This window comes from Flavobacterium sp. (assembly GCF_024710485.1).
Lineage (GTDB): Bacteria > Bacteroidota > Bacteroidia > Flavobacteriales > Flavobacteriaceae > Flavobacterium.
Map to the genome: position 1 here is coordinate 57,672 of NZ_JANJUQ010000032.1, position 115,343 is coordinate 173,014.

General features: G+C 38.3%; 102 protein-coding genes and 1 pseudogene (2 of these 103 cut by a window edge). 70 read left to right on the plus strand and 33 right to left on the minus strand.

The genetic code is table 11. The annotated features are described in order from the left end of the window. A protein-coding gene (locus tag Q0M21_RS08290) for a tetratricopeptide repeat protein (protein WP_295336928.1) crosses the window boundary here: on the minus strand, positions 1 to 2,357 show its 5' portion. Its footprint begins 658 nt before the window's first position; 2,357 of the gene's 3,015 nt are visible here — the first part of the coding sequence; it begins with the start codon at positions 2,355 to 2,357; the stop codon falls past the left edge of the window. Between the two features lie 201 nt (positions 2,358 to 2,558). Here Q0M21_RS08290 and Q0M21_RS08295 point away from each other — a divergent pair, with 201 nt between their 5' ends. Further along, positions 2,559 to 3,242, plus strand: a complete 684-nt coding sequence (locus Q0M21_RS08295; protein ID WP_295336931.1) for a cell division ATP-binding protein FtsE — start codon at positions 2,559 to 2,561, stop codon at positions 3,240 to 3,242. A gap of 55 nt (positions 3,243 to 3,297) precedes the next feature. Here Q0M21_RS08295 and Q0M21_RS08300 read toward each other — a convergent pair whose 3' ends face one another. Both Q0M21_RS08300 and Q0M21_RS08305 read right to left on the minus strand, forming a co-directional pair. Beyond that, a complete protein-coding gene (locus Q0M21_RS08300) occupies positions 3,298 to 4,119 on the minus strand; it encodes a 2OG-Fe(II) oxygenase (RefSeq protein WP_295336933.1) in 822 nt (273 codons plus the stop codon). Continuing rightward, a complete protein-coding gene (locus Q0M21_RS08305; protein ID WP_295336936.1) occupies positions 4,106 to 5,251 on the minus strand; it encodes a glycosyltransferase family 4 protein in 1,146 nt (381 codons plus the stop codon). Before Q0M21_RS08305 ends, Q0M21_RS08300 begins: the two co-directional genes overlap by 14 nt. Positions 5,252 to 5,304: 53 nt before the next feature. On the opposite strand from Q0M21_RS08305, the gene Q0M21_RS08310 reads away from it, so the two are divergent. Further along, positions 5,305 to 6,231 carry a glycosyltransferase gene (locus Q0M21_RS08310; RefSeq protein WP_295336938.1) on the plus strand — a complete coding sequence of 309 codons (927 nt, stop codon included), beginning with the start codon at positions 5,305 to 5,307 and terminating at the stop codon, positions 6,229 to 6,231. Here the strand turns inward: Q0M21_RS08310 and Q0M21_RS08315 are convergent. Then, complete coding sequence (locus Q0M21_RS08315; protein WP_295336941.1) at positions 6,208 to 6,621, minus strand: FdtA/QdtA family cupin domain-containing protein; 414 nt, start codon at positions 6,619 to 6,621, stop codon at positions 6,208 to 6,210. The genes Q0M21_RS08310 and Q0M21_RS08315 overlap by 24 nt on opposite strands. Beyond that, the gene (locus Q0M21_RS08320) at positions 6,622 to 7,704 is read right to left on the minus strand and encodes a glycosyltransferase (protein WP_295336944.1); all 1,083 of its coding nucleotides are present in this window, start codon (positions 7,702 to 7,704) and stop codon (positions 6,622 to 6,624) included. A 67-nt stretch (positions 7,705 to 7,771) separates the two neighbouring features. Here Q0M21_RS08320 and Q0M21_RS08325 point away from each other — a divergent pair, with 67 nt between their 5' ends. Continuing rightward, a complete protein-coding gene (locus Q0M21_RS08325) occupies positions 7,772 to 8,908 on the plus strand; it encodes a glycosyltransferase (RefSeq protein WP_295336947.1) in 1,137 nt (378 codons plus the stop codon). Between the two features lie 8 nt (positions 8,909 to 8,916). Here the strand turns inward: Q0M21_RS08325 and Q0M21_RS08330 are convergent, their stop codons facing one another. From Q0M21_RS08330 to Q0M21_RS08345, 4 genes are read right to left on the minus strand one after another with little or no spacing between them, the layout of a single operon-like run. Next, positions 8,917 to 10,194 carry an O-antigen translocase gene (locus tag Q0M21_RS08330; protein WP_295336950.1) on the minus strand — a complete coding sequence of 426 codons (1,278 nt, stop codon included), beginning with the start codon at positions 10,192 to 10,194 and terminating at the stop codon, positions 8,917 to 8,919. Between the two features lies 1 nt (position 10,195). Further along, positions 10,196 to 10,765 carry an acyltransferase gene (locus tag Q0M21_RS08335; RefSeq protein WP_295336952.1) on the minus strand — a complete coding sequence of 190 codons (570 nt, stop codon included), beginning with the start codon at positions 10,763 to 10,765 and terminating at the stop codon, positions 10,196 to 10,198. Further along, entirely contained in the window at positions 10,766 to 11,845 is a 1,080-nt protein-coding gene (locus Q0M21_RS08340) for a DegT/DnrJ/EryC1/StrS aminotransferase family protein (RefSeq protein WP_295336954.1), read from the minus strand. It lies immediately after the preceding gene. Next, positions 11,842 to 12,786: a GNAT family N-acetyltransferase gene (locus Q0M21_RS08345; RefSeq protein ID WP_295336957.1), complete on the minus strand. Its 945-nt coding sequence runs from the start codon at positions 12,784 to 12,786 to the stop codon at positions 11,842 to 11,844. Before Q0M21_RS08345 ends, Q0M21_RS08340 begins: the two co-directional genes overlap by 4 nt. A 135-nt stretch (positions 12,787 to 12,921) precedes the next feature. On the opposite strand from Q0M21_RS08345, the gene Q0M21_RS08350 reads away from it, so the two are divergent. Beyond that, positions 12,922 to 14,691, plus strand: coding sequence for a gliding motility-associated C-terminal domain-containing protein (locus Q0M21_RS08350; protein WP_295336960.1), 1,770 nt, complete (start codon positions 12,922 to 12,924; stop codon positions 14,689 to 14,691). 1 nt (position 14,692) lies between these two features. Here Q0M21_RS08350 and Q0M21_RS08355 read toward each other — a convergent pair whose 3' ends face one another. Beyond that, positions 14,693 to 15,436, minus strand: a complete 744-nt coding sequence (locus tag Q0M21_RS08355) for an RDD family protein (protein WP_295336963.1) — start codon at positions 15,434 to 15,436, stop codon at positions 14,693 to 14,695. A 20-nt stretch (positions 15,437 to 15,456) separates the two neighbouring features. Here Q0M21_RS08355 and Q0M21_RS08360 point away from each other — a divergent pair, with 20 nt between their 5' ends. From Q0M21_RS08360 to Q0M21_RS08410, 11 genes are all read left to right on the plus strand, one after another. Continuing rightward, positions 15,457 to 16,419 carry a stage II sporulation protein M gene (locus tag Q0M21_RS08360; protein WP_295336966.1) on the plus strand — a complete coding sequence of 321 codons (963 nt, stop codon included), beginning with the start codon at positions 15,457 to 15,459 and terminating at the stop codon, positions 16,417 to 16,419. Positions 16,420 to 16,421: 2 nt separating this feature from the next. Further along, entirely contained in the window at positions 16,422 to 17,360 is a 939-nt protein-coding gene (locus Q0M21_RS08365; RefSeq protein WP_295336969.1) for a hypothetical protein, read from the plus strand. Further along, positions 17,353 to 18,114, plus strand: coding sequence for a DUF4129 domain-containing protein (locus Q0M21_RS08370; protein WP_295336972.1), 762 nt, complete (start codon positions 17,353 to 17,355; stop codon positions 18,112 to 18,114). Before Q0M21_RS08365 ends, Q0M21_RS08370 begins: the two co-directional genes overlap by 8 nt. Next, positions 18,114 to 19,316, plus strand: a complete 1,203-nt coding sequence (locus Q0M21_RS08375) for a DUF4350 domain-containing protein (protein ID WP_295336974.1) — start codon at positions 18,114 to 18,116, stop codon at positions 19,314 to 19,316. The genes Q0M21_RS08370 and Q0M21_RS08375 overlap by 1 nt, the downstream gene beginning before the upstream one ends. After that, positions 19,316 to 20,320: a MoxR family ATPase gene (locus tag Q0M21_RS08380; RefSeq protein WP_295336977.1), complete on the plus strand. Its 1,005-nt coding sequence runs from the start codon at positions 19,316 to 19,318 to the stop codon at positions 20,318 to 20,320. Before Q0M21_RS08375 ends, Q0M21_RS08380 begins: the two co-directional genes overlap by 1 nt. Before the next feature lie 29 nt (positions 20,321 to 20,349). Beyond that, positions 20,350 to 21,681, plus strand: coding sequence for a DUF58 domain-containing protein (locus Q0M21_RS08385; protein WP_295336980.1), 1,332 nt, complete (start codon positions 20,350 to 20,352; stop codon positions 21,679 to 21,681). A 20-nt stretch (positions 21,682 to 21,701) separates the two neighbouring features. Beyond that, on the plus strand, positions 21,702 to 22,493 hold the full coding sequence (locus Q0M21_RS08390) for an RNA methyltransferase (RefSeq protein ID WP_295336983.1): 792 nt from the start codon (positions 21,702 to 21,704) through the stop codon (positions 22,491 to 22,493). Positions 22,494 to 22,516: 23 nt separating this feature from the next. Continuing rightward, positions 22,517 to 24,085 (plus strand): serine hydrolase, encoded by a 1,569-nt coding sequence (locus tag Q0M21_RS08395; protein ID WP_295336986.1) that lies wholly within the window; start codon positions 22,517 to 22,519, stop codon positions 24,083 to 24,085. An 87-nt stretch (positions 24,086 to 24,172) separates the two neighbouring features. Then, positions 24,173 to 26,392 (plus strand): RelA/SpoT family protein, encoded by a 2,220-nt coding sequence (locus tag Q0M21_RS08400; protein ID WP_295336989.1) that lies wholly within the window; start codon positions 24,173 to 24,175, stop codon positions 26,390 to 26,392. 66 nt (positions 26,393 to 26,458) lie between these two features. Continuing rightward, complete coding sequence (locus Q0M21_RS08405) at positions 26,459 to 26,917, plus strand: Fur family transcriptional regulator (RefSeq protein ID WP_295336992.1); 459 nt, start codon at positions 26,459 to 26,461, stop codon at positions 26,915 to 26,917. Between the two features lie 46 nt (positions 26,918 to 26,963). After that, the gene (locus tag Q0M21_RS08410) at positions 26,964 to 28,235 is read left to right on the plus strand and encodes an adenylosuccinate synthase (protein WP_295336995.1); all 1,272 of its coding nucleotides are present in this window, start codon (positions 26,964 to 26,966) and stop codon (positions 28,233 to 28,235) included. A gap of 35 nt (positions 28,236 to 28,270) precedes the next feature. On the opposite strand, the gene Q0M21_RS08415 is transcribed toward Q0M21_RS08410, so the two are convergent. Then, positions 28,271 to 30,145, minus strand: coding sequence for an alpha-amylase family protein (locus Q0M21_RS08415; protein ID WP_295336997.1), 1,875 nt, complete (start codon positions 30,143 to 30,145; stop codon positions 28,271 to 28,273). 171 nt (positions 30,146 to 30,316) lie between these two features. On the opposite strand from Q0M21_RS08415, the gene Q0M21_RS08420 reads away from it, so the two are divergent. From Q0M21_RS08420 to rlmH, 5 genes are all read left to right on the plus strand, one after another. Continuing rightward, entirely contained in the window at positions 30,317 to 32,011 is a 1,695-nt protein-coding gene (locus tag Q0M21_RS08420; protein WP_295337000.1) for an OstA-like protein, read from the plus strand. A 57-nt stretch (positions 32,012 to 32,068) separates the two neighbouring features. After that, positions 32,069 to 33,253 carry an aspartate aminotransferase family protein gene (locus tag Q0M21_RS08425; RefSeq protein ID WP_295337002.1) on the plus strand — a complete coding sequence of 395 codons (1,185 nt, stop codon included), beginning with the start codon at positions 32,069 to 32,071 and terminating at the stop codon, positions 33,251 to 33,253. A 169-nt stretch (positions 33,254 to 33,422) separates the two neighbouring features. Further along, on the plus strand, positions 33,423 to 34,823 hold the full coding sequence (locus Q0M21_RS08430) for a tetratricopeptide repeat protein (RefSeq protein WP_295337004.1): 1,401 nt from the start codon (positions 33,423 to 33,425) through the stop codon (positions 34,821 to 34,823). Then, the gene (locus Q0M21_RS08435; protein ID WP_295337007.1) at positions 34,824 to 35,564 is read left to right on the plus strand and encodes a shikimate dehydrogenase; all 741 of its coding nucleotides are present in this window, start codon (positions 34,824 to 34,826) and stop codon (positions 35,562 to 35,564) included. A 76-nt stretch (positions 35,565 to 35,640) separates the two neighbouring features. After that, positions 35,641 to 36,114 carry a 23S rRNA (pseudouridine(1915)-N(3))-methyltransferase RlmH gene (gene rlmH / locus Q0M21_RS08440; protein ID WP_295337010.1) on the plus strand — a complete coding sequence of 158 codons (474 nt, stop codon included), beginning with the start codon at positions 35,641 to 35,643 and terminating at the stop codon, positions 36,112 to 36,114. A 39-nt stretch (positions 36,115 to 36,153) separates the two neighbouring features. Here rlmH and Q0M21_RS08445 read toward each other — a convergent pair whose 3' ends face one another. Both Q0M21_RS08445 and folP read right to left on the minus strand, forming a co-directional pair. After that, on the minus strand, positions 36,154 to 36,783 hold the full coding sequence (locus tag Q0M21_RS08445) for a hypothetical protein (RefSeq protein ID WP_295337013.1): 630 nt from the start codon (positions 36,781 to 36,783) through the stop codon (positions 36,154 to 36,156). Between the two features lie 16 nt (positions 36,784 to 36,799). Beyond that, the gene (gene folP, locus Q0M21_RS08450; RefSeq protein WP_295337015.1) at positions 36,800 to 37,630 is read right to left on the minus strand and encodes a dihydropteroate synthase; all 831 of its coding nucleotides are present in this window, start codon (positions 37,628 to 37,630) and stop codon (positions 36,800 to 36,802) included. Positions 37,631 to 37,765: 135 nt separating this feature from the next. Here folP and Q0M21_RS08455 point away from each other — a divergent pair, with 135 nt between their 5' ends. The 8 genes from Q0M21_RS08455 (at position 37,766) to Q0M21_RS08490 (ending at position 43,140) form a co-directional block, all read left to right on the plus strand. Further along, entirely contained in the window at positions 37,766 to 38,308 is a 543-nt protein-coding gene (locus tag Q0M21_RS08455; protein WP_295337018.1) for a DUF1599 domain-containing protein, read from the plus strand. A 74-nt stretch (positions 38,309 to 38,382) separates the two neighbouring features. Continuing rightward, on the plus strand, positions 38,383 to 39,474 hold the full coding sequence (locus Q0M21_RS08460; protein ID WP_295337020.1) for a MauE/DoxX family redox-associated membrane protein: 1,092 nt from the start codon (positions 38,383 to 38,385) through the stop codon (positions 39,472 to 39,474). Between the two features lie 243 nt (positions 39,475 to 39,717). After that, a complete protein-coding gene (locus Q0M21_RS08465) occupies positions 39,718 to 40,029 on the plus strand; it encodes a hypothetical protein (RefSeq protein WP_295337023.1) in 312 nt (103 codons plus the stop codon). 10 nt (positions 40,030 to 40,039) lie between these two features. After that, positions 40,040 to 40,537, plus strand: a complete 498-nt coding sequence (locus tag Q0M21_RS08470) for a TlpA disulfide reductase family protein (protein ID WP_295337025.1) — start codon at positions 40,040 to 40,042, stop codon at positions 40,535 to 40,537. Next, positions 40,537 to 41,289, plus strand: a complete 753-nt coding sequence (gene tpiA / locus Q0M21_RS08475; protein ID WP_295337028.1) for a triose-phosphate isomerase — start codon at positions 40,537 to 40,539, stop codon at positions 41,287 to 41,289. The genes Q0M21_RS08470 and tpiA overlap by 1 nt, the downstream gene beginning before the upstream one ends. A gap of 151 nt (positions 41,290 to 41,440) precedes the next feature. Continuing rightward, positions 41,441 to 41,908: a hypothetical protein gene (locus tag Q0M21_RS08480; protein ID WP_295337031.1), complete on the plus strand. Its 468-nt coding sequence runs from the start codon at positions 41,441 to 41,443 to the stop codon at positions 41,906 to 41,908. 65 nt (positions 41,909 to 41,973) lie between these two features. Continuing rightward, a complete protein-coding gene (gene prmA, locus Q0M21_RS08485) occupies positions 41,974 to 42,807 on the plus strand; it encodes a 50S ribosomal protein L11 methyltransferase (protein WP_295337033.1) in 834 nt (277 codons plus the stop codon). 57 nt (positions 42,808 to 42,864) lie between these two features. Next, the gene (locus Q0M21_RS08490; RefSeq protein ID WP_295337035.1) at positions 42,865 to 43,140 is read left to right on the plus strand and encodes an ATP-dependent Clp protease adaptor ClpS; all 276 of its coding nucleotides are present in this window, start codon (positions 42,865 to 42,867) and stop codon (positions 43,138 to 43,140) included. Positions 43,141 to 43,151: 11 nt separating this feature from the next. On the opposite strand, the gene Q0M21_RS08495 is transcribed toward Q0M21_RS08490, so the two are convergent. Continuing rightward, positions 43,152 to 43,580, minus strand: a complete 429-nt coding sequence (locus Q0M21_RS08495) for a hypothetical protein (protein ID WP_295337037.1) — start codon at positions 43,578 to 43,580, stop codon at positions 43,152 to 43,154. A 104-nt stretch (positions 43,581 to 43,684) separates the two neighbouring features. Here Q0M21_RS08495 and Q0M21_RS08500 point away from each other — a divergent pair, with 104 nt between their 5' ends. Next, the gene (locus Q0M21_RS08500) at positions 43,685 to 44,062 is read left to right on the plus strand and encodes a PH domain-containing protein (protein WP_295337040.1); all 378 of its coding nucleotides are present in this window, start codon (positions 43,685 to 43,687) and stop codon (positions 44,060 to 44,062) included. A 5-nt stretch (positions 44,063 to 44,067) separates the two neighbouring features. Here the strand turns inward: Q0M21_RS08500 and Q0M21_RS08505 are convergent, their stop codons facing one another. From Q0M21_RS08505 to Q0M21_RS08515, 3 genes are all read right to left on the minus strand, one after another. Next, complete coding sequence (locus tag Q0M21_RS08505) at positions 44,068 to 45,246, minus strand: AIR synthase related protein (RefSeq protein WP_295337043.1); 1,179 nt, start codon at positions 45,244 to 45,246, stop codon at positions 44,068 to 44,070. A gap of 76 nt (positions 45,247 to 45,322) precedes the next feature. Beyond that, positions 45,323 to 46,093 carry an OmpA family protein gene (locus Q0M21_RS08510; RefSeq protein WP_295337046.1) on the minus strand — a complete coding sequence of 257 codons (771 nt, stop codon included), beginning with the start codon at positions 46,091 to 46,093 and terminating at the stop codon, positions 45,323 to 45,325. A 1-nt stretch (position 46,094) separates the two neighbouring features. Next, the gene (locus Q0M21_RS08515) at positions 46,095 to 46,985 is read right to left on the minus strand and encodes an OmpA family protein (protein ID WP_295337048.1); all 891 of its coding nucleotides are present in this window, start codon (positions 46,983 to 46,985) and stop codon (positions 46,095 to 46,097) included. A 111-nt stretch (positions 46,986 to 47,096) separates the two neighbouring features. Between Q0M21_RS08515 and Q0M21_RS08520 the strand changes: the two genes are divergently transcribed. Beyond that, complete coding sequence (locus tag Q0M21_RS08520; protein WP_295337050.1) at positions 47,097 to 47,549, plus strand: T9SS type A sorting domain-containing protein; 453 nt, start codon at positions 47,097 to 47,099, stop codon at positions 47,547 to 47,549. Positions 47,550 to 47,574: 25 nt separating this feature from the next. Next, the gene (locus tag Q0M21_RS08525) at positions 47,575 to 48,693 is read left to right on the plus strand and encodes a hypothetical protein (protein WP_295337052.1); all 1,119 of its coding nucleotides are present in this window, start codon (positions 47,575 to 47,577) and stop codon (positions 48,691 to 48,693) included. A gap of 109 nt (positions 48,694 to 48,802) precedes the next feature. Here the strand turns inward: Q0M21_RS08525 and Q0M21_RS08530 are convergent, their stop codons facing one another. After that, positions 48,803 to 50,992: a glutamine synthetase III gene (locus tag Q0M21_RS08530; protein ID WP_295337055.1), complete on the minus strand. Its 2,190-nt coding sequence runs from the start codon at positions 50,990 to 50,992 to the stop codon at positions 48,803 to 48,805. A gap of 190 nt (positions 50,993 to 51,182) precedes the next feature. Here Q0M21_RS08530 and Q0M21_RS08535 point away from each other — a divergent pair, with 190 nt between their 5' ends. Further along, positions 51,183 to 52,124 (plus strand): TerC family protein, encoded by a 942-nt coding sequence (locus tag Q0M21_RS08535; protein ID WP_295337059.1) that lies wholly within the window; start codon positions 51,183 to 51,185, stop codon positions 52,122 to 52,124. Between the two features lie 52 nt (positions 52,125 to 52,176). Here Q0M21_RS08535 and Q0M21_RS08540 read toward each other — a convergent pair whose 3' ends face one another. Next, positions 52,177 to 52,611 (minus strand): VOC family protein, encoded by a 435-nt coding sequence (locus tag Q0M21_RS08540; protein ID WP_295337062.1) that lies wholly within the window; start codon positions 52,609 to 52,611, stop codon positions 52,177 to 52,179. A gap of 565 nt (positions 52,612 to 53,176) precedes the next feature. Here Q0M21_RS08540 and Q0M21_RS12360 point away from each other — a divergent pair. The 3 genes and pseudogenes from Q0M21_RS12360 to Q0M21_RS08550 all read left to right on the plus strand — a co-directional run. Next, positions 53,177 to 53,233: pseudogene (locus Q0M21_RS12360) on the plus strand (hypothetical protein); the annotation flags it as partial. Beyond that, the gene (locus tag Q0M21_RS08545; protein WP_295337065.1) at positions 53,207 to 53,749 is read left to right on the plus strand and encodes a hypothetical protein; all 543 of its coding nucleotides are present in this window, start codon (positions 53,207 to 53,209) and stop codon (positions 53,747 to 53,749) included. The pseudogene Q0M21_RS12360 and the gene Q0M21_RS08545, both read left to right, overlap by 27 nt. Positions 53,750 to 53,851: 102 nt before the next feature. After that, positions 53,852 to 54,325 (plus strand): T9SS type A sorting domain-containing protein, encoded by a 474-nt coding sequence (locus Q0M21_RS08550; RefSeq protein WP_295337067.1) that lies wholly within the window; start codon positions 53,852 to 53,854, stop codon positions 54,323 to 54,325. Positions 54,326 to 54,400: 75 nt separating this feature from the next. On the opposite strand, the gene Q0M21_RS08555 is transcribed toward Q0M21_RS08550, so the two are convergent. The 4 genes from Q0M21_RS08555 to Q0M21_RS08570 are packed head-to-tail and all read right to left on the minus strand — an operon-like array spanning position 54,401 to position 59,943. Beyond that, positions 54,401 to 55,864, minus strand: a complete 1,464-nt coding sequence (locus Q0M21_RS08555) for a lipopolysaccharide biosynthesis protein (protein ID WP_295337070.1) — start codon at positions 55,862 to 55,864, stop codon at positions 54,401 to 54,403. A 9-nt stretch (positions 55,865 to 55,873) separates the two neighbouring features. Next, complete coding sequence (locus Q0M21_RS08560) at positions 55,874 to 57,169, minus strand: glycosyltransferase family 4 protein (RefSeq protein ID WP_295337072.1); 1,296 nt, start codon at positions 57,167 to 57,169, stop codon at positions 55,874 to 55,876. Next, positions 57,169 to 59,664, minus strand: a complete 2,496-nt coding sequence (locus tag Q0M21_RS08565) for a YfhO family protein (protein ID WP_295337075.1) — start codon at positions 59,662 to 59,664, stop codon at positions 57,169 to 57,171. Before Q0M21_RS08565 ends, Q0M21_RS08560 begins: the two co-directional genes overlap by 1 nt. A 27-nt stretch (positions 59,665 to 59,691) precedes the next feature. After that, positions 59,692 to 59,943 carry a DUF4834 domain-containing protein gene (locus Q0M21_RS08570; protein ID WP_295337077.1) on the minus strand — a complete coding sequence of 84 codons (252 nt, stop codon included), beginning with the start codon at positions 59,941 to 59,943 and terminating at the stop codon, positions 59,692 to 59,694. A 121-nt stretch (positions 59,944 to 60,064) separates the two neighbouring features. Between Q0M21_RS08570 and Q0M21_RS08575 the strand changes: the two genes are divergently transcribed. The 3 genes from Q0M21_RS08575 (at position 60,065) to Q0M21_RS08585 (ending at position 65,736) form a co-directional block, all read left to right on the plus strand. Beyond that, positions 60,065 to 61,042 (plus strand): transporter, encoded by a 978-nt coding sequence (locus Q0M21_RS08575; protein ID WP_295337080.1) that lies wholly within the window; start codon positions 60,065 to 60,067, stop codon positions 61,040 to 61,042. Further along, positions 61,039 to 62,163: a GTP cyclohydrolase gene (locus Q0M21_RS08580; protein ID WP_295337083.1), complete on the plus strand. Its 1,125-nt coding sequence runs from the start codon at positions 61,039 to 61,041 to the stop codon at positions 62,161 to 62,163. Before Q0M21_RS08575 ends, Q0M21_RS08580 begins: the two co-directional genes overlap by 4 nt. Positions 62,164 to 62,388: 225 nt before the next feature. Then, entirely contained in the window at positions 62,389 to 65,736 is a 3,348-nt protein-coding gene (locus Q0M21_RS08585; RefSeq protein WP_295337087.1) for a T9SS type A sorting domain-containing protein, read from the plus strand. Between the two features lie 66 nt (positions 65,737 to 65,802). Here Q0M21_RS08585 and glmM read toward each other — a convergent pair whose 3' ends face one another. Continuing rightward, the gene (glmM, locus tag Q0M21_RS08590) at positions 65,803 to 67,191 is read right to left on the minus strand and encodes a phosphoglucosamine mutase (RefSeq protein ID WP_295337090.1); all 1,389 of its coding nucleotides are present in this window, start codon (positions 67,189 to 67,191) and stop codon (positions 65,803 to 65,805) included. Positions 67,192 to 67,369: 178 nt separating this feature from the next. On the opposite strand from glmM, the gene Q0M21_RS08595 reads away from it, so the two are divergent. The 10 genes from Q0M21_RS08595 (at position 67,370) to Q0M21_RS08640 (ending at position 83,538) form a co-directional block, all read left to right on the plus strand. Continuing rightward, entirely contained in the window at positions 67,370 to 67,954 is a 585-nt protein-coding gene (locus tag Q0M21_RS08595; RefSeq protein WP_295337092.1) for an acyl carrier protein phosphodiesterase, read from the plus strand. A gap of 71 nt (positions 67,955 to 68,025) precedes the next feature. Then, positions 68,026 to 69,843, plus strand: coding sequence for a chloride channel protein (locus tag Q0M21_RS08600; RefSeq protein WP_295337094.1), 1,818 nt, complete (start codon positions 68,026 to 68,028; stop codon positions 69,841 to 69,843). Between the two features lie 89 nt (positions 69,844 to 69,932). Continuing rightward, a complete protein-coding gene (gene uvrA, locus Q0M21_RS08605; protein ID WP_295337096.1) occupies positions 69,933 to 72,764 on the plus strand; it encodes an excinuclease ABC subunit UvrA in 2,832 nt (943 codons plus the stop codon). Positions 72,765 to 72,905: 141 nt separating this feature from the next. Further along, a complete protein-coding gene (locus Q0M21_RS08610) occupies positions 72,906 to 73,631 on the plus strand; it encodes a TIGR00730 family Rossman fold protein (RefSeq protein ID WP_295337098.1) in 726 nt (241 codons plus the stop codon). Positions 73,632 to 73,714: 83 nt separating this feature from the next. Next, positions 73,715 to 75,148 carry an MBOAT family protein gene (locus Q0M21_RS08615; RefSeq protein WP_295337102.1) on the plus strand — a complete coding sequence of 478 codons (1,434 nt, stop codon included), beginning with the start codon at positions 73,715 to 73,717 and terminating at the stop codon, positions 75,146 to 75,148. Further along, on the plus strand, positions 75,148 to 76,032 hold the full coding sequence (locus Q0M21_RS08620) for a hypothetical protein (protein ID WP_295337103.1): 885 nt from the start codon (positions 75,148 to 75,150) through the stop codon (positions 76,030 to 76,032). The genes Q0M21_RS08615 and Q0M21_RS08620 overlap by 1 nt, the downstream gene beginning before the upstream one ends. 2 nt (positions 76,033 to 76,034) lie before the next feature. Continuing rightward, complete coding sequence (locus Q0M21_RS08625) at positions 76,035 to 78,848, plus strand: aminopeptidase (protein WP_367273720.1); 2,814 nt, start codon at positions 76,035 to 76,037, stop codon at positions 78,846 to 78,848. 184 nt (positions 78,849 to 79,032) lie between these two features. Next, on the plus strand, positions 79,033 to 81,438 hold the full coding sequence (locus tag Q0M21_RS08630) for a thiamine pyrophosphate-dependent enzyme (protein WP_295337105.1): 2,406 nt from the start codon (positions 79,033 to 79,035) through the stop codon (positions 81,436 to 81,438). A gap of 103 nt (positions 81,439 to 81,541) precedes the next feature. Beyond that, positions 81,542 to 82,825 (plus strand): peptidase T, encoded by a 1,284-nt coding sequence (gene pepT, locus Q0M21_RS08635; protein WP_295337107.1) that lies wholly within the window; start codon positions 81,542 to 81,544, stop codon positions 82,823 to 82,825. A 131-nt stretch (positions 82,826 to 82,956) separates the two neighbouring features. Then, positions 82,957 to 83,538 carry a DUF1801 domain-containing protein gene (locus Q0M21_RS08640; RefSeq protein ID WP_295337109.1) on the plus strand — a complete coding sequence of 194 codons (582 nt, stop codon included), beginning with the start codon at positions 82,957 to 82,959 and terminating at the stop codon, positions 83,536 to 83,538. Between the two features lie 108 nt (positions 83,539 to 83,646). Here Q0M21_RS08640 and Q0M21_RS08645 read toward each other — a convergent pair whose 3' ends face one another. From Q0M21_RS08645 to Q0M21_RS08665, 5 genes are all read right to left on the minus strand, one after another. Further along, positions 83,647 to 87,237, minus strand: a complete 3,591-nt coding sequence (locus tag Q0M21_RS08645) for a T9SS type A sorting domain-containing protein (RefSeq protein ID WP_295337110.1) — start codon at positions 87,235 to 87,237, stop codon at positions 83,647 to 83,649. Between the two features lie 145 nt (positions 87,238 to 87,382). Continuing rightward, the gene (gene yajC / locus Q0M21_RS08650; protein ID WP_295337114.1) at positions 87,383 to 87,658 is read right to left on the minus strand and encodes a preprotein translocase subunit YajC; all 276 of its coding nucleotides are present in this window, start codon (positions 87,656 to 87,658) and stop codon (positions 87,383 to 87,385) included. 15 nt (positions 87,659 to 87,673) lie between these two features. Beyond that, the gene (locus Q0M21_RS08655; RefSeq protein WP_295337117.1) at positions 87,674 to 88,168 is read right to left on the minus strand and encodes a DUF1573 domain-containing protein; all 495 of its coding nucleotides are present in this window, start codon (positions 88,166 to 88,168) and stop codon (positions 87,674 to 87,676) included. 14 nt (positions 88,169 to 88,182) lie between these two features. After that, on the minus strand, positions 88,183 to 89,088 hold the full coding sequence (gene nusB / locus Q0M21_RS08660) for a transcription antitermination factor NusB (RefSeq protein WP_295337175.1): 906 nt from the start codon (positions 89,086 to 89,088) through the stop codon (positions 88,183 to 88,185). A gap of 114 nt (positions 89,089 to 89,202) precedes the next feature. Beyond that, positions 89,203 to 90,309 (minus strand): Glu/Leu/Phe/Val dehydrogenase dimerization domain-containing protein, encoded by a 1,107-nt coding sequence (locus Q0M21_RS08665; RefSeq protein WP_295337120.1) that lies wholly within the window; start codon positions 90,307 to 90,309, stop codon positions 89,203 to 89,205. A 195-nt stretch (positions 90,310 to 90,504) separates the two neighbouring features. Between Q0M21_RS08665 and Q0M21_RS08670 the strand changes: the two genes are divergently transcribed. From Q0M21_RS08670 to Q0M21_RS08680, 3 genes are all read left to right on the plus strand, one after another. Further along, positions 90,505 to 92,262 carry an ABC transporter ATP-binding protein gene (locus Q0M21_RS08670; protein WP_295337122.1) on the plus strand — a complete coding sequence of 586 codons (1,758 nt, stop codon included), beginning with the start codon at positions 90,505 to 90,507 and terminating at the stop codon, positions 92,260 to 92,262. A 71-nt stretch (positions 92,263 to 92,333) separates the two neighbouring features. Then, positions 92,334 to 92,714 carry a PUR family DNA/RNA-binding protein gene (locus Q0M21_RS08675; protein ID WP_295337125.1) on the plus strand — a complete coding sequence of 127 codons (381 nt, stop codon included), beginning with the start codon at positions 92,334 to 92,336 and terminating at the stop codon, positions 92,712 to 92,714. Between the two features lie 75 nt (positions 92,715 to 92,789). Then, positions 92,790 to 93,014, plus strand: a complete 225-nt coding sequence (locus Q0M21_RS08680) for a hypothetical protein (protein WP_295337127.1) — start codon at positions 92,790 to 92,792, stop codon at positions 93,012 to 93,014. Here the strand turns inward: Q0M21_RS08680 and Q0M21_RS08685 are convergent. The 3 genes from Q0M21_RS08685 to Q0M21_RS08695 all read right to left on the minus strand — a co-directional run bounded on the left by Q0M21_RS08685 (position 93,011) and on the right by Q0M21_RS08695 (position 94,710). Beyond that, a complete protein-coding gene (locus Q0M21_RS08685; protein WP_295337128.1) occupies positions 93,011 to 93,352 on the minus strand; it encodes a tRNA-binding protein in 342 nt (113 codons plus the stop codon). The two genes, Q0M21_RS08680 and Q0M21_RS08685, sit on opposite strands and share 4 nt — an antisense overlap. 44 nt (positions 93,353 to 93,396) lie before the next feature. Further along, positions 93,397 to 93,684 carry a cytochrome c gene (locus Q0M21_RS08690; RefSeq protein WP_295337130.1) on the minus strand — a complete coding sequence of 96 codons (288 nt, stop codon included), beginning with the start codon at positions 93,682 to 93,684 and terminating at the stop codon, positions 93,397 to 93,399. A 90-nt stretch (positions 93,685 to 93,774) separates the two neighbouring features. Continuing rightward, on the minus strand, positions 93,775 to 94,710 hold the full coding sequence (locus tag Q0M21_RS08695; RefSeq protein ID WP_295337132.1) for a peptidylprolyl isomerase: 936 nt from the start codon (positions 94,708 to 94,710) through the stop codon (positions 93,775 to 93,777). Between the two features lie 85 nt (positions 94,711 to 94,795). Here Q0M21_RS08695 and Q0M21_RS08700 point away from each other — a divergent pair, with 85 nt between their 5' ends. From Q0M21_RS08700 to Q0M21_RS08715, 4 genes are all read left to right on the plus strand, one after another. Next, positions 94,796 to 95,599 carry a bifunctional 2-polyprenyl-6-hydroxyphenol methylase/3-demethylubiquinol 3-O-methyltransferase UbiG gene (locus tag Q0M21_RS08700; protein ID WP_295337134.1) on the plus strand — a complete coding sequence of 268 codons (804 nt, stop codon included), beginning with the start codon at positions 94,796 to 94,798 and terminating at the stop codon, positions 95,597 to 95,599. Positions 95,600 to 95,770: 171 nt separating this feature from the next. After that, entirely contained in the window at positions 95,771 to 96,451 is a 681-nt protein-coding gene (gene trmD / locus Q0M21_RS08705; RefSeq protein WP_295337136.1) for a tRNA (guanosine(37)-N1)-methyltransferase TrmD, read from the plus strand. Between the two features lie 249 nt (positions 96,452 to 96,700). Then, positions 96,701 to 97,051, plus strand: coding sequence for a 50S ribosomal protein L19 (rplS, locus tag Q0M21_RS08710; RefSeq protein WP_290873637.1), 351 nt, complete (start codon positions 96,701 to 96,703; stop codon positions 97,049 to 97,051). A 236-nt stretch (positions 97,052 to 97,287) separates the two neighbouring features. After that, positions 97,288 to 99,510 carry an NADP-dependent isocitrate dehydrogenase gene (locus Q0M21_RS08715; RefSeq protein ID WP_295337138.1) on the plus strand — a complete coding sequence of 741 codons (2,223 nt, stop codon included), beginning with the start codon at positions 97,288 to 97,290 and terminating at the stop codon, positions 99,508 to 99,510. Between the two features lie 46 nt (positions 99,511 to 99,556). Here Q0M21_RS08715 and Q0M21_RS08720 read toward each other — a convergent pair whose 3' ends face one another. Continuing rightward, positions 99,557 to 100,237 (minus strand): hypothetical protein, encoded by a 681-nt coding sequence (locus Q0M21_RS08720; RefSeq protein ID WP_295337140.1) that lies wholly within the window; start codon positions 100,235 to 100,237, stop codon positions 99,557 to 99,559. Positions 100,238 to 100,368: 131 nt separating this feature from the next. On the opposite strand from Q0M21_RS08720, the gene Q0M21_RS08725 reads away from it, so the two are divergent. The 15 genes from Q0M21_RS08725 to Q0M21_RS08795 all read left to right on the plus strand — a co-directional run. Beyond that, a complete protein-coding gene (locus Q0M21_RS08725) occupies positions 100,369 to 102,741 on the plus strand; it encodes a TonB-dependent receptor (protein ID WP_295337142.1) in 2,373 nt (790 codons plus the stop codon). A gap of 3 nt (positions 102,742 to 102,744) precedes the next feature. Next, the gene (locus tag Q0M21_RS08730; protein ID WP_295337144.1) at positions 102,745 to 103,569 is read left to right on the plus strand and encodes a DUF4249 domain-containing protein; all 825 of its coding nucleotides are present in this window, start codon (positions 102,745 to 102,747) and stop codon (positions 103,567 to 103,569) included. A gap of 101 nt (positions 103,570 to 103,670) precedes the next feature. After that, positions 103,671 to 104,333 (plus strand): thiamine diphosphokinase, encoded by a 663-nt coding sequence (locus tag Q0M21_RS08735; RefSeq protein WP_295337146.1) that lies wholly within the window; start codon positions 103,671 to 103,673, stop codon positions 104,331 to 104,333. Between the two features lie 28 nt (positions 104,334 to 104,361). Beyond that, a complete protein-coding gene (locus Q0M21_RS08740; RefSeq protein ID WP_290873655.1) occupies positions 104,362 to 104,589 on the plus strand; it encodes a hypothetical protein in 228 nt (75 codons plus the stop codon). Beyond that, the gene (locus Q0M21_RS08745) at positions 104,574 to 104,876 is read left to right on the plus strand and encodes a type II toxin-antitoxin system RelE/ParE family toxin (protein WP_290873658.1); all 303 of its coding nucleotides are present in this window, start codon (positions 104,574 to 104,576) and stop codon (positions 104,874 to 104,876) included. Before Q0M21_RS08740 ends, Q0M21_RS08745 begins: the two co-directional genes overlap by 16 nt. A gap of 29 nt (positions 104,877 to 104,905) precedes the next feature. Then, positions 104,906 to 106,903 carry an excinuclease ABC subunit UvrB gene (uvrB, locus tag Q0M21_RS08750; protein ID WP_295337148.1) on the plus strand — a complete coding sequence of 666 codons (1,998 nt, stop codon included), beginning with the start codon at positions 104,906 to 104,908 and terminating at the stop codon, positions 106,901 to 106,903. Beyond that, complete coding sequence (locus Q0M21_RS08755) at positions 106,903 to 107,319, plus strand: DUF3788 family protein (protein ID WP_295337150.1); 417 nt, start codon at positions 106,903 to 106,905, stop codon at positions 107,317 to 107,319. Before uvrB ends, Q0M21_RS08755 begins: the two co-directional genes overlap by 1 nt. Before the next feature lie 49 nt (positions 107,320 to 107,368). Further along, positions 107,369 to 108,418 carry a site-specific integrase gene (locus tag Q0M21_RS08760; protein ID WP_295337152.1) on the plus strand — a complete coding sequence of 350 codons (1,050 nt, stop codon included), beginning with the start codon at positions 107,369 to 107,371 and terminating at the stop codon, positions 108,416 to 108,418. 130 nt (positions 108,419 to 108,548) lie between these two features. Next, the gene (locus Q0M21_RS08765) at positions 108,549 to 108,932 is read left to right on the plus strand and encodes a hypothetical protein (RefSeq protein WP_295337154.1); all 384 of its coding nucleotides are present in this window, start codon (positions 108,549 to 108,551) and stop codon (positions 108,930 to 108,932) included. A 175-nt stretch (positions 108,933 to 109,107) separates the two neighbouring features. Beyond that, positions 109,108 to 109,500: a hypothetical protein gene (locus Q0M21_RS08770; RefSeq protein ID WP_295337156.1), complete on the plus strand. Its 393-nt coding sequence runs from the start codon at positions 109,108 to 109,110 to the stop codon at positions 109,498 to 109,500. Positions 109,501 to 109,673: 173 nt separating this feature from the next. Beyond that, positions 109,674 to 110,159 carry a hypothetical protein gene (locus Q0M21_RS08775; protein ID WP_295337159.1) on the plus strand — a complete coding sequence of 162 codons (486 nt, stop codon included), beginning with the start codon at positions 109,674 to 109,676 and terminating at the stop codon, positions 110,157 to 110,159. A 696-nt stretch (positions 110,160 to 110,855) separates the two neighbouring features. Continuing rightward, on the plus strand, positions 110,856 to 111,845 hold the full coding sequence (locus Q0M21_RS08780; RefSeq protein ID WP_295337161.1) for a 2-hydroxyacid dehydrogenase: 990 nt from the start codon (positions 110,856 to 110,858) through the stop codon (positions 111,843 to 111,845). Between the two features lie 7 nt (positions 111,846 to 111,852). Continuing rightward, positions 111,853 to 112,683, plus strand: a complete 831-nt coding sequence (locus Q0M21_RS08785; RefSeq protein WP_295337163.1) for a universal stress protein — start codon at positions 111,853 to 111,855, stop codon at positions 112,681 to 112,683. Further along, a complete protein-coding gene (locus Q0M21_RS08790) occupies positions 112,680 to 113,144 on the plus strand; it encodes a DUF2062 domain-containing protein (RefSeq protein ID WP_295337166.1) in 465 nt (154 codons plus the stop codon). The genes Q0M21_RS08785 and Q0M21_RS08790 overlap by 4 nt, the downstream gene beginning before the upstream one ends. Positions 113,145 to 113,152: 8 nt before the next feature. Further along, a protein-coding gene (locus Q0M21_RS08795) for a cation-translocating P-type ATPase (RefSeq protein ID WP_295337169.1) crosses the window boundary here: on the plus strand, positions 113,153 to 115,343 show its 5' portion. The gene runs 392 nt beyond the window's last position; the window shows 2,191 of its 2,583 coding nt (coding positions 1-2,191); it begins with the start codon at positions 113,153 to 113,155; its stop codon lies beyond the right edge, outside the window.

The window sequence follows — 115,343 nt, forward strand, 5'->3', positions numbered from 1 at the left end:
ATTACAAACTCATAACCCGAAACGGCATTGGCTTCCAAACCGTCGGCATAATACGATTGTGCTAAGTAGAAATTGGCTTTCAGCGCATGAATCCCGTTCGGGAATTTCGACACATAACTGCTCAAACCGGAAATGGCTTGTTTGGTATTGTTTTGCAAGTATTGTTTTTCGGCCGCTTCGTAAGTATCGTTATCCAATTCGGCATCAGAAACTTCCACAAAATCAAGTGTTCTAACCCACGACGCGTATTCGTCTACTTTACCGTTATCCATGTAAATCAAACGCGCCGTTGAAACCGCTTCTAAGGCTTCCGGCGTTCTCGGATAATCGGCGGCTACTTTTTTGAATTTAGCCAAGGCCAATTCGTCTTTTTGACCGTTGTAATACACCAAACCTTGACGCAAAACCGCTTTGGAAGCAAAAGAACCGTTTTTAAATTCAGCCAACAATTGGTCGTAGGTTTTCACAGCCAAATCGGTTTTGTTTTCCGCCACATACGTATTGCCTAATTCGAACAACGCATCATCGCGGTATTTCGACGTTTTGAAATTTTGTAAAAACTTATTGAAGTCTTCAATCTTTCTGTCGTTGCGCGATACAAACCCGTAGCTCAACGCTTTTTGGAAAGCGGCGTAATCTGCGTCGATGCCTTTCATTTCGATTGCTTTGTTGTAAGCATCCATAGCCGGCCAGTATTTGGAAGTCACAAATCGAGAATCTCCCAAACGCAAATACGCATCGTTCAAACGCACTTTGTCGTCTTTGTTGGCATCGATATAACTTTGGAAATAATTTCCGGCTTGTTCGTATTCTTTCTGTTTGAAATAAGCGTAAGCAATATTGTAGTTAATGTTTTTGTATTCCGGTGTTTCTCTGGCGGCAGCGTAGCCCAAAAATTGTTTGAAACTCAATAACGCTTCACCGAAATTATCCAATACGTATTCGGTTTCGCCTTTCCAAAACGTAGCTCTGGCGGTGAATTTTTCGGTTCTGGCAGTAGTTGCCGATTTTTTAAACATGGCTAAAGCTTCTTGGTATTTCCCGTCGGTGTACAATTCAATACCGCGGTAGAAGGTTACCTTTTGATAGGCCGGTTTGTTAGTCTCAGTATTGTTTTTCTCTAATAAAACCAACGCATCTTTATAGTTTTTCGAAGTGATATACGAGTTGATTAACAAGGTTTCAATCTCAATCTTGCTAGGCGAATTCGGATATTTTGCCAAGAACGCCGCCAATACATCGGGAATCGATTGGTAAGAGTTTCCGATTTCGTAGCTCAATTTGGCGTAATTTAAGCTCGCATCTTCTTGAATAGCTTTGTCGAAATCCATTTCAGAAGCGCTTTTGAAAGCATTCAAAGCTTGTTGCTTTTTATCGGTTTTGAAATAACATTCACCCAAATGGTAGTAGCCATTCTGAGCTACAAAATCTTTTCCGTCTATGATTTTATTGAATTGCAAAATCGCGTTTTCATAATCTTTTTGCATGTAATAAGCGTAACCCAATTGGTAAAAGTCGGTGTTATTCCATTTGCCTTTTTTGCCTTTGTATTCTTTTAGATACGGCAGCGCTTTATCGTATTGTTTTAAGTTAAAATAACTTTCGCCTATAATTTTATTCAATTCCGATTTTTCGACGGCATTGGAATTCGACATAGCGTTCAATCCGGCCTGAATCGCTTTTTCAAACTCGCCGGCTTTGAAATGCATATCGGCTTTGAAATAGGATAATTTTTCTTTGTATTTTTCTTCGTTTTCTACTTTTTCAAAATACTTATTGGCGTCTTGATAATTGTTGTCTTCATACTTCATGAAGCCCAAATAATAATTGGCTTGTGTGCCGTATTCTTTGGAGTTCACCACCTTTTTAAAGTATGCATCTGCTTCTTTCTTATTGCCGGCTGTGAAATAAGCGTAACCTTTTTGGAAGGTGAATTTTTCCGTTTGCTCGTAGGTCAATGCGCTTTCGTCTACTTTATCAAAATATTGTAAAGCCTGCGGAAATTTTCCTTGCTCAAAGTAATACTGCGCCACTTCGATGTACGCTTGATTCTGTTTGGAACTGGTTGGATAATCTTTCACAAATTGCTCCATCAACTCATCGGCATTGGTTTGATTCAAATGAATGGCACAATTGGCGATGTAATAGGCGCAATCGGCTGCTACCTCTTGTTCTTTATTGTTTTGCTTAACGCGCTCAAACAAAATTTGGGCGGATTGGTATTGCTTGTCTTTGTATAACAACACTGCCTTGTCAAACTCGGATAATTCGTGAGTGTAAATAGCAGATTGTTGGGCGGAAATCGTTGGAACCGCTGACAATCCCAACAAAAATGATAACATTAAAACGTTACGCATGGTGAATTTTTTTATTTATTCAAAAATATTACTCTAAAACCTATAACGCAAAAAGCCTATTATTTATTATAAACATTGTTGTAAACAATTTTGGCGCGTTGAAATTCACAGTTCAATTCGATTCGATGAGACAATTTGGAATTTGGAATTTGGAATTTGGAATTTATATTTACTATTTTTACCCAATAAACCCATTTAGCCATGTCAGCAACAGTTTTATCTTTGAAAAACGTTACCATTTATCAAGAAAATCGCGTGATTTTATCGCAAGTGAACTTGGAAGTAAAAGAAGGAGAATTCCTTTACATCATTGGTAAAACCGGGACCGGGAAAAGTAGCTTTATGAAAACCTTGTACGGCGATTTGCCTTTAACAGAAGGTAGCGGTACAATTGTAGGTTATGATTTGGTGAATTTAAAAGAAAAAGACATACCGTTTTTGAGACGTAAAATCGGAATTGTGTTCCAAGATTTCCAGTTGTTGTTGGACCGATCTGTAAACGAAAATATGTTGTTTGTGTTGAAAGCTACCGGCTGGACAGACAAACAAGAAATGCAATCAAAAATCGATGACGTTCTAGACCGCGTAGGTTTAAAAGGCATTGCCAACAAAATGCCGCACCAACTTTCGGGTGGAGAACAACAAAGAGTCGCCATTGCCCGTGCATTGCTGAATGATCCTGAATTGATATTGGCCGATGAGCCTACCGGAAACTTAGATCCGCAAACCAGTGCCGAAGTTTTGGGTGTATTGCGAAAAATCAACGAGAACGGCAAAACGGTCATCATGGCTACCCACGATTATGCCTTGTTGATGAAATTCCCATCGAAAACCTTGAAATGCGAGGACAACACTATTTTTGAAGTAGTGCAGAAAACCGTTTAAACATTTTTAAAAAACGCAATTGCAACATATTGCTGTAATGATTTGCAATAAGTTGCTACTCTTTTTTATACACGTGTGGGTTCTCCTTAATGCCCTTTTTGAAAACTTTTCTAATACACATGCGTAAGAAGGTATCCGCTTGTAAAATCAAATCCGTCACTTTGTTTTCCGGACGACCTCGAAAAGAAGTTACATGAAAAGTATCTTCGGCCTGCAATGGTTTTTCGGAAAAATAATAATTCGACACACAACGACGATATCCATCAAAAACTACCGGTGAGACCGAATGCAGCGAATGACTATGGGTTTCCATAATGGCCAAACGGTTAAATTTACTATGAATAGTAATTGGAGATTGCGACAAACCGTTGGGCCACAGCTCCAAATTACCGCCGTAAGCTTCATCCCAATCCGGCGTAACGTAATAGAGTAAATTGAGTACGCGCCACAAGTTGCGGTCTTTGTCGTGCGAGTTATCCAAATGCGGATTCAGAAACTGGTTTTTACCCATTAAGGAAATCCCGCCGGCATACAAGTTATCATCGGGAATAGGTTTTTCTATTCCACAAATTTCACCAATCAAAGCCACGATGCGTTGGTCTTGAAAGGCATAGATTATTTCTTCGAGTAACGGATGGTACAAATTCATTTGCGCGGCAATGTACTTGTCTTCGCGTAAGCTTTTCTTCAAAACCATTGCGTTAGGCTTAGGAAAAACCTCGGCTATTTGGACGGCAATTTCAACCGGTAAAACCTCATCTAAAAACCAATATCGGATAGGGTTATTTGCATTGCCAAACGCCAATAACAAGCTTTCTTTACGGTCTAGGATTTTTTGGTAAATTAAATCCGCTAATTGGGTTCTATTCAAAGTCATACCTTATGAATTTTTCAATTTTTCGAGCATTTTTAGCATCATTCAATACTGAGTTGAAAGCATCTTCTCTCTTTTTGGCTTCTAAATAGGATTGGTCTTTTAACTCCTTTATTTTAGCAATAAATTCGGCTTTGGTTTCGGCGATTTGACAAAATTTCAAGATTTCCGGATCGTCTACCATATTAGTATTTACCAAACAAAACCGACTTTTAAACAAAGCATTTATCACTTTTAATTTGGTTCCCGATTGCTGAAAAGACAACATTACATTGAGGTGTGCCTTGGCAAACAACTCGTCGAGTTGGTCGTCATTTTGAAGCACTACAAACTGTATGTTAGGTAACTTCTCAATTCGTTTTTCAATCATTTTTCTCCCATTTGACGAAGCTATAACCAAACGATAATCGGGAATTTCTGCAAATACGTCAATCAAAAACTTAGCGGCATTTTTATTGTCTGCCAAGCGCAAATCACCGTGATAAAAAGCGAAATCCCCAAATTCAGACAATTGACTAACCTGCTCATTACCATGAAAGACAGGCACATAAGTTACGTGGTCGGTGATTTTTTTTGCTAACTCATTTTCATACAGCGAAAGGGTAAATACCTGATCAAAATCGGACAATGTCTTTTCGTAGTTAATGTATTTTTTTGAGGCAAAATAGTAGGCGATTTTTTTAAGATAATTGCTTTCATTCCGACTCATACCGGCGTAAAAATTTGACTCAATATTGTGCAATCGCAAAAACTTCGGATTGGGTAATTTGGTCTTCCGCAGCATCATGGTGGTGTGCAGGCCTTCAAAAAAAATCGGCGCTTTTACTTTGGATAAATTCGCTAGCAATTCCGGGCGAAAACGACAAACAACCGGAAAAGGAAAGTCAGAAAATAAGAAGAAAGGATTCTTATTTTTTTTATACAAATAAACCGCTTCGGTAATGGCTTTCAACTCGGCTGAAACTTCCGATCTGTTTTCATAAAAACAATGCAGGTAAATGGTAAAACCAATGTTGTGCAGCGCCTTTACTTTATAAAAAACATCAATTACACCACCAAAATCGGGTGGAAATGGATTTTCGAAACTGATGATATGAATGGGCTTGTTCTGCATGGTTACCGACAAAAATAACATTTTATAAAGAAGTAAATACCTCTTTTGAGTATATTTGAATTTAAAACTGCCGCATGCCTTTTTTCTCTGTCATTATTCCGGTGTTTAACAAAGCGTTATTTATTGATGAAACGCTGAAAAGTGCTTTGGCGCAAACTTTTACCGATCTTGAAATTATCATTGTTAACGATGGTTCAACAGATGAGAGTGAAGCTATTATTAAAGGTTTCAACGATAACCGAATTCACTACTTCTACCAAGAAAATGCCGGCGTTGCCGTAGCCCGAAACTTCGGAATAGACAAAGCGCTAGGAGAATTTATTTGTTTTTTGGATGCAGATGATTATTGGTATCCCAATTTCCTGAAAACGATGTACAGCTACACTCAAAAACTACCGGAAGCCTCGGTTTTTGCCTGCGCTATTGAGGTCGAAACCAAACGAAACCGTTTCATTCCGTATTACTCCATTGCAAAAAAATCAGATTTTGAAATAGTGAACTTCTTTGATGCCAGTCAGCATGAATGTGTGCTTTGGACTTCGGCTGTGGCTATTCGCAAAGAGGTTTTCGATAAGGTTGGAAAATTTGATGAAAAAATTAAAATATCAGAAGACACAGAACTTTGGATTCGCATAGGTTTAGCATATCCCGTAGTATTTATTTGGGAAACTTTGGCACGATACGTTTACGATGAAAGCAGTATTTCCCGCAATTTGAAGTATTTCTTTGAACCTTACACTTTTGAAAAATACGCACTCCTCGAACAACAAAATCCTAAGTTGAAAAAATACTTGGATTTGAACCGGTTTTCGGCTGTCATCAAATGCAAATTAAGCGGCGATTTAGAAACCGCAAAAAAGTTACAACAACAAATTGACTTGAGCAGTTTGAATACCAAAAAGACCATTTTGATTCATTTGCCGAACTTTATTTTGAAACTTTTAGTACAAATTAAAAACCAAGCGGCAACTTACGGCTTAGGGAATTCTGTTTTTAGATAATAGGAAATTGTTGTAATCTCTGATGTAATCTGCCTCTTCAAAGATATCAGAAGCAATCACCAAACAAACCGAACCGGAAGAAAAATTTTCCAATTCACGCCAAATGCCATTAGGAATCAATAAACCTTCATTAGGTTTGTTCAGCGTTACCGAGATTTTGTCTTTTCCGTCGGTTAGCACTACCGTAAAACTACCGCTCAAAGCCACTAAAAACTCTTGTTGCATTTTATGCGAATGACCTCCGCGTTCAGCACCACTTGGCACATCGTATAAATAATAAACACGCTTCATGGCAAACGGAATCACATCGCCTTCAATAACGGAAAGATTGCCTCGAACGTCTTGAATTTTAGGTATTGGTAGTATTTTGATGTCGGCTACAGTGGTCATTTAGTCGTTTAATAAGCGTTGCCAAGAAGCAGCAATGGTGCTCAAAGATAAATGTTCTACGCTTTGCTTGGCGTTATTTTTACAATTTTGGTATAAATTTTCATCGGATAGCAGCAAATTCATCGCATTAGCCAAGGCTTCCGGCTTGTGGTTTTCGACCAACAACCCATTGATACCGTGTTGGATAATTTCACTCGGACCGCTTTCACAATCTACCGAAATTACGGGTGTTCCGGCCGCTAAAGACTCTATCAACGACATCGGAAAACCTTCGTAACGGCTGGCCAAAAGTGTCGCTTTCGCATGTTGAACAAACGCTAAAACATCGCTTTGAAACGGAATAATTTTTACAAATGAATTGAGTTTCTTAAGCTGAATTTTTTCAGTAATTTTATCTTTATCCGAGCCATCACCCAGTAAAATCAAGTGAACACCTTTCACATTAGCCTCCGACAGTTCATAAGCATCCAGCAAAAGCGACAGGTTTTTGATGTCATCTTCCAATCGGCCAAAAAATAAAAAATACGTATCGGGCAAACCGTTTGGTTTATCGTTTAAAGATTCGGAAAAAACTACCGGATTGTAAATGATTTGGGTATTAGTCAAACCATATTTCGCTTTGATTTTTTGCTCAATTGCTTTAGAAACCGTTACTATTTTAGTGGCTTTCGCATAGAGACATTTCGTCCAAAACAGTGATTTCGGGAAGTACATTTCCAAATTGGCGCTGTGCACCATAAAGTACGTTTTTCGTTGGCCGTAAATCCATTGGGCAAAAATTTCTCTGACTAACATCGGTCGGGAACGAAGATCAACAATCGTATCAATTTGGTTTTCTTGCAAATAACGGGCGATGTATTTACCCTTTTTAACTGCTCTGAAAACACCTTTTTCTTGGGCAAACAGCTTTCCTAAATTGACTAATTTACCTTGATAGTCGTAAGTGACAATGTCGAGAATGATGATATGATGGATTTCGTAACCTAAACCGTGCAACATAGAACCTAACGTAGCCGCAAAACGCTCGGCACCGCCAACACCCAGGGAAGCGGAAACTATTGCGATTTTGCGATTGTTGTTCATTTCTTACTTATATTGCAACGTATTTAAAACGCAGCGGTTATTTTGGCTGTGTAAATATAGGAAGATAATGAAGATTTTACTCATCGGAGAATACAGTCGGCTACACAATTCTTTAAAAGAAGGCTTGCTTGCTTTGGGTCACGACGTAACTATTTTGGGTTTTAAGGATGGTTTTAAGGCGTATCCGGTCGATTTTCCGTTAGTTAAAAAGTGGGATAGCGGATGGCTGAAAAAAGTAAAATTAGCCTTTTTACAACTGACCGGCTTCGATTTAACTTCTTATTTCACCTATCGTCAATTTTGCAAAAACCAAGACTATTTTAGGGATTTTGATGTAGTGCAACTGATTAATGAAAATAGTTTTTATTGCGATTATCGGTACGAGACCAAAATCCTTGACTATTTGTTTCGCCACAATAAAAAAATTTTTTTACTAAGTTGCGGCGACGATTATGTACATGTGAATTACAATTTCGACCATCCGGAAAATCCTTCGATAGTTCAGCCGTATTTGGCGGAAAAAATAGCAAACAAAGCGTTTTTGAATGTATTGAAATTCAGAACACCATCGTTTAAAAAATTACATCTATTTATCCAAGAAAAATGCAGCGGCGTAATGGCTTCTGATTTAGACTACCATCTGCCATGGCAAAACCAACCGAAGTATTTGGGTATGATTCCGAATCCGATTAACTTGGATAAACTCGACTACATCCCGATGGAAATTGACGATAACATTGAAATTTTCCATGGCATCAACCGAGAAAGTTACTTTAAAAAAGGTAATGATTTTTTTGAAAAAGCCTTGACCATCATTCAACAAAAATACCCCGAAAAAGTGACTATTACCGTTACAGAGAATGTGCCTTATGCCGAATACATTAACCGTTACAATCGAGCGCATATTATTTTAGATCAGTTGTATGGACACGACCAAGGTTACAATGCATTAGAAGCCATGGCGAAAGGCAAAGTAGTATTTACCAATGCTTCTGCCCTATTTGAAAAACACTATGATTTAACTGAAAAAGTGGCTGTCAATGCCCTACCCGATGCAGACTATTTGGTGGCGGAACTTTCGACTTTGATTGAAAATCCGAAAATGATAATGGCTATCGGGAAAAATGCTCGAGCGTTTATAGAGAGAGAACATCATTACCTCAAAATTGCGGAGAAATATCTGGAATCCTGGAATTGTGGGTAAAGTCCGCTTTAAATCGCTTTTGCTTTAAAAAATAAATTCCGGAACAAAAAAAGCACAAAAAATAAACCGATTACATTAGCATAAAAATAAGCTTTTACAGCTCCCGCAGCGCCATCACTTTGCATCATGAATAAGGCCAATAAGATGTAAGTCAAGTTAAATACTAATTCAACGGCAAAATACCTTTTAATCATGGTTTTAACCAATATTTGAAAGCCAAAAGCCAGTGTAATGATTTTAATAAAGTCGCCTGCCAATTGCCAAATCAGAAAATCATTAATAACATAAAACTCTTTGGTAAAAGCCAATTCCAATAAAAACTGCTTTCCTAAAAAAATAAAGGTCAATACGAAGAAAAAGATTGGCACTAAGATTTTAAAATAAGACTTCAACTCCGCTTTAAAGGCGCTTTCGGTATGAATTGAAGCGAGTTTTGGCATGTAATACAAAGTCAAACCCGAACTGAAAAACATCATATAAAAACCTGATAATCGATTTGCCGCATCCCAAATTCCGGCTTCATTTATACTGTAGTTCTTAACAAGCTCATCACGAATAAAAATCAAAGTTATCGGAATGAGAACAGCACTTAATAAAGCCATCACAGAAAACTGGCTGACCACTTTAAGGTGCTTTTTTTGCACTACTTTTTGAAGATCAAATCGGAAATAATTGCCCTCGTTTCTCACAAAAAGAAAAGTTATCATAACCATTATTACTTCTCCGATTACTATAGATAGCAAGCCACCAAAAATCAGCTTCTTGTAAATTAAAAGTGCTGTAACTCCAAAAATCAGTATGTTGGAAATAATCTGAATAAGGACTATTCGTTTGTACTTTTCAAAACTATTGTAAATAGCCAGCCAAAATGTATTAATTACCATTAGCGGTAACATTAAACCAAAAAATCGAACGGGAATAGTATAGGCTTCGTTAAAGAATAAAAACACAGCAATAGGGGCGGCAAAAGCGCAAACAAGCAAACCTAAAAAGGAAGACAGCCCTAAAAACAGCCAAAAAAATGTGGAATAGATAATTGAAAGTACTTCTTTATTCTCTTTATTCTCAACAAATAACTTGATTACGGCATTACTGATGCCCAAGGTTGCCAGTGACTTAATCATAGAGGTGAAATTCCTAAAACTCCCCATCAAGGCCATTCCGGATGAACCCAAATAAACCGCAATTATTTTTGAAGAAAAAACACCTAAGACAAAACTAATGGCAACTGAAAATGAGTTCAGCGACAATACCTTTAATACTATGTTGTCTTTAAGCGCTTTCAAACTATAAAAAACGTATTACTTTGGCCGGAATACCAGCAGCTACGGCATTTTCAGGTATATCTTTTGTGACCACAGTACCTTTTCCGATAACGGAATTTCGCCCGATGGTTACGCCTTTCAAAATGGAAACATTATCACCGATAAATACATTTTCTTCAATCAGTACAGGAAGTGCTATCAAGTTGGTTTCGTTTCGCTTTTCAGGTTCTAAATGATGTCCGTCGTTATCCGTTACGGAACAATTCACCCCAATCAAAACATTGTTTTTGATGGTAATTTTTGAATAGGCTTCTACTGAAAATCCGTTACTGATAGCCACATGATCTCCAATTTCAATTTCACTGTCTTTCGTCCTGGCCTCTAAAAAAGCATAATGCGAATAATACAATGGAGATGCTTTGACGCCGATAGTAACATGGTTCCCGAAACTGATTTTTCCTTTACCCTTCAACAACAACGGATGGTAAAGAATAGGTTTACCCTTAACGTTTTTAGCGTCGGACAACCAATTGTACTTCCAAATTCGGACAGTAACCCATAAAAAGTCAGCTATTTTTTGAGGTAATTTCATTTAGTACTGATTTAAAATGCGGATGATGTGACTAACTTCCTCTACTGTTAAAACCTGACTCATAGGCAAACTCAACACTTCGCGATGGATGGCTTCTGTAATAGGAAACGAAAGCGATTGCCAAGCTGACAAGGCTTTTTGTTGGTGTGGTGGCACCGGATAATGGATTAAAGTTTCGATTCCGTTATGTTTCAGATAGTCTTGCAAGTCGGCACGATTAGCCGTGCGAATCACAAACAAATGAAAAACATGCTTTTCAAAATCATCACATTTCGGCAAGTGGATTTTAGGATTATAAATTTCGGTCAGATATCTTTTCGCAATAGATTTCCGAACGGCATTTTCTTTGTCCAAATGAGGTAATTTTACATTTAAAAAAGCCGCTTGGATTTCGTCAAGACGCGAATTCACACCCAAATACTCGTTGTAATATTTCTGTTCCGAACCGTAATTGCGTAAGGCAAACAACACCTTAGCCAAGTCCGAATCGTTGGTAGTGATACAGCCCGCGTCGCCTAAAGCACCCAAGTTTTTCCCGGGATAAAAACTAAAAGCTCTGGCATGACTTCCTAAAAAAGGCAAACCATGCGCTTGCGCTGCATCTTCAATAATCAGCAAGTTGTGATGCGAACCAATCGTTGCAATCGCTTCCATATCGGCCAATTGACCGTACAAATGCACTACTAAAATGCCTTTCGTTTTGGCGGTGATTTTGGCTTCAATTTCGTTGGGATTGAGGTTGAATGTGGTTGCATCGGGTTCGACTAAAACCGGCGTCAAATCGGCTTGTAAAACGGCAAGTATGCTGGCAATGTATGTATTGGCCGGCACTATAATTTCATCGCCTTTTTGCAACAATCCCAATTCGATATACGCTTTAAAAATCAGCACCATCGCATCTAATCCGTTGCCTACACCTATGCAATATTTCGATTGAGTGTACAGGGCGAATTGTTGTTCAAACTTCTGTACTTCATCGCCTAAAACAAACCAACCTTTATCCAATAGCTGCTGCATTTTCTGCTGAAAAGCCGTTTGGTAAGGAAGATTTACTTTATGTAAGTCGAGGAATTTTATCATAGTGCAATTTGGAATATATTTTGAGAATAGACACTACAACCCAACTCTTTTTTTTGGTTCAACAAACCTTCGTTGTAGCCCAGTTCACTGTTATCGTCTACCGTTCCCATATCGAAATAATGATAATCGGCTTTGAAACAATCAATCAAATACAGGAAAAGATAATCCAAAGCTCGGAATTTTTTCCCGTTTTCGGTCGTAGCGCCGTATTGCGATTTAATCACAGTAGCAGTTTTAAAAAGCGTAATTCCCGCTAATATTTCTCCGTCACGGTATACATTATATTGTTCAATATTGTCAGGAAATTTCGATTGCAACGAATTGATTTCTGTTAACGAATGCAAAGGTTTCGTTTGGTATTTTTCCAGCAATAAAGGCTCCAACACTTTCTGCCAAAAAACAGTATAATCGGCTTCTTTTTTCACCTCCAAACCTTCCGATTGCAATCGGCGATAGTGTTTCAACTTGCTTTTCGAAATGGTATAATCCGATTGGAAATCGATGGCCAAATTCATTTTATGTCCGATGATTTTGGATTGTTTGTCACATAAAACTTGCTGCATTTCGGCAAAAAAAACAGGAGCATAAAACGGAAGCATGGCTTTGATTTCACATTGTACAAATCCTTGCTTTTGAAGAAAACCAAATGTTTCCGAGAGGACGGCTTTGATTTCTCCCAGCGGAAATTCATCACCAAAAATAAATCCGCCGAAGGTTAAGCCTTGGTGGGAAAAAATTTGATTGTCTATACAATTCGCGGGAAAAACCGCTTGCAAGACGTTTTCCTGAAAAACCAAAAGCGAAAAATCCTGAAATCGGTCAGAATGGTATTCCATGAAATTTCTGTGAAATAAAAATGTAGCATTGGTCGCTTGGTCGATAAAATCATTCCAAAGCGTAAAATCGTCCGAGTGGTAGCGTTTAACAGTATAGTCTTTCACGGTTTTCTATAAAACTTCGGAAAATTAATCATTATTTTTTTAATGGCATTCCCTTGAAAAAATGCGATATCCAAAATAATTACTTATTTTTAACCTAATAAATTGTGTTTTGCCTTGAATTTAAAACGAAAATTGATGTGTTTTATTGTTTTCTTTCTCCACATTTACTGTGTGAGAAGTCAGGATATTTCACTTTATGAGCAACTCAACGGCACTTACGATTTTACTTTTATCGGAAACACCCTAAACACAGAGGAAAACAATGCGGTCAACAGTCCGGTCACCATAACTTCGTCTTCCGCCAATTTGAATTTGAATTCCGATGCTACAGTTCTCAGAGCCTACTTATATTGGGCAGGTTGCGGAGATGGAGACTTCAATGTCCAGTTGAATGCCACCAGTATCACACCGGACAGAACATTTAGTTATGAACGAGATTTCGATGGTCAAACATTTACCTATTTCAGTGCCTTTAAAAACATTACTAACCTTGTTCAAACTACCGGAAACGGGAATTATACTTTGTCTGATTTAGATGTTTCCGCTTACGTTCCATTGCATTTACAAAGACGAACTAATTTTGCCGGATGGGCTATCCTTATAGTATTCAGCCGACCGAGTTTACCTCTAAATCAAATCAATATATACGACGGATTAGAAGCAGTACCGGATGATCTTAATATCACTTTGAACAATCTTAATGTAGTGGACAATCAAAACTCTAAAGTCGGTTTTTTGGCTTGGGAAGGCGATTCCATCTTAGCTACTGAAGAGTTCCGAATTAACGGCGATTTGCTATTTAATGCGCAAAATCCATCTAACAATGTATTTAACAGTACCAACTCTATCACCGGAAGCACCACATTGTACAACATGGATTTAGACATCTACAACATACAGAACAACATACAAATTGGTGATAACAAAGCCGAGATTACGCTTTCTTCTTCTCAAGATTTTGTGATGATTAACTCGGTAGTAACCAAACTCAACAGCCAAGTACCGGATGGTAGTATTGCTATTAACAACGTTTCAAAAGAATGCAACTCGAGAACGATTACCATTGATTATACTGTATTTAATTTGAATTGCACAGGACCATTACCGATAGATACTCCGATAACCGCTTATGTAAACAATACAGCGGTAACTACCTTTGAGACTGTTGCGCCCATTCCGATTAACGGTTCTTTAAACGGACAAACTACCATCCTAATTCCCGATACCATTCCGAATAATTTTGAATTGACGCTAGTGGTTGATGACAAAGGCGATGGAACCGGTACAGTAATCGAGATGCAAGAAAACAATAATGATTTCAGTACCTGGGTTACTTTAGAAACATCGCCGGAATTTAATCTTTTACCAACGCTGGAAGCTTGTAATGAAGGATTAACGCAAGGAACCTTCAACTTTTCAGGCCATGCCGATTTGGTTAAAACAGACGCAACACATACTGTTGATTTCTATGAAAGTATGACCGAGGCTGTTAATGAGGAGAATCCGATACTCAATACTACTAACTACTTGGCTAACGCAACTCCGAAAGAAATTTTTGTTCGAATTGACAATGGAAATTGCTACAGTATAACTTCTTTTGTGTTGACGGTGCGTAATTGTCCGCCAACAGTTTACAATTTCATATCGGCCAATCAGGACGGATTGAATGATGCATTTACCGTTAAAGGATTGGATAATATTTTTATGGATTACAGAATAGAAATTTACAATCGTTGGGGTAAATTAATTTGGACCGGCAATCAAACCAGTAACAAATGGGACGGTACTGCTAAAGAAGGTTTAGGTACCAAAAATGTCCCCGACGGCACTTACTATTATGTCATTTATCTGAATGATTCGGATTATCCCGAACCCTTAACCGGTTACGTTTACATCGTACATTAAACTACATACTTTGGGTGTAGTAGTTGTAATCTTTTAAAACAGTTTGGATAAAATCTCTGGTACTTCCCAATTCATTTTTAATTCCGGTCACTTGTTCAATTTTGGCCGTCAATTTATTCAAAACTACAAAATCATTCGACTTCATAGCGTTATGAAACGTTTCTTTAATGATGCGGGCATCGTTATCCGATAATTTAATAACCAAGGGATATTTGGGCTGGTATTCCTCGCCTATATCTTCTAAAATAGTACTGTTAATGGTTACTTTATTTTTAAGCGTAATCACTGCAGTTCCGGCAGACATATCCCCTAGTCTTTGGGTTTTGCTGTTGACTACCATAGCAATCAAACCGATGATACCGCTTCCGATGGAAATGTCTATCACTCGAAACAACCAACGAATTAAGTAATCGCCAAAAGAAGCTTGATATCCGTCTATTTTAACCACTTTTATTTTGAGGATTTTTTTGCCTAAGGTTTGCCCTTCCATCAAAGATTCTTGAACTAAAGAATAAAAAGCAATCGGCAGAAAAAACACCATATACACAGCCATTTGTGACCATCGGTCCAATTGATTCAGCCATCGGTCAATTTGAAAAAAGCTGAAAAACACATAATAGACAATGATAAAATAAGCTGCTTTTACCAGAAAATCAAGCATATACGCTCCAATCCGTTCCCCAACGGAAGCCGCTGTAAAATTTATAACAACATTTTGGGTTGTATTGATAGAAAGTTGTGACATAATTCTTATTTTAGCCTTCCATGAGGGAAGTAGCATTTATAAAACAAAACAAACAAAAGTGGCTCGACTTTGAGCAGGCTATTTTTGGTAAAACTAAAAAAAATCCTGATGAAATGGCTAGTTTATACATCCATTTGGTCAACGATTTGTCGTATGCTCAAACCTACTATCCCAAAAGTAAAACCGTAGTTTATCTGAATTATTTGGCTTCACAAATTTATCAGAAAATTTATAAAACCAAACGCGAAGAGCAAAATAGATTGGTTTATTTTTTCTCCATTGAAGTGCCTTTGCTCGTTTACCAGTACCGAAGATATTTGCTTTATGCTTTTATCCTGTTTTTTGCTACCGTTGCTATCGGTGTAGTTTCAGCCAAATACGATCAGGATTTTGTCCGACTCATCTTGGGCGACGGTTATGTGAACATGACTTTAGAAAACATCGAAAAGGGAAATCCGGTAGCGGTTTACAAATCTGGCAGCAATTGGGGTGGATTTATTGCCATCACTTTAAACAATCTTTTTGTGGGTGTTCGATGCTTTATTTATGGTATTTTTGGTGGTGTGGGAACATTTTTTGTTTTGATTCAGAACTGTATTATGCTGGGCTCGTTCCAATATTTCTTCTACCAACACGGCGTATTTTGGGAAAGTGTCAGCGGAATTTGGATACACGGTTCCATGGAAATTTTTGCCATTGTAATCGAATCGGCTTGCGGATTTATCCTGGGTGCTTCTATCCTGTTTCCGAAAACTTTCTCCCGATTGAATTCGTTTAAAATTGGGTTTAAAGACAGTTTAAAAATCTTTTTAAGTACCGTTCCGTTCACTATTGCCGCGGGATTATTAGAAGGTTTTGTCACCCGATACGCTATAGAAATGCCGAATTGGCTGAATGTGGTCATAATATTAGGAACGCTTTCACTGATTTCTTTTTATTTTTTGATTTTTCCAACACTTGTTCATAAAAAACTAAATCGATAATTATGTTTACCCTGTTTAAAAGAAGAAATTTCGGAGACTACGTAAGTGATACCTTTGTGTTTTTCAAAGAAAACGGCAAACATTATTTTAAAAATTACTTCACCATCAGCGGTCCGATGCTGCTGATTTTGGTGGCCACTTCCTACTTTTTATTTCAGGTATATTTTGATTTTTTCCTGAAAATCGACCCAAACAGCAACAACTCGGAATACTTGGAAAGTTATTTAGCTAACAACATGCCGATGGTGGTATTGGTTGCTTTAGGATTGCTTTTGTTTATGATTCTCATAAGCATGCTTAGTTATGCCATACCGGTAATTTATTTTGATTTATACCAAAAAAACAACGGGAAATCCTTTGGTACCAAAGAAATTCTTAGTCAATTCAAAGCTAATTTCGGTAAAATTTTAGTCTTTTTCCTGGTGACTATTTTCCTAATTACACCTTTATTGATGGTGGTTTTTACCTTGTTGTTTTTACTCTGTTTCATCATAGTCGGGATTCCGCTTATACTGTTTGCTATACCAACGGCTTTTTGCTGGGTAACGCTGAGTTTCTACGAATATCTCAATACCGATAAAGGCGTTTTCCAAAGCTATGGTAACGGATTCAAACATTTAACCAAACAATACTTCCCTATTGTTGGCTCGTGTATGGTGATTTATATTATCATTCAAGTGACCATGACCATATTTACCATGATTCCTTATATGTTCGGACTGATTTCATTTTTCACTACCACAGAAGACGGAATCAACAATAACAACGCGGTATCCGGCCTGACTTTAATCATGACTGTCGTGATGGTGTTTTCACTGTTAATGAGTTACATTCTTAACAACTTATTGCTGGTAAACCAAGGCGTGGTATTTTACAGCCGTCAGGAATTCGATGAAAACAAAAGTGCAGATTTCTCAATTGATTTAATTGGCAGTGAATAAATCCCTTCTCCTTCTTTTTTGGTTGCTTTTCAGTCTGCCCAATTGGGCACAGGAATCTTTGTCTGTGGCCGAAAGAGACTCCCTCACTTTACTTGAAAAAAAATGTAAAGTAGACCAAGCGCCCATGCAAGAAAACATAGCTTTCACACCCAGTTTAAAATCGAAATACAACTCTAATGAATTCCAATACGAAGTAAAACTAGCTGAAAAAAGTGCTTGGGAAAAATTCAAAGAATGGTTGGCCTATTGGTTTAAGAAAATTTTCGGTTTATCTGATACCAAAGTTTCCTCTAATTATGTCGAAATCACATTGAAAGTTTTAGCCGGGCTAATTGTCATCTACGTCGTTTATTTGATAGTAAAAGTCATATTAAACAAAGAAGGGCAATGGGTTTTCGGAAAATCTACCACCAAAAAAATCATCCACGACGATGACATCGAGAAAAACTTGGTGCATGTGGACTTTGAAAAGCTATTGAAAAAAACGTTAAAAGAAAACAACCACCGTTTGGCCATAAGGTATTATTATTTGTGGACGTTGAAAAAGTTATCCGAACGCAATATCATTGATTGGCATGCGGACAAAACCAACACGGATTACCTGTACGAAATTCAATCGAAAGAGCTGAAAGACAACTTCCAATACCTATCGTATTTGTACAATTACATCTGGTACGGCGAATTTGAAATGAATGACACTACTTTCAAACACGCCCAAAAAGCATTCGAAAACACCTTGCAATCACTGAGATAATGAACCGAACTTTAAAAATATACATCTTCTTTTTAGTCGTTCTGATAGCAGGAGTGATTTATATTGATGCCGTTCGACCAAAACCGGTGGATTGGTCGCCGAGCTATATTTTAAGAGATAAAATTCCGTTCGGATTGTATGTCTTCGACCAAGAAAGCAAAACCATTTTCAAAGAGCAAAAAATCCAAAAAGTAAGAACTTCGGCTTACGAGTTTTTAGACGAAAATTACGATTACACTCAGGATGTCGACAACTACAAGATAAAAGGCACTTTGTTCAATGTTTGCGATACTTATGTCATCGATAACGAATCGACCAAAGAGATGTTCTACTTTGTAAGTCACGGAAACAATGCCTTTTTGAGTGTGCAACAATTACCTAAAATCTTCACTGATTCGCTTAATATTAAACTCGATACCGATTTCGAATTCAAATCACAAATCGATTGTTGGCTGGCTAATCCGAATTTAGGAAACCAAAAATATGATTTATCTAAAGGCGGAAAAAACACCTATTTTTCCAGTATTGACACATTAAGCACCACCATTTTAGGTTACCAATCCGGAAAAGACAACAAACGCGTCAATTTCATTAAAGTGCCTTATAAAAAAGGAAACTTTTATATTCACCTGCAACCGGTAGCGTTTACCAATTACCATTTACTGAAAGACAATCACTACCAATACACCGAAAAAGTCTTGTCTTATTTGCCGAAAGGTAATGTATATTGGTTTGTAAAACAGCAGGAAGGTGCAACAGAATCGGGTTCACCCATGCGTTACATCTTGAGTCAACCGGCTTTGAAATACGCTTGGTATTTGTTCTTGATTGGCATGGTTGTATTTATGATTTTCAACGCCAAAAGACGTCAAAGAGTAATTCCGATTATCAAACCGTTATCAAATACCACGGTCGATTTTACCAAAACCATCGGGAATTTGTATTATCAAGAAGGCAATCACCAAAACCTCATCGATAAAAAAATCATTTATTTCTTAGAACGCGTTCGCAACGAATACCTAATCGACACGGCAGTTTTAGACGAAAACTTTATCAAAAAACTACACGCCAAAACCGGCAAAGACATCAAAGACATTGAACACTTAGTATATTTGATTAATTATCAAAAGAAAAGCTACCATCAAAGTATCGAAACTGATTTAATAGAAATCAATAAAGCAATAGAAAAAATCATCAGCTAATGGAAAATACAGAAAACTTCGAAGCTCAGGAAAATGTAAATTTCGAGTCCCGATTGAATTTGGAACCGCTACGCGCCAGCATTGATAAAATCAAAGCCGAAATGGAAACGGTTATTGTAGGCCAACACAAAATGATCGACCAATTGTTGGTGTCCATTTTGGCCAACGGTCACGTATTGATCGAAGGTGTTCCGGGCGTGGCCAAAACCATGACGGCGAAAATCATCGCCAAAACCCTTTCGATCGACTTCAGCCGTATTCAGTTTACACCCGATTTAATGCCTTCAGACATCTTGGGGACTTCGGTATTCGACTTAAAAAAATCTGAGTTCGAGTTCAAAAAAGGGCCGGTATTTTCCAATTTAATACTGATAGACGAGATCAACCGTGCACCGGCCAAAACCCAAGCGGCTTTGTTTGAAGTAATGGAAGAACGCCAAATTACTATTGACGGGCATTGCTACACTTTAGAGCAACCGTTTATCGTATTGGCTACACAAAATCCAATCGAACAAGAAGGCACTTATCGTTTGCCGGAAGCGCAACTCGACCGTTTTCTATTCAAAATCAACATTGATTATCCGAAGCTTAACGAAGAAATCGACATCATCAACCGCGAGCATTCGTTGCAAAACAGAGGAAAGTTAGAAAACATCCAAACAGTATTATCCGGTGAAGATATTATCAATTACCAACAATTGGTAAAACAAATTTTAGTCGAACCGAACCTGTTGGAATACATCGCTAAATTGGTAGTGAATACCCGAGAAAATGCCTTCTTGTATTTAGGCGCATCACCGAGAGCTTCAATCGCTATTTTAAATGCGGCCAAAGGATTTGCCGCCATTCGTGGCCGAGATTTTGTAACACCGGAAGACATTAAAGATGCAGCGATTCCTGTATTGCAACACCGTGTTATCGTAACGCCGGAACGCGAAATGGAAGGCTTAACCAGCATCGAAATCATCAAACAAATTATTGAAAGTATCGAAATCCCGAGATAAATCGGCGTGCGACAAAACGGAAAACTAACATGAAATTTTTCAAACAGTTATACCTCAACAATTTCTTTTTCTATTTGCTTATCGGCATTATAGTACTGTTTTGTATGGCTTTTATGTTTCCGGTTTTATACAATGCCACTTGGTATTTACTCTTTATTGTATTGGTGTTTTTGGTATTAGATATTTTAATTCTTTTCAGCAATAAAAACGGAGTTGAAGCGCACCGAACCACACCAGAGAAACTCTCCAACGGCGATGAAAATCCGATTGTAGTAAGGGTTAAAAACTTTTACACTTTTGCGATTCACACCAAAATCATCGACGAGATTCCGTTTCAGTTTCAAGTCAGAAATTTTGAAATCAAACGAAAGATTAAAAACGCTGCACAAGACGAAGTACAATACTATTTGCGACCAACTGAACGAGGCGAATATTTTTTCGGTTCTTTGAACGTTTACGTCTCTTCGCCTTTGCAATTGGTTTCCAAACGATACCGTTTCGACAAAGACCAGATGGTGCCAACTTACCCGTCCTACATCCAATTGCGCAAATACGATTTGATTGCCTTCTCCAACAATTTATTCCAATACGGTGTTAAAAAAATACGCCGTATCGGACATACGATGGAATTTGAGCAAATTAAAGAATACGTTCCCGGCGATGATATTCGTACCTTAAACTGGAAAGCCACAGCTAAGAAAAACAGTTTGATGGTCAACCAATACCAAGACGAAAAATCACAAAACATTTACATGGCTATCGACAAAGGTCGTGTGATGAAAATGCCTTTTAGCGGAATGAGTTTGTTGGATTATGCCATTAACGCGACTTTGGTATTGTCGAATGTCATCTTGAAAAAACAGGACAAAGCCGGTATGTTTTCGTTCTCTAAAAAAGTCGAAAACCGCGTGATGGCGGAAAAGCGAACCTCGCAAATGCAAAAAATCCTCGAGAATTTATACAACGTTAAAACCGATTATTTCGAAAGTGATTACTCGCGTTTGTACGCCGACATTAAGAAAAACATCAACCAACGCAGTTTGATTATCTTATACACCAACTTCGAAACGATGGATGGTTTGCACCGACAGTTACCATATTTAAAAGGGATTGCCAAAAGTCATTTATTGGTAGTCGTCTTTTTCCAAAACACCGAACTGTACCAAATCACTAACAAAAAAGCCGATACCATTCAGGATGTTTACGACAAAGTCATAGCCGAAAAATTCATCTTCGAGAAAAAACTCATCGTCACCGAACTCAAAAAATACGGTATCCATTCGGTGTTAACCCAACCGGAAAATCTTACGTTAGATACCATCAACAAATACCTTGAAATTAAAGCCCGCGGTATTTTGTAAAAAGTGAGTACTTTTACGACATGAAACTAATCACCAGCGCTCAAAATCCGTTTATCAAATCTTTGGTGCTTTTGCAGGAAAAAGCCAAAGCCCGTAAGCAATCCGGCAAGTTTTTGATTGAAGGTTTGCGCGAAATGGAACTGGCCATTAAAGGAAATTACACTATTGAAACCATACTTTTTTTACCTGAATTGGTTTCAGAGACCGAAATTAAAAAAAGCATTCCTAATATGGTGGAACTCATCGAAATTTCGAAAGAAGTCTACCAAAAATTAGCGTATCGCGACACCACGGAAGGCATCATAGCTGTAGCCCAAACCAAATCGCTGAATTTAGCAGATTTGAAGTTACCCGAAAATCCGCTCATCTTAGTGATGGAAGCGATAGAAAAACCGGGGAATATTGGCGCCATGTTGCGCACTTGCGATGCGGCTAAAATCGATGCCGTTATTATAGCCAATCCTAAAACCGATTTGTATAACCCAAATATCGTTCGCTCCAGCGTTGGCTGTTTGTTCACCAATCAAATCGCTACAGCAAGTACTGATGAAACGATTGCCTTTTTACAACAAAATAACATCCATTTTTACAGTGCAACGCTGCAGAATTCGACGGCTTATCATACCCAAAACTACACTACTCCTACCGCTTTGGTCGTAGGCACAGAAGCCACCGGATTATCACAACCATGGCGTGAACAAGCCACTCAAAACATCATCATTCCCATGCAAGGTGCCATCGACAGCATGAACGTTTCGGTAGCCGCCGCCATTTTGATTTTTGAAGCCAAACGCCAAAGGGAATTTAAGTAATTATGAATTTTGAATTATGAATTATGACACGAACGAAAGTGAATTGGCGAAGCAGTTTTAAATTATCATGGCTGGTAGTATTGGCTAGCTTCTCATTAAATGCACAAATTACAGAAAAAGAAGTAGATGTTTTAGTGGAAAACACCCTAAAAACCTTTAATGTGCCCGGCATCGCAGTTGGCATTGTAAAAGACGGTAAACTAGTTTTAGCCAAAGGTTACGGTGTTGCCAACATCAAAACGCAACAAAAAATGGACGCCAATACTTTGGTTGGTATTGCCTCAAACAGCAAGGCGTTTACCGCTTCGGCTTTGGCTATATTGGTAGATGAGGGCAAAATCAATTGGGACGATAAAGTGAAAAAATACTTGCCGGAGTTCAAAATGTACAACGATTATGTAACGGAAGAATTCACTATACGCGATTTACTGACGCACAAAAGCGGACTCGGATTAGGCGCCGGCGATTTGATGATTTGGCCCGACGGACACGATTTTACGCCCAAAGACATCGTGAGAAATATTCAATATTTGAAACCGGTTTCAGGTTTCAGAACCCAATACGATTACGACAATTTGTTGTACGTGATTGCCGGTGAAGTGATTGAAAAAGTGTCGGGTAAATCTTGGTGTGATTTTGTAGAAGAACGCTTGATGAAACCTATCGGCATGACCAAAAGCGCTTCGTCATGGAGAAGACTAAAAGACACCACCAATGTAGTCGTACCGCATGTGCCAACCAACGGCAAACTGGAAATTGTACCGCGTTACACCAATCCTATTTTTGATGCAGCGGCCGGATTGTATGCTTCGGTAAACGACTTGAGCCATTGGTTGATTGTACAAATGGACAAAGGAAAATATGGCGAAAACCAACAACTATTCTCCGAAAAACAATGGAAAGAAATGTGGACTCCGCAAACCATTTTACCGATGAACAATCCGTACCCGTACAGTTCTAATTTTCGTTGTTACGGTTTGGGCTGGCGTTTGGAAGACATCAACGGTCATTTGCAAGTGTCGCATACCGGCGGTTTAGATGGCATTGTTACCCAAACTATTATGATTCCGGATGTAAAGTTGGGCATCATCGTGTTGACCAACCAACAAAACGGCGCGGCTTTCACAGTAATTTCGAATACCATAAAAGACAGTTATTTGGGCTTGCCGAAGTTTGATCACTTAGCCTATTTCGGGCAGGAACGCAGAGCCAAAGAAGACAACGCTGATAAAGTAACGGATGAAGTTTGGGTAGAAGTCAATCAGAATTTAAAGGCTAAAACTAAAATCGATTTCCGAAACTATACCGGAACTTTCAAAGACAATTGGTTTGGAGAAGTGACGATTTACGAGCAAAAAGGCAAATGGTATTTCGCTTCCAAACGTTCTAAGCGATTGGTAGGTGAAATCTTCTGGCAAAAAGACCACAGTTTCGTGGTAAAATGGAACGTGAGAAGTTTCAATGCCGATGCACACATTTTCTTTGATGTAGATGCCGACGGCAAAGTTAATCACTTCAAAATGAAAGCGATTTCGCCTATGACGGATTTTAGTTATGACTTTCACGATTTAGATTTCTATCGCCTCAAATAGTCTCCGATTTCCCGTTGAAATTTCAAGATTTTAGCGCTTGGAATTTTCATCATTTATTCCTATTTTTAGGGAATTGAAGAAAGCGCTATGATTGAGATTGATTTAGAAGAAGAAAACAAGGCCATTGCCCGTGAATACAAAGAATTACTCCGCATCAGTTACCAAACACTGACGGATGCTGACAAAAAGCTGATTCGCAAAGCTTTTGACGTGGCTGTAGATGCCCACAAAGACCAACGCCGCAAATCCGGTGAAGCCTATATTTTCCATCCGATTGGTGTGGCTAAAATTGTAGCCTCCGAGATTGGTTTGGGCGCCAGCAGTATAGCAGCAGCCTTAATGCACGATGTGGTAGAAGATACCGACGTGACTATTGAAGACATCGAGCGCATGTTCAATCCGAAAATTGCCCACTTGGTAGAAGGATTGACCAAAATTGCGCAAGTCAAAAAAGATATGAACATTTCGATGCAAGCGGAAAACTTCCGTAAAATGTTGCTGACCTTAAACGATGACGTTCGGGTAATTCTAATCAAGATTGCCGATCGTTTGCACAATATGCAGACTATGGATTCCATGCCGGAATACAAACAAGTCAAAATTGCTTCGGAAACGCTTTATATCTATGCGCCACTCGCCCATCGATTGGGATTGTACAACATCAAAACCAAACTCGAAGATTTGGGCTTAAAATATACCGAGCCGGAAATTTACCGCGATATTGTTAGTAAAATCAAAGAAACCAAAGAAGAACAAGACGCTTACATTGCTACTATTTGTGATGTTTTAAAAAAGTCACTTGATGAAGAAGGTATCGAATACACCATCAAAGGCCGTCCGAAATCCATTTATTCCATCCGCAGAAAAATGGCGGCTCAAAATGTGACTTTCGATGAAGTTTACGATAAGTTTGCCTTGCGCATCATTTACAAATCCAATTTACACGACGAAAAGTTCCTGGCTTGGAAGATTTATTCCATCGTAACCGATCATTATCGCCCGAGTCCGAGTCGTTTACGCGATTGGATTTCCCAACCCAAATCCACTGGTTATGAAGCTTTGCACATTACCGTGATGGGACCGAAAGGCCGTTGGGTGGAAATTCAGGTACGCAGCGAGCGCATGGATGAAATTGCCGAGAAAGGCTATGCGGCGCACTACAAATACAAACAAGGCGCTACCGAGGAAAGTGGCTTAGACGTTTGGCTGAACTTGCTCAAAGAAGCTTTGGAAAGTTCGGAAACCAACGCGGTGGATTTTGTGGAAGATTTCAAAATGAACTTGTACGCGAAAGAAATCTTCGTCTTTACGCCAAAAGGAGAAATCAAATCGCTACCCAAAGGCGCCACTTCTTTAGATTTTGCCTTCAGTATTCACTCTGAAATCGGTATCAAAACCCGAGGAACTCGCGTGAACGGAAAATTGGTACCGCTGAATCACGAACTCAAAAGCGGAGATCAAATTGAAGTGATTACTTCGGTACATCAGAAACCAACGATTAACTGGTTGGACTATGTGACGACTTCTCGCGCCAAAAATAAAATACGAAACGTACTCAACGAAAACACCAAGAAAATCGCCGAAGACGGAAAAGAATTGCTGACGCGTAAACTGAAACATTTAAAGATTACTTTGAATGAAAGTGTGGTAAACGAATTGGTCAACTTCTTCAAACTTAAAACCAGCTTGGATTTGTTTTACCGCGTTGGTATCGGTTCAATTGAAAACCAGCAATTAAAAGACTTTGCCGCTCAAAAGAGCAACAGTTTGATGAACTTCTTCAAAAGTAAAATCAAACGTTCTCCAAGCTCGAATCCCGACGAAATCAACAAACCGGAATTGAGCAAAAACTACGATTTGTTAGTTTTCGGTACCGAACAAGACAAACTCGATTACAAATTAGCCAGCTGTTGCAACCCAATTCCGGGCGATGAAGTTTTCGGATTTATTACAATTAACGAAGGGATTAAAGTCCACAAAAAAGACTGTCCAAACGCTATTACACTACAATCTAACTACGCCTATCGCATTATGCCGGCCAAGTGGATTGATTCAACCCAACAAGAATTCAAAGCCACGCTCAAAATTACGGGTATGGACAGTTTAGGACTGACCAACGAACTCACCAAAGTCATCTCGAACAACATGCACGTGAACATCCAAAGCATCTCGTTGAGTGGTGAAGCCGGGATTTTTAACGGCCAAGTTTCAGTAATTGTACAAAACAACAACATACTTAAAAAGCTGATAGACAACATCAAAAAGATTGACGGTGTGGACAAAGTAACGAGAGTCTACACGAATTGAGTTGGGAGTTTTGAAACTTTGAACCTTAAACTTTGAAACCTTAAACAAAAAAATTACCTTTGTGGCATGACACAAATTGCATCCGATAATTTAAAAAATCAAGAAACCGTAAAAAATGTTTTTACGATGTACTTGGAAAATAACGGACATCGTAAAACCCCTGAACGCTATGCTATTCTTCAGGAAATTTACGATAGCGAGGAACATTTTGATATCGAAAATTTGTACATCAAAATGAAAAACAAAAACTACCGCGTGTCGAGAGCCACCTTATACAACACCATTGAGCTTTTGTTAGATTGTGGTTTGGTGCGCAAACACCAGTTTGGTCAAAATCAGGCACATTATGAGAAGTCGTATTTCGACAAACAACACGACCATGTTATCATGACCGATACCGGCGAGGTGATTGAGTTTTGCGACCCGAGAATACAAACCATAAAGCAAACTATTGAGGATATCTTCGGGATAGACATTCACAACCACTCGTTGTATTTTTACGCTACTAAAAAAACGACACCATAACTAAACAACTTAACTACAAACAAAAACACAACAACACAACAACACAATGACTGTAGATTTACTACTCGGATTACAATGGGGCGATGAAGGAAAAGGAAAAATTGTTGATGTACTGACTTCAAAGTACGACATCATTGCGCGTTTCCAAGGCGGTCCCAACGCCGGACACACTTTAGAATTTGATGGCATCAAACACGTATTGAGAACCATTCCTTCAGGGATTTTCCACAGCAACAACATCAATATTATCGGAAACGGCGTCGTAATTGACCCTGTAGTTTTTAAAAGTGAAATCGATGGCTTAGCCAAATTCAACCTGGATTTGAAATCGAAATTGATTATTTCCAGAAAAGCACATTTGATTTTACCAACACACCGTTTATTAGATGCGGCTTCAGAAGCGGCTAAAGGGAAAGCCAAAATTGGTTCAACCTTAAAAGGTATCGGACCAACTTATATGGACAAAACCGGGCGTAATGGTATTCGCGTAGGCGATATCGAACTGGCCGACTTCAAAGAAAGATACCGCGCTTTAGCCGACAAGCACGAAGCGATGATTGCGTTTTACGATGTAAACATCCAATACAACTTACCTGAATTAGAGAAAGAATTCTTTGAAGCGATAGAAGATTTGAAGAAACTCACTTTCATCGACAGTGAAGAATATTTGGCACAAGCTCAAAAAGAAGGCAAGTCTATTCTTTGCGAAGGCGCTCAAGGTTCCTTGTTAGACGTTGACTTCGGAACGTATCCGTTTGTAACCTCTTCTAATACCACAGCAGCCGGCGCTTGTACCGGTTTGGGCATTGCACCTAACAAAATCAAAGAAGTGTACGGTATTTTCAAAGCTTACACCACTCGTGTAGGTTCCGGACCATTCCCAACAGAAGATTTTGGCGAAGATGGCGACATTATGGCTAAAGTGGGTAACGAGTTCGGCTCGGTAACCGGCAGAAAAAGACGATGCGGTTGGTTAGATTTAGTGGCTTTAAAATACGCTATTCAAATTAACGGCGTAACCCAATTGATGATGATGAAAGGCGATGTCCTTTCAGGCTTTGATACGCTTAAAGTTTGTACCGCTTACAACTACAAAGGTGAAGTGATTCACCATTTGCCTTACAATATAGAAGAAGAAAACGTAACGCCGATATATACTGAATTCAAAGGTTGGCAGGCCGATTTAACCGGAATGACGACTTATGATGCGCTACCGATAGAATTAAAAGAGTATATCGAATTCATAGAAAGAGAAGTCGAAGTACCAATAAAAATAGTTTCGGTTGGACCGGATAGAAAACAAACGATAACGCGATAATTAAAAAACCCTTTCATTACTGAAAGGGTTTCTTTTTATAATTTAAAGATAAACGATTCGCTTGGTTTGATATTTAAGTGAATAGTCCCTTTACCGTTAACCACATTAAGCACTTTACTGCTACCGTACAATTGGTCTTGTACCGTATAACTGCCATCGGCTAATTTCCAACTGGCAATCAAATCATTAGGAATCACTAAGTCAATTTTACTGGTGGTAACCCAAGAAAAATTGGCTACAACTATCAACTTTTCCTCTTCGCTGTAACGCACGAAAGAATACAATCCCTGATCGTAATTTTGAGTTTCTTTGCGATTCACAGATTGAATCTCTTGGAATTTCCCTAACATGGCGCTGCTCTTTAATGTAAAGTTGAGCAAACGACTGTAAAAATCCCGCAAGGCTTTTTCACTTTTGGAAAGTTGTCCACCATCAAATTTACCGCCATTCATCCAGCGTTGGTGATGAGGCACACCGATATAATCAAAAATAGAAGTTCTGGAACGTTTCCCAAAACCGGCATCTTCATTCCCCGGTTCACCAACTTCTTGACCGAAATAAATCATAGTTGGAGAAGAACTGATTGTTGCCGAAACTACCATAAGCGGTTTTCCTTTTTCAGGTGTGCCGGCAAATTCCGGACTGGCCAAACGCTGTTCATCGTGATTGTCTAAAAAATGTAGCATGTGATGTTCGATATCCGACATACTGTTTTGAATATCTGAAAGGGCATCCGGTAAGGCATTCCCTTTAATCACCGCTTTCAAATGATCGTACGTTTCTACTTTATCGTATAGATAATCCATTTTACCCAACTTGATATAATTGCGGTATTCCTTCGGATTGTAAACTTCAGCCAACAAAAAGGCTTTAGGGTTTTTCATTTTGATACTCGAGTTCATATAACTCCAAAACTCATACGGCACCATTTCGGCCATGTCATAACGAAAACCGTCTACGCCTTTTTCAATCCAATACAAGGCAATATCACGAAATTTTTTCCAAGAATTCGGCACATCTTTGTCTTTCCAAAAAGCGTAATGCGCTGCATAATCCTTTTCGTCATATCCGGCAGGCAATTCCGGAAAATCTTTGGTGCCATCGGGTCTTACCCCATAATTTACTTTTACTGTTTCATACCAATCATTGATATCCGGTTTGGCCATACGCGAACCGTTGCCGGTCCACTTTGCCGGAAACTCATCAAATTTTCCATCACTTAAAGGATGGGCTTCACCGTTAAGCGGTTTGTAATCAGGTGATGTTGGCACTTGAAAAGGAGTATTCGGAATGTAATAGAAATTGTTGTCGCGGGCATATTCTACCGAAGTATCATCGTCGGCTCCAAAATCTTTTACCCCTTTCGGGTTGGTTAATCCTTTATAGTTACGTGCAATATGATTGGGCACAATATCGATTATCACTTTCAATCGATGTTTGTGTGAGCGTGAAATTAACGCTTCAAACTCCTCTAATCTTTTAGCCGGATTATCAGCCAAATCCGGATTTACATTATAATAATCTTTAACAGCATAAGGTGAACCGGCGCGACCTTTTACCACATCGGGATCATCGTTGGAAATACCGTATTTAGTGTAATCTCTAATTACATCATGATGTGGTACTCCGGTATACCAAATATGGGTAACGCCTAATTTTTTAATTTCCATCAAAGCAGTATCGGTAAAATCACTGAACTTCCCAACACCGTTTTCTTCTATAGTGCCCCAAGGTTTATTGGTGGTTTTCTTGTTACCGAACAAACGGGTAAAAACTTGGTACACGACATACTTTTGGGGCTTTTCTACAGCCTCTACTTTTTTCATCATTGGCACATTTTTATTGTTTTGTGCTACAGTTGCACTTATCGTACAACTTAAAGCCATAAGCAGTAAAAGTTTTGTTTTCATATCATATTATCCCAACAATTACAGCGTTGAGTGTTGTCACAAATATAAAGAAATGATTGTAATATGAACACCATAAATAATTCTTAATAAAGGCTTGTATTGCTGCTATTTTCATAAATTTGCCCACTCAATTCTTTAGAATTGAGCTGAAGGAATTAAAAATTCAACCATTTGAGAAAGTTACTTTTTTACATCGGATGTTGTTTATTAACCATAAATCTGGTTACAGCACAAAAGAAATCATCTACCATAAATGTAGAGTATTCTGATTTTGCCGATAGAAATCAAGATGAAATCCCCGATGCCTTGTTACTCCGCGGCAATGTCAGAATTAGTCATGAAGGCGTAGTCTTTACTTGTAATAAGGCCTATTTTTTTGAAAAAGAAAACTACCTCAAAGCTTTCGGCGATGTCCAAATGGTGCAAGGCGATACGCTTTTCCTAAACAGTAAATACGCCGAATACAATGGCGAGATCAAGCAAGCCTATGCTACCGGAAACGTAGTGATGCGTTCTCCCGAATCGAGATTGGTGACCGATACCATCAACTTCGATCGCAATACCCAAGAGGCTTTTTACAATACGTACGGTACCATTACCAACCGAGAAAACACTTTAAAGAGTAAATCAGGACGTTATTATGCTAATGAGAAAAAGTTTCGTTTTTTAACCGCTGTAACCATTACCAATCCGAAATACACAATCAAATCGAATCACTTGGATTATTACACCAATTCGGGTCACTCCTATTTGTTTGGGCCGTCAACCATAACCAGTAAAGAGAATTTTATTTATACCGAAAAAGGATTTTACGACACTAAGAAGAATTTGGCCTATTTCAAACGAAAATCCTACATCAAATATAAGGACCGACGCATTGAAGGCGACAGTTTGTATTACGATAGAAACCGGGAGTATGCATCGGCTACCAACAATGTTAAAATAACCGATTCGATTAACAAAGGCTTAATCAAAGGGCATTACGCCGAAATTTATCGCAATCTGAAAACCCAAAAAGATTCGATGATGATTACCAAAAGAGCCGTTGCCATTACTTTGGTAGAAAATGACTCGATGTATGTACACGGTAAAAAAATGATTATCACTGGAAAACCGGGCGAACGTATCGTTAGAGCTTTTAACAACGTACGCTTTTACAAAACCGATATGAGCGGTAAATGCGATTCAATCCATTCTGACCAAAAAACAAATCTGACCAAACTCATCAAAAATCCGATTCTTTGGAACTATGAAAACCAGATGACCGGCGATGTCATGCATCTTATCGGTAATAATAAAACGGAGAAATTGGATTCGCTTAAGGTGCTAAATAACGCTTTTATCATTTCAAAAGACACGCTCAGCACCGGTTACAATCAAGTGAAAGGGCAAAATCTATATGGAAAATTTGAAGACAATAAACTGCGGGAAGTCGACATCATTAAAAACACCGAAGTCATTTACTACATGCGAAATGACCAGCAAGAGCTAATCGGCATCAACAAAAGCGTCAGCAGTAAAATCAACATGGTTTTGGATAAAAATACTATCGAAACCATCACCAATTTCAACCAAATTGACGGCGATATTTATCCCGAGAAAGATTTGCCTGAAAACGCCCGAAAATTGAGAGGATTTATATGGCGCGGCGATGAACGCATTAAGTCGAAAGACGATATTTTCCCTGTGGAAGAAAACGAATTAGACGCCAAAATTCAAACCGAACGCAAAGCCGAAATGGATCAGGACAACAAACCGCTTTTGCCTTCCAAAGAAACCTTGGATTACGATAAAAACAATCCAAATCCGAGAGCCAAAGCCGCCAAAAAAGAAAAAGAGAACGGGGCAAAACCCAAGGTACAATAGTCTCAGCTTTCAGTCTCATTTCATGACCGATAACTGACAACTGACAACCTACATATCATGAAAGAAGATTTTTTAAAATACCAAGCGCAAACTTCACCCTATCCGTTAGGCATGGAAGTATCACATGCTGTTGGTTCTTACATTTACGACACTCATAATAAAAAATACCTCGATTTTGTAGCCGGTGTTTCCGCTTGTTCGTTAGGGCACCAACATCCGCGAGTAAATCAGGCCATCATCGACCAATTGAACAAGTATTCGCATGTAATGGTTTACGGTGAATACGCCCAACATCCGGCTGTAGCTTACTGTAAATTATTGGTCGAACATTTACCGCCGAGTTTGAACAAAATCTATTTGGTCAACTCCGGTACAGAAGCTTGCGAAGGTGCTCTGAAATTAGTGCGACGCGTGACCAGAAGAAGCCAATTGATTTCGTGTCACAACGCCTACCACGGCAACACGATGGGTTCGATGAGTGTAATGGGTTTTGAAGAACGCAAGCAAATTTTTCGTCCTTTGATTCCGGATGTCGATTTCATTACGTTTAACAATGAAGCCGATTTAGAAAAAATCACCACCAAAACCGCCGGAATTATTTTGGAAAGCATCCAAGGCGGAGCCGGTTTTATTGAGCCGAAAAATGATTTCTTGGCTAAGGTCAAAAAACGCTGCGAGGAAGTCGGCGCTCTGATGATTATAGACGAAATCCAACCCGGATTTGGTCGTACCGGAAAATTATTCGGTTTTGAAAACTACAATGTGGTACCCGATGTAGTGATTATAGGTAAAGGTATGGCCGGCGGTATGCCCGTGGGTGGATTTATTGCCAATGAAAAACACATGGATTTGTTGAGTCACGACCCGAAATTAGGACACATTACCACTTTTGGCGGACATCCTGTCATAGCGGCAGCCAGCTTGGCTACTTTACAAGAAGTGCTGGAAAAAGACTATGCACAACAATCTTTAGCCAAAGAAAAGCTATTCCGAGAACTTTTGGTACATCCTTTGATAACCGAAATAAGAGGACGAGGCTTAATGTTGGCGGCTATGACCAGCGACCCGGAAATTACCAACCAAGTCATTTTCAAATGCCAAGACAAAGGATTGATTTTGTTTTGGTTGTTGTTTGAAGGTTGTGCCATCAGAATTACGCCGCCGCTCACCATTTCTGAAGACGAAATCAGAGAAGGTTGCGCCATCATCCTTGAAGCAATGAATGAGATAGTTTCAGGTTAAAAAGTGGCAAGTTGCGAGTTTAAAAACGTCTTTAGAACCCGAAACCTTGAACCCGAAACGCGAAACCAAAAAAATGTTAATTAAATTGTTTACAACAATCAATTAGCCCAACAATAATACAAACCCCATTTCCCTAATTTTATTAAGGATAATTTTAACACCTACCGGTATGCACTTGGATCACGACGAAGAAGACTACAACTTATCCTTAGCGAAATTTGAATCGATGTTGAAAACCAACAAAGTTTTATTTTTCGATTCAGAGGAATTTGAGGAAATCATTCTGCATTACCTCGACATGGGAAAAGCTACTTTGGCCAAAAAAGCCTTGAAGTTAGGACTGGAACAACACCCTAAATCTACCGGATTAAAATTAGTGCAAGTAGAAATGTTGGTGTACGAAGACAAATTGGATCAGGCAGAAAAATTACTCAACGAATTGTACGCCATTGAACCTACCAACGAAGAAATTTTTATCCAAAAAGCCAATATTTATTCCAAAAGAGACAATCACGAAAAGGCGGTTGAATTTTTACAAACCGCTCTAATCTACACGGAAGACCTTGCCGATGTGTACAACTTAATCGGGATGGAATATCTTTTTATGGACAATTTGGAATTGGCCAAAGAAAACTTCATCAAATGTTTGGAAGAAGATTTTGAAGACCAATCGGCTCTTTACAATGTAGTGTATTGTTTTGAGTTTTTAGACCAAAATTTAGAAGCCATTGAATACCTTAAAACGTATATCGACCGCAACCCTTACAGCGAAATTGCCTGGCACCAATCCGGACGTTTGTATTACGGTGTAAAGGATTATGAAAATGCAGTTCGTTCGTTTGAATTTGCTACTTATATAGATGATGAATTTTTGGGTGCTTTCATGGAAAAAGGGAAAGCCTTGGAGCGTTTAAAACGATACGATGAAGCCATCGAAAGCTATAAACGTACAATAGAGTTAGACGATCCGACTTCCTACGCCTTATTGCGCATCGGAAAATGTTATGAGAAACTAGGCAACAAAGTCGAAGCCTTAAAATATTTCAACAAAACTGTACACGAAGATCCACTTTTAGACAAAGGTTGGATTGCGATTACCGATTTTTATGTGCGTCAAAAAAATTACCAAAAAGCCTTGTTTTATGTCAATAAAGCCTTGGCCATAGACGATCAAAATCGTTTGTATTGGAAGCGTTTTGCGACCATCAACAAGGCCATGAATTTGTTTGAAGAAGCCGAATTTGGTTACCGAAAAGCTGTAGAGTTTGGCGATTACCAATTGGACACTTGGTTGTTTTGGGTAGACATGATGCAAAACATGGGCGAAACCAATAATGCGATACTGACCTTGATTCAGGCTTCGGAATATTTTCCGGAAGAGTGTGAGATTGAATACCGATTAGCCGGACTGCATTTCTCTTTACACGAAGAAGAAAAAGGCAATTTCCATTTGAGCAACGGCTTACGTTTAAACTCTAAACACAGCACCATTTTAGCAGAATTATTTCCTAGAATTTGGGAGAGATCATCGGTACAAGAGTATATTGCCAAACATCAAAAACCGGAATAAATGTCGAAGAGACAGTTTGGTCTGATTGGGAAAAACATTGCCTATTCATTTTCCAAAAAGTACTTTACCGAAAAGTTTGCTTTGGGTCATTTGGAGGATTGTACATATGACAACTTTGACATCCAATCGATAGAAGCATTTCCGACCATTATTGCTGACAATCCGGAATTAAAAGGATTGAATGTAACCATTCCGTATAAAGAAGCGGTGATTCCCTATTTGGACCAATTGTCTGATAAAGCCGCTAAAATTGGAGCGGTTAATGTGATTCGGTTTACCAAAAAAGGAAATCTAAAAGGCTACAACTCGGATTATTATGGCTTTATGAAATCTTTGGAACCTTTACTCCAATCCTACCATCAAAAAGCGCTTATTCTAGGAACCGGCGGCGCTGCCAAAGCCGTGGCTTTTGCTTTAGAACAACTTGGTCTATTATACACTTTTGTTTCTCGTGAAGTCGGAGCTAACTGTATCCACTACGACCAAATCAACGCAACCACTTTCGACCATTACCAAATTATCATCAACTGCACGCCATTAGGAACGAGTCCGAATATTGAGGCCTTTCCTCCTATTCCTTACGACTATTTTACTGACAAACACATTGCCTTCGATTTGATTTACAATCCGGAAGAAACGACATTTCTGAAAAATGCCAAACAACAAGGCGCCATTACCAAAAACGGTTACGAAATGTTAGTATTACAGGCGGAAAAGGCTTGGAAAATTTGGAATAAATAGTTTCACCATGTAAGGCATTTAAGTTCGATTAAGACAGATAAAGAACTTATGACTTTTATGATTCAAATAAAGAATAATGAATATTAAGCTAATCGCCATTGGCAAAACCGACAACAAGGCTTTACAATCGTTAATTGACGATTACACCAAACGCTTGTCTTTTTACATCAAGTTTGATTTAGATATTATCCCCGATATCAAAAACGTTAAGAATCTTTCGGAAGCGCAACAAAAAGAGAAAGAAGGCGAATTGATTTTAGGCAAATTAACCCCGACCGATCAATTGATTTTACTGGATGAAAACGGTTCTACCTTTTCAAGCTTAGGTTTTTCGGATTACCTGCAAAAGAAAATGAATTCGGGTACGAAAACCTTAGTTTTTGTGATTGGCGGACCGTATGGCTTTAGCACTGAGGTTTACAAAAAAGCACAAGGCAAGGTCTCGCTTTCCGAAATGACTTTTTCGCATCAAATGGTTCGGTTATTCTTTATCGAACAATTGTATCGCGGTTTTACCATATTGCGCAACGAACCGTATCATCATCAATAAAAAGTACAAAGTACGAAGTTGGAAGTACGAAGTTAGAGTTTAGTAGATGTACTCGCGTTTGGTTTTGATGGTTACGCCTTTTTGCGTGATATTCAGATGCTTCAAAAACAATTTGTATTCGATGTATTTCCCAAACGACATGCCTTTGTCGAAAGAGAAATAAATTCTCGAATTCGGCATTTTGTTGATAAATTGTTCCAACTGATTTTTAGAAAAAACCAACTCGTCATAATGCACTAAGTCATTTCGGTCTAAATAAAAATGACGGATGTTAAAATCGGGTTTCTCCAATTTATAACGAATTTCAGTAAACGGCATGAACGCCAAATTTTTCTTTACAGTATCTGTGTAGGTGAAATAGTTTTCAGAAGCTTCATTTTTGTGAGCGCTTTTGTCTTTTTTATTTTGCAGTTTTTTAATCTCCAAAATCACTTTACGCAACGGCAAGCGCTTATCAATGTTAAACAGCCAATTGGTAGAACTGATAGAATTGTTTCGATTGACATTCACCACCGTATCCTTTTCATTGGCTTCGAAAAAGAAATAAATCGGAGAATGATCTTTCACTTCGGCTACTATTGTTTCTTGGGCAACCGGCAACAATACTTCTTTATCCTTACCGCAGGACAGCATGAGCAGTGAAAATAGTATTAAAGCAATTGGTTTCATTTTTGAAATTTGGGATTTAATTTTTAGCCATTAAACTTTGGTGCAATTTTACGCATTCTATCGCTTCTTTCACATCATGCACTCTTAAAATATTACTACCTTTTTGTAAAGCTATTGTATTGAGTACCGTGGTGCCGTTAAGCGCAAACTCGGCTGTAGTTTCTAAGGTTTTGTAAATCATTGATTTTCGGGAAATGCCGACTAATATTGGTAACTCCAAACGATCAAACAACTCTAAATTAGCCAACAGTTCAAAGTTTTGTTCGGTCGTTTTAGCAAAACCAAAACCCGGATCTATAATCAAATCGTTGATACCATAACTGCGAGCCAATGCTATTTTCTCTGAAAAATAAAATAATACTTCTTTAGTGATATTGTTGTATTGCGCCAAATTTTGCATGGTTTGCGGATTGCCTTTCATGTGCATCATGATGTACGGCACTTGAAACTCGGCTACCGTTTGCATCATTTGCTCGTCTAAACCACCGGCAGCAATATCGTTTACTATACAAGCACCTGCTTCCAAAGCAGCTTTGGCCACTTTGGCTCTAAAAGTATCGACAGAAATTAAGGCTTCAGGAAAATGTTGCAGTATGAGTTTCACAACCGGAACAAGTCGTTCGGTTTCTTCGACTTCCGAAACAAACTCGGCACTCGGCTTACTTGAATACGCACCAATATCGATGAAAGTTGCGCCTTCAGCCAGCATTTTTTCGGCCTGGTCCAGCAATGCATTGTTATTGGTATACTTGCCACCATCGTAAAAAGAATTAGGCGTTACATTCAAGATGCCCATCACTTTGGGAATCGTTAAATCGATTAGATTTCCGCGACAATTGATCGTCATTTTCCTATATGAGTTGTGGTTTGACTGACTTCCGTTAAAATATCCTTAAAACTGAAATTACTAAACTGAATTCATCCCTCGGCAATCAAAAAAATTCTTTACTTTTGGGAAAATTTGACACAAAGATACACTGAAATGAGTAATACTTCTCAAGAATATGATAAGGTAATCACAATTTGCCGACAACTGTACATCAACAAAATGAAAGACTATGGTAGCGCTTGGCGAATCTTGAGATTGCCGTCGTTAACCGACCAAATTTTTATCAAAGCACAACGCATTCGCAGTTTGCAACAAAATGACATCCGAAAAGTAGACGAAGACGAAAGCGGTGAATTCATCGGAATCATCAATTATTCGATTATGGCTTTAATCCAATTGGACTTGGGCGTAGTAGAACAACCTGATTTAGACTTAGCAAAAGCCATCGAGTTGTACGATTCAAAAGTGGCTTTAACCAAATCGCTAATGGAAGCCAAAAACCACGATTACGGCGAAGCTTGGCGTGAAATGCGCGTGAGTTCGTTGACCGATTTGATCCTGCAAAAACTACTGCGCGTCAAACAAATTGAAGATAACCAAGGCAAAACCATCGTTTCGGAAGGTATCGATGCTAATTATCAGGACATGATAAATTATTCGGTTTTTGCTTTAATTCTTATGAAATTCGGGCAATAAATTAAAAAGAACCGACTGAAATTTACCTTTTTTATTTTTTAAAAATTTACATTCTAACCTTAGAAATTTTAAAAATGAATACATCAAAAAACAACATCGCTTGGGGAATTCGAATTGTAATTTCGTTTTTGTTTTTACTTTCGGCTGTAGCCAAACTGTATCCGTCGCCTTATTTTGCCATTTCCACTTTTGAAGTCAAACAATTGTATCCAATGGGATTTTCAGAAGGATTTGCGCCATACTTTTCCAGAGTGCTGATTGGTATTGAATTGGCGCTGGGCTTTTTAATCTTACAGAAGAACTTTTTACGAAGCCTTATCATTCCGGCCACGATATTGTTATTGTTTGTTTTTACGGCTCATTTAACGATAGAAACCATTCAAAACGGCGGAAATTCGGGCAACTGCGGTTGCTTCGGAAGTTTGTTACCAATGACACCTATCGAGGCCATATTGAAAAACGTCGCTGCCATGGGGTTATTGGTATGGCTATTGTTCATCATGCCGAAAAATAACGAGAAAGGACATGATTTTTGGTTGCTGACTTCGGTAACCTTAGCGTCTATTTTAGCGTTGTTCATGCTAGCGCCTATCCAACCTATTGAAAGTGAATTTACGGTTTCGGAACCGGAAGAAACTGTAACAGACACCATAACAGCAACACCCGTTGACACAACCGCCACGCCAATCATAGTAAAAGACAGCGTTAAAAAAACGGAAGAAAAAAAACCGGAAGTAACTGCAGCAGTAAACGAACCACCAAAACACAAATCGGGTTACGCTCAGTATTTTTCACACATCGACAAAGGACGTAAAACACTCTGTTTCTTCGTTCCGGGTTGCGATCATTGCAGAGATGCCGCTAAAGAATTAACCGAATTGCGTAAGAAAACCAAAGATTTTCCGGAAATCTCCATTATTTTCATGAATGAAGAAGCCGATTTGATTCCGAATTTCTTCAAATACGCCGGTGCCGAATATCCGTATAAAATTATTGAAGTGATTCCGTTTTGGAAAGTACTTGGCTCGGGCAAAGATACTCCGGGTATCAAATATTTGTGGAATGGTAACGAATACAAATACTACTGGGGCATCACCGATAATAAATTTGACATCGTTGATTTTGAAACACTTATCAACAAACCTTATTCTGAATTGAAAAAATAAGAACTGTTCAGCAGCTTATTATGTTTGGGAATATCAAAACTCAAATTTATTTTAATATTTTTATACCATTGTTATGGCGAATTCCGCTGCTTAATTCGTTGTTGTTGAGTAAGCTATAAACTATGAATTACGAAAAGTTTTTAAATAAAACGCTCTGTTATTGGTCTTGACTCAACAGAACGGAATCATTTAGGCTAATTTTTTTTGAGAACCAATTGATTTTTTGACACTAAATACCACTTTATGATCAAATACATCATGTCAAAAAAAGACAATGAAAAAGCACTTTGGGGAATCCTTTTGAGCGTTATTGTCTTTGGTGTAGGCTATTATTTTTTGAATTATATAGCTACCTTAGAAGAGCCTCCTTTGGGCCATACTATCCACATTCTTATAGGCAGTACGCTTATGGCAGTAGCGTTTTTGGGCGTGGTACTTATCTTAAAATATCTTTATGACAAAAGAAAAAGAAAGAAAAGAAGAGAAAGCAAACGCCGCAAACACAAAATCGTTTTTTTAAAGAATCCTAAAGAAAAAATCAACTCGAATAGTTAAAAATTGAACCATGAAAAAAATTGCTGTTTTTATATTATCGGCTATAGCCAGTTTATCTTGCTCCAATGCCCAAGTTAAAGAATTTTCGAAAGAAACTATGACCAAAAAACTAGTACAAACCGATAACAGTCAAGTTTCCTTTAAAGACATTCTAAAAAAAAACAAAGGTAATGTTACCGTGATTGAAATTTGGGCTTCCTGGTGTGGCGACTGCGTTAAAGCCATGCCGAAGGTAAAAGAAATGCAAACCAATAATCCCAATGTGAATTATGTATTCATTTCTATGGACAAAGCCTACGACAAATGGTTGGCCGGAATAGACAAACATGAGCTCAAAGGCGACCATTATTGGGTAACCGACGGTATGAAAGGAGAATTCGGCAAGTCGATTGACGTAGATTGGATTCCGAGATATATCATCTTAGACAAGAATGGAAAAATCGTAACTTATCGCGCCATAGAAACCGACTTTGAATCGATTAATGCTACTTTAAAAACCCTAGAATAATGAGACAAAAAATTGTTGCCGGAAACTGGAAAATGAATAAAAATGCGGAAGAGACCGAAGATTTATTAAACGATTTAATCGACAAACTTCCTCAAGATATTGACGCACAAATTATAGTAGCACCAACGTTTATCAACTTAGCTTCTGCAGTTGATCATTTGGAATTTACCAATATTGCTGTAGCGGCTCAAAATATGCATCAAAATGAAAACGGAGCTTACACCGGAGAAGTTTCGGCCGATATGCTTAAAAGTGTTGGTGTAAACATCGTTATTTTAGGCCATTCCGAAAGAAGAGCTTACTTTCATGAAACCGACACCATTTTGGCTCAAAAAGTAACAACAGCTTTAAAACACGACATGACGGTGATTTTTTGCTTCGGGGAAGAGTTGAAAGACCGCCAAAACAACCAACATTTTAACGTAGTAGAAAACCAATTGCGCGATGGATTATTCCATATTGAAAATAACGATTGGGAAAAAATCATTTTGGCTTACGAACCGGTTTGGGCTATCGGCACCGGAGAAACCGCTTCGCCGGAACAAGCGCAAGAAATGCACGAGTTTATCAGAGAAACTATTAGAAAAAGATTCGGAAGTACTATTGCTGAAGAAGTTTCAATCCTATATGGCGGTAGCGTAAAACCGGAAAATGCACGAGAAATTTTTTCCAAACCCGATGTTGACGGCGGACTCATTGGTGGTGCCGCATTAAAAGCATCCGATTTTGCTGCTATTGTTAGCAGCATCTAATTACACCAACCTAAAAACAATTGAAGCCTTTCATTAATTTGAAAGGCTTTTTTTATAATAAATTGATGAAAACTGCATTTTATCGGTTTTATTTGTATTTTGTCGATTTTAAGTTTTATATTTACCACGTCACAAATCAAACAATATTACCATGAAATCAAAACTAATCATTGTTTTCTTATTGACTTGTATAGCTAACCTACACGCACAAGTCGATACTCAAAAGCGTTTCCAATCCGATTCGAGAAAATATTATGTTTGGAATACCGATTTCCAAAAATACGAATTGATAGAAACAGAATATGAGCATTCAGTCATTGACATTCGTGAAATAGGTTCCAAATCTAACGGCTATATCGTAATCAGCATGGTTGATAATGGTTTGGTTCGCCTTCATCACGGCTCCATCTACAACTTTACCAAAGACAGCGAAAATGAAGGAGCATGGTCTATTCAATCTAAATTAATTAGAGCGCGCTTGATTTACAATCCCAAAGAAAACACCATGACCTACATGTACGACAGCAACGATAAAAGATACAAAAAGTTAATGGTCTTTACCGTCGCACCCGATGAATTGCAAGATGCAAACCTAAAAAGCGTCGTAAAAATGGACTAAATTTCTTTTTGACAAATGCTTTCTATAAAGCTTTCGGATAATTACCTTTGTCAAAAATTACACTCATGTCAAATAGCTATCTTGGATATCATTTTACCATTGAACCTAAAGAAACAGGTTCCGAAATCTTAATTGCCGAATTAGGTGAAAAACCGTTTGAAAGTTTCATCGAAACCGAAGATGGTTTTAGTGCTTACATTCAAAAAGATTTGTGGACGGAAGATATTTTAGAAGATATTTATTTGCTGACTTCCCCGGAATTTAAAATCTCTTACACCATAGAGGAAATCGACCAAGTGAATTGGAACGAAGAATGGGAAAAAAACTTTGAACCCATTGATGTTGATGGTAAATGTCATGTACGCGCACCATTTCACCCGAAAACCGATGCCGAATTCGATATTGTAATCGAACCGAAAATGAGTTTCGGAACCGGTCATCACGAAACCACACACATGATGATCCAACATTTATTGGAAACCGATGTAGCCGGAATGAAAACACTTGACATGGGTTGCGGAACGGCCATTTTAGCCATCTTAGCCGAAATGAAAGGTGCTAAACCTATTGACGCGATCGACATCGACAATTGGTGTTATTTGAATTCCATCGAAAATGCAGAGCGCAATCATTGTAAAGAAATCACGGTTTATGAAGGCGATGCTGAATTGTTGAAAGGCAAAAAATACGACTTAATCATCGCCAACATCAATCGCAATATCTTGTTAAACGATATGCAACAATATGTGAATTGTTTGAATAAAGACGGTCTATTGTTATTGAGTGGTTTTTATACGGAAGACATTCCGTTTATTGATGCCAGTTGCACGGAAAAAGGATTGACCTTTGTGAAGCAATTCGAAAGAAATAATTGGGTCTCTCTGAAATACCACTATTAATTACACGTTACAAGTTTAGAAAATCGAATCCGAAACCTTAAACTCGAAACCGGAAAAATGAGCACGATAGAAAAAATACAAGAAGACGTTTTAGTCGAAGAACAAATCGGAACCAACAACGAAATTGTATTGTACAACGACGATGTAAATACTTTCGATCACGTTATCGATACATTAATTCGCGTATGCCAACACACTTCCGAACAAGCCGAGCAATGCGCTATTTTGGTACATTACAAAGGAAAATGCACGGTAAAAACCGGGCCATTCGATGAGTTAAAACCACAGTGTATCCAATTATTGGAAGCTGGTTTAAGTGCGGAAATCATCTAACGTTTCGGAAATTATCCTTTAAACTTCCAATCAAATTCGTCGTTATCTTTAATAATAGCGCCAATTTCCACGCGTACAACATCACCAAATTCGGCTTGTAAAATCAGCCAATTGCTTTCATTGAAATGATTTTCGAAAGAATCAAAATCTTCCGTTGACCACGATTTAAAAGGCAAGTCTGATTTAATCGCTTCTACAGGCTTACCAATTATATTTATCCCTAAAACCGTACTTTCCGGATGGGAACAAGCCATATAACCTAATCGAAAATCTTCATCTTCATAGAAAGTCAGACTCCACTTTTGGTCATTGTACAAATACAACACATTGCCGTCTTCGTCTTTGAACTGTTTTGAAGGCTTACCGTAAAGTGCTTCCACATGGTTTTGCTTCATACCGAAAAGAAGTTGGTCGATGCCGTTTTTAGGATTGATAATCATAATGCTACTAAATTTGAATTGAATGAAAGATTGGGATAAAGCGTTAAATGTTGTATTGAATTCGACGTATTTAACTATTTTTACACGACAAAAATACAATTTATATGGGACTTTTTTCAGCACTTATGGGTAATGCCGGACAAGCCAGTTCGGAAGATTTACAAAAGCAGTACGGCCAACTTTTTTTAGATGACGAAAAGATTGAAATGGGTTTCAAACTCATCCGCGATGTTTTCATCTTTACCAACAAAAGATTGATTTTAGTCGAAAAACAAGGGCTAACCGGAAGCAAAATCGAATACAAATCCATTGCTTACAAATCCATCAGCCGATTTAGTGTAGAAACCGCCGGTACCTTCGACTTAGAAGCGGAATTGAAAATCTGGGTTTCCAGCGAGCAAAACCCAAGCATCACCAAACAATTCAGCAAATCGGTCAATGTTTATGAAGTACAAAAAGTCTTGGCCTATTACGTACTCTAAACCGATTAATATTCAAACACACCAAACTCACTTTTAATAGTGAGTTTTTTGTTTTCAGACGCTTCTACTCTACCCACAATTCTGGCTTCAACGCCAAAAGATTCCGAAATGGAAATGATGTCATCCGCAATTTCCTGCGGCACGTATAATTCCATACGATGACCACAGTTGAACACTTGGTACATCTCTTTCCAATCGGTTTTGGAGTTCTCCTGTATTAGTTTGAACAAAGGCGGTACTGGGAATAAATTGTCTTTGATTACATGAAGATTGTCCACAAAATGCAGCACTTTGGTTTGCGCACCACCGGAACAATGCACCATACCGTGAATGTCTTTTGCAGTATATTTTTCGAGAATAGCTTTGATAATCGGGGCGTATGTTCGGGTTGGCGATAAGACTAACTTTCCGGCATCAATTGGGGAATCTGCTACCGCATCGGTTAATTTAGTTTTACCGGAATACACCAATTCGTTAGGCACCGCAGCATCAAAACTTTCCGGGTATTTTTCGGCTAAATAGTTGGCAAAAACATCATGTCGCGCCGAAGTCAAGCCATTACTGCCCATACCACCGTTATAACTTTTTTCGTAGGTTGACTGACCGAAAGAAGCCAAACCGACTATCACATCGCCGGATTGTATATTGGCATTATCAATCACATCTTTACGTTTCATGCGAGCCGTTACGGTAGAATCGACTATAATGGTTCGAACCAAATCACCCACATCAGCCGTTTCGCCTCCGGTAGAATGAATGGTAACACCGAATGATTTCAACTCGGCTATCAATTCTTCCGTTCCGTTGATAATGGCAGAAATCACTTCGGCCGGAATCAAATTTTTATTTCTTCCGATAGTGGAAGACAACAAAATATTATCGGTAGCGCCCACACACAATAAGTCATCAATATTCATGATTAAAGCATCTTGGGCAATGCCTTTCCATACCGAAATATCACCGGTTTCTTTCCAATACATATACGCTAAAGACGATTTGGTTCCGGCACCGTCGGCATGCATAATCAAGCAATAGTTGTCGTCGTTGGTTAAATAATCGGGAACAATTTTACAGAAAGCTTTGGGAAATAAGCCTTTATCAATGTTTTTGATGGCGTTGTGCACATCTTCTTTGGAAGCTGAAACGCCGCGTTGGTTGTAGCGTTGACTGTTATCAGAACTCATGTTGTGTTGTTAGTTGTTGTGCCGCAAAGATAAGATTAAGATTTGGGATTTAGGATTTGGGATTTGGGATTTTTTATCAATTCTCTAAAATCAAAATCTCTACTCTTCTGTTCTCGTTAGCCTCGTTTTCGTTGCGTTCCGGTATACGGTGAATGGGTTTAGAAACACCAAACCCTTTGAACTTCATTCGTTTTCTATCGATACCATTACGCAGTAAATAATTGTAAATGGCACGAGCTCGAGCGGTGGAGACATCGTTTTTATCGACTTCTGTTTGACAACAAATATGCCCTTGAATTTCAATTTTAAGCTTAGGATTGTCTTGTAAAGCACAGAGCAAATCGTACAAAACCGGTTCTGATGACGGTACAATTCGTGCTGAATTATTGAAAAAATACAGATTAGACAAGGTAACCGCCTCGCCTGCTTTAGCACTCTTCATTTTTACTGCGAGTTCACTCTCGGCAAGTTTGGGCGGAATTTCATTATAAAAAATGGTTACACGACGGTTTTCAGACTGAATTCTTGATTGCTTAAATTCTTTACCGTAGGCAATTTGCTGCAAAGTTACACTAAACTTTAAGCCACTTTTTTCCAACAAAATTTTAACATTGGCAATGCGGCGTTCTGCTAAATGTTTGTTGTAATCTTTGGTGTCGATGCTGTCGCAAAAGCCTAACAATTGGGTAATTTCAATGTCTTTGTGGTTGGCAATCCACTCGTTAAGTTCGAGGATTGAATTTTGATTGGGAAAATCTTTGTTGAAATCGAAGTATACTTCGAATTGCTTTTGAGCAAATCCCAAAATACAGGTAAAAAGTAATCCTATGCAGTATATTTTTCTCATATTAATTTTCTACAATCAGAATTTCTACCCTACGATTGGCAGCGCGTTCCGATTCATTTTTTTCAGGCAACGGATAAATAGGCTGAGTACTTCCGAAACCTTTGTAAGACAAGCGGGCGCGATAAACATCGTTGGTAATTAAAAAGTTGTAAATCGCCTTAGCTCTTTGGGTAGACAAATCGGTTCGGTCGACCGGCATACAGCACAAATGACCTTGAATTTCAATTTTGAGCTGCGGATTGTTTTGCAAGACTAATAACAGTTCGTACAATTTACCGCGAGATTCCGGCACTATTGCAAAGGTATTAATCACGAAATTCAAGTTGTCTATGGTTAGTTTTTCTCCGGATTTGGCATTCCCGACGCGCTTCATAAACTCGCGATTCAATTTGTATTCCGTTTTAGTACCGTTAGGATTTTCGAAGACCAGTTTTTCGGGATATTCTATTTCCGGTTTGGATTCTTCTACAATGGTAGTTTCTTTTTTCAAACCCAGAATTTCATCTTCTCTCGAGATGTCTTGCTCCAAAATATAGAAGATAGTCACTCGGCGGTTTTCGGCTTTAACATCTGACTGTTTGAATTTTTCGCCCAAACTCAAGGTTTTAAAATCGGGGCGGATTTGGATTTGGTCTTTTACTTTATTGAAAATAAAATCGACTCTTTTTTGTGCCAAAGTATCGTTAAACTCTGTACTTCCGTCTTCATCGGTAAAACCGTGTATGGCTACAATTTTATTGTTACTGTTAGCCAAAAGCCATTGGTTAAGCCGATTTTCCTCTTTTTTAGTCAGTACGAATTTATTACTATCGAAATACAAACTGACTTGCTCTTGGGAAAAAGCAGCAATAGAAAGAAGAAAACTACCAACTATGACAAATATTCGGAACATGGATAACATATATTTTATTGAACGTAATTTACTGAAAAATAGTATTGCGAACCTAAAAAATAAAGTATGACCGAAGGATATTTATCTATATTTGTAAAAAAAACTTTAATAATGAAGCGAATCATACTAATTTCACTACTTGGAATGAGTTTTTACGGAAACTCACAATCTATAGTACAATCAGTCAATTCGGGAAGTTTAATTACTAACAGCACATCAATTGCGATAGGTGAAATAGTGGTTGTACCCCAAAACCAAAGTCAATCTAACACCGGTATTATTGGTCTTTTGGCACAAACCCAACAAACGCTGGAAGTACCTCAATTGGAACTGAGTGAAAAAATTACAGTTTTTCCAAATCCGACAACGGCTAGGGTAACTTTTAAAACCAACACCAATCTAGTCAATGAAGAAGTTTCCATTTTTAATTTATCCGGACAATTGGTAAGTAAAAAAATGGTTAATGCTAGCAATTCTTTGGATTTAAACGATTTACAAGCTGGTGTATATTTGATTCAGTTTCGTAATAAAAAAATCAATTCCTTTAAGATAATCAAACGATAACTTTTTGCAATTTCAATATTCAATTATGAAAAAACTATTATTACTATTTGTACTTTTAATCTCTTTGGTCACTTTCGGACAAATTCCACAAGGGATTTCTTATCAAGCTATTGCTTTGAACAGTTCAGGAAATCCGGTGGCAAACTCAGCTGTTAGAGTTAAACTTTCGATTTTAGACAATTCGACTACAGGCAGTGTTTTATATGCTGAAACACAGCTTAAAACAACCACTGCTCAAGGTTTATTTAATTTGACTATTGGTCAGGGTACGGTTGTTTCAGGCACATTCAATACTATCAACTGGGGAACCAATCCCAAATTTTTGAAAGTAGAAATGGATGTTACCGGCGGAACCAACTACGCTTTGGTTGGCACTACACAATTATTGGCTGTTCCTTATGCTTTGGCAGCAGATAGTTTGGTAACTTCTGCCGGAGAAGGCATTACTTTGGTATCGCCTAATGGCACTCCGTATACGTTAAGTGTTGACGATAGCGGACAATTGTCTTTGCCAACTGCTAATACAACTTCACCAAGTACACCAAATAATTTCTACCTGTATGGTTCTTTCAATACCTTTAACCCAACAACGGCATTGTTAATGGCTAATTTTAATAACTCAAGCCTTAACCGATTTGGATATAAATATTTAACAGCAGGAACAGAATTAAAGTTCTTAGCTAGCAACAGTACAAGTTCTCCTGTATATGGTGTTAATTTATCCAATAACCTTCAAGTTAATGGTGCAAGTTATTTAGTAGATACTACCGGATATTATTTAATCAGTTTGGTAAATCCACTTGGCCCTGATTATCCTTTAAATAATTTTTCATTGTCACTTGCCTCGTTAAGTCCGGTGATAGATTACGATTTAACTTCCACAACTGTAAACAGCACCTATTCAGTAGCTACCAATACTTTTAATTTTAATCTTTCTATTTCGGCTAATAGTAATGCTCGTTTTAAATTTGTCTACAATGATCCTAAAGGAAATATTCATGGTGATAATCTAGCGGATGGAAGTATTGAAAGTGATGGTACCAGTATTACTATAAACAATACCGCTTCTGTTCCAAAAAATTACAGAGTAGAATTGACAATCAATTTTAACGGCTCTGCCTCTTACACTGTTGTGCCTTTGTAGATAAATTTCTCATTGGGTCAATCTTAAAATTTAAAAACCTGCTAAATTAACTTTAGCAGGTTTTTTATTCTGAATAAGATTGTAAAGATTTACAAACTCAAAAGATAAACTATCTTGTAAACAACAACTCTCTGTACTTAGTTAATGTCCAAAGTTCGTCGTCTACCAATAACTCCAATTTATCACAATGTTCTCTGATGATTTCAAAGTAAGGTTTAACTTTATCGCAATACGCTTCGGCCATTTTTTGGGCATCGGTTAAAATATTTGCCTTTTTACGCGCTTCGGTCATGGCTTCTACATTGGAGTTGATTGCTTCGATGTGAGCCGAAATTTCTTTGATTAAGAAGATTTGCTCTTTGGCAATTTTCTCAAAGTCTTTCCCGAAGATTTCTTTTAAACCGCGAACATTTTCGATTAAAGTATTTTGGTAACGAATTGCTGTCGGAATCACGTGATTGCGAGCGATATCGCCTAACACTCTGCCTTCGATTTGGATTTTTTTGGTGTATTCTTCCAATTCGATTTCGTAACGTGCTTCCACTTCAACATGGTTCATCACGTTCAAATCATGGAACAATTCCAATGCTTTTTTAGACACTTTAGCTTTCAAAGCAGCCGGCGTTGTTTTATGATTGCTCAAACCTCTTTTTTTAGCTTCTTTTTCCCAGGCATCGCTGTAACCGTCACCTTCAAAAAGAATATTTTTGGTTTTTTTGATGTACTCTCTCAACACATTGAAGATGGCTTCGTCTTTTTTCAAGCCTTTAGTGTCGATAAGCGCATCCACTTCATTTTTGAACTCTTTCAATTGTTTAGCTACAATGGAATTTAAGGTTGTCATGGCATTAGCACAGTTCGCTGAAGAACCTACGGCACGGAATTCGAATTTGTTTCCGGTAAAAGCAAAAGGCGAAGTTCTGTTTCTATCGGTATTATCCAACATCACATCGGGAATTTTACCTACTACATTCAACTTCAAATCAGTTTTCTCTTCCGGTGATAATTTACCTTTGGACACACCTTCCAATTCAGCCAAAACTTTGGTCAATTGTTCTCCGATGAAAACAGAAATAATGGCCGGCGGTGCTTCGTTAGCACCCAATCTGTGATCGTTGCTGGCTGTAGCTATAGATGCTCTCAATAATTCTTCGTATTCCTGAACCGCTTTGATAGTGTTGATAAAGAAAGATAAAAATTGCAAGTTGCTCATTGGCGTTTTACCCGGTGATAATAGATTCACGCCGGTATCAGTAGCCAAAGACCAGTTATTGTGCTTTCCGGAACCGTTTACACCTTTGTATGGTTTTTCGTGAAATAAGACTTTAAAATCATGACGTTCTCCAACTTTAGACATAACATCCATAAGTAAGGAATTGTGATCTACCGCAAGGTTCGTTTCTTCAAAAATCGGAGCCAACTCGAATTGGTTCGGTGCTACCTCATTGTGACGGGTTTTTACCGGTATACCTAACAACATACATTCTTCCTCCAACTCACGCATGTAGTTTAAAGCGCGCGACGGAATGGAACCAAAATAATGATCGTCTAACTGTTGTCCTTTAGCGGAAGTATGTCCTAACAACGTTCTTCCGGTTAACAATAAATCCGGTCTTGAGTTGGCCAAAGCACTGTCAACCAAGAAATATTCTTGCTCCCAACCTAAAGTAGCGGTTACTTTTTTTACGTTTTTATCGAAATATTTACACACTTCCGTAGCAGCCTCATCTACTGCATTCAAAGCGCGTAACAATGGTGTTTTGTAATCTAAAGCTTCGCCGGTATAAGAAATAAAGACTGTTGGAATACATAAAGTAGTTCCAAAAATAAAAGCCGGAGAAGTTGGATCCCAAGCGGTATAACCACGTGCTTCAAACGTATTTCTGATACCACCATTCGGGAAAGACGAAGCATCGGGTTCTTGTTGTACCAATTGTCCACCACCAAATTTTTCCACCGGATCAGAACCGTCATAAGAAGTCTCGAAGAAGGCATCATGCTTTTCCGCTGTAGTGCCGGTCAAGGGTTGAAACCAGTGTGTATAATGCGTCACACCTTTAGAGATAGCCCATTCTTTCATTCCCATTGCAATATAATCGGCTAGCTTTCTGTCGATTTTAGTTCCGTGCTGAATGGCATCTTTTACTCCTTTGTAAGCATCGGCAGTTAAATACTGTCGCATAGCTTTATCATTGAACACATTAGAACCGAAAAGTACCGATTTTTTATTGGTTTCTTCAAATTTAATCGGTTTTCTGCTTGATGCATCTTTTAATGCTTGGAAACGTAAAGTTGACATAAAATTGACTTTTAATTGGTTAAACCCTTATTAATTTGACGCAAATATACTAATATTTTGAATTTAAAATTATTTAACCCTATTTTTTTTAGGGGTACATTCAATAAAAATTAAAAAAACTTAAAGCACCCAAATTATTACACATTGAAGAAGCAAAGTCCTATATTTGCACTAAACTTAATAAAACATCATGACTGTTTGGATTATTTTTCTGGCCCTAATTTTTTTGTTTTTAGCCTTAGATTTAGGCGTTTTCAACAAGAACCCTCATATTATTAAACCCAAAGAAGCCGGGATTTGGACCGGGATTTGGGTATCCTTATCTTTTATTTTCAGTATTGTTGTAGGCTGGATTTACAAAAACGGACTGATAGACAATCCGACAGATCTTACTCCGACAGTAGCTTCGATGAAGTTTATTACGGGTTATTTGATAGAATTGTCATTGAGCGTGGACAATATTTTTGTAATTGCCGTGATTTTTGCTTCGTTCAAAATTCCGCAGAAATACCAACACCGTGTCTTGTTTTGGGGAATTTTAGGCGCCATTGTTTTCAGAGGATTGATGATATTCTTCGGTGTTATTTTGATTAATAAGTTCAGTTGGATGACTTATTTGTTCGGGGCGTTTTTAATTTTCACGGCATTTAAGATGCTTTTCAAAGGCGAGGAAGAAGAATTCAATCCGAAAAAATCCTTTGTTTACAGAAATCTTCGAAAAATAATGCCTATTACCAGTCATTCCGATGGCGAACATTTTTTTGTAAAACGAAGACATATTACTGCTGCTACTCCTTTATTTGTAGCCTTAATTGTTATTGAAGTTATGGACATGTTGTTTGCTTTAGACAGTGTTCCTGCTATTCTGGCCATTACTTCAGATCCTTTCTTGGTATTTAGCTCTAACATATTTGCCATATTAGGATTGCGCTCCATGTATTTCTTTTTAGCCAATATGTTGGAAAAATTCAGTTATTTAGAGTACAGCTTGATTGCCATTCTGACTTTTGTAGGTATCAAAATGCTAATCATTCACTACTATAAATTCCCTGAATGGATTTCATTAGGATTTATTGCACTGTCCTTAACTGTAGGAATTTTGGTTTCGATAAGTCGAAAAGACACCAAATAGCTATCGATAAATCCACATAAAAACCGGTAAAACAGTTTGTGAATCAATAAATTTAAACGGATGGATTTTCATCGAAATTAACCATCCAATTAATCCCGAATTTATCCACCAACATTCCGAAATAAGCACCCCAAAAAGTATTAGTCATCGGCATAAAAGCGTTTCCTCCTACGGCTAATCCATTAAAAATAGTATCAGCTTCTGCCCTGCTTGCTGTATTGATTGATACAGAAATGTTATTACCTACTGTTACCGCGCCACTCTGCGCAGTGCTGTCACTTCCCATTAAAACGGTATCGCCTATGGGCAATGAAACATGCATTACTCTGTCGGCTTCTTCCTCTGAAATCGGCGGACAATTTTCGTCTGTCGGCATGTCTTTAAATTTTCCCATGTATGGAAACTCACCTCCGAAAACAGATTGGTAAAACAGAAAAGCTTCTTCGCAATTTCCGTTAAAAACTAAATAAGGATTTACTTGTGCCATTTTTGTGAATTTATATTTTTTAATTTTCTTAAATAATTTCTCATTATTTTTATGAATAAGAATATAAATATACAATTTTAAAAAAATGAACAACCCAATTCATGTAAGGTAAATTCAATAAAAGGTCTCAAAAGTTTTACACCATCTTGGTCAATTAAAATAATCACAGTTATGGAACTTTAAAAGTCTTTAAAGAGCATCCATTAAAAATAAGAAAATTCGCTGCCATTCGTCGAAACAAAACATACCTTCCGTCGAAAAAGTTCATCTAACTGATTTTCAAGTAAAAGCATTGTTTTACATTTGATGTATTGACTGACAATAATAAATTAAATTTTGTAATCTAAAAGCTATAAAAAAACAATTGAATGAATTAAAAAACTACAAAAAAGCAGAACCAAAACCCCAATCTATACTTATACCCAAACTAATGAAAAAAATTACACTTCACCTCGTTTTATGCTTGTGGTCGTTAATAAGTAACGCCCAAGTTGTTACAACAATTGCCGGTTCAACAGCCGGTCATACTGATGCTGCATGAACAGCTGCGCAATTAAACGGCCCGAGAGCTGTTTGTATTGACAACAACGGCTTTATGTACGTTGCCGACTATACTAATAATTTAATCCGAAAAATCGAACTGGCAACCAATACAGTAACTACGCTGGCAGGTTCTACTGAGGGATTTGCCGATGGTATCGGAACAGCGGCTAAGTTCAATGGACCAAGCGGAATTTGTACCGACAACAACGGCAACCTGTATGTGGCAGATTATTTTAATTTTAAAATTCGAAAAATCGTTATTGCCACTGGAGAGGTTACTACACTCACCGGATCAAATTTTGGTTATGCCAACGGTGATTTAGCTACGGCTCAATTCAATGCTCCGGTTGGAATATGCCAAGTAGGCAACTATTTGTACGTCACAGAAAGTATCAACACTAAAATTCGAAAAATCGACTTGATTAACGGTGTAGTTTCTACGTTGGCCGGCTCTGTTCAAGGCTCCATTGACGGCATAGGCGAAGCAGCCCAGTTTGACGGATTATCGGGAATTTGTTATGATGGCAGCGGACATTTGTACGTTGCAGAAATCAACAACCATCGCATCAGAAAAATAGTTATCAGCACAGGATAAGTAACTACTTTTGCCGGTGGCGTTCCCGGATTTAATAATGGCACCGGAACAAGTGCCGGCTTTAATAGCCCGATGGGTTTCGCCATTAGTAATCAAAATTTTATGTTTGTAGTAGATTACGGAAATAATCGAATTCGAAAAATAGACTTAGCCAACGCCGCTGTAACTAACTTTGTCGGAGCGGTACAAGGATTTGCCGATGGTACTGGGACCGCTGCCAGATTCTCAGAACCAATGGGTATTTGTTTTGACCCTAACGGTTTATTGTTTGTAGCCGATAGAGGAAATCACAAGATCAGAAAGGTAACAGCCATTTTGAATAATGAAGAATTTGAGACCGGCCTATCTTTGAAAATCTATCCAAATCCTGCTGTAGATTTATTTACCGTTGAAACCAATCAAATTAACGAGAATAGTTATTTGAGAATAACCGATTTCCTTGGTAAAGAGATTTACACTCAAAAAATCTCGAACTTATCAACTACAATTAACACCTCTGAATTATGCAAAGGGATATATTTTATAACCCTGATTCAAAATGAAATGTCGACCACTCAAAAAGTGATTATTCACTAAACATTATAAAAAATAGTAAAAGCGTATTCCTACTGAGTACGCTTTTTTTTTTAATCTTCAATCAAAGAATCAATATTAAGACAACAACCGCTTGAATTGTTTTTGGATTACGGTATTAATTTCTGAGGACAAGTTGGCTTTGTAAACCAAACCAACATAAACAAAAGAAACTAATACAGATTTCAAAACTATATTCAGTATCGGATGAAACGGAAAATCCCAATAATAAAAAGCAAAAAAGCAAAACAGTCCGACGACTAAGGCGTAAATATTTTTTAGCGTAAACGGATACAGATCCATCTTTAAAACCACAAACAGTAGTTTGGCCAAGCTATATAAGGTAATAGAGATAAGCGTAGCAATGGCCGCACCATTGATACCGTAACGCGGTATAAAAAAGTCGTTTAAAGAAATGGCCAGAACCGCCAAAAACAATCCTAGGAACAAAACGGCTTTGTAATATTTTGAGTTGAAAATAATCGCATTGTTATTGCCTAAAATCAAATCGAAGTATTTAGAAATTCCTATCACAAAAACCACAAAAACGCCACCGCGATAGTTTTCCGGTAAGAGTAAATAAAGTTGATTGATATTAACCAAAATACCAACTAACACCAATCCACCAACAATTTGCAAAGAAATAGAAGTCTTTTTATACAAATCGTTTAACTCGTCGTGTTTACCGTCGGTCATCAATTTGGCCGTTATAGGATATGTGATTTGATGCATAGCCCGACTGGGAACCGAAATCACTGTAGCAATAAAAATAGCCACCGAATAATAAGCAATGTTTTCGATTTTGATGTACTGCGCAATCATGGTTTTATCGATATCGAGCAACATATTGGCGATACTTCCGGAAAGAATGATGAACAAGGAATACATCAAAACGGCTCTGAAATTGTGCGGTATTTTAAAACTAAACTGTATCGGTTGTACTTTATTGGCATAAAACAACATGACCAAAGTAGTCAGTAAATAAATGCCCATTAAAATATCGACAAAAGTTTCGGCTGAAATGGCATCGAAGTAAACGGCAAAGAGAAAAATACTGACAAAAATTCGCAACAACACTTCTTTGACAAAACTTCCAAAAACAGATTGCATATGTACTTTTACCCAAGCATAAAAGATTTCGAAATACCCCATACACAAACCTATCACGGGTATTTGCCAGGCAAAATCGTAAATAATCGGATTTTCACGAGATAAAAAAGAAGCAATTTCAGCATAAAAAGCAATGCCGATAGTAATGATGGGAATTAGTACCAACAAGGGCAAAATCATCACAAAGGTTAAGAATTCTCCCTTTTCTTTTTCCGTTTTGTATTGGGTAAAAAACTTGACCAAAGTATTGTGAACACCAAACGCCATCAACGGAAAAATGATATTAGCCGATGACAAAATATATCCGGTTAAGCCATAAAACTTCTCCCCTAAAAAGTGCGGATACATCAATAAAGTATTTGCGGCACCAATAGCAAAACCAATGTAGGTAATGATTGTATTTTTGATGGATTGGTTGACAACGATACCCATTTTTTTGAGTTAGGAGTTTGGAGTTAGGAGTTTGACGAGTTGTTCGGTTAAACTCTTGCGTGAGTATTGCTGTAAACCAACAGCATGAACCTTCAAATGCTTATTCTTGTAGTCTTGATAATAGTTCCAAATTAGTTCTTTCAGCTTTTCTTTTTCGTCGTAGGTAAAGAAAACACCGGTATTGGTGGCTGTAATAATTTCGGCAAAATCAGAACCTTCCGGACCAATAGCAATTATAGGTCTTTCCGAAACCATATATTCAAAAACCTTTCCCGGAATAATGCTTTTAGTGTCTTCGGAATCGATTTCGATGAGCAATAAAACTTGAGATTTCCTTTGGTGTATCACAGCTTCCTGATGGGAAACATAACCCAAATTAAGAACAAAATCATTGAGTTTAAATTCGGATATCGTATCCAACACTTCCCGACTTACAGCTCCGATTAACTTCAACTGAAAATCGGTCGCAAAATCCCTGTGTTCTTTTGTCAATTCTTTCAAAGCTTTCCAAAGTATTCTCGGATTACGCTCCGACAAGAACGAACCGATATGAGCCAAAGTAAACTTTTCATCCAAAGGCTGTTTGGTCACTTTTTCCACATCATAACCATTGGTAATAACTGCAATTGGTTTTGATGTTATCACTTCAAACTCTGCCTTGGTAGTTTTACTGGTTACAATAATGGTGTCGGCCGAGTTTAAAACTTCTCGCTCTAAAGCTTTGTGTTTTTTTTCGGCATACGATGACAATTTTAAAGCTTTGTGATAGCCAATAGTAGTCCACGGATCTCTGAAATCCGCCAACCATGTTACACCTAAATCTTTTTTGAGTTGCAAACCAATCAAATGCAAACTGTGCGGCGGACCGGAAGTTACGATGGTATCAATACGGTTCTCCTCGATGTATTTTTTCAAATAGTTCACTGATGGTTTCACCCAAAGAAATCGAGCATCCGGTATAAAAATGTTACCGCGAACCCAAAGCAAAAAACGCTCTAAAAAAGATTGCTTCTTTTGATGAGGGATAATTCCGGAACTGATTTTTTGGGTTTTATTTTTACCGAAAAAAGAGGCCAAACCATAAGGTTCAACAATTTTGTTTTTCAGAATGATGGCTTGCTTCGAAACTTCGCTTTCTAAACCATTATCAATAATCGGATAAGTAGGATTTTCTGGGATATAAACGATGGGTTTTACGTTAAAATCCGGTAAGTATTTGACAAACTTTAACCATCGTTGAACACCCGGTCCACCGGCCGGTGGCCAATAATAAGTGATGATTAATAGTTTTTTTTCTTCAGACATTATACTTCTTTCTTTCCTTTTTGTTCAAAATAAACCACACCAACAATCACCAAAATCATCAAAATCGAACTGACTAAAGCAATCGTACTGCCTGTTTTTACTACTTGTGGCTCAAACTTGAATTCGATGGTATGCTTTCCTTTCGGAATGGCCAAACCACGCAACACATAATTCACCCTATAAATCTCGGTTTCTTTACCGTCGATAGTCGCTTTCCAGCCTTTGTAAAAGTTCTCGGAGAAAACTGCAAAACCATCGTTAGCATTATTGGAAGTATACTTAACCACATTTGGCAAATGTTCTTCTAATTTTATTGTTGCCAAACTGTCTTTTGAGAAAGATTTTGGCAAGTTAAGTTCAACTTCCTCTAAAGCACTGATAGTTGCGGTATGCTTAGTGTCAATCTTTCCTAATGCTTTCATTTCTTCATCGGCAGAATTCACCGACTTCAATTCGGATACAAACCAAGCATTACCATTGATAAAAGGATTAGTTACCGCTACGCTTTCGCCGTCGTTGGTTTGTAACAACAGGTATTTAATATTCAAGGCGTTCATAATCGGAATGCTCTTAGTAAGCTGCATCGTTTGCGGATCAATGATTTTCCCTAAATCATTCAATTGTCGGTCGATATGATAATTGAACAACTGCTCATAACGACGCGGACGAACCGCACTGTAACCGCCAACCGATTTGTGGAAATAGGACGTTCTTCCTTGCAATCTTCCTTGCAATTCATAGACTCTGAAGACCGAATTATCTTTTAATATTTGATTATCCGCATCCGTAGGTTCAAAAGGTTGGTCGATTTCACGTGCGCTGCGGAATTGCTTGCCATCGTTGCTCACATAATTTTTATCGATGAAAAACAAATCGCCTACCATGAAAACTCCTATAATTACAACGGCAGTAGTTTGTACCAATTTTCCTTTGAGGTAAAACCACAATACGCCGAAAGTGATGGCCATGAAAAATCCGGAACGCAACAAATCGCTTTTAAACAAGTCCATTCTATCTTCCTTCAAAGCTGCAACAAAACCTTGACCGAAAGTTTTGTCCTGACCTTGATTCAACATATCGGCAATTTGACCGTCGATAGCACTCGAAAAAGAGAAAGCACCTTTGAAAAGGTAAATCAAAATCACTAATCCGATGGAAGTGGCCGCCGTGTAAAGCAAAGATTTCTTCTGATTATCGACCTGTTTAAAAAAGGACTGTAATCCCATAATGGCTAAAACCGGAATACACAATTCCAAGATGACTTGTATGGAAGAAACCGCTCTGAACTTATCGTAAAACGGTACGTAATCGATAAAGAAATCGGTTAAAGCCGAGAAATTTTTCCCCCAAGACAATAATAATGAGATGATGGCTCCTGCTAAAAATGCATACTTAATTTTACGCTTATCGTGAAACAAAGCCAAGACACACAAAAAGAAAACAATAGCACCGATGTAAGCCGGCGCTGCTACTATAGGTTGATCGCCCCAATATGTTGGCGCGTAATTTTCGGTAAACGTTTGGGCTTCGGTTTCGTTGGCACCGTAAGACAACATATAATTGTATACATGAGAATCAGTACTTAATTTTTCGCTGTTGCCGCCACCGTACAATCGGGGTGCAATCAAATTCAAACTCTCCCCTATTCCATAGCTATATTCGGTGATATAGTCTTTCGACATGGAGGCTGTTTCCGTATTTTTAGAACCATCAGGATTAAAAGTCAACTCGCTTTTACCGCGCATACTGAAATCGGAATACTCTTTAGTAGCCATTAATCCGGAAGCATTTGCACCAACCGCCAAAAGCACAGCGACTAAAAAGGTTCCGGCAATTTTGGGAAGAGATTGTAATTCATTTTCCTTATACAATTTATAGAGAAAATAAATGGCCAAAACCAACAACAAAATCAGCAAGTAATACGTCATTTGAAAGTGATTGGCATTGATTTCTAGCGCGGTAGCCAACATAGTCAATAATCCACCGTGCAAATATTTTCTTCTGAAAACCAATATAAATCCGGCTACTACCAAAGGCATGTAAGCAATGGCGTGAGCTTTAGCATTGTGCCCAACCCCAAGAATAATAATCAAATATGTAGAAAAACCGAAGGCTAAAGCCCCAAAAAAAGCTTTTAGAGGATCGACTCTAAACACCATTAACAAGCCGTAAAACCCTAAAAAGTACAAAAACAAATAATCGGCCGGACGAGGTAAAAATCGCAGTGCATCGTCTAATTTTCCGATAAAATCATTGGGATAATTAGCTCCTAATTGGTAGGTTGGCATTCCGCCAAAAGCCGCATTGGTCCAAAAAGGTTCGGCATCGAACTCGGCTCTGAAATCGTTTTGTTCTTTCGCCATTCCGGTGTATTGAACAATATCGGATTGGTAAATTTTTTTGCCTTGCAAAACCGGATAAAAATAAATTAGAGCTATGAGGATAAAACCAAAAATGGCTAATAAATGAGGATAAAACTTTTGAAGTTGTTTCATGTTTTTGGATTAGGTTTTCAAGTGAAATTACTTAATTTCTTCGAAATCGATGTACTCACCAACAATTTTCTTTTCTCTGGGCTTTTCATTTTTTGTTGCCTGAGCTTTTTGCTGTTGTTGGTATTGCTGTTGCTGTTCCTGAAACTGTTGGGTCGCTTTTTCCACTACTTTCTTTGCCACCACCGGTAAAAACAATCTTACTAAAAACTTAAAAATGTAGTAGAATGCTAATATGTAAAGTAATGTTTTTAACAATCCACTGAAAGAGGCCGTATCCATATTGTAAAATAATTTTTGTCAAAAATACTAAATTACTTGTTGTAAAATTCGGTCCCAGCTCTTAAATAAATGATAAATTGTATTACTTTTGGAAGACTATAATTCCTTGAAAAACGACGTTATGTTCAAAATAAAAAACATAAGAGTACTGTTGCTAACGCTACTCTCTTCCACTGCTTTTGCCCAATACACCGATCTCATCAACTCTAACAGACCCGGAAAATCCATGTCGGCTTTCTCTGTAGGTAAAACAGTAATTCAGGCCGAAGGCGGTATATATGGTATCCGTGAAAAACACGATTTATCGCGCTATGAAGCCAACGGATTCGGTACTGAATTGAGTGTAAGATATGGTGCTTTTTTTGATCAATTTGAATTCAATTTAGAAACGCAATACCAATACGATTGGTACAAAGCGCCTCTGGTAAATGATACCCGCGGCGGCTTCAAACAAATGACTTTCGGGGCTAAATACTTGGTTTTTGATCCGTTTTTAAAACTGAAAGACGACAAGCCTAACGTATACAGCTGGAAGGCCAATCACAAATTCAGTTGGAAACAATTTATTCCTGCTGTAGCAGTCTATGCCGGATTTAATTTAAACTTGGGTACTAATCCCTTTACCTTTGAGAGTGACCCGACTATCAGTCCGAAGTTAATGTTGATTACCCAAAATCAATTCGGCACCAAATGGGTTTTTGTTACCAACATTATCGCCGACAAATACATGACTGATTATCCTAGTTTGGGCGTTATCGCCACCTTGACGCGAGGCTTTAACATGAGATGGTCCGGGTTTGTTGAAATGCAAGGATATAAAAGCGATTTTTATGCAGACAATGTTTTCCGATTCGGAGCGGCTTATTTGGTTAGAGAAAACATACAGCTAGATGCTTCCATTGCTAAAAATATTAAAGACACTCCTTCAATATTGTACGGAGGTGTTGGCTTGTCTTGGCGATTTGACAGTAACTATGAAACCAATTATACTCGAATTAAAAACGAGAAAAAAGACGACAAGAAAAAAGACAAAAAGTCGAAACGAGACAAAGGCAAAAAACGCAAAGACGAAGTGGAATTAGAAAAAGCAACAGAATGATTACCGTAAAAGAAGCCAATACCAAAGCACTGCTTAAAGACTACGTTAAGTTTCCTTTTTCGTTATACCAAAACCATCCTTATTGGGTTCCGCCCTTAATCAGTGATGAACTAGAAACATTTGACAAAACCAAAAATCCTGCTTTTACTTCGGCCGAAGCCTATTTTTATTTGGCCTACAAAGACAATAAAATAGTAGGGCGAATTGCTGCTATTATCAACTGGGACGAAGTCAATCTGCAACAAAAAAAGAAAGTTCGTTTTGGCTGGTGGGATGTGATAGATGATATTGAAGTAACGAAAGCTTTACTAGAGAAAGTATATGAGCTTGGAAAAAAGAATCAATTGGAATACGTGGAAGGTCCAATGGGTTTTTCAAATTTGGATAAAGTAGGTGTAGTCACAGAAGGTTTTGACGAATTAGGCTCTATGATTACATGGTATAATTTCCCTTACTACAAAGACCATTTGGAACAATTGGGTTATGTAAAAGAGAAAGAATATTTGGAAAATAAATTTCCGTTCTCGAATGTGAAACCTGAGTTTTTTTTCAAAGCACAGGAACTGATTAAAAAGCGCTATGAATTGAAAGCGGTTAACTTTAGCCAAACCAAAGACATTATGCCTTATGTGGATGAAATGTTTGATTTATTTAACGCTAGTTACGCAAGCCTGTCCTCCTTTGTAGCAATCACTGATGTTCAAAAAGAATATTTCAAAAAGAAATACATCAGTTTCATCAATCCGGAATACATCAAATTTATACTAGATAAGAATGATAAAATTGTGGCCTTCAGCATAGTGATGCCCAGTTTTTCAGAAGCCTTGAAAAAAGCCAACGGAAAACTGTTCCCTTTTGGATTTTATCATTTACTCAAAGCAAAAAAAGAAAGCAAAGATGTTCTTTTCTACTTAATCGGAGTTGACCCGGAGTACCAAAGTAAAGGAGTAACCGCTATTATTTTCAACGAATACTACAACACCTTCAAAGACAAGGGTATTCAAAATTGCATCCGAACACCGGAGTTAGAAGATAACCATGCTATACACAATCTTTGGAAACATTTTGATCCGGTAACTTTTAGAAGAAGAAGAACTTACAAATTAATGCTTTCACAATAAGATTTTAAGTTAAAAAATGCATTTGGTCGATTAAAAGCAAATGTTCATAGAAAACTTACGTGTTTTTTAACAGTTTTTTAGAAATGTAACTAACTTTACACTCCCTGTTAAATCTACAAGTACATTTTTTAGAAACTTAATCCTGAGTTTTTTATTTTTCCTAAAAAGAAGCAAAATAAACAAAACCTATTCGTGATGTGGTATTTCCAAAAAATACTTAACATTATGAAAAACACTACTTTACTGAAGTTTTTAGGTTTTCCCTCTTACGAGAACTATGTCGTTAGCCGAGGTGAAAACGGGTTTAAGTTAGATTTTTCCAAAAGCAAAACTTTGGAAGAAGGTCACTCTAAAATCGAGAGTAGATCAAAAAACAAAAGTTTGATTAGCATAGTAATGCTTGTCATTCTTTTTTTATTTTCTAACCTTACTACTGCACAGATTATTCTGGATGGTGATCCGAGCGATTGGGGGACTTTATTGTCTTCTCCGGGAGGTATCAAAGCCAGAATAACTGATCCAACTGACGGCACGGATGATATTTGGACATTGGGTTCAAAGGACATCCAGCCCATAAGCCAATGGGCATGGACTACCAATAGTGCTAATGACAAAAATAACATGGCCAATGTTGGTTATTATTTTGATGGCACAAAACTTTATTTCTTTGCAGACAGAAGAGCCAATAATGGAGACTCCGCTATCGGATTTTGGATATTGCAAGACAGCGTTGGCAAATTAGGTGTCACTAGCGGTGGATTTAGTGGCCAACACGTTGAAGGAGATGTTTTGATGATTAGTCACTTTGTTAACGGAGGTTCTGTTGCTGAAATACAAGCATTTCGATGGACAAACGGTGCATTAGACCCAACACCAATTCCTCTTCCTACTACCGGCTTGGATGCCAGAGTAAATGTTACAACTGTACCTGCCCCGGCTTGGTGGAATTATACTCCTAAATTTGGTGCTCCTAATACATATCCTTCTGAATCTTTCTTTGAAGGATTTATTGACCTTAGTAGCATTAATTTTAACTTGAGTGTTTGTCTTGGCACATTCTTAGCCGAAACAAGACAATCACAATCTTTAACAGCCTCTTTGGAAGATTTAGCCAGAGGTAGATTTGGTTCTGTCCCGCTTCCTAAGACTCTAGTAGGAAGTTCATTTTGCAGCTCTGTACCGAATAGTGGTACAATCACAATGGCTAATTCTGAAGCTCAAGTAAGCTATCAATTAAAAAACAATGCAGACAACAGCAACGTTCAAATTGCACAATTAGGTGATGGCGAAACCATAACTTGGTCTAATTTACCTGCCGGTAGTTATTATGTTGTTGCTACAAATATTTTATCTGAGTGTACAATTGAGATTGGTCGACCGACTTTGGTAAATGTTGTTCAAGCGCCAACAGTAACAGTCAATTCTCCATCTAAATGTGCCAACGATCCGGCTGTCACCATAACAGCAACAGTCAACCCTGCTGGGACTTACAATTACAATTGGACTGTTCCTATGGGTGCCATAAACCCCGGAAATGTAGCATCATTTAGCGCCACAGTTGGTGGTACATACAGTGTTGTGGTAACAAGCACTCAAACAAATTGTTCCAATTCAGGTTCAGGAACATTGACTGTTAATCCTAACCCAACCTTAGTAACTAATAATCCGGCACCTGTTTGTGCTCCTTTGACTGTAGATTTAACAGCAGCAGCTGTTACTGCGGGAAGCAATTTACAAGGCGGTTCACTTTCCTATTGGACTAATGCTGAGGCAACTACCCCTCTCAATAATCCAGCTGCGGTAAATACGTCTGGAACATATTATATTAAAGTTACAACTTCAGCCAATTGTACTGATATTAAACCTGTAACTGTAACTGTAATTCCAATCATTCCGATTGTCATAAACTGTCCTCAAAACATCAACACCAGTGCTTGTGCTTATGCAGACCAAGCGGCTGTAAATGCAGCTTTCCAAAATTGGCTGGCCGGTTTTACTGCCTCCGGAGGTAACGGAATTTTGGCTACATCAGGTTTACAAAATCATACAGCTCCAAGTTTATGTCAAGGTGGAACAGTAACTGTTAACTTTAACGCTTCAGATGACTGTGGCAAACAAGTAAACTGTTCAGCTACTTTCACTATCACAGCTCCGGCTGCAGTGACTACTAACGCGCCGGCTAATGCTTCAGCTTCAGCTTGTGCTTACGCTGACCAAGCTGCGGTCAACGCTGCCTTTGATGCTTTCCTTAACGGATTCAGCGTAAGTGGTGGTTGTGACCCTAACGGTAGCTTCGCAGGACAACCTGTTGCGCCTAGCCTTTGTGAGGGTGGAACTACTACAGTAACTTACAACGTATCGGATAAATGTTATACCGGATCGGTTAGTAGAACTTTCACTATCACAGTTGCTCCAGCTTTAGTATTGAATTCTCCCGATAGCGCTTTGATAAATTCTTGTGATTACCCTGATCAAGCAGCGGTTGATGCAGCATTTGCTGTATGGTTAAGCCAATTCAGCGTTAGCGGTGGTTGTAACCCGGTAGGAGATTATGGTTCACCTGCTGCACCACCATTATGCAGTGGAGGCACTACGACTGTTACGTATACAGTAACTGATAAATGTACTTCACCAACGGTTACGGAGACATTTACCGTGATACCTGCAGCCAAATTACAAATCAATTGCCCTGCTGACAGAATGGCTGAATGTGGTAAAAATGTTGCTTTAGAATTTGAAGCTTGGAAAAACTCTTTCAGTTATTCAGGCGGATGTGATAATGCTGTAGCAACCGATTTATCTCAATTGCAGGCACCAGAACCAGGTCAGTCAATTACAGTGACTTTTACGGTAACTGACAATTGTCAAACTGTTTCATGCACTGCTAGATTCTCTGTTGACACTTGTGGAGAAGGATGTACATTGGGATACTGGAAATCACACACTGACAGATGGTGCCCTTCATACAGAACTTGTGACTTGTTTGGTGCTGTATTCACTAATGCACCTTCAAGTTTGGCTAATTTAACCTTATTACAAGCCTTAAATTTAGGTGGTGGCGGAATTAATAACTTGGCTCGCCAAGGAGTTGCTGCCCTATTAAATGCTTGTAGTGATGAAGTTGACTATGCCGGCTTCCAAGACGTCACTCAAGATGTTATTGATGCCGTAAACCAAGCTTTTGCTACCGGCGGAAATGCTCCTGGATTCTTAGCATCTCAATTAGATGAGTTTAATAACATAGGATGCCCGTTAGGAGGTACAAGAGCAACAAGCTCATCGAATTGTACAACACCTTCGGCTCCAAGCTTAACAGCAGCATTCCAGAGAATAAGTGTGAAAGTATATCCTAATCCAACCAATAAAAACTTTAATGTTGATTTGGCAACCATTAGTGAAGATAAAATTTCAGTAGCTGTTTACGATATGCTAGGAAGATTAGTTGATACCGTAGATGTAGATCCTAAAAACACCTTATTGGTTCAAATTGGTGACCAATATCCTTCAGGGGTTTATAATGTAGTCGTTACTCAAGGTGAAGAAGTAAAAACACTGAGAGTCATTAAACGATAATTAATACTTAAGTTTAATAAAAAACCCTTTCCGATTGGAAAGGGTTTTTTTATAGTTCAATAAAAATTAAATACCAGCAATCAATTTTATGTCATCAATTATTCTGAAAGCTAAAGCATCAGCTTCCTCTTGTGTAGGAGCTTCGGTATAAATCCGGATTATTGGTTCTGTATTCGATTTACGCAAATGAACCCATTCCGAAGCAAAATCAATTTTCACACCGTCTATGGTAGAGATGTTCTCACTTTTATATTTATCGGTCATACTAGATAAAATAGCGTCAACATTTATTTGAGGTGTTAACTCAATTTTATTTTTACTCATATAATACTGAGGATAGGAAGCTCTCAATTCGGCTACCGTCATGTCAAGATTAGCCAAATGCGTCAAAAACAAAGCTACCCCAACCAAACTATCGCGGCCGTAATGCAACTCCGGATAAATAATACCGCCATTACCTTCACCACCAATAATCGCATTGTTCGACTTCATCATTTCAACTACATTAACTTCTCCTACCGCACTGGCTTGGTAACTGCCTCCGTGTTTTTGGGTAATATCTCTTAAAGCACGCGAAGAAGACATATTGGAAACGGTATTGCCCGGTGTTTTACCCAACACATAATCGGCACAAGCCACCAAAGTATATTCTTCTCCAAACATTTCACCATCATTAGAGATAAAGGCCAATCGGTCAACATCAGGATCTACAACAATTCCGAAATCGGCTTTTTCTTCCACTACCAACTTACAGATATCACCCAAATGCTCTTTCAAAGGCTCAGGATTGTGTGGAAAATGACCATTTGGTTCACAATACAATTTCACACACTCCACGCCCATTTGTTCCAATAACTTTGGAATGATAATCCCTCCGGAAGAATTCACGCCGTCAACAACGACCTTAAATTTTCGCTTAGCCACTGCTTCGGCGTCTACCAATGGCAATTGTAAAACCTCATCAATATGAATATCCATAAAAGCATCGTTGGTCGTAACCTCGCCTAAACTATCCACATCGGAAAAATCAAAAGCTTCCGCCTCGGCGATTTCGAGAATCTTAGCGCCATCGGCTCCGCTTAAAAATTCACCTTTAGCATTCAGCAACTTCAAGGCATTCCATTGTTTCGGATTGTGTGAAGCGGTTAAAATAATACCGCCATCGGCTTCTTCTAAAGGAACAGCAACCTCAACGGTTGGTGTAGTCGACAAGCCTAAATCGATGACATCAATTCCTAATCCCACCAATGTATTTACCACTAAATTGTGAATCATAGGACCTGAGATACGGGCATCACGACCTATCACAACTTTTAGTTTGTCTTTTTGAATATTATTTTTCAGGAATGTCCCATAGGCCGAAGCAAATTTTACGGCATCAACAGGTGTTAAATTGTCTCCAACTTTACCTCCTATAGTACCCCGAATTCCCGAGATTGATTTGATAAGTGTCATTTTTTGCTATTTTGGTTTTGAAGTACAAATATAAAAAAGTTACTAAGGTACTAAGGCACTAAGGTGCTAAGTTTTCAAAAGCTTGTACTAAAAAACAAACTTTACTATATTTACAGAACAACACAGAGCAATTCTTAGTTTCTCAGAAACTTAGTACCGCAGCGCCTAAAAAACAAACATGAACTTCCTAGCCCACATTTATCTTTCCGGCGACAACGATTTGCTTAAAATCGGAAACTTTATGGCCGATAGTATTCGTGGGCACCAATATGAAGCCTATCCGACCGAAATTAGAAAGGGAATTTTACTGCACCGAGCCATTGACAGTTTTACCGATACACATCCTATTTACCGCCAAAGTAAACATCGTTTACATGAAAAATACGGTCACTATTCCGGTGTGATTATGGACATCTTTTACGACCATTTTTTGGCCAAAAATTGGAATAACTATTCTGATGAAAAATTGGAAGACTATGCTGAAAGCTTCTACAGCCTACTCAGAAACAATTACGAAATCTTAACCGAAAGAGCCAAAGGCATGATTCCGTATATGATTGGTCGGAATTGGTTGGTCAGTTACGCCTCAATTGAAGGTTTGGAAATGATTATGTTTCAAATGAATCATCGAACCAAAAATCGTGTAGCCATGCATGAGTCTGTAATTGAACTTCAAGAGTTTTACACCGAATTCGAACGAGAATTCCGATTGTTTTTTGATGAATTAAAGCAACATTGTCTAGAAAAGTTAGCCGAAATTTAAGCTTGATTTTACAATTGCTATCCCATTTGTTTTTTGAAATCGTATCTTAGCGGTTCAAATGATTGATCAAAATGCCTTCAAACAAAGCTTCCCTTTTTAAAATTGTTTTCCGAAGTATTTTCAGAAGAGCCGAAAACCTGGTTTTTCTTTTGAAAGACAAACTCAACGAGAGAAACTTTATCTATTTCGCTTGCGTTGCTGTGGCCATTACTTGTTCATTTGCGGTAATTCTGCTTAAAAGTTTTGCGCACAACATTTTTTTGTTGGCCAACGATATTAATGGTTTCCTGAAATTACCTTACATCAACAGTTTATTACCCATAGCCGGAATTTTATTGACTGTATTTGTAGTTCGCAATTTTTTGAATAATCAAATAGAAAAAGGAAGTTCCAAAGTACTTTACGCCGTAGCCAAAAAAGGTGGTATTATGCCCAAAAAGCAAATGTACGCCCAAATAGTAACCAGTTCCTTAACGGTTGGTTTAGGCGGTTCGGCGGGATTGGAAAGTCCGATTGTGATTACCGGAGCAGCCTTTGGTTCTAATTTCGCTCAGAAATACCATTTGTCGCAAAAAGACCGAATCTTACTCTTGGCTTGTGGTGTGGCAGCCGGAATTGGTGCTGCGTTCAACGCACCGATTGCCGGGGTTTTGTTTGCTATTGAAGTGGTTTTAACCGATATTTCCATCGCTGCTTTCATTCCGATTATTATCTCGGCTGCTACCGGCGCTTTGGTTTCGACTATTTCTTTGAGCGATGATGTTATCCTGAACTTCCAACAAAAACTACAATTCGATTACCACAATACACCTTATTACATTCTGCTTGGTATTTTGGCCGGACTGACCTCAGTATATCACGCTCGAAATTTTCAAAAAGTGGAGAAGTTCTTCGGTACCTTTAAAAATAAAGGCTATCGAAAAGCGTTGTTTGGTGCGATTTTATTAGCCATACTCATTTTCTTCTTTCCAACACTGTTCGGAGAAGGATATGAAACCATCCGAACTTTAGCCTCTAAAAATCCTGAAATATTGCTCAACAACACCATGCTTGAACGCTTTAAGAGCGAATGGGTTTTATTGGCTTTTGTTGGTGCCAGCATGCTGTTGAAAGCTTTTGCTACCGGATTAACATTGGGCAGCGGCGGAAATGGCGGCAACTTTGCACCTTCCCTATTTGTCGGTTCTTATTTGGGTTACTTTGTGGCGAAATCTATCAACCTACTCAACTTTACCCATCCTTTGCCTATTGCCAACTTTACCATAGTAGGGATGGCCGGTATTTTGAGCGGCTTGTTTCATGCGCCTTTAACCGCCATTTTCCTCATCGTGGAAATTACCGGTGGCTACGACTTAATGGTACCGCTTATGATTGTTTCCTCTGTTAGCTTTGCGGTTTCCAAACAGTTTGAAAAACATTCCATGGACGTAAAAGGATTGGCCGACAAAGGCGAAGTTTTCACTAGTGACAAAGACAAAAACATTTTGCAAAGTATTAACTTTTATAATTTAGTTCAACAACACTACAAAGCCCTAAGCCTTAAAGATTCTCCTAAAACTGTAGTAGAAATTTTCTCCACAAGTGACCAAAAAATAATTCCGATTGTAGATGAAGACAGATCTCTTATAGGCTTGATTGATTTTGAAGACGTGAAGGCTTTTATCTTTAATCCGAATCATGTCAAGTTTATGACTTTATCGGAAATCATGAGCCAACCTAAGGAATTAGTCCTTTTTGAAGACAAACCCGAGAAAATCATGAAACTTTTCGAAACCTCCGGAGCCACTATCCTACCGGTAATCTTCAAAGGAAAATACTTCGGATTTCTATCTAAGATAGATGTCCTTGAAAGCTATCGTCACCGATTGAAAGAGATGATAATCGAATAGTTTTTTAACAACAACTTCTCAATTGTCTATTCGAAAATTCTTTTCAAAAGCTTACCTTTGCTTCCTAAATTTCGGAATGCCAAATTGCTATGCTTGAAACAGAAAATACGATAGAAGTTCTCGGTGCTCGAGTGCACAATTTAAAGAACATAGACCTTACCATTCCGCGTGAAAAATTGGTGGTTATTACCGGTCTTTCGGGTTCGGGCAAATCGTCTTTGGCTTTTGATACTATTTATGCCGAAGGTCAACGCCGTTACATCGAAACGTTTTCGGCTTACGCCCGCCAGTTTTTAGGTGGTTTAGAACGGCCCGATGTGGATAAAATTGACGGTCTTTCGCCGGTTATTGCCATCGAACAAAAAACCACCAGTAAAAGTCCGCGCTCAACCGTTGGCACCATCACCGAAATTTACGACTTCCTGCGTTTGCTTTACGCACGTGGCGGAGAAGCGTATAGTTATGTTTCGGGAGAGAAAATGGTGTCTTATTCCGATGAGCAAATTAAAGATTTGATTATCCAAAACTTCAGCGGCAAACGCATCAATATTTTGGCACCGGTGATTCGTGCCCGAAAAGGACATTATGCCGAACTCTTCCAACAAATCACCAAACAAGGTTTCTTAAAAGTTCGTGTAAATGGTGAAGTACAAGATTTACTTCCCGGGATGAAATTAGACCGATACAAAACCCACGATATCGAGATTGTAATCGACCGAATGCTGATTGAAGCGAATGAAGATAACGAAAAACGATTGGCCGAAAGCATCAAAACAGCCATGTACCACGGCGAAAATGTATTAATGATTCTAGACCAAGACACGAATGAACTACGTTATTTCAGCAGAAATTTAATGTGTCCAACCTCCGGAATCTCCTACCAAAATCCGGAACCGAACTTGTTTTCCTTCAATTCCCCGAAAGGCGCTTGTGAGGAATGCAAAGGTTTAGGAACCGTACACCAAATCAACCTTAACAAAATTATTCCAAATCCGAAATTGTCCATCAAAAATGGTGGTTTTGCGCCGCTGGGCGAATACAAATCATCGTGGATTTTCAAGCAATTGGAAATTATTGGGGAAAAATTCGGGTTTACGCTAACCGATGCCATAGCAACAATTCCGGAAGAAGCCATGCAAATCATCTTGTACGGCGGAAAAGATAAGTTTACAGTAGCGTCCAAAACCTTGGGCATTACCAAAGAATATAAAATTGAGTTCGAAGGGATTTCGAATTTTATCAAAAACCAATACGACGAAAGCAATTCGACTTCAATCAAACGCTGGGCAAAAGACTTTATGGACGAAATTGACTGTCCGGAATGTCACGGTTCCCGTTTGAAAAAAGAAGCGATGTATTTCAGAATACACGAAAAAAACATCTTCGAATTATCGACTATGGACATTTCGGATTTGTCGGCTTGGTTTGACGAATTAAGCCAACATTTATCCGAAAAACAAACCATCATCGCCTCGGAAATTGTCAAAGAAATCAAAGACCGTTTGCGCTTTTTGGTGAACGTTGGCTTGAATTATTTGTCCTTGAACCGCAGCTCTAAATCACTTTCCGGCGGTGAAGCACAGCGCATTCGATTGGCCACACAAATTGGCTCGCAACTCGTTGGCGTGCTATACATTTTGGACGAACCGAGTATTGGCTTGCACCAAAGAGACAATGAAAAGCTCATTCAATCGCTGGAACAATTGCGCGACATTGGGAACTCGGTTTTGGTGGTGGAACACGACAAAGACATGATTGAACGTGCCGATTATGTAATTGATATTGGTCCGAAAGCCGGAAAATTCGGAGGACAAATCATCAGCCAAGGAACGCCGAAAGAACTTTTGAAAGAACAAACCATTACAGCCCAATACTTAAACGGTCAAATGGCGATTGAAGTGCCGAAAAAGCGTCGTGAAGGCAACGGGAAAACGCTTATACTGACCGGTGCTACCGGCAATAATTTGAAAAATGTTTCGATTGAATTGCCGCTGGGAAAACTCATTTGCGTAACCGGAGTTTCGGGTAGCGGGAAATCGACGTTGATTAACGAAACCCTATATCCGATTTTGAATGCGCACTTTTTTAATGCCGTAAAAAAACCGCAACCTTATAAAAAAATCGAAGGCTTAGAGCATATCGACAAAGTAATTGATATTGACCAAAGTCCGATTGGCCGTACACCGCGATCGAATCCGGCGACTTACACCGATGTGTTTTCAGAAATACGGAGCTTGTTTACCCAAACGCCGGAAGCCATGATTCGCGGCTACAAAGCCGGACGTTTCAGCTTTAACGTTTCGGGCGGACGATGTGAAACCTGCGAAGGTTCGGGTGTGCGTACTATTGAAATGAGTTTCTTGCCTGATGTTTATGTGGAATGCGAAACCTGTCAAGGCAAGCGTTTTAACCGTGAAACGTTGGAGATTCGCTACAAAGGCAAATCGATTTCGGATGTGTTGAACATGACGGTTGATGAAGCAGTGGCATTTTTTGAAAACATCCCGAAGATTTACCGCAAAGTAAAAACGATACAAGATGTTGGTTTGGGTTACATTACCTTAGGTCAGCAAAGCACAACCTTATCGGGCGGTGAAGCGCAGCGCATTAAATTGGCCACCGAATTGTCGAAAAAAGACACCGGAAATACGTTTTACATTATGGACGAACCTACGACCGGTTTACATTTTGAAGACATTCGTGTGTTAATGGACGTGATTAATAAATTGGTGGACAAAGGCAATACAATATTGATTATTGAGCACAACATGGACGTCATCAAACTGGCCGATCATATTATAGACGTTGGTTTGGAAGGCGGCAAAGGCGGTGGCGAAATCTTGTGCGTTGGAACACCGGAAGAAATCATCAAGAACAAAAAAAGCTATACCGCCCAATTCCTGAAAAAAGAACTAAATTAGCAGGCTGTTTTTAGCCCGGATTGCAACAGAAATCCTTTTTAATTTTTTTTTAAATTAAAAAGATTGCCGTGGAAAGCCGGACACGAGCGCAGCAACTGGCGCAGCAAACAGCTCCAAAATAAAAAATAAAAAAAGATTACTATGGCATTTGAACAATACGAAAATGAAGACCACAGAATACAGGAAAAATTAAAGCAAAAAACCTGGAATGAGATAAGAACCAACGACTCTTGGGCGATTTTTAAAATCATGTCGGAGTTTGTAAATGGTTATGAAAGCATGGCGCGCATTGGTCCGTGTGTATCTATTTTTGGCTCGGCCCGAACCAAACCGAATACGAAATACTATTTGTTGGCTGAGAAAATTGCTTACAAAATCAGTAAAGCCGGTTACGGTGTGATTACCGGCGGCGGTCCCGGAATTATGGAAGCAGGAAACAAAGGTGCGCACAACGGCGGCGGAACTTCGGTAGGTTTGAACATCGAATTGCCTTTTGAGCAACATTTTAACCCTTACATCGACAAAGATAAAAACCTGAACTTTGATTACTTTTTTGTGCGCAAAGTGATGTTTGTTAAATACTCTCAAGGTTTTGTAGTGATGCCGGGCGGATTTGGAACTTTGGATGAATTATTCGAAGCGATGACTTTAATTCAAACCAAAAAAATTGGTCGTTTTCCGATTATTTTGGTGGGAAGCGAATTTTGGTCGGGCTTACTGGATTGGATAAAAACGACCATGATTGACAAAGAGCACAATGCCAGTCCGGACGACATGAATTTAATCAAAGTTGTAGATACTGAAGATGAAGTGGTGGAAGCACTGGACAATTTCTACAAAAAATACAATTTGAGTCCGAATTTTTAATTGTTATTTAGCCACGAATTACAACAATTTCCACAAATTAATTAGTGCTAATTGTTGTAATTTGTGGCTTAATTTTTTACCAGATGTTTTTCAACTCGCTCCATTTTGCCGTTTTCCTGCCCATCGTTTTTTTGATGTATTGGTTTGTGGGTCAAAGATCAAAAATCAACCAGAACTACATTTTGATTTTGGCGAGTTATTACTTCTACTCTTGCTGGGATTGGCGGTTTCTATTTTTATTGGTCTTTTCCACCCTACTCGATTATTTTTCGGCCATTCAAATAGAAAAAAGCGATACGCCACGACGAAAAAAACTCTGGCTGTGGATTTGTATTTCCATCAACTTAGGATTTTTAGGCATTTTTAAATACTACAACTTTTTTGCCGAATCTTTTGCCGAGTTGTTTACGGCTATCGGTTTTAAAGTCAGCCCACTTTTATTGGACGTGATTTTGCCGGTTGGGATTTCTTTCTATACTTTTCACGGCTTGTCGTACATCATTGATATTTACTACGGTCGCATCAAATCGGAGAAAAACTTTGTCGATTATTCGCTGTTTGTGAGTTACTTTCCGCTCTTAGTAGCCGGACCGATTGAACGCGCGACACACTTGTTGCCACAGTTGAAAAAACGACGCAAGTTCAATTTCGAAAAAGCCAAAGAAGGCGTGTATCAAATCATTTGGGGATTGGTTAAAAAAGTGGTCATTGCCGATACTTGTGCGGTGTATGCCAATGGTATTTTTGAGAATTACAACTCGATGAACTCGCTTTCGCTAATGTTGGGTGCGATTTATTTTGCGTTTCAGATTTACGGTGATTTTTCGGGGTATTCCGACATTGCCTTGGGAACGTCTAAATTGTTCGGCATCGATTTATTGAAGAACTTTAATTTCCCTTATTTCTCTCGGGATATAGCCGAATTTTGGCGTCGTTGGCACATTTCGCTTTCGTCTTGGTTTAGAGATTATTTGTATATACCATTGGGTGGCAGCAAAGGCTCAAAACTGTTTCAAATTCGCAATGTGATGATTATCTTCTTGGTCAGTGGCTTTTGGCATGGCGCCAATTGGACGTTTATCGCCTGGGGATTAATCAACGCCTTGTACTTTATTCCGCTGATGGTACTCAACAAAAACCGCAGCAATATGGACAGCTTTCAGTTGCAGTTGAATTTGGATTCGCTGCGCATTATAATCAACATCATCCTGACTTTTGGTATCACTTGTGTGGCGTGGATTTTTTTCCGCTCGAAAACCATACAAGACGCCTTTGCTTATATTGGCCGAATGTTCACCGAAGGTCATTTTACCGAACAATATTTCAAAATTGAGCGTTATACCACTGAGTTGTGGAGTTTATTGTTGATTTTTGTGTTAGTCGAATGGAACAGCCGCACCAAAATCGAACCGATTTCGGGTAAATACAGTTGGATAAAAATGAGCTTTTGTTTAGCGGCTATTTTGGCCTTGGGTGTGTTTTCGGATTACAAAGAATTTATTTATTTCCAATTCTGATGAAACGATTTTTCCAATTTTTAGGCAAAGGTTTGGCGGTGTTGTTACTCACCACAATAGTACTGGATGTATTGTATACCTTGGTTTACAAGCAATCGGATGATCGCAATAAAATCAGTTATTTGTACCATTCCGAGAACCAGCAGTACGATGTCGTTTTTTTAGGTTCTTCTCGTGTTAACAATCATTTTGTTCCGAAATATTTCAACGACAGAGGTTACAAAACCTACAACTTCGGCATCACGCGTTCCCGTTTGGAAGAATCGGCGCTGATGTTAAAATTGATGGTCGAACGCAACTATGTGATAGACACGCTCATCCTTCAGGTAGATTTGAACATCAATACGAATGACCATTCTGAGGCGATACGCTCTTTGTTTATGCCGTACCTTCACCAATCGAAAACCATACGCGAGCATTATAAAGACATTCCGGAATACAACGAGCTGCTTTTGGTGCCGTTTTACCGCTATATGCATTACGATTCGCGCATCGGATTTAGGGAAATGTACGCTTCACTTGTTCATAAGGAAACCAATGCATTACATCGGGACGGATTTAATGCCTTGACTAAAAACCAAAGACCTATGGTAGCCGCCGATTTATCGAAATATTACCCGAAACGCAACAAGGCCTACGAGGAAATCAAGGCTGTTTGTAAAGCCCATAATATTCATTTGATTGCCGTGACTACGCCGATGTGTATGAGTACGATTAATCGGGAGTATTTCAACCATATTCAAAAGGTATATCCTGAGATTTATCGTTTGGAAGATGCAGTTACCGATGACAAATATTTTTCCACTTGTGGGCATTTAAATGAAGACGGAGCAATGGAATACACTAAAGCGGTTTTTGAAAAATTCTTTAAACCTCTACATTAACTTTGAAACAACTGACTTACATACTTTGTTTGCTTAGTGGTTTGGCTTGGTCCCAACACCATTCAAAATTGGTGGCCGAAGTGGATACTGAAACCAAAATGATTACTGTTGTTCAGGAGTTGACGTTTAATAATACCTCAAAGGATACACTCACTAATTTTGTTTTAAACGATTGGAATCAAGCGTATCATGATAAAAGAACTCCTTTGGCCCGAAGATTTTCAGATGAATTTGAACGCACCTATCATTTGGCCAAAGACAGAGAACACGGTAGAACCACCAACATTACCGTCATCGATCACAATCAATCGATTTTAAGTTGGGAAAGAGACGAAAATTACCCTGATGTGATTCAGGTTCGTTTAAAAGAAAAATTATTACCCAATCAAAAAGCTACTTTTCGCCTTACCTATGCGATTAAAATTCCTAGCGATAAATTCACAGGCTTCGGCTATGGAGATAAAGGTAAAATGACCTTGAAAAACTGTTTTTTGATGCCGTCCCGTTACGAAAACGGTAGTTTCATCAAGTACAACAACCTTAACTTGGATGATGCATCAAATGGGTTGAGTGATTTCGATATCAATCTCAAAATTCCTTCCCATTTAGTAGTTGATACCGATTTGAATGAAGTCAGCAAACAACCACTAGGCCATCAAACCCTATATGTTTTAACCGGAAAAAACAGATTACAATTGAATTTGTTTATTGATGAGGCCAAAGAATTTGCTGTTTTCAAAAACGAACATGCAGTAGTAGTTTCCAATCTGAGAGATTCGCGTTTGACTGATATACAGCGTGCGATTGTAATTGATAAAATCGTAAATTATGTAGCCGAAAATCTTGGCGCTTATCCGCACGAGAAGATTACGGTTTCCCAAAACGATTACAATCGAAATCCGTTTTACGGCTTGAACCAATTGCCCAATTTTATCAGTCCGTTTCCGGACGAATTTATGTATGAAATCAAATTTCTGAAAACTTACCTCAACAATTATTTGCATACTACTTTGCAACTCGACCCAAGGAAAGATGCTTGGATATTTGATGGTATTCAGGTGTACACTATGATGAAATACATCGAAGAATTCCACCCGGAAAGTAAAATGATGGGTAGCGTGGCCAAAATGAAAATGTTGCGCGGTTACAATTTGGTCAGTCTCGATTTCAACGGGCAATACAGCTATTTTTATATGTTGATGGCGCGTAAAAATCTCGACCAACCTTTGAGTGCGCCGAAAAACACTTTGATCAAATTCAACGAAAAAATCGCCTCTAAATACCGAGCCGGTTTGAGCTTGAAGTATTTGGACAGTTATTTGGAAAACGAAATAGTCCCTAACAGCATCCGTTCATTCATAAATTTGAACAAAGAGCGACAAACGAACAAAAATGATTTTGAATTGCTGCTAACCAAAAACACCCCTAAAACGATTAATTGGTTCTTTGACAAAATCATTTACTCTCGTGACATTGTTGATTTTAAATTTGACAAGGTAAGCCGAACCAAAGACAGTGTTAGTTTTTCGCTTAAAAACAAAACTGAAACCCAAGTTCCCATCCCAATTTACGGGATTAAAAACAAACAAGTCGTCTTTAAAAAATGGATAGATACTTTCCCTAAAGACAGTCTGTTTACCATTCCAAGAAACGAAGCCGATAAAATTGTTCTCAATTACAAGAACGAAGTACCGGAGTTTAATTTGAGAAACAACTGGCAATCGTTGCGTGGCTTTCGTTTGAACAGTCGCCCAATTAAGTTTATCTTTTTCAAAGATTTAGAAGACCCGAATTACAACCAAATAGTGTACATTCCGACTTTAGAATATAACTTATACGATGGCTTGTTGCCCGGGATTCGTTTTCACAACAAAACCATTTTAGACAAACCGTTTAATTTTGATGTAAATCCAACCATATCCACCCAAACTAAAAGTCTGTCGGGCAAAGCCAATTTTATGGTGAACCAATTCAATCGCGAAAGCAACTTGTACAGTATTCGCTATCAATTGAACGGTCATTATTTGCATTATGCCCCGGATGCATATTACACCAAGGTCAATCCGATGGTGTTTTTGCGTTTCCGTCCGGATGATTTAAGAGACAACAAAAAAGAAATGATCTCTTTTAAGTATATCATGATTGACCGCGAGAAATCGGTTTACATCGTGGATGAAAATACCGAGAACTATCAGGTTTTTAATGCTAAATACTACAACGGCCGAACCGAAATCACGAAACACTATAATTTTTTAACCGATTTTCAGCTCTCCAAATCATTTGGAAAAGTAGCTGCGGAATTTCAGTTTCGACAACTCTTCGACAACAGCAAACAGCTTAATTTACGTTTGTTCGCCGGGACTTTTTTGTACAACAACAACACTTCCACTTTTTTTGATTTTGCACTCGACCGACCGACAGATTATCTTTTTGAATACGACTATTTAGGCCGTTCAGAAACCTCCGGTTTGTTTAGCCAGCAATTGCTTCCTACAGATGGTTTTTTCAAATCGATGTTGGAAACCCGTACTGCCAACCAATGGATGACCACTTTAAATGCCAGCACCAACATTTGGAATTGGATTGAAGTGTATGGGGATGCCGGAGTGATTAAAAACAAAAATACCAATCCCCAATTTGTTTACGATAGCGGTGTTCGCCTGAACTTGGTCACCGATTACTTCGAATTGTATTTCCCGGTTTACTCCAGCAATGGTTGGGAAATTGGAGAGAGAAATTATGGTGAACGCATACGCTTTTTGGTTACTTTTAATCCGGACACACTCATCAGTCTTTTTACCAGAAAATGGTTTTAAAAACTGCCTCTATTCATTATTTTTTACATTTTTATTTATAATACTTAACAATTCTTAAACATTTATCAATCAACTACCTATTTTAAACTTCAAAATTATAGATAGTTGAATTATATTTTTTCAACAGTATGCTAAAACTTGTTGCTTTTTATTTAAATTTGTTTTTTTTAGAAAATAATGCAACATGACTGAAGCACAAACCAAAACCGAAATTACATTTGAAGATTTCAAAGCCGAAGTACTAAACGATTACCGCATAGCGCGTGTAAGTCGCGAATGCAGTTTGCTGGGCCGAAAAGAAGTACTCACCGGAAAAGCCAAATTCGGCATTTTCGGAGATGGAAAAGAAGTACCGCAATTGGCGATGGCTAAAGCGTTTCAGAATGGCGACTTCCGTTCCGGTTACTACCGCGATCAAACGTTTATGATGGCAATTGGGCAATTAACCATTGAACAATTCTTTGCCGGTTTGTACGGTCACACCGATTTAGCGCACGATCCGATGAGTGCCGGACGTCAGATGGGCGGTCACTTTGCCACCCATTCATTAGACGAAAACGGCAATTGGAATAACTTAACGCAACAAAAAAACTCCAGTGCTGATATTTCACCTACAGCCGGTCAGATGCCTCGTTTGTTAGGTTTGGCGCAAGCTTCAAAAATATACCGCAACGTTCGCGGGTTGGAAGATTTTACTAAATTCTCCAATCAAGGAAACGAAGTGGCTTGGGGAACCATTGGCAATGCGTCGACTTCAGAAGGTTTGTTTTTTGAAACCATAAACGCTGCCGGCGTACTACAAGTACCGATGGTAATGAGTGTTTGGGATGATGAATATGGTATTTCCGTACATGCCCGTTACCAAACTACTAAAGAAAATATTTCCGAAATATTAAAAGGATTCCAACGCGATGCCGACAACAATGGCTATGAAATCATGACTGTAAAAGGTTGGGATTATCCGGCATTGGTAGAAACCTACCAAAAAGCATCGGCTATTGCCCGTGAAGAACACGTACCGGTTTTGGTACACGTTCAAGAATTAACACAACCACAAGGCCACTCGACCTCCGGTTCGCATGAACGCTATAAAAATGCCGAGCGTTTGGCTTGGGAAGCTGAATTTGATTGTTTGGCCCAAATGAGAAATTGGTTAATCGATAACAATTTGGCCACTGCCGAAGAATTAGAAACCATCGATAACGAAGCCAAAAAAGAAGTTTTAGAAGGCAAAAAGTCGGCTTGGACTGCTTTTGTTTCACCTATTAAAGCCGAACAGAACGAATTGGTTGCATTGTTAACTGCCATTGCTGAAAGCAGTGCGAACAAAGTATTCATCGAAAAATACGCAGCTGATTTGGCGGCGATCAAAGAGCCTATACGCAAAGACATCCTAACCACTGCTCGCAAGGTATTGCGTTTGATAGTAAAAGAAAGCGGACAGTCGCAGTTGGCGACTTGGATTACGAATTACACCAACAAAATACAACCGAAATTCAGCTCGCATTTGTTTTCACAATCTGACAACACTGTTGTTAAAGTGGCACCGGTGGCACCTACCTACGACGAATCGGCGGAAGAAGTGGATGCCCGACTGGTATTGCGTGATAACTTTGATGCCATCTTCAACAAATATCCGGAAAGCTTGATTTTTGGAGAAGACAGCGGCAACATAGGCGATGTTAATCAAGGTTTGGAAGGCATGCAGGAAAAATACGGAGAATTGCGTGTGGCCGATGCCGGTATTCGGGAAGCGACCATTTTAGGACAAGGTATCGGAATGGCGATGCGTGGCTTACGACCTATAGCTGAAATTCAATACTTAGATTATTTATTGTACGCCATTCAAATCATGAGTGATGACTTGGCTACCTTACAATACAGAACTCACGGCCGTCAAAAAGCGCCGTTAATCATCAGAACACGTGGCCACCGTTTGGAAGGTGTTTGGCATTCGGGTTCGCCTATGGGTATGATTATCAATGCCATTCGCGGTATACATGTATTGGTGCCGAGAAATATGACCAAAGCGGCCGGATTTTACAATACTTTACTAGAAACCGATGAACCGGCTTTGGTGGTAGAATGTTTGAACGGCTATCGTTTGAAAGAAAAAATGCCGACCAATTTAGGCGAGTTCAAAACGCCTATTGGTGTGGTGGAAACGATTAAAGAAGGTAACGATATTACTATTGTTTCCTACGGTTCTACTTTGCGAATTGTAGAGCAAGCTGCGAAAGAATTGTTGGAAGTAGGCATTGATGTGGAAATCATTGATGCGCAATCGTTATTGCCTTTCGACATTCAGCACGACTGTGTGAAGAGTATCGCTAAAACCAATCGTTTGTTAGTTGTAGATGAAGATGTTCCCGGTGGTGCGAGCGCTTATTTATTACAACAAATTATCGATGAGCAAAACGGTTACCAATATTTAGACAGCCAACCGCAAACGTTAACTTCTAAAGCCCATCGCCCTGCGTACGGCACGGATGGCGACTATTTCTCCAAACCATCTGCAGAAGATATTTTTGAAAAAGTATATGCGATTATGCACGAAGCCAAACCGGATCAATATCCGAGTTTGTATTAATAATGAAGGGAACCGAATGGTTCCTTTTTTTATACCATACTTCGTCCTTCTCACTTTATACTTTGTCCTTCCTAATTATTATCTTTACCAAAAATTAAAAACCATGCAACATATTATTGACCGCTTTATCAGCTATGTCACTATCGATACCGAATCCGACCCGAATTCAAGCACTACACCGAGCACCCAAAAACAATTCGATTTGGCCAATAAATTGGTAGAAGAATTGAAAGCCATCGGGATGAAAGAAGTCACTATTGACAAACACGCTTATGTGATGGCGACTTTGCCTTCTAACGTCAAAGAAAAAGTGCCGACTATAGGTTTTGTAGCGCATTTTGATACCACGCCCGATTTTACCGGTAAAGACGTAAAACCGCAAGTGATTCACAATTACGATGGTGGTGATATCGTTTTAAATAAAGAACAAAACATCATTTTATCACCTAACTACTTCAAAGATTTATTGCAGTATAAAGGGCAAACGTTAATAACCACCAACGGATTGACTTTATTAGGCGCCGATGACAAAGCCGGAATTACCGAAATCATGACGGCTATGGAATATTTGATCCAACATCCTGAAATTCCGCACGGCAAAATCAGGGTTTGTTTTACACCCGATGAGGAAATTGGTCGCGGTGCCGATTTGTTTGATGTAAAAAAATTCGGAGCCGATTGGGCTTATACGATGGACGGCAGTCAGATAGGCGAATTGGAATATGAAAACTTCAACGCAGCCGGTGTTAAAGTGACTTTCAAAGGAAAATCGGTGCATCCGGGTTATGCTAAAGGGAAAATGATCAACTCGATGTTGTTGGCCAACGATTTTATCAACGAATTGCCGAAAGGTGAAACACCACAGGAAACCAAAGGCTACGAGGGCTTTTTCCACGTAACAGGATTAACCGGTAGTATCGAAGAAACCAAATTGGAATTGATTATCCGCGACCACGACATGAAGAAATTCATCAAGCGCAAAGAATTGGTACACAAAATCACCAAAAAATTCAATAAGGCTTATCAGAAACAATTTGGAGAAGATATCGTGGTTTGCGAAATCAAAGACCAATACTACAACATGAAGGAGAAAGTAGAACCGGTAATGTTTATTGTAGATTTGGCCGAAAAAGCCATGAAATCTTTAGGCATTAAACCTTTGATTAAACCCATTCGCGGTGGTACCGACGGTTGTCGCTTGTCGTATATGGGCTTACCGTGTCCGAACATTTTTGCCGGTGGTCACAACTTCCACGGCAAATATGAATACGTTCCTGTTGAAAGCATGCAAAAAGCGGTGGAGGTGATTGTTAAGATTGCTGAATTGACCGCTACTACTGACTTTACCAAAAAGGGAAAGAAAGAGAAAAAAGGGAAGAAGAAATAAGTTCGAAGTACGAAGTAAGAAGTAAGAGGTACGAAGTAAGAGGTAAGAGGTAAGAGGTACGAAGTACGAGGTATCAAGTACGAGGTATCAAGTACGAAGTGCAAAGTACAAAGTACAAAGTGCAATATAAGATGAAAGAAACAAAAAACCCTTGGAGAAAGAACGAACTTTGGGACGAAGCCATAGAAAAACTTCGAGCTATAGTTTTGAAAACCGAATTGGTTGAAGCCCAAAAATGGGGTGGCGAAGTCTATACCTTAAACAACAAAAACGTAATAGGTATAGGTGGTTTCAAGAATTATTTTGCGTTGTGGTTTTTTAACGGTGTTTTTTTAAAGGATGAGGCCAACGTATTGGTCAATGCCAATGAAGGCGTAACCAAAGCCTTGCGCCAATGGCGTTTTACCTCGACAGAAGAATTGGATGAGAAACTGATACTGCGTTACCTAAACGAAGCCATAGCCAACGAAAAAGCCGGCTTATCCGTTAAGCCCGAAAAGAAAGAAGCCATGCAATGCGAATTCTTTCAAGCGGCATTGGATAAGGATATCGCTTTGAAAACCGCTTTAGAACAACTCACCCCTTTCAAACAAAAAGAATATTGGGAATACATGGCCACAGCCAAACAAGAAAAAACCAAAGTCACCCGTTTGGAAAAAATCACGCCGATGATATTGGATGGCAAAGGGTTTAATGATAAGTATAGGAAATAAGTGAAAAGTACGAAGTGAAAATTACGAGGTACGAGGTACGAAGTAAGAAGTGAAAAATCCCAAATTCCGTTATGGCATTTGGGATTTTTTGTTTGAAATTTTCACAGCTTAACGCTTCATCAGCTTAAACCATTTTTCTGCATGGTCAGCTTTTAGTCGGACAAAATAAAGGCCGGATTGTCCACTTATGAAAGAAGAAACTTTGTTGACATTGTTAAACTGTTCTTCTGAAATTAACTTTCCGGTGATATCATACACTTCTACAATAGCCGATTCAAATGAGGAGTTAAGTGTTATGCTGAACTCATTCACGGTTGGATTGGGCACTATAGTCAGCTTATCGAAGGTAGTATCAGACCAATCAGTATTGCTTAAAGCGTTGAATTTTGACACACCACAACTTTCCGCAAAGCGAAGTACGGTTCCGTCTACCCCATTCAAGCCATCGATTACTTGACCAAAATCGGTATATACTTGCGATGCAGAAGATGGATATCCCATATTTTTGGCCAAATAGAAAAGATTATTAGTTCCTTTGAAAAAACCGGTAAAGCCATAAAAACTATTGATATTTCCGCCATCATTATTCAAAAACAATCGCTTTAAATTGCCTGCCTCGTCATATACTGAAACAAAATAATCAAACTTATTGATGGTTAAGCTATAACCGTTTCCGTTGGTACTGTCGAATAAAGCCGTACAATAGTCGCCGTCGTTATTGTTATTAAAAATTTGTCCGACTACGTGAATTTCATTACCGTCTTTTAACAAATTGTACCCATGTCCATAATACGTATGACCTGAACCACGGATCCATTGGCAAATCCCGTTGGTATTGACTTTGGCCACAAAATATGGTCCTTGTTGGGTTGACACCGTTGAGCCATCGGTGTTTTCAAAAACATGTGTAAAATTTAGAGTGCCAAAATAATTATAGCCCGTAGAATTGGTACCGGTAAGATAAATGGTCCCATCGCTTTCCACTATCATTTTATTGGCATAGGTTGTATCATTAGGAAAACCATTCGCATCAATAGTACGGCTTCTGAGTTTCCAGATAATTTCGCCATTAGGACTCATTTTTATCAATCCGATTTTAGAACCGTAGCTACCATCTCCCATAATGGTTTGAGAAACGGTATTGCTTCCGGCTTGGTAAACGGTTCCTTGCAAATCGAAATCCATTGTAAAATAGATATTGTTATTCGCGTCTATTCCTAAATTACTAAGTCCGATTTTATTGGCAGAATATAAATAAACCTTAGTATCCCAAATAAACGAGCCGTTAGGAGCAATCTTTACAATTACGTTAGTTGCTCTTGGGGTAACTACTTGCTGGGCTATCTCCTGAGCTAAAGCGCCGTTAAAATAGGTTTGAATAGTGATAAAATTAGTATCCAAAGACGACAGTCCTATCAAATTATTTTGGCTGTCTACTGCCATTTTTACAAAGCCGAGGTAACTGTTTTGCCAGTACCAAATCAATTCTCCTTTGGCGTTTAATTTGATTAAGTAATATCCGGGTTGATTGAGTGTCGCTGATAAATCGGTGCTTCTTCCGGTATTGTCGATAAATTTACCGCTTCCTTTGCCGGAGATATAAATATTACCTTCAGCATCAACAGCAGTAGAATAAACGCCATTATCATTGTTGTTCCCAAAAGCTGTATTGATGTTGTAAACCGTCCATTTAATCACACCGTTGCTGTCGTATTTAGACAAATAGCCTCCTTTTTTTCCGGCTAAGTTTAGTGTTACGCCGTGATTGGAATCGAAAATCTCATTGAAATACGTTCCGCAAAGTAAAAAGCCATCGGCTGTTGGTGTCATTTGGGCAATATCGGGATTATAATTCCCCGGCCAATTGGGATCATTACTGTTGTTGGTTAACAAGAAGCATTCGGCGGCGGCGGCATCCGGCTCAAAAATATAGGGTTTAGTATTGGTTACAGTATCGTGACAATCGTTATCCGACCAAGCATGTAAGGTTGTAGTTACAGCACCCGGAGCGCTAAAACTCAATTGCGGATTAGGTGAACTTGAACTTATCACTGAAGCATTCGGTGTAAATTGCCAATCAAAGTTTTGAGCATCGGTAGTGTTTTCGAAAAAGTCGACCGTTTCATTGACTTCTGCGTTGATTAAGCCTGCGTGAAAATCGGCTTTGGTTTCTTCAACCGTAATCAAAAAGTTTCCGGTAAATCGGCGACTGCAATTGGCTAAGTTGTGTTTAGCATCGATGTAGTAGTTTCCGGTCACCTCAATTAATCCGGTTGTAAATGTTAAAAGACCACCGGTACTTACACTACTCTGCCCATAATTAGTCCCGGATTGGTCTTCCATTCGCAAGGTATAAATCACATCCGGTTCTGAATCGGCTATTGTAATTTGAATGGCTTCTTGTTTGCACAAAATAGCATCGCTCAGCGTAACCGTTTTGTCTATTTGCGGCGGATTAACAATGTAAATTGTTTTGGAATCGGTTGACTGTTGACCGGCGCTGTTTTGAACCGTCAAATCAATTGTATAAGTACCTACAGCCGGAAAATTATAACTAAAGGAGTTGGTTCCGGTTTGTACTAAATTATTGTTGATGTACCAGCTGTAAGTGTTGGCACTTCCGGTAACCGCACTTAACGGAATTCCTCCCGGATAGCATCCGCCATTGGCGTTAATACGAACGTAAGGTTTGGTAGCACCACCGTTTCCATTGGTTTTTAAGATGACACCATTACTACCAAAGGCATAGAAATCGGTTGTGCCGTCTTGTTTCCAAAAATCTTTGATATCGTAATTGAGGGAAGTGACTTGCCACTCGGTCGAAACATTAGAAAAAGAACTCGTAGCATAAGATGATCGGTAAATTCCGTGACTCGTACCGATGAAAATATATCCGGAATTCAGGATAAAACCATTGGCATCCAGTGGTCCGTAGAAGTTTTGATTGTAACGGGTCGTAAAATCAGTAACCGAAGACAAATCGGTATACGAAAATGAATTGCCGCCAACACCATATACATTGGAGCTATTACTGTTGCCAAATAACACATCACGATTGATTGCTGAGTTGGTTGGTACTACATTTACAGTACCCAAAGCCCCTGCGCTGATAGAAGTTCGCATTATCTTTTGATCAGTGCCTAAGAGTATATAACTACTCGCTGAGCCCACACTTAATAAATCATCCGTCAAACCGGTGGGAATAGTAAATAGTTGTGTGGCATTGAAACGAAGTAATAAACCATCATCACCCACTGCAAAATAGGCGTTGTAACTCGAAGAAAAATCGATTTTATTCAATTTAGAATTGGTCGGTCCGACATATACTATTTCGTATGTTAGAGACGGGATGGCTATCTTCATCAAAACCGCCTTTTGTGTTGTAGTATCCTGACCGCAAGCGAAGACAAATCCGCTATTAGACGAATTGGAAGGAACAGAATAACAATGGGTAAAAGCCGTGTTCTCATATATAGCCGCGTCGGCAGTATTGTTTGTGATTTCAAATCGGGTCCAACTACCCGACCCTACACCACCGGTTGTTGTATAGTATAAACCTTCGGCTCCGCAAGCCAAGCCGTTTTCATCTAAAAAAACAGCGCCTGTAAGGTTATCATTGATTCCGGTATTGAGATTCACCCATTGGGCATTGGTAATAGTGGTAAAAAGAAAAAATAAGAAAAAGTAATAGTGTTTCATTTGTTGTATGAGTCCTTAAAAGGGTTTAGAGTGCCAAATGTAAACAATTTTACTTGAGCTGATTACTTTTAACAAAAAATCCCAGACACCTTGTGGTATTTGGGATTTTACTTTGTACTTCGTACTTTTAATTTCGTACTTTTCTTTATGCTTTTTTATTCAAAGCTTGAGTCAGTTCTAATGAAATGGCTGAACGCTCAATTTTTAGTTTGCCCGACATGGTTTCGATTACCACTGTCGTTTCGGCTAACTCAGAAATTTTGCCGTGGAATCCGCTTTTAGTGATGATTTTATCGCCGACTTTCAAGGCAGCTTCAAATTCTTTTTCTTGTTTTAATTTCTTTTGTTGTGGGCGAATCATAAAAAAATAAATCACCACAAACATTAATAAAAAGGGTAAAAAACTAGTTAATTGTTCCATAATAATTGTTGGGTTTTAGTTCTTTTGAGGAACTTCGATATTAGCATTAATAATTAAAATTTTGTTCCCTTCTTGGGTATTGCATTGTAGGGTTACTGTTTTGGCAGTTTTACCTTGTTTTCCTTTAGAATCGAAAGACACTTTAATGTTTCCGGTTTCACCCGGTTTTATGGGTGTTCTCGGATAATCAGGTATTGTACAGCCACAAGAACCTCGCGCCGCAGTGATGATTAAGTCGGCTTCTCCGGTGTTTTTGAACTTGAAATCAGTACTCGGTTTGTCGCCTTGTTGAATGGTTCCGAAATCGTGTTCTTCTTTTTCAAAGGTCATTATCGGATATTTCCCATCTGCCGGCACTTGAGCTGTTGGTGTAACTGTTTCGATGGCTTCAGGTGTTTGAGTTGAAATGGTGTCCAACAAAACTTCTTTATCGTTTGTACTTTCTTTTTTACACGCGGTTGTCAGTACCAGTAGTGCTGCAACAACCAACAAATTGAATTTTATTTTCATAGTATTATCACTGATTACATTAAACCTCTACCGGTTTTTTTGATTTTATTTTCGGCTTGGAATTCTTTGACCAAGTTATCTAAAATTCCGTTAATAAAAATACTGCTTTTCGGAGTAGAATATTCTTTGGCAATTTCTAGGTATTCATTGATGGTCACTTTGATTGGAATAGACGGAAATTTCAAAAATTCGCAAATAGCCATTTTTAAAATGATGGTATCAATTTCGGCGATACGTTCGGCATCCCAATTGGGCGTTTTATCAATGTATTCTTTGGCCAATGCTACCTCGTTGAGTACCGTTTTGCGGAACAAATTACCAACAAATTCGCGGTCTTCTTCATCTTTGTACAACTTCACCACTTTGAAATCGTCTTTCAACGATATTTGTTTGAGTTGCTTTTGGATTTGGGTATTCACCAACGGAATATCGTCAATCCAAGTCAGTTTATGATCTTCGAGATAGTCGTATAACTTTTCGTTTGGCGCAATCAACTCGGTGAACATGTCTACTACAAACTGTTTGTCTTCTTCAAACGTATTGGTGCGATTGCTCATGTATTTGGCATACAAATCACTTTGTTTGATTTCGTTTAAAAGTAACAAGATGTAATCATCGTTGAGCGACCAGTTGTTGATTTTTCTGCTTTCAAGGGCAATGCTTAATGAACTGTTTTCTTCTAACAGCAGTAAAACGGCATTGTTGACGAACTTAAGGTTTGGATTTTTTTCTTCCGGTGTGGCTAAGTGTTTCTTGGCAGAAGTTTCTAAGAAAATAACTTCTTTTTTGCGAATTTCCGTTAGGGAAGACAACATGATCAAATACAAATCCTGAATATTATCAATACTTTGGATTAGGAATTTCTCCTCTTTTTCTAACTCTTCAGCATTTTTTTGGTGCATCGCATAAATGGATTGCATCACTTTTACTCGAATATGTCTTCTGTTTAACACGGATAAGAACTTTTAAAAATTAACAAAGCGAAAGAAGATCTTTCGCTTTGCAAAAATAGGAATATTTTAAAATTTTACTACTTATTTAGCAGCGTTTTCTTTTTTTCTTTGGTCGATTCTGTTTTGCGCAATTTGCATAGCTGCTTGTTGCGTAGGTATGTTGTTCGCCTCAGCAAAGTTGAAAATCTCTAAAGTAGTATTATAGATATTCTCGGTCATTTTCATGGCTTGGTCTTTACCGTATTTTACGATTTCACCGTAAACATTGATAATTCCACCGGCATTGATTAAGAAATCCGGCGCATAAGCAATGCCTCTTTCTCTTAAAATTTGTCCGTGAACCGCCTCTACTGCCAACTGGTTGTTAGCCGCTCCTGCAATTACTTTAGCTTTGATTTTGTTAACCGTTTCATCGTTAATAGTAGCTCCTAAAGCACAAGGCGAATAAATATCAACATCAGCAGCGTACAAATCGGCTCCCGTGAAGATTTTAGCGCCGTATTTAGACACCATATTTTCCATTTTATCTTGGTGGATATCGGATACAAACACCTCAGCTCCTTCTTTTCTCAAGTAGCTGATTAACGTTTCTCCAACGTGACCTGTTCCTTGTACCAATACTTTTTTGCCTTCTAAGTTATCGGAACCGAATTGGTATTTAGCGGCTGCTTTCATTCCCATGTAAACACCATAAGCCGTTACAGGAGAAGGATTGCCTGAACCACCAATAGCTTCTGAAATACCGGTAACATGTTTGGTTACTTTGTGAATTCTGTCCATGTCTTCGGTTGTTGTTCCCACGTCTTCTGCTGTGATGTACTTACCGCTCAAAGAGTTCACAAACTCCCCGAAACGGGTAATCAATTCCGGTGTTTTATCGGCTTTAGCATCGCCAATAATTACAGCCTTTCCTCCACCTAAGTTCAAACCGGTGATGGCAGATTTGTAGGTCATACCACGAGAAAGTCTCAAAACATCATTTAAAGCTTCCCATTCGTTAGCGTATTTCCACATTCTAGTTCCTCCAAGTGCCGGCCCCATAACTGTATTATGAATACCAATAATTGCTTTTAAACCTGTATCTTTGTCGTGACAAAAAACAATTTGTTCATGATTGTCAAAAGAAAGTTGACCGAAAACTGGGTCCATTTTTTTGAGTTCAACCGGTGTGGTGATTTCTGATGTCATATTGTAGTTGTATTAATTTGTGACTTTTTAAAAAAGTCGGTACAAAAATAAAATATTATTCAACAAATTGCCTCAATAAGAGTAATAATTAGTAATTTGTTAATAAATTCAGTTTAAAGCAAGAATACAATAATTTATTTATTCGCAATATTTTAACAAAATTTACCCCAAACAATCCATTTCTTGAAATTTAAGATGAAAGAACTTCAGTATTTAAACAAATATTTTATCAAATATAAATTCCATTTTTTATTAGGAATTTTAATCACTATTGTAGCGCAAATTTTCTCTTTGTTTACCCCCAAATTGGTTAGCCAATCCTTTGCCGCCATCGAAAGTTTTCACGCTAATAACATGAGCAGCGCAATGATTAAAGCGGAGCTGATTGAAAACATTCTTTGGATTATAGGCACTACCCTGATTGCCGGCATTTTGACTTTTTTGATGCGACAAACCCTTATTGTGATGTCGCGTCACGTAGAATTTGATTTGAAAAATGAAGTCTTCCAACACTACGAAGTTTTAGATCAAAATTTCTACAAACAAAATCGCACCGGCGACTTGATGAACCGCATCAGCGAGGATGTGGCCAAAGTACGCATGTATGTCGGACCTGCCGTAATGTATACCATTAACACTTTTATTCGTTTTACGGTGGTGATTATTTACATGTACAACGTATCGCCGTTGTTGACTTTATACACCATTTTACCGTTGCCGATTTTGTCGTTTATCATTTTTCGTTTGAGTTCAGAAATCAACAAACGCAGTACTACTTTCCAACAATACTTATCGAAGATTTCGAGTTTTACTCAGGAAATTTTCTCCGGAATTCGCGTGGTTAAAGCGTATGCTTTGGAAAAACAATACCAAGAAGAAATCGTCGATTTAGCCAAAGAAAGCAAAACCAAGAGTATGAGTTTGGCTCGCGTACAATCATTATTCGGACCACTGATGATTGCCCTGATTGGCGTTAGTAATTTGGTGGTGATTTATTTTGGTGGTTTGATGTACATTGAAGGCGACATCAAAAGTATTGGTACCATCGCTGAGTTTATTCTTTATGTGAACATGCTAACTTGGCCGGTGGCTTCCATCGGTTGGGTTTCGTCCTTGGTTCAGGAAGCCGAAGCGTCGCAAAAACGCATCAACGAATTTTTAAAAGTGAGTCCGGAGATTAAAAACAAAGCGAAAGAAAACACCCGAATTGAAGGCGAAATCGAATTCAGAAACGTCAGCTACACCTACGAAGACACGGATATTACTGCTTTGAAAAACATTTCATTTAAAGTCAAAAAAGGAGAAACACTCGCCATATTAGGACAAACGGGCTCCGGAAAATCAAGTATTCTTTCGCTGATAACGCGCTTGTATGACATTAAAGAAGGTGAAATCAACATAGACGGTAAAGCCATTGACCAAGTAAATTTATACGACCTACGCAACAGCATTGGTATCGTTCCGCAAGATGCTTTTTTATTTTCGGATACGATAAAAAACAACATCAAATTCGGCAAAGAAGACGCCACCGATGAAGAAGTAATGGAAGCAGCCAAAAAAGCGGTGGTTCACAACAACATTATGCACTTTAACCTGCAATACGAAACCATGTTAGGCGAGCGCGGCATAACCCTTTCGGGCGGACAAAAACAACGCGTTTCGATTGCCAGAGCGATTATCAAAAACCCGCCTATACTATTGTTTGACGACTGTTTGTCGGCGGTTGACACGGAAACTGAAGAACAAATCCTGAACAACTTACTCCAGATATCAAAAGACAAAACTACGATAATTGTCAGCCATCGTGTTTCCTCGGCCAAAAACGCCGACAAGATCATTATACTCGAAGAAGGACAAATCATTCAAGAAGGTTCTCATAATCAATTGATAAACCAACCGGGCTATTATGCCGACTTGTATATGAAACAACTTTCGGAAAAAGAATTAAATTAAATTGTTGTTTCGTAACAAAAATTTTACCATTTTTGAACTGTACAGAAACCTTTTTAATTGACTGAAAGAATATGAGAGAAAATGATATGTTAGAAAAAGATGAGATTTTTTCTAAAGTGTTAAGAGCCGGAAGAAGAACGTATTTCTTCGATGTGAGAGCTACCAAAGCAGACGATTACTACATTACCATTACCGAGAGCAAAAAGTTTACTGAAGAAGACGGATCATTCCACTTCAAAAAACATAAAATTTATTTGTACAAAGAAGACTTTGCGGCTTTCACTGATATCTTAGGCGAAATGACCGCTTATGTGTTGAACCACAAAGGCGAAGAAGTGATTTCGGAAAGACATCAAAAAGATTTCAAAAAAGAATACCATCATGACCATACCGAATCGGTGAATTCAACTTCTGAAAAGAGCTTCACTGATATTGATTTTGATGACATTTAACAATCAAAACTACTTTAGTTGAAACCTTAAAAGTCCAAAGCGTATTGTTTTGGACTTTTTTTAAAAATATACATTATGCTAAAATTGATACAAAAATTTCACGACTTTGTTAACCGATATGGCATCCTGTTTCACAGCTTCTGTTTGGTTTTTTGGTTGTGGATATTGGATATGAACATCAACAATCCGGAGCGTGATCAAATGCCTTTGAAAATTTCCTACTACTTTACGATTGTTTTTATTGTGCTTTCTATCTTCAATCTGATTATGAGTGTCAGAAGAAAAATTAAAAGTAATTAGCCAATTCTAAGACCGTTTTCGACTTTCAAATCGGACGTCAGCAATACTATATCATTATCTATCCCTACCGAACCCAATACTAAACATTCGCTCATAAAATTCCCGATTTGCTTTTTGGGAAAATTCACCACCGCGACAATTTGTTTGCCCAATAAATCTTCTTTGGTGTAGCGCTTGGTAATTTGGGCCGATGACTTTCTCTGCCCTATTTCGGCACCAAAATCAATGTGCAATTGATAAGCCGGTTTCCGAGCCTCGGGAAAATCATTGACTTCCACTATGGTTCCGATCCGCATTTCCACTTTTTCAAATTCGCTCCAGGTTAAATGGTTTTCCATCTTGTTTTAAGCTAAAAAAAACACCCTTACGGAGTGCTTATTGGTTAATTCATAGTCAAGTAATTGTATATTTTTAAGCCTTGTGCATCATCTAAACGGGCCTTTTTCTGCATTCGCAACACTATAGGCTTCCATTGCTCGGCCGAGTAATCTTTGGCATCATATAGTTTGTGACAACGACCGCAACTGTTTTCGAAAAGCGATTTTCCCTCAGCCAATTCCGGCGACAATACCTTTTCTTTAGGAACTTCTGCCGTAGGAATATTAGATTTTGAGGAGCAGGAATATAGCACTAGGGCTACAACCGACAAGGCAAGTACTTTGTATTTCATGTTTTACTATTAATTGGTTAAAGTAAATGTACTAAAAAATCCCAACCGTTACCGATTGGGATTTGCTATTAATCAAAACTTAAGTTTGATTTATCCTTTAACGTCCATTAATTCTACATCAAAGATTAAAGTCGCATCCGGCGGAATTACACCTCCGGCACCGCGTGAACCGTATCCTAAATACGACGGAATAACGAAACGCGCTTTATCGCCAACTTGTAACAAAGCAATCCCTTCGTCCCAACCTTCAATCACATGGCCTTTGCCTAAAGGAAATTCGATTGGTTTTTTACGCGGATAAGACGAGTCAAATGTTTTGCCGTTTTCCAACTGACCAGTGTAGTGAACTGAAACCGTTTTCCCGGCTTCGGCTTTTTTACCATTGCCTTTTTGAATGATTTTATAACGCAAACCGCTTTCTGTTTTCTCAAAACCGGCGGCTAATTTTTCCATAGCAGCTTCAGCGGCTTTTTTGGCTTCTTCGATTCTTTTTTGACGAGAACCTTCAAAAGTTCGGAACGCTTCAATAGCATTCCATGCTTGGGCTTCGTCTCCTACTCTAACGATTTCTAGACTCTCGATGATATCACCTTGTGTAATCTCGTTTACAATATCTTGTCCCTCTACTACATGTCCGAATACTGTATGCTTATCATCCAACCAAGTGGTTGGTACATGCGTGATGAAAAACTGTGAACCGTTGGTACCCGGTCCCGCATTAGCCATAGATAAAACGCCCGGTTTGTCGTGACGCAAATCTACGTGAAACTCATCATCGAAGTTGTACCCCGGACCACCGGTTCCGATACCTTGCGGACAACCGCCTTGTATCATAAAATCGGGGATCACGCGGTGGAATTTCAATCCGTCGTAATACGGTTTGCCCATTGGTTTGGCAGCGTTTTCCAATTGTCCTTCGGCTAAGCCCACAAAATTCCCTACAGTTCCCGGTGTTAAATCGTGTGTTAATTTTACTAAAATCGAACCTTTTGTGGTGTTGAATTTAGCGTATATTCCGTTTTCCATGGTTTGAATTGTTAAAATGAAGTGCAAAGTTACTACAATATCTTGTAAATTTGGTAAGGATGTAAAAACTTAAGATAGCGTAATAATGAAAAACAACACACAGGATTACTTAGCAATTAACAAAGCCACTTGGAACGACAAAGTTGATGTTCACATGGCTTCCTCCTTTTACGATATGGAAGCTTTTTTACAAGGAAAATCAACTTTAAACGACATTGAATTGGCGTTATTGGGCGATGTCTCCGGTAAAAAAATATTGCATTTGCAGTGCCATTTCGGGCAAGACAGTCTGTCCTTAGCGCGCATGGGTGCGCAAGTTACCGGAGTTGACTTATCGGATAAAGCCATAGAAAGAGCACGAGAATTAGCCGAAAAACTCAACCTAGAAGCTACTTTTGTTTGTTGCGATATTTATGAGGCTCCCCATCTAATCGATGAACAATTTGATATCGTTTTTACCAGCTACGGTACGATTGGCTGGTTGCCCGATTTGGAAAGATGGGCTGCTGTTGTGGCTCATTTTTTAAAGCCGAACGGACAATTGATTATGGCCGATTTTCATCCGGTAGTTTGGATGTACGACAATGATTTTACAACGGTATTTTACGATTATTTCAATGTAGCCCAAATAGTAGAAGCGGAAACCGGAACCTACGCCGACCGAGAAGCACCGATAGCAAACCAAACGATTACATGGAACCATCCGATAAGCGAAATACTGAACGCCTTGATTAATTCGGGTCTCGAAATCAAACGCTTTAACGAATATGATTATTCGCCTTATGATTGTTTCAACCAAACAGAAGAATTCGAAAAAGGAAAATATCGAATTCAAGCTTTTGGCAACAAAATTCCGATGGTTTATGCGATTTTGGCCATTAAAAAGTAAGTTCCTATGGTAAGCAGATACCCTAGCCCCGATGGGAGCGGCATCCTTTTTTTTAAAAGAAAAGCCTCTCGACTGCGCTCGAGGAGACAAAAAAAAGATAGAGCGGACAGCGGGAAACAGCTTCTCACTTCGACAAGCTTAGTGTGACACTCTATTTTATATCTTTGCACCATGAGAATCGACATTATTACCATACTACCCGACTTGCTGCGAAGCCCATTTGAAGCTTCGATTATGAAACGTGCTATTGAAAAAGGATTGGTGGAAGTGCATTTTCACAATTTGAGAGATTACACCACCAATAAGCAAAAAAGTGTTGATGATTACCAATTTGGCGGTGGTGCCGGCATGGTAATGATGATCCAACCCATAGACGATTGCATTACCCATTTGAAAAGCCAACGCCACTACGACGAAGTGATTTACATGACGCCTGACGGGGAAACTTTGAACCAAAAAATGGCCAATACGATGTCGATGTACGAGAATATTATCATCCTTTGCGGTCACTACAAAGGCGTAGATCAAAGAGTGCGCGATCATTTTATTACCAAAGAAATCTCGATAGGCGATTATGTCCTTTCCGGTGGTGAAATCGGCGCCATAGTCTTGTGCGATGCCTTAATCCGCTTGATTCCGGGTGTTTTAAGCGATGAGACTTCGGCGTTGACCGACAGTTTTCAGGACAATTTACTCTCCGGTCCGATATATACGCGTCCGGCAGATTACAAAGGATGGAAAGTACCTGAAGTACTCACCAGCGGTCATTTTGCCAAAATAGAACAATGGCGGGAAGATATGGCGTACGAGCACACTAAAAATCGTCGCCCGGATTTACTGGAAGAATCGTAAAAATTACGAATTATGAATTATGAATTACGAGTTTAGCAGTAGCTTTTTATACAACTTATTGATTTACAAATTTATAAGGCGATAAAAAATTCATAATTCATAATTCACAATTGCTTCGCCAGTCCCAAAACAAATTTCAATTTGTTTTGCTCGAGTCACAATTCTTTTTTATATTTGCACCCACATTTGACCAACCTCTGGCGAGAACCGTGAATGTTGCTCAGATTTTAAACCATAATACTAATAAAAATGGCAAATTTAGTAGATTTCGTTAACAACGAATTGTCGACAAAAAAAGATTTCCCTGAATTCGGTGCCGGTGATACTATCACGGTATACTACGAAATTAAAGAGGGTGAAAAAACAAGAACTCAGTTTTTCAAAGGAGTAGTTATCCAAAGAAAAGGAGCCGGATTGACTGAAACATTCACCATCCGTAAAATGTCAGGTGCTGTAGGTGTAGAGCGTATCTTCCCTGTAAACATGCCGGCCTTACAAAAAATTGAAGTTAACCAAAGAGGTAAAGTTAGAAGAGCTCGTATCTACTACTTTAGAGAACTTACCGGTAAAAAAGCAAAAATCAAAGAAAGAAGAAGATAATTTTTCGCTTTGTGCTCATAAAAAAAGTCTCGATTTTATCGGGACTTTTTTTATTCCCGAAAATTTAAACGCCTTATTTTGACAATTCTCCATTTTTTTACCCTTAAACTGTCAATTTGATAATTCAAACGATTTCGTAAAAGGTTCGCCTTGATTTCTTTATATTTGCATGCTTCAAAATGAGGGCTTTGTTGCAACACAATACAAACAAACCACACGAATAAAACCTTTACAAAATGACACAAAAATCGAAAATCCACTACACTTTAACGGATGAGGCGCCGATGTTGGCTACCCATTCGTTTTTACCTATAGTACAAGCCTTTACCGCTCCGGCCGATATTGCTATCGAGTTAAGAGATATTTCCCTTGCCGGTAGAATTTTAGCCAACTTTCCCAACTATTTAAAAGAAGACCAAAAAGTTAACGATGCTTTAGCCGAATTAGGCCAATTGGCCACTACGCCTGAAGCCAACATTATAAAATTACCTAATATTTCTGCTTCTATTCCTCAGTTAACCGATGCCATAGCCGAATTGCAAGCGCATGGTTATGCGGTACCAAACTATCCGGACAATCCGCAAACTGATGAAGAAAAAACCATCAAAGCTACGTATGCTAAAGTATTAGGTTCGGCTGTAAATCCGGTACTACGCGAAGGAAACTCCGACCGTAGAGCACCGAAAGCCGTTAAAAATTACGCCAAAGCCAATCCGCACTCTATGGGTGCATGGTCTAAAGATTCTAAAACCAAAGTCGCCTTCATGAACGAAGGTGATTTTTACGGAACCGAAAAATCGGTTACCGTAGCCAACGCATCACAATTCAAAATTGAATTCGTAGGTCAAGACGGTACTGTTAAAGAATTAAAAGGGTTATCCAACTTAAAAGCCGGAGAAGTAATTGATTCGTCGGTGATGAATTTAAAAGCCCTGAAAGCTTTCGTTTCTCAAACTATTGAAGAAGCTAAAGCTGCCGGCGTTTTATTGTCGGCTCATTTAAAAGCTACGATGATGAAAGTGTCCGACCCGATTATTTTCGGGGCGATAGTAGAAGTATACTTTAAAGATGTTTTTACTAAATATGCCGAAACGTTGCAAGCCTTAGGATACAAAGCCAATAATGGTTTAGGCGATTTGTACCTTAAAATTGCCGGTCATGCACAAGAAGCCGAAATCAAAGCTGCTATTGAAGCCGCTATTGAAAACGGTCCGGCTTTAGCTATGGTAAACTCTGAAAAAGGAATTACCAACTTACACGTACCATCAGATGTTATTGTTGATGCTTCGATGCCGGCCATGATTCGTACTTCAGGACAAATGTGGAACGCAGCCGGCAAGGGACAAGATACTTTTGCTTTGATTCCGGATCGTTGTTATGCCGGAGTGTATGTAGCTACCATAGAAGATTGCAAAATCAACGGTGCTTTCGACCCAACCACTATGGGATCAGTACCCAATGTAGGTTTGATGGCGCAAAAAGCCGAAGAATACGGTTCACACGATAAAACGTTCCAAGCCGAAGCTAACGGAGTAATTCGAGTTACGGATGCCGAAGGTACTATTTTGATGGAACAAGCTGTGGAGGCCGGTGACATATTCAGAATGTGTCAAACCAAAGACGCCCCAATTCAAGACTGGGTAAAATTAGCTGTAAACAGAGCGCGATTGTCAGCCACTCCGGCCATTTTTTGGTTGGATGAAAACCGTGCACACGACCGAGAAATCATCAAAAAAGTAAATCAGTATTTAAAAGATTACGACACTAACGGATTGGATATTCGCATTATGAATCCGATTGAAGCAACTCAATTTACTTTAGATAGAATTCGCCAAGGTTTAGATACCATTTCGGTAACCGGAAACGTGTTGCGCGACTATTTAACCGATTTGTTCCCGATTTTAGAAGTGGGTACTTCGGCCAAAATGCTTTCTATTGTTCCGTTAATGAATGGCGGCGGCTTGTTCGAAACCGGAGCCGGTGGTTCAGCGCCAAAACACATTGAGCAATTTATAGAAGAAGGCTATTTGCGTTGGGATTCTTTAGGCGAATTTTTAGCGTTGGGTGCTTCTTTAGAGCATTTGGCGCAAACCCAAGACAATCCGAAAGCGATGGTTTTAGCCGAAGCCCTGGACGTGGCTACAGAGAAATTCTTAGCCAACGATAAATCTCCGGCACGTAAAGTAGGCCAAATAGACAACAGAGGTTCTCATTTTTACTTGGCGATGTATTGGGCTGAAGCTTTAGCGGCTCAAACCAAAGATGCAGCACTAAGTGCTAAATTCGCCGAAATTGCCACCGGGCTCAAGGCTAACGAAGCTACTATTAATGAAGAATTGATTGGTGCACAAGGCAAACCGCAAGATATTGGCGGGTACTACCAACCGGTAAAAGCTTTAACCGACAAAGCCATGAGACCGAGTCAGACTTTTAACACTATCCTTTCTAAATTAGCGTAAGTGGTGTTTCCTCAATAAAAAAAGCGTCTCGATGGAGACGCTTTTTTTATTTTTGTTCTTCTAAGTTACCGTCGTTTTTTAGGATAATGAGTTTGGCTTTTACTCCTGTGGTTAAATTCCATTTATTTGTGGTAATCATCCCTTTCTTCTGATCGAAAATCACAAATTGAGCGGTGTTGGGTCCGGATGCTCCTTGGTTCATTGCTTCAATTTCTATTTTATTAATTCCTTCGTTCAAATCAAGGAAAATCTCTTTGAAATCTACATCCAGCAATATACCATCGACCACCACCTTATCATTGAGCCAAATACGCACCACATCACCGTCCGGTGCTTCGTGATCTCTACAAGCAATGCTTATAATTTTAGTTCCCGTTTTGAACTGTCCCAGGAAACTGTCACTTTTATACCGCTCCAAAATTTCACCATCACTGCTCTTTTTATTCATTTTTTCGGTGTAATGCTTAGCCGGATTTTCAAATTGTTCCTGCTGCATAATACTCTTCTCCGGTTCAATTTTTCTGTTCAATAAAGAAACACTTTCCAATAACTTATCTTTTTTATCAAAAATACTCGGATAAGTTATTAACTTTGAAGAAGTTGGCGCCACCTGACCTTTTGGATTGGAAACCGGGGCAATTTTTAATGTTTTTTTAGGCAACTCAAATTGAGAGTAGCCTTTTCCAAACGCCAAAAACAACACTATAAGAGAAAGCACAGCCTTCATAACACATTTTTTTTCAAAGATAAATGTATTTATTTAAATCAAAACCACCATTTTTAATTAACCTAAGATTAACAAATGATTAGTAGCAAGTAGTTCATTTTATTAAGAATTTTGCACCATAAATTAACGCTATGTCAAAAAATACTTTTACCATCATTTTGATACTCTTATTAAGTGTTTCGCTACAAGCCCAAAAGAAGTTTACCATCAGTGGTATAATTGCTGATGAGAAAAACAAAGAGACTTTGATTGGTGTGTCGCTGTTTGTGGAAGAGACCAAAACCGGCTTAGTTACCAACGAATACGGCTTCTACTCCATCACTTTACCGGAAGGAGAATACACCTTGTTGATTAACTATATGGGCTACCAAACGGTAAAAGAAAAAATCAAACTTAACCAAGACCTAAAAAAGAACTTTTACCTTTCGGTTAGCAGTCAGCAATTGGACGAAGTAGTCATTGTTGACAATAAAAAAAGAGTCGATATTCGCAAGCCTGAAATGAGTGTCAACAAACTCAGCATACAAGAAATCAAAGAAATGCCGGTGATTTTTGGCGAAGTTGATGTACTGAAATCTATTTTAACTTTACCTGGAGTTACAAATGCCGGCGAAGGTCAATCGGGGTTCAATGTGCGAGGTGGTGGTGCGGATCAGAATTTGGTATTACTAGACGAATCCACCATTTTCAATTCTTCACACTTATTTGGTTTGTTTTCCGTTTTTAATCCGGATGCCATCAAAGATTTGAAACTGTATAAAGGTGGTATTCCTTCTCGTTTTGGCGGACGATTATCTTCTATCTTAGACATCTACCAAAAAGAAGGTAACAAAAACAATTTTCACATGAACGGCGGTATCGGATTAATCTCCAGTCGGATTTTGGCTGAAGGTCCGATTGTAAAAGATAAAGGCTCGTTCCTGATTGCCGGTCGCGGTTCCTATGCGCATTTGTTTTTAAAACTGTTTGATAACCCGAACTCGGCTTACTTCTACGATTTAAACACCAAATTGAGTTACAGCCTCAACGAAAAAAACAACGTATACCTTTCCGGGTATTTCGGGCGCGATGTGTTCCAACTGAACGACAGCTTTGTTAATACTTACGGGAATGCGGTAATCAACTTCCGATGGAATCATTTGTTCTCCGACAAACTTTTCTCCAACTTATCGATGATTTATTCCGATTACTACTATGGATTGCGATTGGATTTCGTAGGTTTCAACTGGGACAGCGGCATCAAGAATTACAACATCAAATACGATTTCAAGCATTACATTACCGATAAATTCAAATTGAACTACGGCTTACAATCGCATTATTACGATTTTAACCCGGGTAAAATTGAACCAACCGGCGAAGATTCGGGTATCAATCCGGAGCAATTGGATAAAAAATACGCCATGGAAAATGCCATTTATGCCGATGCGGAACACCAAATTTCTGATAAAATTTCACTTTCCTACGGTTTTCGCTTCAGCAATTTCCTTCGATTAGGACAACAAACTTTAAACGTCTATGCCAACGACCAACCGGTGATTTTCAATCCTGATTTTCAAATCTACCAAAGTGCGGAACCTATCGGAACTGTGCGTTACGGTCGTCATAAAACCATTGCCAAATTCGACAATTTAGAACCGCGTTTTGCTATGTCGTATGTCATCAACGAAGAGCAATCGGTGAAAGCGAGTTACAATCGCATGACACAATATTTACACTTAATTTCCAACACGCAATCGCCTACACCTTTAGACGTTTGGGCACCGAGTGACCGCTATTTGAAACCGCAATTACTCGACCAAGTCGCCGTGGGTTACTTCCGAAATTTCAAAGACGATTTGTATTCGTTAGAAGTGGAATCTTTCTACAAAAAAATTCAAAACCGAGTAGACTATATAGACGGTGCCAACCTAATTGCCAATGAAGCTATTGAAAGAGTGGTGTTAAACGGCAGAGCCAGAGCGTACGGTTTGGAAGTATTGTTCCGAAAAAATTCCGGTCGTTTCAAAGGTTGGGTTTCCTATACTTTATCGAGAACCGAACAGCAAGTCGCAGGCCGAACTCCGGAAGAAACAGGCATCAACAATGGCGATTGGTACAAAACCGGTTTCGACAAATTGCACAACTTGGCTGTAGTGGCCAATTACAAACTCAATGAAAAATGGCGTTTCAGTGCTAACCTCATCGCACAAACAGGTCAACCGGTAACATTCCCGAACGGACAGTACCAATACGAAGGCATTACGGTTCCTGTATTTGGAGCGCGTAATGAAGAAAATTTACCGACTTACCATCGTTTAGACGTTTCAGCTACTTTGACGCCTACTAAAAACAAAGGTCGAAGATGGCAATCGGAATGGGTGTTCGGTATTTACAATTTATACAACCGACAAAATGCAGCCTCGATTACCTTTCGTCAAAACCAAGAAACCGGCTCGAATGAAGCTTTGCGATTGTCCATTTTCGGCATAGTGCCAAGTGCTACGTATAACATCAAATTTTAAGTTATGAAAGTTCCTTCATCCCTATATTTACTTTTTATTTTATTGTCTTTCAGCTCTTGTGAGAAAGTTATTGACGTCGACTTGAACAGTGGCGAACCTCGTTTGGTTATTGAAGCTTCCATCAATTGGTATGCTGAAACTGCCGGAAACGAACAAAAAATCAAACTGTCTACTACCACCGACTATTTTTCAGAAAATATTCCGAGGGTGTCCAATGCCGTGGTTTTCATCACCAATAGTTCGAATCAGGTTTTCGATTTTACAGAAGATCCGAATGAGTTGGGCACTTACAAATGTACCAACTTTATTCCTGCTGTAAACGAAACTTACACGCTGACCGTAATTCACGATGGTGAAACATACACGGCTACCGAAAAACTATTAAATACACCTGTCATAACAGAAGTGGAACAAATTAACGACGGCGGTGTATTGGGCAATGAAACCGAAGTAAAATTTTATTTCAACGATTTGGTTAACGAAACCAATTTCTATTTCTTAAGAATTGACGATCCTTACAAAGTTATTCCTGAATACGGCGTTATCGAAGACCGATTTTTCCAAAACAACCAAATGTTTGGGTTATATTTCAGTGAAGATTTGAAACCGGGCGATACGCTAAAACTCACTTTAAATGGTATTACCCAAGATTATTTCAACTATATGGATGTATTGTTGGAACAAACCGGCAGCAACAGTATGGGACCGTTTTCTACACCAACGGCTACTGTAAGAGGTAATATTATCAACCAAACTAATTTTGACAATTACGCCTTAGGCTATTTTAGATTGAGTAAAACTGAGGTTTCGGAATATGTCATTCAATAATTGAAGCCGAAGAGAATATACAAAAACAATTTATTTATATTTACCAACGTTATACTACGGATTAAGAATTCCTAATTCCTAATTCCTAATTCCTAATTCTAATGTCCTCACACCATATCGTTCGCGACGACCAAGAACCGGCTTTGATTATTGCCAACGGCGAAATGTGCAGTCAAGAGTTGTTAGGCCAATTGCTCGAATGGTCGCCACTGGTAATCGTTTTAGACTCGGCCATTGAACGTGTTTTGGCGTTAGGCATTAAAGTCGACGTTTTGTTAGGCGATTTCGATCGCGGTTTTGACCCGGAATACTACAAGGCAAAACAATATCCTATTGAGATTGTCTACACACCCAACCAAGATAAAACCGATTTGGAAAAAGCTTTTGATTATTTAATCGAAAAAGGCCACAAAGCCGCTAATGTGATTTGGGCCACCGGAAAGCGTGCCGATCACACCATTACCAATTTAACCAATATTGTAGCCTACAGAAATCAGCTTAAAATTGTGATTCTCGATGACCACTCCAAAGTATTCTTACTTCCAAATGTCTTCGAAAAATGGTACACGGCCAACACCATATTATCATTAATTCCCATTGGAAAAGTGAGTGGCATTACAACTCAAAATTTGTTCTACGCCTTATCCAACGAAGACTTAACCATAGGCTACCGGACCGGAAGCAGCAATCATGTCATCAACGATGGCTTAGTTTCGATCACTCACAAAGAGGGAGATTTGCTGTTGATGGAATGTTGGGATTAGTTTTGTAACTTCGTAAAAACATTTTGTTATGAATACTTTAGAATTGAAAAATAGTGTGATTGCCAAAATAAATGAAATTCATGACAGAGATTTTCTTTTGGCTATCAAAACCATCATTGACGCCAAGACATCAAAAGACTATTCTTCAACAGATTACAATAATGACATTTTAAAAGCGGAAGAAGACATTGCCAATGGTTATCTTGTATCACATGAAGAAATCAAAGCCAAGATGGAACAATGGAAAAAGAAATAATTTGGACTGAAAATGCTCTAAACCAACTGGAAGAAATTTATTTTTACCTTCTTGACAAAACCAAAAACGAAAGTATTCCAGAGAAAGTAATTAACACTATTTATGATTCTGTATCTATTTTAAAATCAAACTTTGAAATTTATGAATTAGATGAAATGAAAAGTTTGAATGACGGAAATTATAGAGCTTACGAAATTTACCATTATCGAATTTCATACAAAATAACTCCTAAAACCATCTATATTTTAAGAGTAAGACATACCAGTAGAAATCCAAAAAAACTATAACCATTGTACTTCGTAAATCGTACTTTAAAATGAAATTCCAAGTCGTATCTGAATACCAACCTACCGGCGATCAACCGCAAGCCATTGATAAATTAGTCAAAGGCATCCAAAACGGCGAAAAATACCAAACACTGCTCGGCGTTACGGGTTCGGGTAAGACGTTTACCATGGCCAATGTGATTCAGAATGTGGAAAAACCAACCCTAGTCCTAGCCCACAATAAAACCTTGGCCGCACAGTTGTATTCGGAATTCAAGCAATTTTTCCCGAACAACTCGGTGCAATATTTCGTTTCCTATTACGACTATTACCAACCCGAAGCTTACATTCCGGTAACAGGTGTTTTTATCGAAAAAGATTTGTCAATTAATGACGAATTGGAAAAGCTTCGCCTTAGCACGACTTCTGCCCTATTGTCCGGCCGACGTGATGTGTTGGTAGTAGCTTCGGTTTCCTGCCTGTACGGTATCGGGAATCCAGTGGAATTTCAGAAGAATGTTATCTCCATAGAAAAAAATCAAGTCATCTCTCGAACCAAATTGCTCCATCGCTTAGTGCAAAGTTTATACTCCAGAACCGAAGCGGAATTCTTGCCCGGAACCTTCAGAATCAAAGGCGACACGGTAGAAATTTTCCCGAGTTATGCCGATGAACCGTTCCGCGTGCACTTTTTTGGTGATGAAATTGAAGAGATAGAAGCCTTCGACGCCAAATCGTCACAAGTTATCGAACGCTACGAAAGACTGAATATCTATCCGGCAAATATGTTCGTAACTTCGCCTGATGTTTTACAAGCTGCCATTTGGGATATCCAACAAGATTTGGTCAAACAAGTGGATTATTTTAAAGAAATCGGCAAACATCTCGAAGCCAAACGTTTGGAAGAACGCACCAATTTCGACTTAGAAATGATACGCGAATTGGGCTACTGCTCCGGCATTGAGAACTATTCGCGCTACTTAGACCGAAGACAACCGGGAACACGACCTTTCTGCTTATTAGATTATTTTCCGGACGATTATTTGATGGTGGTTGATGAAAGTCACGTGACCATTTCACAAGTACACGCCATGTACGGAGGAGACAGAAGTCGAAAAGAAAACTTGGTGGAATACGGCTTCCGATTACCCGCAGCGATGGACAACCGTCCGCTGAAATTTGAGGAATTCGAGAGCATGCAAAACCAAGTCGTTTATGTTTCTGCCACACCGGCTGACTACGAATTACAAAAATCGGAAGGCGTTTACGTAGAGCAAATTATTCGACCAACGGGTTTATTAGATCCGATTATCGAGGTGCGTCCGAGTTTGAATCAGATAGACGATTTAATCGAAGAAATCCAGCAACGTTGTGAAGTTGACGAACGTGTTTTGGTCACCACTTTAACCAAAAGAATGGCAGAAGAACTGACGAAATATTTAACTAAAGTCTCCATCCGTTGTCGTTACATTCACTCTGACGTAGATACTTTGGAGCGCGTAGAAATCATGCAAGACTTGCGCAAAGGTATATTCGACGTACTCATCGGTGTAAACTTACTCCGTGAAGGTTTGGATTTACCGGAAGTTTCTTTGGTAGCGATTTTAGATGCCGATAAAGAAGGTTTCTTGCGCAGTCATCGTTCGTTAACGCAAACTGTAGGTCGTGCTGCCCGAAATGTAAACGGAAAAGCGATTATGTATGCAGACAAAATCACGGCTTCGATGCAAAAAACCATAGACGAAACCAATTACCGTCGCGAAAAACAAATGCGCTACAACGCCGAACATAATTTGGTTCCGAAAGCACTCAACAAAAGTTTGGGCAATGCGTTGAGTGGTAACTCGGTTTCCACTGCTTATTTCGAAGACAAAATCGCTAAAGCTGCCGAACCGGAAAGCTTATATTTGACCAAACCGGAAATCGAAAAGAAAATCCGAGAAGCCAGAAAAGCCATGGAAAAAGCTGCCAAAGATTTAGATTTTATGCAAGCCGCCAAATACCGCGATGAGATTCAGGCGCTACAAAACAAGCTATCTGAAGTATAATGAAAAGCATCTTTATTGATAAAAACGAAGTGCCAACCGAAGAACAACTGTGTGACGCTTTAGGCGAAACCTATCCATTTTGGCAATTCATCGCCTCTCAAGCTTTGGTATTGCATCCCGAAGCTACTACACTATGGCATTACTCAGGCGAAAAATTTGGTTGGAGTTTCCGCATTAGTGATGCAAAAAGAGTGATTGTTTACTTGTTACCAAGAGATCGGTTCTTTAAAGTCGCTTTTGTTTTCAGTCAAAAAGCCACAGATGCGGTATTGAAAAGCGACATAGCCGATTCGATTAAAAACGAACTAATAGCCGCAAAACTCTACGCTGAAGGTCGCGGTATTCGAATAGCGGTTACCCATGAATCCCAAATAAACGACATCAAACAGTTAATTTCCATCAAAATAAGTAATTAATTTTTTACAAAATATTATTTTTTTGTACTTTTATTCGTATTTAAAATAGATGATGAATTGGAGTACTAAAATAATCAGACATAATGAAGAGTCACGGATAGGGATTTACTTTGAAAAAAATGCTGAAATTATAGCACAACTTAAATCAACCTTTGAAGATTTTCGTTGGAGTCAGTCAAAAAAAGTTTGGCACATTGCTGATACTGAAGAGAATCGCCGTTATTTTGGTATGCCCACAATATCGGATTTGTTACCAAGCGAGGAAGGTATGAAAAGTTTGGAAAACTTCAAGCGTTGGATGCGTTCCAAAAGATACAGTGAAAGTACCGTGATTACCTATCTTGGAGCTGCCAAACAATTTTTGATTTATTACAAACACAAAAGTATCGAGTTGATAGACAATGATGATTTTGTGTATTTTAACAACGATTATATTTTAAAGAACAACCTCTCGGCCTCGTATCAAAACCAAATTACTAATGCAGTAAAATTATTTTTTAAAACCGTTCAAAATAGAGTCATCGACATAGACATTATTCATCGTCCAAAACGCGCAAAAACGCTACCTAATGTATTGAGTAAAGAAGAAGTTAAAAAGATTTTAGAAACGCCTATCAACTTAAAACACAGAGCTATGTTAAGTTTGATATACAGTTGCGGATTACGTTGTGGCGAGTTAATAGCCCTAAAAATCAAAGATATTGATTCAAAAAGAAATATAGTATTGATCAAAAACTCCAAGGGAAAAAAAGATAGGATTGCTCCTTTGAGTCCGAAGATATTAGGTCTTTTACGCACCTATTTTAAATTGTATAAGCCTGTAACCTATTTGTTTGAAGGGCGAATACCCGGGGCTCCTTATGATAGTAGATCGTTACAGCAAGTATTAAAATTTACAATACAAAAAGCCGGGATTGGCAAACCTGTAACTTTACATTGGTTACGTCACAGTTACGCCACTCATTTATTGGAAACCGGCACAGATTTACGCTACATACAAGAACTATTGGGGCACAATAGTAGTAAAACCACAGAGATATATACTCACGTGAGTACGAAGAGTTTACAACAAATTCGCAGTCCTTTTGATGATTTATAATAAAATCCCTATATTTGGGCAATACACGCATTCAATAGCGGCTATACAACCTGATTTGGGTGTATACTCGCTATAAAATAGCGAGTATAAACAAGTTAGCGGTAATATTTCAGAACTTCGCATAAAAAATATGAAAACAGAAATTGAATTGACTAAAACCGAATTGAAATTACAATTATTTTTAATCCTTAGTTTATTGTTGAGTTTTGGTGTAATTGGAATTGGAGTATATTTTCAAAATAAACAAATCGACAAAGATTATTTACTTGTGCCAATTCTTCTATTTTTTTGGTTTATTCACTTCGGTATCGTTGTTTTTGATGGTCTAAAAAATGGTAACTTAATCAAGAGATGGACACCTTTTTATATTTATGATTCCATATTTTGGTTAGTCACAAAGATTAATACTGACATGGAAAAAACTGAAAAGATAACCAAACAGATTATAGCGTTGTTTGCATCAGTTTTCTATTTAATTATTGTAGCTGGATTTCTGAAATCGATGAATAGTTAAAAATACTACCGCTAACAGCGGTTAGTAGCCATTGCTGGATTTTCTTGGCTTCTAATCTATTTTTCACGTAAAACTTTTTATCTTAGCTGAAAGTACGCAGTTCGCTGGCTTCGCAAAAAGCCACTAGCCGCGAAACGTTAGCAGTAACCTTCAAAAAATCTGCAAAATAGAAATTATGAAGTTTAAAAGAACATCAGTTTTGCTTTTTATGATTTTGACATTGTGCGCGTGTCAAAAGAAAGTTGAATGTGTTACGAAAATGAAATTTGATAAAAGCTTGTGGTTAAAGAATCAGAAAAGAGATTGTTACAGAGATAGGGAAAAGATGCTTTATGATTTCCTTGATACTCATAAAATAAAAGGTTTAAAATATTCAGAAATTGAAAAGTTATTAGGAAGCGAAAAAATTGAAACAACGTCGCATTCAAAATATATTATATACACTGTAACCACGAAAAAAGATTCAACAATAGACCAAAAATATTCGAAAGAACTAATCATATTTTTAGACAGAGATAGTATTGCGCAAAGTTATATGGTATCATTGCGTGATAAAAATGACAAATAAAGGCTACTGCTAACAGCGGTTAGTAGCACTTGCTGGTTTTTCTTGGCTTCACTCCTATTTTTCACGTAAAACTATTATCTTAGCAGACAGTACGCAGTTCGTTGGATTCGCAAATGCAACTAGCCGCGAAACGTTAGTGGCAAGTTTTCCAAAACACTTTATCAGAAAGTAACATGAAGAAATTACTTTTGCTTTTATTAACAACATTTCTAAGTTTATCTTGCTCGACGAACAGAAATTCAGTAGAAAAAATATCAAAAGATTTTTATTTTAATCTGGATTGGGGAAATGAATACTTTAGTGGTAGAAAGAATACTTTTTATAGACAATATGAAAGAAGTATAGATTCAGTAAAAGTTAAATTTACTAATTCGGAAAAAGTAAAAGCATTCAAACTTATTCATGAGTTTAAATTTGATTCGTTTCCAGAAAGCTTTGAGAATAATTTAAACGAAATCCCAACAGACGCTGGAAATCATGTTTTGAAAATTACAATTTGTGAAAATGGAAAATTGAAAACAGTTTCATATGATGAAAGAAATGTAACTGAAAGTAAAAAAGAAAAAGCAAAACCATTTCTCGAATTATTTAAAAAGTTGGCAGAAATTGTAAAGCAAAAAGAAGCTGTAAAAAATATGTCGAATTCAACAATTGATTAAAAAAACCAGCCACTAACAGCCGTTATCCGCTATAGCTGGTTTTTCTTGAGTTTTACTTCTTTCTTCACGAAAATATTTTATCTTAGCAGACAGTACGCAGTTCGCTGGATTCGCTACAGTCGGATAGCGGCGAAACGTTAGTAGTCAGTGCCACAAACCCGCGCAAAACTTCACGTTTTTACCTCATTTTACTCAAAATCTAACTGACAAAATTAAGTTGTTAGCTATGAGAAATTGACATTTCACAATTGACAAATTGAAGCTGAAAAAGTTTGCGTGAAAAGTGTTGCGTTAGATTCTTGAATTTGAAAAAATAACTCAAAAGGTTTGCGCTTAAAAAACTAAAGTTGACAAATCGCAGTTGACGAAAAACAGAATGGAAAATAGAAACCGGAAAAGCAGAATCCGAAAAGGTTGGCGTGATTATGAAACTCAAAGGCACCGAACTACTAACAGCGGTTTTGCGCTATTGCTGGTTTTTTCTTGAGTTGTGCTTCTTTCTTCACGAAAAACTTTTATCTTAGCAGAAAGTACGCAATTCGCTGGCATCGCAACAGTCGCAAAGCCGCGAAACGTTATAGCCAATGGTAGGACGACCGTGCAAATGACAAGCGACCGACCTGAATTTAAACATAAAAGCAAGGGAAAACCATTTTTTGCAAACGATAAATAAACAAATGAGTAGATTGAAATAAAATGAAAACACTAGTTTATAGTATACACGGATTTGACAAACCATTCATTGAAAAATTAGGACAGGGCAAACACGAATTGATGTTTACAGAGCAACCTTTGAATGAAAATACAGCTCATCTTGCACAAGGATTTGAGGCTGTTGCACTTTTTACTTCGGACAAAGCCAATGCAGAAGTGTTGGATGTATTAAGTAATAATGGAGTAAAATTTATAGCCCTCCGTTCTGTTGGTTATGACCACGTTGACTTGGCAAAAGCAAAACAGCTAAATATTAAAGTTGCCAACGTACCTGCTTATTCTCCTTATGCTATTGCCGAGCATTCGGTGGCATTGTTAATGGCTTTAAATCGAAAAATAATATTGGCTCAAGAACTGATGAAGCAAAACGATTTTCGACTAGACAAATTAGTGGGTTTTGACCTTCATAATAAAACCATTGGCGTTGTTGGTACTGGAAAAATTGGCTCTGCATTTGTTAGAATAATGCACGGTTTTGGTTGTAAAATACTAGCTTATGACATAGAGCAGGATAGTGACTTAATTGAAAAATGCAAGGTACAATATACTTCATTAGAAACTTTGTGTAAAAATTCAGATGTTATTTCGGTAAACTGCCCATTGAATGAGGCTACCAAATATATGTTTAACAAGACTACTTTTTCACAAATGAAAAATGGAGTTGTGTTTATCAATACGGCAAGAGGTGGAATAGTAAATACACAAGATTTACTTGATGCCCTTGACCAAGGAATTGTTGCTACTGCCGGACTAGATGTATATGAATACGAAAAACCTATCTTCTTTTACGATCATTCAAATACTCAAATAGAAGACGATCTCTTCGAAAAAATGCGTTCTCATCCGAATGTTTTGATTACTGGTCATCAAGGGTTCTTAACCCATGAAGCTCTTGAAGGCATTGCTACAACAACCATAAGAAATATTGACGAATGGTCTATCAATGGAAAATCAATTAACGACATAAATTAATATTAAAATGAAATTATTAATAACCACCGATTTTTCTGTAAATTCAAAAGGAGCAATTAGGTTTGCTAAATCGTTAGCAAAGCAATCAAGTGATATAGAAGCAACATTCTACCACTCTGTCCATTTTATGAAACCAACTGCCTGGAGCGATGCTTTTTTTAAATCATATAAAGAAGAAGAAATAGAAAGACTTACAGTTGAACTTAAAAAGTTTGTTTTTTCTACTATTGGACAAGATAAAGATAATTTTACCAATGTTAAGTTTGTTATTGACTCTGCTATCTCAACTGAGAAAGACATTTTAAGATATGCAGAAAAAAATAAAATAGATTTTATTTGTATAGCAACACAAGGTGCTGGTTTATTGAGAAAGATAATGGGTACTCATACCTCCTACATTGTAAACAATTCAAGGATACCAGTAATGGTTATTCCTAGTCATTATCGTGCTAAAACATTAAAAAAAGTAACGTATTTGTCAGATTTCGAAAACCTAAAGAAAGAATTAGATATGGTTTCTAAATTTTCGGGTACTGTAAAATGTAGTTTAGATGTACTGCATTATTCATCTATTATTTTGGACAAAAATAAATTTGAGCGTAATATAGCTCTTTTTGAAACTGAAGAATACAAAGACATTAAACTAAATATCATTAAAAATAATTTGGAATTTTCTCTTGTAGAGAGAATTTCTCAATTCGCCACTAAATCGAAACCTGAACTTTTAATCATGTTTACTAAAAGAGAAAAGAGTTTTTTTGAAACTATTTTTCTGCCTAGTAAATCAGCAGAACTTACTTATACAACTAAAGTGCCTGTTTTGATATATTCAAAATGAAATCAGTTAAAAGAAACCTTGTTATAAATATTTTTCGTAAAGCAAAAATTAGTTTTATGAAAATATACTATGCAAGAGGTAGTGCTCATGAAATTGCATTGGGAGCTGCAATTGGTGCATTTTGGGGTGTTTTCCCAACATTTGGATTAAGTACTATTCTATCTCTGTTATTATACAAAATCTTTCGATTCAACATAGTAGCAGCCATTTCGGGAGCATTCATATCTAATCCTTTAACAAGCCCATTTTTATTAATGCTAAGTTATAAAGTTGGGAGCTATTTTATTAAAACTGATATTCAATTTGATTATGATAATTGGTATAAAAATTTACCCCAAATGGGATATGTTTTAATTATTGGTTCTACCATAGTTAGTGCAATAACGGGATTATTTATTTACTATATCATTAAATATGTCATTGAGCGTAGACGAAACCTAAAAGCTAATAACCCAAAGTAAAATAAGAAATGAATTATCACTTATTATCTATTCATGAAACCCAGCAATTGCTTAAAACCAGTAAAAATGGTTTGCATCAGTCTGATGCCGAAGAACGATTGCTTGAAAATGGAAAAAATGAATTAGTTGAAAAGAAGAAGAAACCTTTTTGGCTATTGCTTTTAAATCAATTTAAAGATTTAATGATAATAATTCTGCTCGTTGCAGCTACAATATCAATCGCAATTGGAGATGTAAAGGATGCGGCTCTTATACTAAGCATAGTTTTAATGAATGCACTTATTGGGTTTATTCAAGAATACAAAGCTGAAAAGGCAATGGCTGCATTAAAAAAAATGTCGGCTTTAAACTCTTTGGTTCGTAGGAATGGTAAGCTAATTGAAATAGCATCATCGGAATTAGTAATTGGTGATATGGTTATTTTAGAGACTGGAGATATTGTTCCTGCAGACATTCGACTTACTGAAACACATTCGCTTAAATTAGAGGAATCTTCTCTAACAGGTGAATCTTATGCTGTAGATAAACAAACCCATCAACTGCATTTGGAAAACCTACCCATTGGTGACAGAAATAATATGGCATTTAAAAGCACTATCGTTTCTTATGGACGAGGTGAAGGTATTGTCGTAGCTACTGGAATGAATACCGAAATCGGTCGCATTGCACAACTTTTACAAGAAGAAGAAAATCTAACTCCGCTTCAAATTAAGCTAGCAAATTTTACTAAAAAATTATCTTTAATTATATTGGTTATTTGTGCTATAGTATTTGTTTTGGGTTTACTTAGAGGTGAAGATTCTATAAAGATGCTGTTCATAACTATTTCTGTAGCTGTTGCAGCAATACCCGAAGCATTACCAGCTATTATTACCATCTCATTGGCTATTGGAGCTAAACGATTGGTAAAAAAGAATGCACTCATTCGCAGATTACCATCAGTTGAAACTTTAGGTTCAATTACTTATATCTGTTCAGATAAAACAGGTACAATTACCCAAAACAAAATGACAGTTACTGATATTTGGCAACCAAATGAAATAGTATCTTATCAAAACTTAACAGCAGAACAATTGTTATTGTTTGCAATGGAGCTTAACCATGATGTTTCTGTAGATGAATTAAAAAAATTTAAAGGAGATCCAACAGAAATTGCTTTAGTAACATACACACGGGATCAACATCTTTACAACGAATCATGGACAGAAAATAAACGTGTTGATGAATTACCCTTTGATTCTGAGAGAAAAAGAATGACAACCATTTATGCAATCAATGGTAAATATATGGTCATTACAAAAGGTGCTGTAGAATCGGTATTGAAATGTTGTACAACAAAAGACGAAGTCGAAATTTTAAAAACCGTTAATCATTTTGCCCAACAAGGTAAACGAGTTTTGTCGTATGCTGTTTCTGTATTAGACAAACTACCTTCAAATATCTCTATTCATAATATTGAGCACAATCTTAACTTTATTGGTATAGTTGCTATGATAGATCCTCCTAGAGAGGAAGCCAAACAAGCAATTGCAGATTGCCATTCAGCAGGCATTACACCAGTAATGATAACAGGTGATCATCCTATAACAGCTCACGCAATTGCTTTAGAAACGGGTATTATTTACAAAAAAACAGATAAAGTAATTACGGGTGCAGTATTAGAGAGCTATTCTGATGAAGAGTTTGAAAAGGAAGTTGAATACATAAAAGTTTATGCCCGAGTATCGCCTGAGCAAAAATTAGAAATTGTAAAAATGTTACAAAAGAAAAATAATTTTGTAGCGATGACGGGAGACGGTGTAAATGATGCTCCTGCTTTGCGAAGAGCTGATATTGGTGTTGCTATGGGTATTACAGGAACTGATGTAAGCAAAGAAGCTGCCCAAATGATTTTACTGGATGATAATTTTGCTACCATCATTAAGGCAGTAAAAGAAGGTAGGAGAATTTATGATAACATCAGAAAATTTATAAAATATACACTTACGAGTAAGGGTGGTTTAATTTCTATTATCCTTTTAGCACCACTTGTCGGAATGCCCATTCCACTTATACCAATACAAATTTTATGGATTAACTTGGTAACAGATGGACTACCAGGATTAGCCTATGCAGCTGAACCTGCTGAAGAAAACATTTTACAACGACCACCTCGAAGGACAGATGAAACCATATTCACAAAGAGTTTAGGTTTCCATA

Excerpts from the sequence above, each read along its gene's own strand:
- Q0M21_RS08295 (WP_295336931.1), top strand. The coding sequence starts at position 2,559 with ATGTCAGCAACAGTTTTATCTTTGAAAAACGTTACCATTTATCAAGAA.
- Q0M21_RS08300 (WP_295336933.1), bottom strand. The coding sequence starts at position 4,119 with ATGACTTTGAATAGAACCCAATTAGCGGATTTAATTTACCAAAAAATC.
- Q0M21_RS08305 (WP_295336936.1), bottom strand. The coding sequence starts at position 5,251 with ATGTTATTTTTGTCGGTAACCATGCAGAACAAGCCCATTCATATCATC.
- Q0M21_RS08310 (WP_295336938.1), top strand. The coding sequence starts at position 5,305 with ATGCCTTTTTTCTCTGTCATTATTCCGGTGTTTAACAAAGCGTTATTT.
- Q0M21_RS08315 (WP_295336941.1), bottom strand. The coding sequence starts at position 6,621 with ATGACCACTGTAGCCGACATCAAAATACTACCAATACCTAAAATTCAA.
- Q0M21_RS08320 (WP_295336944.1), bottom strand. The coding sequence starts at position 7,704 with ATGAACAACAATCGCAAAATCGCAATAGTTTCCGCTTCCCTGGGTGTT.
- Q0M21_RS08325 (WP_295336947.1), top strand. The coding sequence starts at position 7,772 with ATGAAGATTTTACTCATCGGAGAATACAGTCGGCTACACAATTCTTTA.
- Q0M21_RS08335 (WP_295336952.1), bottom strand. The coding sequence starts at position 10,765 with ATGAAATTACCTCAAAAAATAGCTGACTTTTTATGGGTTACTGTCCGA.
- Q0M21_RS08340 (WP_295336954.1), bottom strand. The coding sequence starts at position 11,845 with ATGATAAAATTCCTCGACTTACATAAAGTAAATCTTCCTTACCAAACG.
- Q0M21_RS08350 (WP_295336960.1), top strand. The coding sequence starts at position 12,922 with ATGTGTTTTATTGTTTTCTTTCTCCACATTTACTGTGTGAGAAGTCAG.
- Q0M21_RS08355 (WP_295336963.1), bottom strand. The coding sequence starts at position 15,436 with ATGTCACAACTTTCTATCAATACAACCCAAAATGTTGTTATAAATTTT.
- Q0M21_RS08360 (WP_295336966.1), top strand. The coding sequence starts at position 15,457 with ATGAGGGAAGTAGCATTTATAAAACAAAACAAACAAAAGTGGCTCGAC.
- Q0M21_RS08365 (WP_295336969.1), top strand. The coding sequence starts at position 16,422 with ATGTTTACCCTGTTTAAAAGAAGAAATTTCGGAGACTACGTAAGTGAT.
- Q0M21_RS08375 (WP_295336974.1), top strand. The coding sequence starts at position 18,114 with ATGAACCGAACTTTAAAAATATACATCTTCTTTTTAGTCGTTCTGATA.
- Q0M21_RS08380 (WP_295336977.1), top strand. The coding sequence starts at position 19,316 with ATGGAAAATACAGAAAACTTCGAAGCTCAGGAAAATGTAAATTTCGAG.
- Q0M21_RS08385 (WP_295336980.1), top strand. The coding sequence starts at position 20,350 with ATGAAATTTTTCAAACAGTTATACCTCAACAATTTCTTTTTCTATTTG.
- Q0M21_RS08390 (WP_295336983.1), top strand. The coding sequence starts at position 21,702 with ATGAAACTAATCACCAGCGCTCAAAATCCGTTTATCAAATCTTTGGTG.
- Q0M21_RS08395 (WP_295336986.1), top strand. The coding sequence starts at position 22,517 with ATGACACGAACGAAAGTGAATTGGCGAAGCAGTTTTAAATTATCATGG.
- Q0M21_RS08400 (WP_295336989.1), top strand. The coding sequence starts at position 24,173 with ATGATTGAGATTGATTTAGAAGAAGAAAACAAGGCCATTGCCCGTGAA.
- Q0M21_RS08405 (WP_295336992.1), top strand. The coding sequence starts at position 26,459 with ATGACACAAATTGCATCCGATAATTTAAAAAATCAAGAAACCGTAAAA.
- Q0M21_RS08410 (WP_295336995.1), top strand. The coding sequence starts at position 26,964 with ATGACTGTAGATTTACTACTCGGATTACAATGGGGCGATGAAGGAAAA.
- Q0M21_RS08415 (WP_295336997.1), bottom strand. The coding sequence starts at position 30,145 with ATGAAAACAAAACTTTTACTGCTTATGGCTTTAAGTTGTACGATAAGT.
- Q0M21_RS08425 (WP_295337002.1), top strand. The coding sequence starts at position 32,069 with ATGAAAGAAGATTTTTTAAAATACCAAGCGCAAACTTCACCCTATCCG.
- Q0M21_RS08430 (WP_295337004.1), top strand. The coding sequence starts at position 33,423 with ATGCACTTGGATCACGACGAAGAAGACTACAACTTATCCTTAGCGAAA.
- Q0M21_RS08435 (WP_295337007.1), top strand. The coding sequence starts at position 34,824 with ATGTCGAAGAGACAGTTTGGTCTGATTGGGAAAAACATTGCCTATTCA.
- rlmH (WP_295337010.1), top strand. The coding sequence starts at position 35,641 with ATGAATATTAAGCTAATCGCCATTGGCAAAACCGACAACAAGGCTTTA.
- Q0M21_RS08445 (WP_295337013.1), bottom strand. The coding sequence starts at position 36,783 with ATGAAACCAATTGCTTTAATACTATTTTCACTGCTCATGCTGTCCTGC.
- folP (WP_295337015.1), bottom strand. The coding sequence starts at position 37,630 with ATGACGATCAATTGTCGCGGAAATCTAATCGATTTAACGATTCCCAAA.
- Q0M21_RS08455 (WP_295337018.1), top strand. The coding sequence starts at position 37,766 with ATGAGTAATACTTCTCAAGAATATGATAAGGTAATCACAATTTGCCGA.
- Q0M21_RS08460 (WP_295337020.1), top strand. The coding sequence starts at position 38,383 with ATGAATACATCAAAAAACAACATCGCTTGGGGAATTCGAATTGTAATT.
- Q0M21_RS08465 (WP_295337023.1), top strand. The coding sequence starts at position 39,718 with ATGATCAAATACATCATGTCAAAAAAAGACAATGAAAAAGCACTTTGG.
- Q0M21_RS08470 (WP_295337025.1), top strand. The coding sequence starts at position 40,040 with ATGAAAAAAATTGCTGTTTTTATATTATCGGCTATAGCCAGTTTATCT.
- tpiA (WP_295337028.1), top strand. The coding sequence starts at position 40,537 with ATGAGACAAAAAATTGTTGCCGGAAACTGGAAAATGAATAAAAATGCG.
- Q0M21_RS08480 (WP_295337031.1), top strand. The coding sequence starts at position 41,441 with ATGAAATCAAAACTAATCATTGTTTTCTTATTGACTTGTATAGCTAAC.
- prmA (WP_295337033.1), top strand. The coding sequence starts at position 41,974 with ATGTCAAATAGCTATCTTGGATATCATTTTACCATTGAACCTAAAGAA.
- Q0M21_RS08490 (WP_295337035.1), top strand. The coding sequence starts at position 42,865 with ATGAGCACGATAGAAAAAATACAAGAAGACGTTTTAGTCGAAGAACAA.
- Q0M21_RS08495 (WP_295337037.1), bottom strand. The coding sequence starts at position 43,580 with ATGATTATCAATCCTAAAAACGGCATCGACCAACTTCTTTTCGGTATG.
- Q0M21_RS08500 (WP_295337040.1), top strand. The coding sequence starts at position 43,685 with ATGGGACTTTTTTCAGCACTTATGGGTAATGCCGGACAAGCCAGTTCG.
- Q0M21_RS08505 (WP_295337043.1), bottom strand. The coding sequence starts at position 45,246 with ATGAGTTCTGATAACAGTCAACGCTACAACCAACGCGGCGTTTCAGCT.
- Q0M21_RS08510 (WP_295337046.1), bottom strand. The coding sequence starts at position 46,093 with ATGAGAAAAATATACTGCATAGGATTACTTTTTACCTGTATTTTGGGA.
- Q0M21_RS08515 (WP_295337048.1), bottom strand. The coding sequence starts at position 46,985 with ATGTTCCGAATATTTGTCATAGTTGGTAGTTTTCTTCTTTCTATTGCT.
- Q0M21_RS08520 (WP_295337050.1), top strand. The coding sequence starts at position 47,097 with ATGAAGCGAATCATACTAATTTCACTACTTGGAATGAGTTTTTACGGA.
- Q0M21_RS08525 (WP_295337052.1), top strand. The coding sequence starts at position 47,575 with ATGAAAAAACTATTATTACTATTTGTACTTTTAATCTCTTTGGTCACT.
- Q0M21_RS08530 (WP_295337055.1), bottom strand. The coding sequence starts at position 50,992 with ATGTCAACTTTACGTTTCCAAGCATTAAAAGATGCATCAAGCAGAAAA.
- Q0M21_RS08535 (WP_295337059.1), top strand. The coding sequence starts at position 51,183 with ATGACTGTTTGGATTATTTTTCTGGCCCTAATTTTTTTGTTTTTAGCC.
- Q0M21_RS08540 (WP_295337062.1), bottom strand. The coding sequence starts at position 52,611 with ATGGCACAAGTAAATCCTTATTTAGTTTTTAACGGAAATTGCGAAGAA.
- Q0M21_RS08545 (WP_295337065.1), top strand. The coding sequence starts at position 53,207 with ATGTACGTTGCCGACTATACTAATAATTTAATCCGAAAAATCGAACTG.
- Q0M21_RS08550 (WP_295337067.1), top strand. The coding sequence starts at position 53,852 with ATGTTTGTAGTAGATTACGGAAATAATCGAATTCGAAAAATAGACTTA.
- Q0M21_RS08555 (WP_295337070.1), bottom strand. The coding sequence starts at position 55,864 with ATGGGTATCGTTGTCAACCAATCCATCAAAAATACAATCATTACCTAC.
- Q0M21_RS08560 (WP_295337072.1), bottom strand. The coding sequence starts at position 57,169 with ATGTCTGAAGAAAAAAAACTATTAATCATCACTTATTATTGGCCACCG.
- Q0M21_RS08565 (WP_295337075.1), bottom strand. The coding sequence starts at position 59,664 with ATGAAACAACTTCAAAAGTTTTATCCTCATTTATTAGCCATTTTTGGT.
- Q0M21_RS08570 (WP_295337077.1), bottom strand. The coding sequence starts at position 59,943 with ATGGATACGGCCTCTTTCAGTGGATTGTTAAAAACATTACTTTACATA.
- Q0M21_RS08575 (WP_295337080.1), top strand. The coding sequence starts at position 60,065 with ATGTTCAAAATAAAAAACATAAGAGTACTGTTGCTAACGCTACTCTCT.
- Q0M21_RS08580 (WP_295337083.1), top strand. The coding sequence starts at position 61,039 with ATGATTACCGTAAAAGAAGCCAATACCAAAGCACTGCTTAAAGACTAC.
- Q0M21_RS08585 (WP_295337087.1), top strand. The coding sequence starts at position 62,389 with ATGAAAAACACTACTTTACTGAAGTTTTTAGGTTTTCCCTCTTACGAG.
- glmM (WP_295337090.1), bottom strand. The coding sequence starts at position 67,191 with ATGACACTTATCAAATCAATCTCGGGAATTCGGGGTACTATAGGAGGT.
- Q0M21_RS08595 (WP_295337092.1), top strand. The coding sequence starts at position 67,370 with ATGAACTTCCTAGCCCACATTTATCTTTCCGGCGACAACGATTTGCTT.
- Q0M21_RS08600 (WP_295337094.1), top strand. The coding sequence starts at position 68,026 with ATGCCTTCAAACAAAGCTTCCCTTTTTAAAATTGTTTTCCGAAGTATT.
- uvrA (WP_295337096.1), top strand. The coding sequence starts at position 69,933 with ATGCTTGAAACAGAAAATACGATAGAAGTTCTCGGTGCTCGAGTGCAC.
- Q0M21_RS08610 (WP_295337098.1), top strand. The coding sequence starts at position 72,906 with ATGGCATTTGAACAATACGAAAATGAAGACCACAGAATACAGGAAAAA.
- Q0M21_RS08615 (WP_295337102.1), top strand. The coding sequence starts at position 73,715 with ATGTTTTTCAACTCGCTCCATTTTGCCGTTTTCCTGCCCATCGTTTTT.
- Q0M21_RS08620 (WP_295337103.1), top strand. The coding sequence starts at position 75,148 with ATGAAACGATTTTTCCAATTTTTAGGCAAAGGTTTGGCGGTGTTGTTA.
- Q0M21_RS08630 (WP_295337105.1), top strand. The coding sequence starts at position 79,033 with ATGACTGAAGCACAAACCAAAACCGAAATTACATTTGAAGATTTCAAA.
- pepT (WP_295337107.1), top strand. The coding sequence starts at position 81,542 with ATGCAACATATTATTGACCGCTTTATCAGCTATGTCACTATCGATACC.
- Q0M21_RS08640 (WP_295337109.1), top strand. The coding sequence starts at position 82,957 with ATGAAAGAAACAAAAAACCCTTGGAGAAAGAACGAACTTTGGGACGAA.
- Q0M21_RS08645 (WP_295337110.1), bottom strand. The coding sequence starts at position 87,237 with ATGAAACACTATTACTTTTTCTTATTTTTTCTTTTTACCACTATTACC.
- yajC (WP_295337114.1), bottom strand. The coding sequence starts at position 87,658 with ATGGAACAATTAACTAGTTTTTTACCCTTTTTATTAATGTTTGTGGTG.
- Q0M21_RS08655 (WP_295337117.1), bottom strand. The coding sequence starts at position 88,168 with ATGAAAATAAAATTCAATTTGTTGGTTGTTGCAGCACTACTGGTACTG.
- nusB (WP_295337175.1), bottom strand. The coding sequence starts at position 89,088 with ATGCAATCCATTTATGCGATGCACCAAAAAAATGCTGAAGAGTTAGAA.
- Q0M21_RS08665 (WP_295337120.1), bottom strand. The coding sequence starts at position 90,309 with ATGACATCAGAAATCACCACACCGGTTGAACTCAAAAAAATGGACCCA.
- Q0M21_RS08670 (WP_295337122.1), top strand. The coding sequence starts at position 90,505 with ATGAAAGAACTTCAGTATTTAAACAAATATTTTATCAAATATAAATTC.
- Q0M21_RS08675 (WP_295337125.1), top strand. The coding sequence starts at position 92,334 with ATGAGAGAAAATGATATGTTAGAAAAAGATGAGATTTTTTCTAAAGTG.
- Q0M21_RS08680 (WP_295337127.1), top strand. The coding sequence starts at position 92,790 with ATGCTAAAATTGATACAAAAATTTCACGACTTTGTTAACCGATATGGC.
- Q0M21_RS08685 (WP_295337128.1), bottom strand. The coding sequence starts at position 93,352 with ATGGAAAACCATTTAACCTGGAGCGAATTTGAAAAAGTGGAAATGCGG.
- Q0M21_RS08690 (WP_295337130.1), bottom strand. The coding sequence starts at position 93,684 with ATGAAATACAAAGTACTTGCCTTGTCGGTTGTAGCCCTAGTGCTATAT.
- Q0M21_RS08695 (WP_295337132.1), bottom strand. The coding sequence starts at position 94,710 with ATGGAAAACGGAATATACGCTAAATTCAACACCACAAAAGGTTCGATT.
- Q0M21_RS08700 (WP_295337134.1), top strand. The coding sequence starts at position 94,796 with ATGAAAAACAACACACAGGATTACTTAGCAATTAACAAAGCCACTTGG.
- trmD (WP_295337136.1), top strand. The coding sequence starts at position 95,771 with ATGAGAATCGACATTATTACCATACTACCCGACTTGCTGCGAAGCCCA.
- rplS (WP_290873637.1), top strand. The coding sequence starts at position 96,701 with ATGGCAAATTTAGTAGATTTCGTTAACAACGAATTGTCGACAAAAAAA.
- Q0M21_RS08715 (WP_295337138.1), top strand. The coding sequence starts at position 97,288 with ATGACACAAAAATCGAAAATCCACTACACTTTAACGGATGAGGCGCCG.
- Q0M21_RS08720 (WP_295337140.1), bottom strand. The coding sequence starts at position 100,237 with ATGAAGGCTGTGCTTTCTCTTATAGTGTTGTTTTTGGCGTTTGGAAAA.
- Q0M21_RS08725 (WP_295337142.1), top strand. The coding sequence starts at position 100,369 with ATGTCAAAAAATACTTTTACCATCATTTTGATACTCTTATTAAGTGTT.
- Q0M21_RS08730 (WP_295337144.1), top strand. The coding sequence starts at position 102,745 with ATGAAAGTTCCTTCATCCCTATATTTACTTTTTATTTTATTGTCTTTC.
- Q0M21_RS08735 (WP_295337146.1), top strand. The coding sequence starts at position 103,671 with ATGTCCTCACACCATATCGTTCGCGACGACCAAGAACCGGCTTTGATT.
- Q0M21_RS08740 (WP_290873655.1), top strand. The coding sequence starts at position 104,362 with ATGAATACTTTAGAATTGAAAAATAGTGTGATTGCCAAAATAAATGAA.
- Q0M21_RS08745 (WP_290873658.1), top strand. The coding sequence starts at position 104,574 with ATGGAAAAAGAAATAATTTGGACTGAAAATGCTCTAAACCAACTGGAA.
- uvrB (WP_295337148.1), top strand. The coding sequence starts at position 104,906 with ATGAAATTCCAAGTCGTATCTGAATACCAACCTACCGGCGATCAACCG.
- Q0M21_RS08755 (WP_295337150.1), top strand. The coding sequence starts at position 106,903 with ATGAAAAGCATCTTTATTGATAAAAACGAAGTGCCAACCGAAGAACAA.
- Q0M21_RS08760 (WP_295337152.1), top strand. The coding sequence starts at position 107,369 with ATGATGAATTGGAGTACTAAAATAATCAGACATAATGAAGAGTCACGG.
- Q0M21_RS08765 (WP_295337154.1), top strand. The coding sequence starts at position 108,549 with ATGAAAACAGAAATTGAATTGACTAAAACCGAATTGAAATTACAATTA.
- Q0M21_RS08770 (WP_295337156.1), top strand. The coding sequence starts at position 109,108 with ATGAAGTTTAAAAGAACATCAGTTTTGCTTTTTATGATTTTGACATTG.
- Q0M21_RS08775 (WP_295337159.1), top strand. The coding sequence starts at position 109,674 with ATGAAGAAATTACTTTTGCTTTTATTAACAACATTTCTAAGTTTATCT.
- Q0M21_RS08780 (WP_295337161.1), top strand. The coding sequence starts at position 110,856 with ATGAAAACACTAGTTTATAGTATACACGGATTTGACAAACCATTCATT.
- Q0M21_RS08785 (WP_295337163.1), top strand. The coding sequence starts at position 111,853 with ATGAAATTATTAATAACCACCGATTTTTCTGTAAATTCAAAAGGAGCA.
- Q0M21_RS08790 (WP_295337166.1), top strand. The coding sequence starts at position 112,680 with ATGAAATCAGTTAAAAGAAACCTTGTTATAAATATTTTTCGTAAAGCA.